The following is a 115,343-nucleotide window of genomic DNA, read 5'->3' on the forward strand; positions in this document are numbered from 1 at the left end:
TGTACTGTTAGTTAATCCTCAAACTTCCATTTTACAAAGGCCTCAATAGCTTCATATTCGGCTAAACCAAGCGCGTTGTATAGGCGGGCGGTTTCACGGGTTCTATCCTCTGCCCTAACCCAAAACTCACGGGCGTCATCACCGGGGAATACCGGCAGATCCTTTTGCGACTGATGTTTGAATATGGCCAGCCTTTTACGCTCCACCTCCTGCGGCGATAGCGGTACAGCCATCTCAATTTCGTGTATCTCAAACTCGTGCCATGCGCCACGGTACAGCCATAGCCAGCAATCTGCTGTCCACTGCTCGGTTTTGCGTAAACGGGTAAGCGCCTCTAATATTATCTCAAAACATACCTTGTGCGTACCATGCGGGTCGGCAAAATCGCCTGCGGCAAATATCTGGTGCGGTTTTACCTGCTGTAACAAATCCATCGTTTGAGTAACATCATCCTCGTACGAAACTACTTTTTCAAACTTACCACGATCATAAAACGGCAGATCCATAAAATGGATATTTTCATCGCGCAAGCCTGATAAACGCGCCCCGGCAATGGCCTCTCCTTTACGTATCAAACCTTTTATGGTACGTATTTCTTTCGGGTCGGATTGGTTAGGTTTTTTGTTTCTAAAAAACTCGTTCATGGTGGCGTACAGGTTGGTCAGATAAGCAGTATCCTGCCTTTGTGCCTGCCCAAAATCCATAGCGAATTCCACATAACGCAAAGCATCTTCATCCCAAACGGCCGTATTGCCTGACGTTTGGTAGGCTACATGCACCTCATGCCCCTGATCAGCCAGACGAATGAACGTGCCCCCCATCGAGATCACATCATCATCCGGGTGCGGAGAAAACACGATGGAGCGCTTTACCTGCGGCAATGCACGCTCCGGCCGCTGACTATCATCGGCATTAAATTTACCGCCGGGCCAGCCGGTTATGGTGTGTTGCAGCTTGTTAAATACATTAATGTTGATGTTGTAAACGGGTCCAAAATCGGTAGCCAACTGTGCCATGCCGTTATTGTTATAGTCAGCCTCGGTCAATTTTAAAATAGGTTTATCAAGCGTTTTTGATAACCAAACCACCGCCTTTTTAATAAGCGAATCCGTCCACTTACAATCCTTAACCAGCCACGGGATATCAAAACGGGTAAGCTCAACGGCGGCATCCTCATCAATAATAAACTCTACGTTGTTTGACATTTGCAGAAACGTTGCCGGTACTTCGTTGGATATTGGCCCTTCAACCGCTTTTTTAATAATCGGCGCTTTTTTGCCGTTCCAGGCGAGCAGAATTATCTCCTTAGCTTTGAAAATAGTACCAATGCCCATTGTGATGGCTTTCTTAGGTACATTCTCTTTACCGCCAAAATCCTTTGAGGCATCGCGGCGGGTAAGATCATTCAAAGTAACCAGCCGTGTGCCGGAGTTTGGTGCAGAGCCCGGTTCATTAAAACCAATGTGACCGGTACGACCGATTCCCAACACCTGTAGATCGATACCGCCGTAGTTGTTTATCTTTTGCTCATAAGCGAGGCAGTAAGCGGCAATATCTTCTTGTTTTAAGGTACCGTCGGGAATGTTTACGTTAGAGATGTCGATATCTACATGATCGAACAACTGCTCTTTCATAAACCTTACATAACTTTGCTCGGCATCAGGTTGTATGGGGTAATATTCGTCGAGGTTAAAGGTGACCACATTTTTAAAGCTCAGGCCTTCCTCTTTATGCAAGCGCACCAATTCTTTGTACACTTTTACCGGTGAAGCACCCGTAGCTAAACCTAATACAGCGGTTTCATTATTAGCTTGCTTACTTTTTATAAGCCCTGCTACGCGGCGGGCTACCTCAATACTCGCACTTGTGTCATCACTATAAATTTTTACCGGTACCTTTTCGTAACGTGTTTCTTCTAATAGGTTTAATTTCAACATATTATATATCTATTTTATTTTAAATACGGCATAGCATCTCCCGCACCGGTGCCAAGCCTGTTTGCCTGCCGGTAATATTATGCCTGTATTTTATTAAGATTGGTTGTTATTAAAAACCCTCGCCGCCACTTACAGCAACAAGGGTTTCAATTATGGTTTAAAAACCACTATCATCAAGGGCGAAGGTGTTTTTTCGATCCTTCCATGCGCCTTTGGTAAAGTCAGGGAATTCCTGCGGGGCATTGCCGTCGGCTATTGATTTCTCAGATAACGGGGTGATTACGCTCATGGTAAGCGAGTCGTATATATCAATTGGAGTTTGCTTTTTCTGTTTAACAGCCTCTACAAAGGCATTAAATACAAACCAATCCATACCGCCGTGGCCTGCGCCTTCGGCAAGGTGTTCGTATTTTTTCCAAAGCGGGTGGTCATATTTAGTGAACCACTCGCTGGCCTTGTCCCACTGGTCGTAATTTTTTGATTTACCCTCGATGTAAACCGCATCGGCTACATCCATCCAGATACCCTCGGTGCCTTGCACACGGAAACCTAAGGAATATGGGCGCGGTAAATGCGTATCGTGTGATAATACCACCGTTTCGCCGTTGGCGCAATTCAATGTGGTGGTGATGATATCGCCGTTTTTGAATTTAATTTCAGCGTTTCTATTGCCCGGAGATATCTTTTTGATATAGGCGGGTAGACCCGGAGATTTTGAGGCGAACGATACCAGGTTAGTAAAGCGATTACCACGGTTAATATCAATGTAATTCATTACCGGGCCAGCGCCATGTGTAGGGTAGATATCGCCGTTGCGCTCCACATTATATTGCGTACGCCATTGCGCCTCGCCTACCGTTTGTGGACCGAACTCGGCGCCACCACCATAAAACTGCTTGCCATCATTAAACAATACCTGACGGAGATCATGCTGGTAGCCCCCCTCAAGATGCACGATCTCTCCGAACAGGTTTTGGCGAACCATATTCAACGCGGCCATTACATCCCGGCGGTAGCAAACATTTTCCAGCGTCATGTAAGGCACCTTGGTTTCTTCGTACACTTTCAGTATATCCCAGTGATCCTGCAAAGTAATACCGGCAATAACCTCGCAGCCCACATATTTACCGGCACGCATGGAGTCGATAGCCTGATCTTTATGAAACTGCCATGGCGTGGCGATGATCACCGCGTCAATATCTTTCCGGGCGATGAGTTTTTTGTAAGCATCCACACCGCCGGTATATTCAGCCGGGAGTTTCTTTTTGGCCTTCACAAACTGTTCGCGGCAATATTTAAGTGAGCTTTCCTGCGTATCGCAAATGGCTACAATCTCCACATCATCGCGAAGCAAGCCCTCGCTGATGTGGTTACGGCCACGAAGGCCAACACCTATATAACCAAGGCGTACTTTATCCTTAGCTTTACCGAATAACATACCTGATGGCAAAATTGTTAACCCTGCTAATCCGACAGCGGTATTCTTAACAAAATCTCTGCGATCCATAATTTTAGTTTTTATTGAGTTGATTTGATTTTAAGTTTTGAGGCAAGCCTATTTTGTGCCCTTTAACGGCATAAAGCCATATACATAAATATATGGGTACTAATATAATATAAGCGTATTGCGTGCTAAATGAATCAGATAAGGCTCCGTAAACCAGCGGTATAACGGCACCGCCCGAGATACCCATTACCAGCATGGATGCACCGGTTTTAGTAAACTTGCCTAAGCCTGCCAAAGCCATTGGCCAAATAGCAGGCCATACCAACGCATTTGCCAAACCCAACAAAGCTATCATTAAAACGGAGGTAAAGCTACTGGTAACCAAGGCTAATATTGAAAGGATTATGCCTAAAATACCACTACCTTTCATGGCTGTTTCCTGTGTGAAATATTTTGGTATGCAGACAATACCGATCAGGTAACCGGCTATCATACAAACCAATGTACAAGTAGTAAAAAATTTGGCATAAGTCAAGGCAATACCCTGCGCGGCACCGTAATTTATAACCGTATCACCGGCTATTACTTCGGCACCTACATATAAAAACAAAGTGAACGCGCCTAATAATAAATGCGGGAATTGAAATACGCTTGTTTTGTTAGTTACAGATGGTGCTTCAACTAAATCCGCGTCATCCTTTTTATCGCTGTCAATTTCGGGCAGGCTTGAGTAGTAAATAAATCCGGCAAGAATTATTAACACGATAACGATGATGATGTAAGGCATAATCACCCTTGATGCAAGCTCATTCAATTGGATCACCTTTTCATCAATTGACATTATGTCTAACCGTTCTTTCAATCCGTCGGCGTCTTTCAATGCTACAGCACCTAACACTATAGGGGCAATTGCTCCGGCAAGCTTATTACAAATACCCATAATGCTGATGCGCTTCGCTGCACTTTCAGGAGGTCCTAATATAGTGATGTAAGGGTTTGATGCCGTTTGCAGCAAAGCCAAACCTGTCCCCTGCACAAATAAACCAAACAAGAACAAACTGTACTGACGGGTAAGCGCTGCGGGTATAAACAATAACGCACCGACAGCAATTACAACTAAACCAGCTGCCATACCCTTTTTGTAACCGGTTATATTTAAAATATAAGCCGAGGGCGTAGCCATCAAGAAGTAGGCGATGTAAAAGCAAAATGCTACCAGGTAAGCCTCTAAATTATTAAGCTCACAGGCTAATTTGAGGTAAGGTATCAAAACTGAATTTAGCCAGGTGATGAATCCGAAAATAAAGAACAGGATACCGATCAGGAAAATGGGGTTTAGTTTTGCTGTTTTTTTAGAAGTACTTTCTGGAGAAATCATATCGCTTAAATGTTTTATTGTCCCTTAATCTACAGAAAATTCTTCGCTTAGTGTAAACATTACACCATTAAAGGAATCATATCGATGGAAATCCGGAACGTCAGATTTTACCTGGTTCCAGCACAGGTAATGTGGCTCATCCAGTCCGTCGCCGCATTTGTAGGCATTAATACGCGCGCTGGTACCAGACAATGCTAATTGCGGATGAAACGCGAAAACCCGCAGTGGAATAGCGACAGTCATTTCCCAGGCTACACCTCGACCCGAAACAGACCGCAATGTGGTAACGTGCTTTATTTCGTGAAGCATAGCGGCCGGTAAAAACTCGCGGTTGTCTCTGTCGGATCCATATTGGCCCAGGCAAGTACCGGCGCAATTAAACTCCAAATTGTAATAATTGATATCATCATCAAAGGCTATAAATAGCTCCACACAACTATCATTATAGACCGGATCATTGGGGCTTAAATAAAATGCCTTTACAACGGGCTCATTTACATAATATTTAATGTAGATATTTTCTCGATCGTAAGCCAGTGCAAATCGCGCGGACACATGCTGTGCCGCAGTGCACCAGCTTGTAGGGTGTAAATGCGCTGCCGGAAAGCTGTCAAGCACTACTGAGGCATCATCCATAAATGAATACCTGCCTAAAACACCTGAAGGGATATACGGAATATTCATTATGCTCATATCGCCAGCTTCGCTCCCTTTTTAATACTTTCCGTTTGTTTGATAATGGTATTATGCAAATGATCCTTGTCAGCCTGCAATAACTCAAACAACCTTAATTGCGCTTTAGCCCGTTGCAGATTGTGTCCATCAAATTTTATCTTGAAATAGGTATCGCCATTAATATAATCGGTTAAAAACCGAACAGCTTGCATATAAGGCAGTAATAACACGCCCATAATTAGGGAATTTACCTCGACTTCGGTTAAAAACCGGGCAGCCTCCTTCAAATAACCTTGGGTATATGCATTAAAAAGGGCAAAATTCAACTGTATCTTATCCATATCAGCCTCATCTTCAACCGTTGTGTTGATGATAGTACGAATTGCATCGCCGAAATCATATGCCACATAGCCTGGCATCACCGTGTCCAGATCGATAACACACTGTGCCTCATCATTGCTATCAAGCAATACATTGTTAAATTTGGTGTCGTTATGCGTTACACGCTTGGGTAGTAAGGCCTGTTGTTCAGGTTGCTGAAAATACTGCATGGCTTCAGCGTACTGACTGATGAGGTCAAGTTGTGTTTTAACTGCGTTAACACGCCCTTTTATATCCTCTTCAACTGCTGATTGTAACGCTGCGAGCCTGGTACTGATATTATGAAAGTTGGGGATAACCTCGTATAATAATGTGGGGTTTAGATCGGCCAACATGCACTGAAATTTTCCAAATGCCTTACCGCCCTCAAAAGCTTGCTTTTCGGTTTCTACCACGTCGTAACTTTTGGTATCGCTTAAAAAGTGACATAAGCGCCAGTAATCGCCATTTTTATCCTGATAAAAGTATTTGCCATCCCGGCCGGGTATCAGGGTCATCACCTCCTTATCGGCTTTAGCCGGATCTGTTGCGTTTACTTTAACTTTTAAATGATCAATTACCAGGCACATATTATCGGTTAGCGCCGGTACATTGGTAAATATGTAATGATTAATTCGCTGTAATAAGTAATCTGCACCTATAGCATCATTATTCTTTAAAAAATAAGTATCGTTTATATGGCCTGAGCCAAAGCTTTTCAGTGAAGCCGTGTCCGCATTGCAGTTAAAGTTTGCAACAATCTCTGATATATTCGCTAAGCTTTGCACGCTGTAAAATTTAACTTAAAACTTTTGGTGAGTAGCCGCCGGTGCCTGCTGTGTTCCAAATCCACACACAGCAGCACGGCAACTAATTTGAAAAAACACTAACTGTAAACTATTGACCTTAATTAACTTTAACAGTGTGATTGAGCTTATTATAGCCAGTCGAAGCCTCCCAAACATCGTTATTGGCTAAACGGATGCTATATTCCGGCTTGCTTGCCAAGCTTGCGTACTGATCGGGTAGGTTCAACAGCAACTCATACTCGCCGGCAGGCATATCATCAGGTATCTTAATACTTTCTTCAATTTTATTTACGCCGGAATACCATTTACGAACATCTGAAGACAGATCAAACGATTTCACCTCGTTGGTTTGCTTGTTGCGCAGCACCAGTTCGGCTGTACGTTTATTGAATGGCGATGCGTAACCGGCGTTTTTTAAATTTAACACTATATTCATGCTTGTGCCGTGTACTACATTGTCGGGCAATACGGCGCTTTGCAATACAAAACGATAGCCTAAGTTTTTCTTGATATTATCCATACAACCGCCTGTTTGCCAATCGTTATTTACATCGTTGTTGTAATGGGCATTTAAATAGCTGTAATGCATGGCAGCAAATTCCTCCTGCGCTTTACCGGCCGGTTCGCAATCATTTGATGGGCTGTAACCGTCTGAACATGTTTCCCCGCCTACTGCTACGTATTTGCTGTCGGTTTTCATATAATCACGCAGAACGTTAACTACCGAGCCGCCTGATACACGCGGCGTTGAACTGTTGCCATAATCCTCGTAGGTACCAAAATCATTAGAGCTGGCTAAAAAGCAATCGTTATGAAAACCGATGCGGGCGATATCAGCAGTGGTAAATGCTGTACCATCAGCTAACGCCGCAGAGGTTATCGGCGCATTAACACCATACAAAAAGCGCTGTTTTATTTGCGGGTAGCGCACCTGAACCATTCGGTCGGCCGGCACTGCGTCAAGCATGGCGCGCAATATCTCGGCACGGTCGAGCCAGTTTTTATCAAGCAATTTATTCTGCTGGCCGCCATTAGTAGAGGCATCACCAAAAAAGTCGCTGTAATATTGCTCGCCCCAGGTACCAATAAAGCCTAATTGCACAGCGGCTATAACATCTGCGTTAGCTTGCAGCACCGGTTTTAGCTGCGCGATATGACCTAAAATGATAGCCTTAGGCGCATCACCATATGGCGGACAAATAAATCCTTCCGGACAGTTGCCTGCTGTTTGGCGCACGGTATACACAAACCTTGGTATCAACTTTACACCCGCGGTACGCGCGGCAACCATGTCTTTTTCTATATTGGTTAAAAATGAAGCAGGTATTGGAGTTGAGGTAACGTTATCTAAAATATAATATCTGAACACCAGCGTGCTATACACTTTGTAATTAGCACCCTGAATAGCCTGCTCGCTACGGTACGTTTTCAGTTCATCCGCGTTAAGCAGGCTGAAATTACTGGCGTGAGTTTCTGAGTAGCGGTAAAAGCCACGTTCCGGGTTCGGGAAATCATCATTACTTTCGGTATAGGTTACGTTAACCTTTTCTATTTGCACCAGCTTTTTATCGCTATCCTTACATGATTGCGTTAGTGATAACGCCGCGAAGGAAAAGTAAAGACAAAAACTATTGAAATTGAGTTTCATTATTGTTGGGATTAATCAGAGTTTAAAAAATATTTTTCGCTTATAGAGCCAGTAACACAGGCCCCACTCGGCCGCCCACGTAGCCAAAGCAGAAATTAAGGCTGCTATATACGCGGGCGTATTAAAAAATTGTTGCAGCATGCCACCGGTGAAAATGTTGACAAAGCCATTCACCCATTGCATGCCCACCGTTTCAAAAAAGAGGTAAATGAATATGGCGTTCATGCCCATCACAGTAAAAATCCAGGCATGTTTAGTGTTTTGCTTTACATCAACCAACCAATAAATTGCCGCCAGCATAAGCAGCACCCACCCCGCCGAAGCCAAAGCGAATGAAGCTGTGCTGATGCGTTTAATAATGGGGGTTACGCCGCTCCAATCCAGGCCAAAACCGAGGGCCAAGGCTATCAATCCGCACACAGCCAACACCCTTATTTTGTAGCCAGATGTTGCAGATGTCACTAACAACTTACCTGCCAGCACTCCCCAAATGGTATGTACCGCTGTTGGGATAATGTTGATGGCTACCCAGCCGTCACTGTTTATTTTACCCATCAGCATAGTATCCATGTAAGCGCCAAAATTGTGATGCTGTACAAAGGGCTGATCAAACCCCGGCATTAATACCGTGCGGTATAGCATCTCAGTTACAATTAACAGCGCCAACGATACGCCGACCTGAAAAGCGAACGAACGGTTAATGATCAAATATGCTATAACGCTGGTGATTGATAACTGTGTAAGTACATTCCACAGTTCCCAAACCATTTTACCGGCGTAAACACAATGCAGTGCCGTGCCGCAGATAAACAGTTTCAGGCTACGCCAAAGCACATGTTTCAGGTTATCATTCCAGCTTACGCCCTTTGCCAGTTTACGGCTGTAGGATATATACAAAGCCGCCCCTGCCATAAACATAAACGCCGGCTGCACCAAATCCCAAAACCGCAAGCCATGCCATGGGTGATGAAAAAACTGACCGACAATAGTTGCAAATACCCCCGTTGGACGCATCTCACTCAATGCGATGTACACATGGCAGCTTTCGGCGCAAAGCAACAGCATGATTATGCCGCGCATCACATCTAAGGATACAACACGCCCTGTCAATACCGGATTACTGTGGGTAGTCATTTATAGATACTTGCTTGTTATTATCTTCGAAATCGCTTAGAATTATTCGCTCATATCGAGCAGAAAGCTCGCGGTGCCATCATCAGGCGCGCTGCCCAACACTACCGACCAATCACTTTTTATAGCCTGTATGGCGATGCGCAATCCGCTACCGGTAAGGCCTTTAAGCTTACCACGGGCTATGCGCATCTCGAATTTCACGTTAGCTCCGCTTTCAACTATAGTACCCACCTGGTAAGCTTCGGCAATACTTTGTTGGGCGAAACTGAAATCGGCCTGATTAGCGCTATTGTGATAAAATATATCGACACCATTGGTCAGTAGCTGACCTTCCAGCAAAATATCATATCCACCTTCGGTAAAGGTACCGGTTGCCAAGCCTGTCGACGGATTATTATCTGAATCCATGTAGAAATCGAAGATATCGCCATTGGCTTTTTTGCCAACCATGTCAACATAAACGTAAACATAGTTACCATCGTAATCCATCTTAACTTCGTTAAAAACGCCTTTGCGTGCGCCAAGAGTAATGGCTGTATTTACATTGGCCCAATCATTTAATGTATTATCGTTTATTTTCACCGGCGTGGTTTTGGCTATGCGCAAAACGGTTGATGCTTCTGCCTCTTTGCCATTAACGGTGGCGTATAATGTCGGCACATATTTACCTTTGCCCGGATAGCTGTGTGTTGGGTTGGCATCGGTTGAGCTTTCACCATCGCCAAAATCCCAGCGGTAGTTGGTTACACCATCAGTTTTTACAGTAAACTTAGCTTCGTTACCTTCAACGGCTACGTCATAAAGTAAATCTGTTTTTATTTCGGTACTGTCTTTTTTACACGAGCTTACCATACCTAAGGCCAGCACGCCAAATAAACTTATATAGGTTTTAATATTTTTCATATCATTTGTTCTGCTTAATTAATTACAGCTTTATTGATAATACACTATGGATTTTGTGTTACCTGCGGATTGCTCAACACTTCATCAACCGGAATAAAATAGATGATGCGGTTGCTGGTGTAAGGCACCGTCATGTTAGGGTAACCACTTGGCGCACGGCTCAAGTCAATATCCGTTTCTTTTAAACCAGCCAGATGATAGCCCCAATAAGTTTTGTTAAGCGTACGCTTGTTACGGAAAATGTCATAAGTACGGTGGCCTTCAAAGGCGAGTTCTATACGGCGTTCTTCCAGCACGGCATCAAGCACAGTATAGCCTGAGGGTAGTTTGCCGCCATAAAGCGATCCCTCCAAGCCACGGTTTTTACGAATCTCGTCCAGATCATTAAGCGCTGCCGAAGTTTGGTTCAGCTTTGCTTCAGCTTCCGCTTTGTTCAGATACATTTCAGCTAAACGGAACATTATTGGCGAGCTTAAATTTGGTGAGCCGCCCTGAAATGAGAACTTACTGATGTAATACATCTCAATACCGTTCTTTTTTTGCACAGTACCACCTGCATCCTTAGCCGGCACAATGTAGTTCCAGCGCACATCCTCTGTATGCTTTGACATTACGTTACGTAATGATGATGAGGCATACTCCTCGCCCCAGCCTGAGTTGCCATCTGAGTAGATCATCGAGGCGATTGAACCAAATTTTCCGTAATCATCAGCCGCGGTAAACGCTACGCAAAAAATAGTTTCGGTACCGGTAGTAGCATTGGCGAATAAATTAGGATAAGTAGTTTTGGTTTCGAGTTTAAACCTGTTGGAATTGATTACCTGGTTAGCATAATCAAGCGCTTTCTGGTTATCTTCCTTATACAAATTCACGCGGGATAATAATGCCCAGGCTGCTTCCTTTGAGGCATATTGCACGCCACGGTTCTGTGTCATTAACGATGCCGCTTTTTCTGCATCAGCTATAACCGAAGCGTAAACTTCACTTACGGTTGAGCGCGGTTTTTTGGCTTCGTCTGTCAGCGAAGTACGTAACACGATACCCGGCGCGCTCGGGTCAACGCTGTAAGGTTTACCAAACAGGCGAACCAGGTTAAAATGGCAAAACGCGCGTAAAAAGTAACATTCGCCAAGTAGCTGCTGTTTAGCGGCATCCTGATCACCGGATTTTTCAACGGCATCAATAACCGTGTTTACGCCTGATATGATTTTGTATGATACGTACCAGAAATAGCGAGTATTGCCCTGTGATGGCGCATGCCCCAGGCTGAAGCTGTAAAACAACGGGTCGGTGGTTACCTGTCCGCATACGATGTCATCACTCGCAAAATCAGACAAGTGGTAGTACTGGCGCAAGTACATATTATTCTGATCAACAATTCCATTAAAGGTAATATGATCTTTAAATAATGCATAAGCGCCGTTTAAGGCATTAGTGAGGCCAGCCGTTGTGGTTACCAATGTTTCGGTGCTTATGGCATCAGTTGGTGTAACGGTCAGATCCTTGCAACTGCTTGCTGCCAGCAGCAACAGCACACATATGGATGATAATTTCTTTTTCATGTTCTGAGTATTTTAGGTGCTGCTTATTAAAAATTGAAGTTAACAGTGAACAAATACTGCCTGTTGTTAGGATACTTAAAGTCGGACACGCCCGGTGTGGCAAATCCTCCCGGTGTAATGGTAGTTTGCGGATCCTGGCCCAGGAAGTTAGAGAACGTAGCCACATTATCGGCTGTTAAACCAACGGTGATGTTTTCAAAGTTTAATTTTTTAGCGAATGCCGATGGCAAGGTGTAATTGAACGCTATGTTACGTATAGTGAAGTAACTGCCGTTCCTCAAATAGCGAGTTGAGGTCTCGGTTGAGTTGGCGGAGTTTTGCGGACTTGGCTCGGTTGCTTCGGTATCGCCCGGACCTGACCAAACTTTGGCATTATCAGGCAGCTTTATCTGGTTGTAATATGGTTCGTGGCCATCATTCATCATAAAGCGCAGGTTGTTGCTGAATACCTTGTTGCCATAATTAAAGTAAGTATTCACCCGTAATGCAAAGCTTTTATAACGGAAGCTATTATTGAAGCCGCCTTGAAACTTAGGTAACGCTGAACCAACTTCCTGAATGGTGGCTTCGGCATAGTTTGATGTTTTTTCGCTGGCTACCGCTTCTCCTGCATCATTGTAAACCAACTTCTCCCAAACAGGTGCACCGGTTTGCGCATCGACACCTAACCATTTAGGCATATAAAACTCGTACAAGTTACCGCCATTACGATATATCTGAGATATACTCCACGATCCGGTTTTCACGATATCAGCCGGCAGTCCATAAATTTTATTGTTGTTAAAGTTGATGTTAAAATCAGTTACCCATTCAAAGTTTTTATTGGTGATATTGGTGGTGTTCAGGCCAATCTCGATACCTTTATTGATAACATTACCGGCATTTTCCCAGCGGGTTTCAAAGCCTACCGAAAGCGGCTGCGATACCTGAAGCAACAGGTTTTTGGTATCATTACGGTAAGCATCCACAGTCAAATTGATTCTTTTAAAAAGGCTTAAATCAAAACCTATGTTGGTTTGATGCTTGGCTTCCCAGGTTAACAACGGGTTAGCCAACTGGTATGGCACCGCGCCTGTTAAAGAGTTATATTGCGTGGTTAGCGAGAACAAGCCAAGGTAGCGTGTCGCGCCAATATCCTGCGTACCGGTTACACCATAGCTGGCACGTAATTTCAGGTTGTTAATCACGTTGTTACTTTTCAGGAACTCTTCGTTGCTGACGATCCATGCACCTGAAACAGACGGGAATGAACCGTATTGTTTGCTTTCCGGAAATGCTGACGAACCGTCAACCCTGAATGATCCCGACAAGATGTAACGGCCTTTGTACGTGTAATTCACCTGCGACAGAAATGAGCGTAATTCGGTAGTCAGGTTGTAACCGTTAACCAATTGTGTGTTTGATGCTACGTTAAGCACCTTTAATCCGATGGGCAATCCCCTTCCTGATCCGCCCGAAAACTCGGTACGACCACCTTCGAAGATAATACCGGCTAAGCCGCTTAATGCGTGGTCGCCCATATCGAAGTTGAACTTTAACAGGTTGTTTGATATACCGCCATAGTTAAGCGTATTCAACTCATCAATATACCCATCGTTATGGTAAGTACCGGCGGCCAATGGCGATACATAATTTACAGCTTTATTAAATGCCGCTGACACCCGGTTGGTACTGGTGAAGGTTAACCAATCGGTAATGCGGTAGTTCAGCATAAAATCGTAATTCACATCAAAGCCTTTGTAGGTATGATCAGAATTTTGAACGGTATGTATCGGGTTGATCTTATCGCGCGACCACCATTTAAAGGTTGACGTACCATCCACATAAACCGGGTTACCGTTAGCATCGTAAGGGTTATCCCATGGCATATTCAGGAATGAATAGTACATATCCATATAATCATAACTACGGCCGGTTGATGCGCTCAGGTTGATATTGTTGGTGATATCAAGTTTTTTAGAGAAATGATAAGTTGAATTACCACGTAAGTTTATACGCTGATAATTAGTATTCATAAACGTGCCCTTCTCGTTGTAATATGATGCGCCTACATAGTAGTCGTTCTTTTCCGTTTTACCGCTGGCTGCTATGTACACGTTATACATCGGTGCAGCTTTGAATGATTCCTTCGCCCAATCATAATTCTGGTTACGCAGTTCGAGCGGACGCTCACTGTAAAATTTGATCAGGTCTATCTTATACGAGTTATCGGTAGCACCTACAATATAATCGCGATAAAATTCCTTTTGATAATCGTAAAGTTCGTTGCTGTTCATCAGGTTCATCTTACCGAAATCAGCCGTGCGGAAACCTGAACTAATTTTAGCTTCAAACCGGGTTTTGCCAGATTTGGCGCTTTTTGTGGTAACAATAATTACACCCGCATTAGCCTGCGAACCATAAAGCGCTGTTGAAGCAGCATCTTTTAATACGGTAACTGATTCCACATCGTTAGGGTCATAGTTACCGCCGATTATACCATCGACTACATACAACGGACTTTGGTTGGCATTAACAGAAGATACACCGCGCAGTCTGATCTCCGGTTGCGAACCCGGTGCACCGGAGCTATTTACCACCTGCAAACCGGCCACCTTGCCTTGCAACATGGTACCTACGTTGTTAGCTGTAACGTCTTTTAACTTATCTGCCGATACAACGGTTACGGCGCTGGTAAGCTCACTTTGCTTTTTGCTACTGTAGCCTACAACCACTACGTCGTTTAATTGGGTAATGTTTTCTGAAAGGAAGATCACCAAATCCTTTTGTCCGCCGGTAACTTCAACTTCTTTACTCAGGAAACCCATTGATGTGATAACCAGTGTAGCTTTTTGCGAAGGGATGTTGATACGGAAAGATCCGTCGGCTTGTGAAGATACCCCAACAGTGGTTCCCTTTACGGTGATTGCCGCGCCTGGTAGCGGCTGCTGGTCGGTGCCGGAGGTGATCCTTCCTGACACCGGCTGGCTTTGCGAAAACGCTCTCGCAAAAACCATCAGGCTAAAAAACAGGAGTACAACTTTTTTCATATAATGTTAAGTAGGGTTAAATAAATAGTTAGTACATCGTTAATTGGAATAGCTTAAAGTTGGAGCAAAAAAGGGATTAAAAAAACCAATACATTATTACCGGGGCCAGATTTGCGTTACGCAAACGTTTGCTTTAACTACGCAAACGTTTGTGTAATTTTTGCGAATTGCAAAATATTAGTTGTAGCAACGGGCACTTTGTGAAATTTTAGCAATGTTTAGCCACGACATCACAGTTAAATTGCACAGACAATAGCGCCCAAACACCAAGAAAGAGTATAAAAATTGAAAAAAGTGCGAGAAGAAAGCGATTACACTGACGCAAGCTTCGCTTATTGTAAAACAAACACTATGAAAAGGTTGCTAAAACGAGCTATTATAACCTAAACAGACTACTTGAGGGGATAATTCACCATTTCTGAATCAATTATTTGTTGCATATAGTTGGTTTCGGTGTTTTCACCTTTATTATTAGCCTCTATCAGCTTAAAAAGAAAGTCGGTAGCTATTGAAGCCTGTTTATAGGAGAATTGTTCAATCGAGGCGAGCGGACGGGTGTCCATATACTCCCAGATCGGGAGATTAGCAAAACTGATAAAACTAATATCCTTATTTACTTCCAATCCCGCCGCCTTAACAGTTGCTATGCAATCCAGCAATACATAATCGTTAAAAACCATTACCGCGGTGGGCATCTTATCCTGATCAATAAGTTTGCGTATGGCCTTTACATTATCCTCTTTACTCAAAGTGGTTGAGGCGATAATGTCATAATTAATGGGCAGGTTATTTTCCTTAAGACATTTAAAATATATTTCGAGCCGTTGCAGTGTGGCCGCCATTTTTGCCGGACCATTAATTAGGCCTATCTTTTTGTGCCCTGCATCAACAAAACGGCTGATAGCCTGCAGCATACCCGAGTGCAGGTTGCATGACACAAAGTGTATATCCTTTTTTTGCGGTACGCGATCGAAAAAAACAATTGGGATGTTGTATTTTTTCAGATTATCAAAATGCTCATATGTAGAAGTTTCTTTAGTTAACGACACCAGAATACCATCCACACGATGATCTTTCATGTTGTCAACGATACGTTTCTCACGTTCAAAGCTATCCAGCGATTGGCCAATGATCACGTTATAATTAAACTGTCCGGCAAAATCCTCTACCCCGCAGAGCGCCGAAGAGAAGAACGGCTCCGCCAAACTGGGTATGATAACACCTATGGTATAAGTTTTACGCTCCTTAAAATATATGGCTGATTTGTTAACCTCGTAACCCAGCTCCTTGGCTACTTTGTGTACCCGCATGGTGGTTACCAAACCTATACTCGGATGATCGTGCAATGCCCGTGATACCGTTGAAACGGATACATTGAGCTTTTTAGCGATCTCCTTAATAGTAGGTAACTTGTTACTTTGCATACTTTGGGTGGTTATCTCGGTAGCAACTGCTTTAATTGGTTTAACAGCACTATTATAGTAAAAAAATATAACAATTGCTTTTGGTACAATTAATAATGATCGTTCAACAGCCCTAAGTTCGGGTATAACTAACACAAAAAAGCCGCCCTTTCGAGGCGGCTTCATCGCTTTTAATTTATAAACTTAGTTTGAAATAGCGGTTACATCGCTACCTGTTTCAATCTCAGTAAGCGCTGTACTGCCTGACATGATGAAGATACTGATACCCCGAGGCGTTATCCAGGTTTTAGTTTCAGCATCAAAATCGCCACCCAGTTTCATAAACACACCCTGATCGGCAGGAGTTACGTGCGGTATAACATACTGGTTTGTGCCTTGATAAAAGAATGGCTGCTCGGCGCCTGTCTCATCAACAAAATTATAGTGATCGGTTTTAGGAACACGGTACCCTTTATTGGTTGTTGGGTTGTACATAGTGGTTTTGCCTGTACCGCCAAAGAAAACCACATCAACCGGTACTGTTTGCTCTGTAACGTTAATACCTTTGAATATAGCAATACCACCCGCGTTACCGCTGTTTGGCAATAAACCGCTGCTGGCGCTGCCAAAACCATCACCATCATTAGTAACATAAGCTATGGAGCTGATCCATTTTGCGTCGCTAATGTCGGTTGTGTTTGGCCCGTTGACACGCTTGTTGCTACCGCCTACGTAAAAGAAATCGCCTTTTTTAACCTGGCCGTTCGTCAAATTGAATTTATAAGTACGGCCACCACCGGTTGCCCAACTGGCGCCCGGCGCGTCACCGGCATTTGGTTGCGCTGCACCTGCGTTGGTACAGGTTACTACAGCCATTGGCGTAACGGAGAAATCAATATTTTGTGTAGCCCGGAACTGGATGTACTCATAATTTCCGTCAGAACCCTTTGCATCGTTAACAAAGCCTGTAATTACCACCGGCATTTCGCCCAGGTCCGGCGCATTTGGATCGGCAGGTTTGGTGATATCACTTATGTCCGCGAATTTACGCGGCCATACCTGGTAAACTGAAGCCGAATCTACACTATTATCAACTATCAATATTCCGGCTACAGTAGCGCCTGCAGGTAAAAACTCATCCGCAAATTGCGCCGTTGGCTCGGTGTGCATAATAATGCTATCGGCACCATTAACCAAATATTTATTGCCCACGTATTTCGTTTGGCCCATAACCGGCGCCGGCGAAACCGTAGCCGATTTAATGCTCACCAAAGTGCTCTCGTATTCATCAGGCTTCGTTTTAATAGAGTAGCTTGAAACCTGCTGCACCTGCACCTCGTTACCGGTAGATACGGTTGTAATGTTAGCCTGAGTTACGCCTGTTAACTGTAATGCACCATTTACTCGTTTTAACGTCGTGCCCTCTATGTTAACTACTATACTATCACCTGATTTGAAAGTGCCCGCGGCTTCGCCAAGTGGTATTTGTATGCCACGTATCGCTTTACGACGGTTATTTTGCAAGATCAAAACCCCTTGCGGAACGTTCCCTGAATCGGGCATAGAAATCACCTTACCGGTAATTTGATAGGCGCCCAGCATGTTATCTTTACTAAGAGTAACATCGGCGCCTTTATGGATCGCGCGCAAATCAACAAGCGCGATTATCGGGCTGAGCTGCCCTTCGGCAAAATTGTGCTTTTTGCAGGCGCTAAAAAACAGTGCCGATAAAACTGAAACTATAAGAAATATCTTAGCTTTCATTGTATATAATACTTTATGGTATTTGTTTAATTATTGCTTTTGCCACCAAACCTGTGTGGTAACAACGTCAGGCCCTTGAGCAGCCACCGCCGCGTTATAATTTTCGCGGTTTGATGATTGTACCGAAACCGGGTAATTAAGGCGGGCCGGCATTATGCCATTGTTATCCAAACCCGATCCCTTAGGTAAATTTGGATGCCCGGTGCGGCGGTACTCAAACCATGATTGCAGATCAGTAAAAAATAATGAATAATACTTTTGCTTGTGTATCAACTCCATTTTCTGATCAAGCGTGTAGCTATCATCCCACTTTATCAAGTTAAAATTCATGTAATTTGATGGAACATTTGCGCCCCACAGGGTTATACCTGCAGTAATACCCGCTTCGTAATATTGCTGCGCGGGTTTTGCCGTTATCCATCCTTTAGCTGCGGCTTCAGCCAGGATAAATTGCAGTTCGCCATAATTTAAAATATTACCCAGTAAAGGTTCGCGCTGTAACGCCGTTGGCAAGGTTGATTTAGCTTGTGGCGACTGCCCTACCGGGTAACCGCTTGGTATCCCTGCGTATTCACCTTCAAAAACCGTTGCCCATTTACCTATACGCGGATCGCTCCACTCATTCAGGTTATCTACAAAGAAACTGGCCAGTTTAGGGGTGTACCAATCGGCAGGGCGCCAGGTAGCAAACGGAGACACATAGGGTGCACTGCCTGTCCATTTCAAGATGGCTGATTCAGCGTTGCTCGCCATGATTGGGTAGTTGGACGCTCTTGTATCAACCATATCCTTTATTTTTTCGATAGCGGCCTGATCTTTACCTGATACCCGCATCAGCAAACGCAGGTATAAAGAGTTACCGAACTTGCGCCAGTTAGCCGCAACACCACCGTAAATAGGGTCGCTTGTGGAGATGACGTTTGTTCCGGTTTTTAGCAATTCATTAGCTTCTTCCAAACGGGCGAATATATCTGTGTAGATAGCCTGCTGCGAATCGTACTTCGGCAGAAATAAACCCTCCTTAGCTTTATTTGACTCAAAATAAGGCACATCACCATAGGTATCAGTAAGCATAGAATAAACCCACGATTGCAGGATCAGCGATATAGCCATATAAGTGTTGCTATCGTTATCCTCACCACCTGTGTAAATATCCTTCAGATTGGTAAGCTGTACGTACCAGTTTGTCCATAGGTAATCGGCCTCGGCACTGCGAATTTCGTAACGGAATATTTTACCATCCGTATCGCCCATGTTAACGGTTACCTGCATCAGTTCATTGGTAATGCGCTGGCTGCGGCTCATGTTAGCGCTTACAATACTTGTAATAGCAGGCGCTAACAATGATTGTGGCAAAGCAAAAGAACTTTCGTTCGGGTTTTTTGCCAGTTCCTCAAAATTTTTTGTGCATGATACCGAGGATAGCGACAGTGACGCGATCAATCCCCATATTATATATCTCTTTTTCATGATGATTAAAATCCTAATGTTACGTTTAAGCCCAGGGTACGTGTTGATGGTAGCTGACCAAGTTCAAAGCCACGGTTAATCTCCGAACCGTTAAGTGTTCCGAACTCAGGGTCGAATGCCGGCCAGTCGCTAATGATCAGCAAATCGCGGCCGTAAATGCCTACGGTTGCTTTTTTCATGCCGATGCGTTGCGCAAAACGAGCCGGTAACGAATAGTCTATACGTGCTTCTCTTAGTTTGATATAGTCTGTTGAATAGGTTGTACCTTCTACGTTATCGCGCCCGTAGTGCGCGTTGTAATAAGTAGCTATGTTTTCGGCGATAACGGTATTCGGACTGAATGATCCATCAGCATTGCGTACAACCCCGTTGCCCACTATGCCGTTGTAACGGCCCGGCAGCGTAGCATTTGTTTTACCTTGCTCGGTAAGTACGGCGCTGGTAAGTGAATAACCCACGGCGCCTGTTTGTGCATCAAACAAGAAACTGAAGCCGAAAGAGCCATAACGAAAGTTATTTTGTAAGCTTCCCCTGAATTTGGGCATGGTGTTGCCGATGTATTTAATATCCGGGCTCAACACCGGGTAACCACCCTCGTAAATGATCTGCCCATCTGGAGAACGCTCATAACCACGACCATAGAAATCGCCCATGCTACCACCTACCCTTGCAGAAATTAAACCACGGCTACCCGGTCCGTTCTGTAAAACCAACTCTGTTTGGGTATCCGTTAGCTCAAGAATTTTGTTGCGGTTAGCCGTAAAGGTACCGTTGATGGTCCAGTTTAAGCCATTTTTTGACTTTAAAGGCATACCGTTTACTGCCAGCTCAATACCTTTATTACGTAAGCGCCCTGCATTGAAAAGAGCTCCGGTGCCACCTACAGCCGGATCTGGACTTGTCCACAAGTGCTGATCTTTTGTATCTGAACTATATAGCGTCAAATCAAACCCAACCCGATTTTTAAAAAATTTGGCTTCAACACCTACCTCATGCGCTATGGTTGTAAGTGGCCTTAGGTTTAAGTTGGCGAAACGTGTGTCGTTTTGGAGGCCGCCCGGAAAAGTTGGTGTCACAACGTAACCGTTTGTGGTTTGATAAGGAACCTGAGAGCCACTACCTGTATTAGAAATCGACCCACGTAGTTTTAAATAATCAATAAACGCGGGCATTTTAAATGCCTCGGTTGGTATAAAGCTCAGGTTGTAACTTGGGTATGAGAATGAAACATTATCGTTTCCTTTTTCGTTTGCCAACACGCTGTTCCAGTCGTTACGAAATGTTATATCAGCGTATAAATAATCCTTAAATGCTAAAGTAAGCAAGCCGTAAAAGCTGTTTATTTCGTATTTTGATTTATAAGGTGTAGCCACTAATATACCCGCTTTGTTGGCCAGGCTGTACACACCCGGATAGGCAAGCGAATCGGCGCTTAGCGCATCCTGATTATATGTGTTTTTTAACGTACTACCACCACCGGTCGCCGTAATTTCAAAATCCTTGGTTATTTTTTTGTTGTATCTTAATAAGAAGTCGGCGGTTATCTCCTGCGAGTAAATGTTTTGAGTACGGAACATACCTTTTCTGAATTTCTCGGTATCCCAAGGACGTTGCTGCGTACGCTGATCATAACCAAAATCCATTGAAGTGCGTACCATCAGGCTCAACTCCTTAGTGAAGTTATAAGTAGCCTGAATGTTACCGGTAACCCCATGGCGGTTCATGGTATTGAGCATCTCCTGGGTGATCAGGTACGGATTATCCGGAAAGCTACTGAATGGAAAGCTTTGCTGAATATTTTCTCTGCCCGGCAGCCAGTAATCTTTTAACCAGTTAATATCTGCATTTGGTTGCCAGAATATATACCAGTACATGATAGATTGGTTATTATACCCTACTGATGGCAGGTTATCGCTCTTTTTGTTAGTATAATTTATTTTGGTAGATAACTGTAACTTATCGCTTACTTTTTGGTTAAGTGACAAGGCCACCGTGTTACGGTCATAACCGGTATTCGGTATTATCCACGAGTTTTTTACGTTGGTTGCAGAGAACCTTGCGGTGGTTTTATCAGTACCGCCATCAATAGTTACAGAGTTGGTGTAAGTTCTGCCGGTTTCAAAAAAGTTACGGCTATCATTAACGTAAGGCACCCATGGTGTACGTGTTGTACTTTTTGTATGTGTTACCGGATCATACTGATAAAACATCTGCCCATCAAACTTAGGCCCCCAGGCTGAGCTGGTGCTACGGGTGCTCGCTCCATCTTCTGAGGCATTGTAAGAGTAATATAATGCGCCGTCAACACCTTGACCGTATTGATATTGCAGGTCGGGCCAGCGGTTAATGCTTTCAATGGCGGTATTTGAATTGATAGTAACATTAATGCCTTTGCTCCTTGCCGACCCTGATTTGGTAGTAATAATGATAGCACCATTTGCGCCGCGCTGGCCGTAAAGTGCAGATGCATTTGAGCCTTTAAGTACCGTGATGTTCTCAATGTCTGCCGGGTTAATATCATTTAAGCCGGAACCAAAGTCAACCGGTGTTTCATCAGCCAGGTACGAGCTGCCACCGTAAGCTGTTGAGCGGCCGCTACCGTTGTTAATTACCACACCATCAACAACAATCAGCGCTTCGTTTTCGCCATTCAGGTTATTTTCGCCGCGCAATATAATTTTATTTGAACCGGTTGGGCCACCGTTTGAGCGTAATAAGTTTAAACCCGCTACTTTGCCCGACAATGCATCGGTCCAGTTATTAGATGGGGCGTTGGCGATATCTTCGCCTTTAATTACTGTTGCTGAATAGCCAAGCGCTTTTTCCTCACGTTTGATACCTAAAGCTGTTACCACCACCTCGTTAAGTGAAGTATTGGCGGTTACCAGCTTAATTTTAATACTGTTATTTGCCGATTGAAAGCGCGTTGTAAACGTATCAAAGCCTACCATACCAAAGCTTATAGGAGCGCCCGATGTTACCCTGATATTGAAGCGGCCGTCGGCATTGGTGCTGCCCAACGATTTTTTGGCAACGTTAGTAATAGTAACTCCTGCCAAAGGCAAACCATCATCAGCAGAGGTAACCGTACCACTTAACATAAACGTATCAACCTTCTTAAACACCAGGTTGCCGTCAATATTACGGATGCCTATGCCCGCCTGCTGCTCTATCTCGGTAATGAGCTGGCCAAGTGTAAGATTAGTTGATGAGAGATTAATCTTTCCGGCCGCATTTACATTTGCATCATAAGATACCTTGTAATTGTACACTGATTGCAACCTGTCAATAATACTGGCAATGGTTACTTGTGTACTGTTAAATTTAAGCTGCCGCATTTGTGCATGCAGCGGCAAAGCCAGCATACAACAAAGTATGGCACATAAGTAATTCCGAACTTTTTTTTGTAAAAATTTTCGATACATGATGATGATTAGTAAAAAATAATCGTTTGTTGATTTTTATATTTATAATGTAATCCGGTAGCGTAATTGAGGCCTTCAAGCAGTTTATCCAGACCATTGTCTTTCATCTCACCGCTAAACAGGTTATACTTTTTATTGGCTGATGGCTCAACCTCTATCTTAATATGGTAATATTGCGACAGTTTTAAAGCTATTTGCGATGCATTGCTATTGCTGAAGTAAAGGGTACCGTTTAGCAGGCTTTGGGCATCATCAATATTAACCTGAAGTTTTTGAGCCGTTTTTGCACCGATATTATAATCTAATTGCTCACCTGCTTTTATAAAGTGCGTTTGTTTGCCTTCAACAAAACCAACCAGGCCGGTTGCTACCTTAATTTGCTCTGATACCCCTTTTGCCGAATAAACATTGAAGGATGTACCTAATACGTTTACCTGTAAATTATTAGCCGTACGTACTATGAATGATTTCTTCAAATCGTGTTTCACATCAAAAAATGCCTCGCCCAGCAAGCGTACTTCACGTTTTGACTGACCGTAAGCGTTACTTACCGCCAATGAAGCGTCGGGAGCCAGATATACCACCGAGCCATCAGGCAGTGCCACTTTCTTTCTCGACGAAGACTTTTTTATGAGTGTATAGCTATTTTCATAAACATCTTTTTCACGATGTACGGCATACCAGGTTACGCAGCAAACCAATACTAACGAAGCCGCCACGCCAGCCCAGGTGTACAACTTCTTAATTTTAGTTTGCTTTACCGGCTTTGGGTGGGCATACATCCGGTCAAGCAGTTTTACCCATTCGTTGTGTATAACATCTCCTTTAACAGGTTCATTCACCCTATGGCTGCGTTCTTCTAAATATTGGAGCAGTGTTTTATTTTCGGGCCTTTCTCCAAGCCACGCCTTTACGTCGGCGTTCTCAGCCTCGGTGGTTTCTTTGTTCAGGTATCTTATAAGTATCTCCCAGTTCACTGCGATCGTTTTAAAAGTAAGAGGGAGCTAAAGCCGCTTTCCACTGAAAGAAATGGTTAAGCGTTTATGAAGTAATTGTTAACAAAGCCAGTAAAAACAAGAAAAGCTGCCCTGCCAAGCAGGAACAGCCCTCCATCAAGTGAAAAATCTTTAACTATACCAAATCCAAATCCTGGCTGTATTTTTTCCCGAAACGATCTGTAGCCGTAACGGTTATTTTTTTTGCTCCCGCAGATGGTTTGGCAAAGAACAAGTGATCGGTCAGCGTTGGATCGACCCATTTATGTTTTTTTGGCAACTGATCGCCTTTGTAAAGTTCAATAGTCCATGGGTCGTAATCTATGCGTTGCTCCATGTTACCCTTTAACACGCCATCCTCATACCATTGCACCGTCCATTTGCTATCCCAGTTCCAAACGTTGGCTACCACTTCATCAGGTGCGGTTTGCAGGTAACCTTTTTTGTAAATCTTCAACTGATAATCCTTAGGCTTACCTGTTGACTTATAATACCAGCTGATATCTCCGCCGTTAACTTCGTACACCGCGTAACCGGATGGTGCACCATCGCTGCATATCGGCCCTGTCCACCAGGCACCGCAAACAGTACCGTGTACGTGCTCTATCATATTGCGGTCTTCCCACTTTTCGTTCATGTGGGTATGGCCAGACATGATGTGCACTTTGTACGGAGCCAGTATTTTATACAATTGTTCACGATTAGATACAACACCGCCCAACTCGTCTTCCTTATTGTTTAAACGACGTTTAACGCCGGTATTGGTCGGGATGTGTACTGATACTACAACAGTTGTACCCGGTTTTACGTGTGACAGATCCTGCTCCAGCCACTGCAACTGTGTTTCGGTAATATAACCAATGTAGCGTTTAGCCGTACCTATGAAGAACACATCGTCCAACACTACATAGTGCACCTGCCCGCGATTAAAGGAATAATATGTCGGACCGAAATTCTTTTTGAAGGTTTGCGCCGAGTAATCATCCGTACGGGCGTCCAAGTCCATGTCGTGATTGCCAATCAGGTTAAAAAATGGTATGCCCGACATGCCGATGGCCTGTTTATAGTCCTCGTAAAGTTCAAAGTGATCCCAAACCAAATCGCCACAACCTATTCCGTGCATTAGTGTACCTGCCGGGTATGACGCCACCAGATCACGCAGATCGGGCGCTGAAGTTTCGAGCATAATAGCGGCATCTTTTTTAGAGATAATCTGCGGATCGGCCCACACCACAAAAGCGTGATTGGTATCTTCTTTCTCCAAGCGGGTTAAATCAAAATCTGCTTTAAAAACCGATTGCTTATTATCTATCTGTTTAAAAAATTTGGCCACGCTTTTTTCATGGGGAAACGCGTATCCAGCCGGTAAGCTGATGTAAACGAACTGTGCGGTTTTATTACTTAATAATTGATAGTTACCGCCTTTGTCTGTTAGCACTATGTTAATGCCGTCGGTAACGGCAACGTTTGCTACCCCCTGCCCATTGCTCAATACCCGGCCTTTTAGGGTAATATTGGCAATGTCAATTTTCTCCGAAGTGGCAACGGCTGGTTCAGCATTGATAACTGCCGGGATACTCAGCATGGCACCGGTTATGCCCAGGCCTTTAATAAAATCTCTTCTGTTCGACATATGTTTGTTTACAAGATATCTTTTAGCAAAGAGCGAAGGCCGACCGGTTTTCCCTGAAAAAAATCGTTAAATAAATGTTAACATTATATTAACCAACAATAGGCCGCCGGCTATGGTAGCGCGGTCGTAATTTTCGTGACGCATGTAGTAGCCCAATTGTTCAATGGCCTCGCGCATGTGGTATTCTATTTTCTTTTCAGTAACATCAAGCACTTTCGCTATCTCGTGATTTTTCAATCCGGTTAACCGTAACTGGATAATTTCCTTACGCATAGCAGGCAGTTTATTGATCAAGCGCTCAACTATCTGAACAGATTCTTTAGCCACTAAACGTTCAAACGGACTAAATGCCTGCTCTGTTATATTCCAGCATTGCTCGGTCAATTCGTCGGTTTGCTTTGCTGTCAGGGTCTTAAGTGCGCCGTTCCGTGCAGCGCGGAACAGATAAGCTTTAATATTAGTAATCTGCAGATTATCCTTTTGTGTCCAGAGGTTCAAAAACATATCTGATAATACATCCTTGGCTTCGTCGTCGTCCTTAACCATGGTATGTACATATCTGAAAAGGGATGAGTAGTGTTCCCTGAAAATAGTTTCAAGGCTATGGAGGGTATTTATTTTAACTTCACTTTCCGTTTGCATGCCGGGTGCAAAATTAACCCGCTAAATCCGCGATGCCGATAGAAGTGCTATTAATTTTGTGTTAAATCTGAAGCAGTATGTTTGTTACATTACGCCATAAAAAAACAGGCTCGAGGCCTGTTTAATTTAAGGTTACTTTTTATTTTCCTGTTTCCGGATGTTGTCCCGGTTAGATGTTTGGTCGGCCCGCTGGGCACCCCCGTTGGATATTCCTTTTGACTTTGTAACTTCCCGGCTATTAGTAAACGCCCTGTCGGCAATTGAATTACCCTGAAAGTTTCCGCTATTCCTCAAATCCTGTCCCTTTTTCATAACGTTGGTATTAAGTTAATAATTACACATCAAAGCAATGCGCATTTAAACCTATCAAACAATAACTATACCGTTAATCCTTTTTAAAAATTGATTTGATCTTATCTATAATGCCCGTGTTTGATTTTTTGCTTTGCGATCCGATCAGGAAACCGTAAGGTTTGAGTTCGGGCACGTTATCGCAAATAATTTTAACAATACCTATGCCGGGGATGGCAAGTATCATTCCGGGCACGCCCCAAATCAGCTCGCCCAATACAATGGCCATTATAGTAAACAGCGGGTTAACGCTCACCTGCTCGCCTACTACCAAAGGCTCAATTATATATGTTTGCGTAAACTGGATAATAAAGTATGTGCCCAACACACCAGCAATCATGCCGCCATCACCGCCCTGCACAATTACCGCTAAAACGGTGAGCGTAGTACCTGTTACATTACCAACAAAAGGTACAATTTCAAGTATTCCACACAGTACAGCAAAGAAAATGGCATTTTCAACGCCTACAATGCTGAAGCCTATTCCGTACAATACCCACAGCATCACGATCATCAGGCTTAGGCCGCTCAAATACTTTTGCGCTACCCGTGCCGACTCATGTACAACTTCGTCGGTACGCTTCAGTTGCTCATCAGGCACTATTTTTAGGATGAATTTTTTAATGTGGCTGCGATAGTAAAGCAACAGAAACATGTAAACCAGGCCAAGTACTATATTAACGGCAACACTCATTAACGAGCTTGCAACCGCCGCCGCCATAGTACCGGGGTTACCCGCCGCTCCAGACTCTGTTTGCTGTTTAAGCATATCATCCTGCTGTTTCATTGACAGGCCAACCGTTTGGTTCACCCAACGTTTAATATTGAGCAAAATTTCGGCAAGGCGCTGCTTCATAGTATCTACGTTGGTAGAAAACTCACTCAACTGAATGGATAGCAAATACAAGATTAAACTTACCGACAATACCAGGGTAAGCACTGATAAAAAAGCTGAAAATCCGCGTGACATGCCTTTGTTTTCCAGGTAGTTGCTAAACCCTATAAAAAGCATTGCAAATAAGCCGGATATAGTAATAGGTACTAAGAACTCCTTAGCAAAGTAAAGCCCACTAATCAGCAAGAAAAGAAGAAATAGTATAAGAACACTGCGTTGAAGTTTAGCCATGATTAAACCACAACAACGTTGATGTGATAAAGTTTAAGCCGCCTAAGCTGCAGTTGCTGCACGTTCCTGTATGCGGCGCGATATCTCCTTAAGCATTTCTGAATCACTTAAACGCTCCTCAACGTCAGTAAGCACACGGTTATTGTATGACAATAAAGCCATATGCTGATCATTGATTTGCAGATCGTACATATCTCCGGTTGGAGTTACCTTAACAAATGCAGGCGATCCCCAATAAGTTGTTACAAACATGATAGGGGTTGACAATAATGCGGTGTTCATAGCAGAAAAATTTAGTGTGTAAGGATAGTAACACATAAAAGTACCACTTTGTTTTAACACTTTCACAAATTATTGTAAATATTATTAATGTATTGATAACATTTATTGCAGATCGCCGACAATCTCCTAATCACCTACCATTTGTTTATCTCGCTATCAAGCCAAGCTACGCGGCTATCGAGCCAGGTTTTAATTTGGTTTACCTCGTTATTATAGGTTCCTAATATTACCGGGTTCGGCCAAACGTATTCATTTAAAATCGGCCAGCGTTTAAAATTTTGCTGTTGCGATAGGTTGATATAATTGCTGTTGGCAGCTATATCAGCATAGATCGCTTTAATATCGTTGCCATTAACCTGGTTCCAGCGTTCTTTAACTTTTTTGCGGAATTCAGCATCCTCAAACAAACGTGAAAACCAAGGGCCATCTTTTACCCACCAACCGGTTGGGTATCGTGCGTCTGAGTAATCAACATTGCCCAAGGCTAAATCAAAATCCCATAATGGCCCAAGGGTGAGTTTACCGCCTCTATCTTTATAAAAATATATACTGCTAAAATCCCTCGCATCCTGGTTTTTCATTAATTCCTGAACGATGAAATAATTTATGAACGAGTTAACGTCAATATATTTTGCGTAGCCATTATTAACATCTGCAAAATTATCAGCAAAGATGGCGTCCTCGGTTTGTTGTACATAGTTTTTAATGTAGTTAAACTGCGCGTCCGGAAGATCAGATGGTGATTTCAATGTGAAAGGTATATCATGCGCGGTACGGAACCAAAAGGTTTCGTCAAGCCGCTGATCCCATTCCAATAAATAGCCACCGCTGATCTTATCATCAGACACATCGCCTTTTTTTAATTCCGGAATATTTACACGGTTTTCATGCACTTCTACCTGTTCGGTAAGCAAATAGCTGCCAATGTATTCGCCATTCATAACCACCTCAACAAAACGGCTATCAGGCGTAAAGCCAACACCCAGCTTTTTACCCAGGCTGAAGGCTATACTGGTGCGCATTAAAGTTTTGTCGGAGTAATTAGCCAGCAGCACCCAGTTTTTAGCAGCGCCAATACCCAGCACAGCGGCCTTATCCGTAAACTTTAACCGATAGGGCTTTTTAGGATGCATCCAGGTTGAATTACCCCTACCCTTTATCTGTAACGGGATGGTTAGTTTCTCCTGCTCAAATTCGCCATTGGTATTTATAACTAACGTACCATTAACATACACATCTTTTGAGTCGACCGGCGCACTGGTTGTCAGATAAAAAATGGGGATACCCGTAAAATTTTTAACCTTGAAAGTATAATTACGAGTTAAGCCTTTAGGCGTAGTTAGCGCATAGGTAACCGGCTTGGTAAAATCGGTTTTGGTGGTGCCGCTTACTAATACCGTATCGTTACCTTTTACAACGGTTCCGCTGGTTTTCGTCGTAAAGGTTACTATCAGTTTTTTACTGTTCTTTATGGATGGAATAAGCGCCGTTATCTCGTCGTTCTTAATTGTAGCCTTAATATCTGCGGTTAACAGATCGGGGTTGTTTTTAGCCTCAATCACTACCGATGTCAGCATAACGGTATCCGCTTTCTCTGGAACAGGTTCGGGTGTAGGTTCAGTTTCCTTAGTAGTTTTGCAACTCCACACCGTTACAGCCACTAATAAACATAGCGTAAAACTTTTAATCATCAGGTTTAAATAATTGTTAAGAAATATAATTGGTTGGTCGAATATACACTTTATTAACAAGAAAGTTACATTTGCAAATCCGATCAAAATAGAACATAATTCATTTATTATTTATTTAATTTGAATTTTATTCTTATAGATACATAAATTTGAGAATTATGTTAGATAGCGAATTAATTCTTGATAAAACTGACCTGCAAATTTTACGCTTGATGCAGGTTAATGCGCGAATATCAAACGCAGATATTGCCCGCGAAGTAGGCATGGCACCATCTGGTGTACTGGAGCGGGTAAAAAAGCTTGAACAGAAAAAAGTAATTATGCAGTATACCGCCGCTATTAATCCGGCGGCTTTAAAACAGAATATGCTTGCTTTTATCGCTATTAAAGCGAACGAAGGGCCCGGAAATATCGAAACCACCAAGCACCTGGCAGCAATACCCGAAGTGCAGGAAGTGCATCACGTAGCAGGCGATGACTGTTACCTGGTTAAGGTACGTACGTATGATTCGGCATCGCTTGTCAATATTATGCGCAACTATCTGAGCAAAATACCCACTATAATAAGTACCCGCACAACCATAGTGCTCGAAACGGTGAAAGAACAACAGCGGCTGGTTATACCTGAAGCTTAATTTGCCAACATAAACAAAACTCACTCATGCCAACCTCACAAAAACAAGCCTCAACCCTGATGGTAATTATTGCCTTCTCATTGGTATATGTTGTTTGGGGCTCAACATACTTTTTTATTCAGATGGCTTTGCAAGGCATGCAGCCCTTTTTTTTAGGTGCAGCCCGGTTTTTATTAGCCGGTACAATTATGCTGATCTGGTGTATGGCAACCGGTGAAAGGGTTTGGAATTTCAGGGAAAATAAACACGCCATGATAAGCGGCCTGCTCCTGCTCTTTGGCGGTACGGGTGCATTAATAGTAAGCGAACTTGAAGTACCGAGCGCGGTATCGGCCATATTGGTATCGGCGGCGCCTATATGGTTTGTTCTAATTGATAAAGCTAACTGGCAGGAGAACCTGAAAAACCCATCAACTGTTCTTGGTTTACTTATCGGTTTTGGCGGAGTTGTTATGCTGTTTGCGGAACAATTAAATGTGGCGATGCATTCAAGCGGACCATCAAAATTACCTTATATGGCAATTGCAGTATTCGGCTCGGTTATATGGGCGGCGGGTTCATTATACTCAAAGTATAAAGCTTCCGGTACATCTACAACCGTAAATACCACCTGGCAAATGCTGGCGGCAGGCATCGCTTTTATCCCTTGCAGTATTGCGCATGGCGAACTTGACGGATTGCAATGGAGCGCTATACCTGCTACCTCATGGTGGGCAGTAACTTATCTGGTAATATTCGGTTCTATAGTGGCGTTTAGTGCTTACGTGTGGCTGTTAAAAGTTCGCCCGGCTACGCAGGTGAGCACTTATGCTTACGTTAACCCGGTTATAGCAGTTTTGCTGGGCATTTTATTTGCGCATGAACACATAACCGCTTTACAAATTGGCGGACTGGTTATTATATTAGGTAGTGTGCTGCTCATTAACCTGGCTAAGTATCGCAAAGCCAAACAAGCAGTTGAAGTAGCAAGCGAATAATTATGACGACACTTCAATCAGAGCGCTTATTATTACAACCACTTACGGTTGGCGAAAAGGAGGCTTTTTACAACCTGTACCTGCATAACGACGCCATTACGGGTAACGAAACACCGTTAGCATTTACCCAGAGAATTATATCAGCCTGCCATATCATTTGGACCATAAGGTTGATAGATAATAGCGAGAATTTTATAGGCGACTGTGCATTGCACCACTTTGACCAGCAGAAAAGCGAAATACAAATTGGCGGTTCCTTATCGGCTATACATCAACGTAAAGGTTACATGGCCGAGGCTTTTCGATTGGTTGAGTGCTATGCAAAAGACAATCTACAAGTAAAACATTTATTGGGTGTAACCACAATTGACAACAGCGCAGCCATAAGCCTTGTGGAGGAACTTGGATTTGAAAAACATAGTGTAATTAACGAAACCATTATCCTCAGAAAGTCTCTTTAAAACAACAAATGCCGCTTTTCAGCGGCACCATTCATCTAAAAACACACAGAAAAAAATTCTTAATTAGCGCCAGCCACCTCCTACCGCCTGGTATAAATTCACCGCGCTTAAAAATATGTTACGTTTGGTATTGGCCAAATCTAACTCCGCTTCTAACACGCTTTGCTGGGCGGTGATAATTTCAAGGTAATTGGCACGGCCAACCAGGTACAGGTCATTAGCAACCGAAAGCGCGTTATTCAGCGATTTCAACTCTTCCTGCTTTAGCTGGTAAAACTTGTTATAATTCTCAATGCCGTTTAAACCATTGCTTACTTCCTGAAAACCGGCTAATATGGTTTTCTGATAATTATAAACAGCCACCTTGCTTTCGGCAATAGTGCGTTGCAGATCTGCTTTTAACGCCTTGCGGTTAAATATCGGCGCTGTAAGTCCACCTAATACGCCCCAGGTCAAACTTCCCGGATCAAAAAGCAGCGATGATTTGAACGCATTGTAACCCACATAAGGCGTAAGCGTTAATGATGGCAAAAAGCTTCGTCGCGCGGTTTTTATATCGGCATTCATCGCGGCGAGTTCCAGTTCCGCAGCCTGCACATCCGGACGGTTCAATAACAACTGGCTTGGTACGCCCGCAGATAACACGCCCGGTAAGGTGGCTGAATTGATAGACGTATCACGATTGATCGGCTTATCAAAATTGCCGGTTAAAAAATTAAGCTGATTCTCCGTCTCTTTGATCTGCTGGCGGGTGCTGTACTCCAAACTTTTGGTACGCAGCAACTGCGCCTGAAACTGCTGCACGGCCAATTCGGTAGCACGGCCACCCAGCTTTTGTATTTTAATAATCTCTAAAGCCTTTTCCTGTAAGCCGATGTTCTTTTTGATGATCTTCAGCTCGGTATCAAGCGCTAAAAGCTGATAATATGACTGCGCTATTTGCGCCGTTAACGATGTGATCACCAATCTAAAGCCACTCTGGCTGGCCAGAAAACGTGCGTAAGCCGCTTTTTTCTGGCTGCTTAACTTACCCCACAGGTCAATCTCCCATGAGCTTTGAAAGCCCAAGAAATAATTAGGCACCGGGTCAGGTATACGGCGCTTACCATCTATATTGGGCGAAAAGTTGGTATCGTAATTACCAACGCCATTTTGCGTATAATCGCCATATTTTTCAACGCCGGCATTTGCCGTAGCGCTTATCTGCGGTAATAACCTCGCGGCATTAAAACGCACGTTGGCTTTGGCTACTTCTACTCGTTGCAAGGCCGTCAAAATATCAGGGTTTGCGCCCAATGCAGAGTCGATCAGGTTGATCAGATTTTGATCGGTAAAAAACTGCTTTACGGGCAAGCGGGCGATGCTTGCTGTATCAGTATTGCCCGTGAAAGTATCAGGCAACTTTATATTGGCCTCAGCCGTTGTGGCCTTATAGTTTTTACACCCGGCAAAGCACGCCGCCGCAAAAACCATCGGTATTATATATTTATTTGCTTTTTTAAGCATTTTGATTTTATCTGTATGATTAATTATTTACTGGATCGAGCACTTCTACATGCACAACTTTGTCGTTCTTTTTGCTGCCGCGATTAGCCATTGAGGCAAATATTACGTACAGGCCAGGTATAAGTACCAAACCGAATATGGTACCTAACAACATACCCCCTGCTGATGCCGTGCCGATGGAACGGTTACCCATGGCTCCTGCCCCGCTGGCAATACACAACGGTATCAAACCGGCTATAAATGCCAGTGACGTCATCAGGATGGGGCGCAGCCTTGATACAGCACCTTCAATAGCGGCTTGTACTACGGTTAAACCTTCTTTTTGGCGCTGGATAGCAAACTCTACTATCAGGATAGCGTTTTTGCCTAACAAACCGATAAGCATAACTAAGGCTACCTGTGCATAGATGTTATTCTCTAATCCGCATATTTTCAGGAAGAAAAATGCACCAAAAATACCCGTAGGCAGCGAAAGGATAACCGGCAGCGGAAGCAAAAAGCTTTCATACTGCGCGGCAAGTAGCAGGTATACAAACACCAAGCAGATAGCGAAAATGTATATCGCCTGATCGCCAGAGAGCACCTGCTCACGCGTCATGCCCGACCATTCAAACTCAAATCCTTTTGGCAGGTTTTCGTCTGCTACCCGTTGGATGGCTTTCAACGCATCGCCGCTACTGTAACCCGGCGCAGCATCACCGGTTATCATGGCCGAGGTGTACATGTTATAGCGCGTTAACTGCTCTGGCCCGAATACCTTTTCCATTTTGATGAAAGTGGCAAACGGCACCATCTCGCCTTTATTATTTTTTACCTGCAGGTTAAGTACATCTTCGGGCTTGGAGCGATACTCGGGCGAAGCCTGTACCATCACCTTGTACATTTGCCCAAAACGGATAAAGTTAGAAGCGTAGTAGCTACCCATTAGGGTTTGCAGCGTCGACATAGCTTTATCTATCGTAATGCCTTTCTTAGCCGCCGTTTGCTGATCGACCGTGATCATGTATTGCGGAAAGTTAGGGTCGAAACTGGTGAACGAGCCCATGATCTCCGGCGCATCGTTCAGCGCCTTTACAAATTTTTGAGTAACGGCAGCCGCGTTTTGCAGATCTCCTCGACCGCTGCGGTCAAGCATCCGTATCTCGAAACCGCTGGCATTACCAAAGCCAGGCACCGTTGGCGGTGGGAAAAATTGGATAGAAGCATCGCTGATATTTCGGGTCTTCTCCTCCAATAGCTTGATCACATCCGTTAGTGACTCCTCCCGTTCATCCCAGGGTTTTAGGCTGATCATGGCCATACCGTAGGATGCGCCCGCTATTTCGTTCACCAAGCTGTAGCCCGCAAGGGTCGATACCGACTCGATGGATTTTATGTTTTTGGTTTGCGCTTCAACCTGTTTCAATACCTGCTCGGTACGTTCAACCGTTGCGCCCGCAGGGGTAGTTACGTTTACATATAGCATCCCCTGATCCTCTGTCGGAATAAATCCGGTCGGCAATAAGGCGTTAGTGCCCCAGGTAAGGATAAAGAAGCCAACCAGGATAATAAGTGTTAGGCCTTTACGAGGCGAAAGATAGTTCATCCACCCGGCATACCGGTTTTGCAAGCCATCATACCGTTTATTAAACCCGGCGAAGAATTTTTGAATGAAGCTCTTTTTCTGCGGAGCGTGATTATGCTTTAGCATCAATGCGCAAAGCGCCGGTGTAAGCGTTAGCGCGTTAACGCCCGAAATCACGATCGAAATAGCCAGTGTTAACGAGAACTGGCGGTAAAACACCCCTACCGGCCCCGACATAAAGGCCACCGGTACAAATACCGCCGACATTACAAGAGTTATCGCGACAATAGCCCCGCTGATCTCTCGCATAGCGCTAACAGTGGCATCCATCGGGCTTAAATGTTCTTCGGTCATTTTTACGTGGACGGCTTCGACCACTACAATGGCGTTATCCACCACAATACCTATGGCCAATACCAACGCGAATAATGTGAGCAGGTTTATGGAGAAACCCAGCATCTGCATAAAAAATAGCGAGCCTATCAAGGCAACCGGCACGGCCAACGCAGGTATCAATGTCGACCGGAAATCCTGCAAAAAGATATATACCACGATGAATACCAGCAGGAAGGCCTCAACCAACGTGCGTAATACCTCATGTATCGATGCATCCAAAAAGCGGGATACATCATAGTTTACATTATACTTCATGCCCGTTGGAAAGGATGTTTCCTTTAACTCCGCCATACGGGTTTTGATGTTGTTGATCACATCCCGGGCGTTCGAGCCCGGCCTTTGTTTGATCATGATCGAAGCCGAAGGGCGGGCATCGGTATTGGATACCATGCTGTAGGTAAGTGAACCAAACTCTACATCCGCAACCTCTTTCAGCATCAGCACGGCCCCGCCTTCATCAGCACGAATCACAATGTTTTCGTATTGCTTAGGATCAAAAAATTTACCCGGATACCGCAATACGTATTGCAGCATTTGCGGCGATTTATCAGAGCTTTGCCCGGTTTTACCCGGCGCGGCCTCAACATTTTGTGCGCGGATAGCGTCGATCACCTCATCCGTTGATACTTTATACGCCATCATTTTATCGGGCTTCAACCATACACGCATGGAGTATTCCTTAGCACCCATAATCTCGGCACGGCCAACACCATCAATACGTTTGAGCTCCTGTAATACGTTAATGTCGGTAAAGTTATAGATGAATTTTTCATCCATATTTTTGTCGTCGCTCATAATGTTAAGGTACATAAGCATACTGTTCACCTCTTTTTCGGTGGTGACACCAGCTTTGATTACCTCTTCGGGCAACTCATCTATAATGGTTGATACACGGTTTTGCACGTTCACCGCGGCTTGGTCAGGGTCAATGCCCACGTTAAAATATATCTGGATAACGGTCAAACCATCGTTACTGCAAACGCTGGACATGTACGTCATGCCCGGTACGCCGTTAATGGCCCGTTCAAGCGGCGTGGCAACGGCTTTGGCGCACACCTCGGCATTCGCACCAGTATAATTAGCGGTGACGGTTACTGAGGGTGGCACAATATCCGGGAACTGGGTAACCGGCAGCGTAACCAGGGCCAGCACACCCAGCAAAGTAATAATGAGGGATATAACAAGCGACAGCACAGGCCGCTTTATAAAGGTTTCAAACATATCAGTTTCAGAAAAAAGTACATGATAAACTCAGGCGCAACCTTTTATACAAGGATCGCCTACACAATTAAAACTCCGGACGCTTTGCTTATTGCATCGCGATAAACGCGCCCTTTGCTACTTGTTTGGGTTTAATTACCATTCCGTCGCGTACGTTTTGGGTACCTTCGTACAGGATTTTATCGCCTGCTTCAAGGCCATCCTTTACAATGTAGTAATGAGAGAAACGGGTAAGCGGGGTAAAAGCCTGCATGTGCAGCTTATTACCCTCGTCAACCACGTAAACGTAGCTTTTATCCTGAATGTCAAACACCGACTGCTGTGGCACCATCACCACCTTTTCGGCTTTTGTAGAAATATATAATTTGCCGGTAGCACCGTGCCTCAACAACCCTTGCGGATTAGGAAAACGGGCACGAAAATTTATTGAACCGGTAGTTTGTTCAATTTCCCCTTCAATGGTCTCTATCTTACCTTTCTCCGGAAATTCCAAACCATCAGCCAGCACAAGGCTTACCTCACTGCTTGTTTTATCAGGCGAAGTTTTCATGGTGCGTACATAGCGCAGGTATTCATTTTCGGGGAAACTGAAGTAAGCATACATCGAACTTACATCAGACAGGCTGGTTAATAACGCGCCTTCATCAATCAAACTGCCAGCTTTTAACGGAATACGGTCAACAATGCCATCAAACGGCGCCATTACCTGCGTATAAGCCAATTGGTTTTGCGCGCTTTGAACCATTGAGCGTGCCTCCTCAATAGTAGCCCTGTCGGCATTCAGTTTAGATTGTGCTACTTCAAGTTCAGATTTAGCGATAACTTTCTTATCAACCAGCATCTTAACCCGGTCTACCTCAAGTTCGGTTGCCTTTGCATCAGCCACGGCATTACTTAATGCAGCTTTTGCTTTAGTTAGCTGCACTTTAAATTCCTGATCGTTTATCTTGAAAAGTAATTGCCCTTTTTTTACGGGCTTACCTTCATCAACATATATTTTTTCGAGAAAACCCTGAACACGGGCGCGGATTTCAACATTCTTATGTGCCTGAATGTCGGCAACGTAAGGTTTTTTCAGAACGGTATCTGTAGCCTGCAAGGTCATTACAGGATAGTGAAGTGTATCAGTATTTTCAGCTGCCTTATCTGTGGCAGTGCCTGAAGAGCAACCCGTGACCATAAAGGCGGCTGCAACGGCTATAGCATAGCCTAAAACTTTAATCTTTTTCATTGTTTGGTTTGTTAAAGCTGTAATAAACTACACGCTGAGGCGTGGGTGTAACAAAAAATATCTGCAGTGAAACTGCAAATGGCAGAAAAAGAAAACGTATTAGAAAGGACTAAGCCTGAAAAGAAACCCGTAGTAAGCGGGCAAAAATGCTTTGCTGATAACAAAGCGCGAAAATAAATGCTTTACATGCGCCGGTAACAACCCGGGGATGGAATTTCCGGATGGCAGAAGCGCATTAATCTGAACAGTACGATTTAGAAGGAAACGAACCCTGAACCGCGCTACAAGTCGTTTTTGATTGGTAGACTCAGACGCATCGTCGTTATAAAAGTTGGCATCATCAGCACTTATATGCGCATGCGTGTATTTCCCGTTAAGGTTTTGGCTATTAACATCATATTGTTTGTGTACAAGGGCACCCGAAATTGGAGATACCACCACAATGGCAAACCAACAGATAACGGATACAAATATGTAAGCAAACTTTTTTTGCATAACCTTTAATTGCGAAGTTAGCAAAAAATCAACAATTATTAAATTGTTTCAATAACAAGAGCTACCATTTATTATTAATAATAACAATATAATATTGAAACATTAAGCACAAGTAAAATTTCATACCAACATTAACGACTAAGAAAAAATATTATTTGGAATGAAAAATATCAGAGATCTTACGTGATGTAAATGTTACACTATCTTCTCCCTTTTTCCGGATGTTATGCTGCGGTAGATGGCATCAATAACTTTCATATCCTTTAACCCTTCCTCACCGGGCACACGTGTTTGTTTTTTATTTAAAACACACAAAGCAAAGTCGTCCATTTGTGCGGCCTGTTGGTTTATCTGCGGAAAATTCATAATACCCTCATGTGTTGCGCCCTTTATGCCACCATAACCAAAGGCAGGCTCTAATGAAAACTTACCTTTTTCGGCAGTAGCGTTCAAGTAACCCCAATTGTTATTGTAGCTCGACTTCCCGGTAGTTTTTAATCCGCCCGGAAATTCAAATTGCCACATTATCGTTTCATCAACTTCTTTAAACAACTCATTATTTGTTTTTTGCTCAGTAGCCGTAACAAACAGTGGCTCCTGCCCTAACGTGTAGCGCGTACCCTGAATAGAGTAAACGCCCATATCCATTAATGCGCCTCCGCCGGCAAGTGCTTTTTTTAACCGCCAGGCGTTGGGGTCTCCACGATAGACAAAACCATTGCCGGTATCAATTGCGGTTACTTTGCCGTACACCTTTTTTTGGCCCAGGCGCATCATCTCCATATTATGGGGCTCAAAATGTAAACGATAACCGATGGAAAGCATACGGTTTGCTTTTTTACAGGCGGCGATCATCTCCGAGCAATCGGCCGCGTTAAGCGCCATAGGCTTTTCGCAAATAACATGCTTACCCGCTTTTGCCGCGCGTATGGTAAACTCCTTATGCATAGATACGGGCAGCACCACGTAAACAATATCTATATCCGGATTTTTAGCTATCTCATCAAAATTGCTGTAATTGTAAATATTTTTATCGGGTATGCTGTACTTCTTTGACCATTCGTCAGCCTTTGAAGGTGTACCGGTAACAATGCCTGCCAGGTAACAATGTTTGGTTTGCAGTAACGCAGGCGCCAACTGACCACCGCTATAACCACCCAAACCCACAAGCGCTATACCGAGCTTCTTACCCTGAGGCCTGAATGCTTGTAAAGTTGGCGACAACACTAATGCGCCGGCACCGATGGAAAGGGTTTTTAAAAAATTCCTGCGGCTGAAATCATCAAAATTTTGCATACCTTTTGTTTAATAAAATGTGTACGATAGGTTACTTAAACAGGTGGTGTGTAAATTCAACACGTTAAATGCCAAATTGTTGTAAAACATTTTATTCAAGCGCGATTGCTCGCCAATGTCCATTTAAGTAATTTCTGCACATCCTTTCGGCTGATTTGTCCAGGTTTTAACCGCCACAACCAATTTTTTTGTGATGACGCCGGGATATTCATGCGCGACTGCTCGTCAAGGCCAAGCAAATCCTGCACCGGTATGATACACGTTTTCGTCACCGAATTCATAGCCAGCCTGATCATCACTTCATTCACATTGCCCGATTTTATTTTGACGCCTGCGTAGTCAGCCAGACGGCGTTTCTCCTGCTTACCTGCATCCTGCCTGAACCAGCCTAAAGTTGTGTTATTATCATGCGTGCCCGTGTATACAACATAATTTTCGGAGTAATTATGCGGGATATAAGGCGATTGGGGCATATTATCGCCAAATGCAAACTGAAGCACCTTCATGCCCGGCAATTCAAAATCATCACGCAGCTTGTATACTGCATCATCAATATCACCCAAATCTTCCGCAATCAAAGGTAATTCCCCCAGTTCTGCCTTTAAAGTTTCAAAGAAATGGTTGCCAGGCCCCTGCTGCCATTTACCGTTTATAGCGGTAGTCTCGCCGGCCGGCACCTCCCAATATGCGGCGAATGCCCTGAAATGATCAAGACGGAGCACATCAAACAGCTCCATGTTCTTTTTCACGCGCTGTATCCACCATTTATAGTTTTGCTGCTTCAGCTTATCCCAGCAAAAAACGGGCATACCCCAAAGCTGTCCGTCGGCATTGAAATAATCAGGCGGCACACCTGCCACACCAAGCATTTTGCCCTGCTCATCCAGATTAAACAGCTCCCGATTGGCCCAAACATCTGCCGAATCGTAGCTTACGTAAAATGGGAGGTCGCCAAATAGCTTTATACCCAGGTTGTTGCAATACTCGCGCAACCCTTGCCATTGCTTAGCAAACACATACTGCATCCATTTAACCTTAAGTATTTCATCGGCATATTTACGACCAAAGGCTCTGAGCGCTTTCTCTTTACGTTGACTATAATCCGAATGCCATTCATACCAGGGCTTACCGCCGTGATGGTGTTTTATGACCACGTACAGCGCAAAATCATTAAGCCAGGCATCCTCTTCGCGGCAATAGCTTACAAAATCACTTTGCGAAGTCTTGCCTTGCTCTTGAAAAGCGCTCCAGGCTTTATTGAGTAATTGTTGTTTAACACGTTCAGCGGCAACATAATCTACTTCGGTTTTTGACGGCAATACATGCGTTTTTAAATCCTCAGGTGTCAGCAGTCCATCATTCGCAAGCAATTCCGGACTAATCAACACGGTATTGCCCGCCATAATTGAAAAAGAACTGTAAGGCGAATGGCTGTTTACCATCTCGGTAGGTGTAAGTGGCAGCAGTTGCCAGTACTTTTGCTGACTGTAAGCCAACCTATCTGCAAACTCTAAGGCTTGAGGCCCCAGATCGCCAACACCAAAATCCGACGGTAACGACGTAATATGCAGCAGTAAGCCTGATCCACGAGGATTTTCTTGCCGCTTAAAGCTGATCAACGCCAAGGGCAAATTATCTAAAAAGAGGTCTTTAATAAATAATTCTCCTTCTTGCGAACGGCCTTCTGTTCCTGTTAATTCGTTGCAGTAGCTCTCGGGCATTCCTTCAGGCATTATTATCCGGGCTGATGCCCAATTTATGACATCGTCTGAAATAATCGGTTGTATAACAGGAAGATGCAGCGGTATTATGGTCACTATCCATTGTTGCCGGTAATGTCTTGCATAAGCCAGGATATGCTTTTTATACTTACCCTTAACTTTTAAGGGAACGTAAGTACCAGCGGTAAAAATCTCAACATATTTATTCCTGATATCGAGTAGTTTTTTAGTAAGCCACAGCTTTATTGAAGCGGCATATTTCTCGTTCCAAAGCTTATCAAAATCCTCTTTTGCAGTTGATTGTATATCCCTTAATAAACTATCACTAAAAGCATAATCAACCGGTCGGCGATTATCCGGATCGACCAAGCTTAAGTCCCAACGCTCGCAGCCCTGGTAAATATCAGGTACGCCCGGGCAAGTGAATTTAAGTAGCAACTGCGATAGCGAATTAATGATACCATGGTCAGCAACTTGGGTACGAATAGCGGAAAAGCTTTTCCAAAACGGCGAATCCTGATCGAGTAATCCGGACGCGAAATTTTTTGCCGCGGTTTCATAAGCTTCGTCCGGCTCGGCCCATTGTGAGTGTTGCTTACCTTCGCGAAGCGCTTTCTCAAGATATTCGTGCAGGCGTTTTTCAAAATCATCGTCTCCCTGGCCTGGCATTGGGTAAGCGCCAACAATGGTTTGAAAAATCAGGTATATATCGTTAACGTCAAGCTTCTTATCGCCATCCAGTTGCGGATTTTCTTTAATCCACAACTCGATCACCTTACTCCAGGTATCCGGCATGGAAGATTGCGCGTTAAGCCTTGCCCGCACATCTTCGCCGCGCTTGGTATCATGTGTAGATGTACCATTTAATGCAAGTGGCCAATGGCTCTGCCGGTGCGTCATGTAGGCGTGAAAATCTTCTACCTTCAAGCCAAATGCGTCTGGCGCGTCGCCAACTTCGTTATGTGCTGCAAAGCGGTTATAAGTGTACATTAACGTATCCTCAACCCCTTTGGCCATCAGCGGGCCGCTTAATTGCATACACCGTTGGTAAAATTTTAAAGCATTGTCGGCATGCTCCTGCCCATTTTCTGCGGGATTTATAATTAATGCCTGCTCTAAAAGCGTGGCTGATGACTTTAGATCTGAATCGCTGTCTTTTATTTTTTTTATTATGGTGGATAGCTGCTGTGCTTCATCCACTGCAAGCGGCATACTATTACCGTAATACCGGTAAACCGGGCAGTAGATCAACAATTGGGCTATAGCCTCTTTAAGCTTTTCGTGATCTATTTGTTGATGCTTGTCCTCGTCTATCAAATTAAGTTCGCAAAAATACCTGGTCAGGTTAGCGAGCTCACCTGCCATATGGTGCTTTAGTATGTAAGCCTTTTTTTCATGGATATCAGCCTCGCTTAATTTGCCCTTACCAGTTAAGCGGTTGTATAACGAAGTAAACTGTTTTTCGCTGTCTGCATTCGTGAGTAAATTATTAACTACTGCAAGAAATTCGTAACCTGTCGCACCTTCAATAGGCCAACTTTGCAGCAGCTGCTCATCCTTTTCGAGAATTTTTTCTACCACGATGTACGTATCGTTACCAACAAGCTCGCGTAACTTTTGCAGGTAGCCGGTTGGATCATACAAGCCATCAACATGGTCAACTCGTACACCTTGAAACACTCCTTCCTTAAGTAATGATGCTATGAACTTGTGGTAATGCGTAAAAACGTGCGGATTCTGCATGTTCAGGCATATCAACCCGTTTACGGTGAAAAACCGGCGGAAGTTAATTTTGCTGTCCGTTTCCTGCCAATGGCATAAACGGTAATACTGCAAATCAACAAGCTGCGAAAGCTGTGCCTTATCCTGATTTATTGCCTTAACTGAGCGGTCAAGTTTACCCTTGTAACCCTCGTCAGAAAACAGCGATTTTAGCTGCATCCTCAACTCATTAAACTCAATGGCATAAGCATTTACATCATCATTTTGATGTAGCTGTTTAACCTGTTGCAGTAGTCTTTTCAGCGCGCTATCTTTTCCTTTCAAAACGGATAACACAGCATCATATGTGTTTATGTTTACCGGATAGTTATTATCATAATAACTCAGATAAATGGCACCATCCTCATACGTCAGCTTTAATTCATCATTGTTGATTACATCCTCAGGTGAAGCTCCCAGAAAAGGCAACATGATCTTGCCCTCAAAAAGTTCAGTTGTGGACGCCGTATCGAAAAAAGATGAATAAGCGGATAATGTTCCTTTTTCCAGCACATCCATTAACCACTTGTTTTTAGTGTCAAAAGCCATGTGGTTCGGTACAATATCCTGCAACCAGTTTATTCCAGCCTCTTTTAATTGCTTACTTACCTGCCGCAATTGTTTTAGCGTACCGATTTCCGGATTGACGGCATGCGGATTTGTAACATCATAACCATGTGTACTGCCTGGCACCGCTTCGAAAATTGGGGACGCGTAAAGCGTTTTTACTCCAAGAGATTGCAGATATGGAATTATTCGCTCAAGATTTGCAAAGGTGAAATCCTTATTGAACTGTATGCGATAAGTTGCTACTGGATTAAACATGACGATTGATGTATACGGTTACAGATTCAGGTAGTATCGAAGCGATTTGGACATTTTCTATTGGCTGATTTACTACCGCGCCGCCCCACTTTTCGTCGGCGCTGTTAAATAACGCGGTCCAATTAATATTTTCGGGCAGATCGACTTGTTGCACACTGTCAGAAAAATTCATGACACAACATATCTTTTCATCTTCGTGCCAACGCTGAAGCACAAGTGTATTTTTATCAGCATCAGAACTAACACTTAGATTATCCCTGTTTAATTCACTCAAAGCGTCGTAACTAACTCTTAGGTTAATCAATGCTCTGTAGTATTTCAACATCTGCTGATGCTTAGGCTGCGTGGTTAGCTGCCATTGTAGTTTCGATCTGTTAAATGTATCTTCAGATTGCGTATCGGGCGTTTCTCCTTCAGCATGAAAGGCTTTAAACTCCTCTTTGCGGCCTTTACGCACCGCTTTTACCAGATCATCGTCGGTATGGCTTATAAAGTATTGGAAGGGATTGGTTTCGGCCCATTCTTCGCCCATAAACAACATTGGTATGTACGGACTAACCATTACGGCTGCAGCCATTAGCTTTTGCATTTCAAAACTTACCAGCGTACTGCTGCGTTCGCCCAGCATCCGGTTACCCACCTGATCGTGATTTTGGGAAAACACTACAAATTGATTGCCCTTATTTTTTGACGCGCTTGCGCCAAATGTTTTAAGCCGGTGCGGCGAATAAATACCATCATAAACATAAGCATCGCAGTAAGCCTTAGCCAGATGTTTAATACCGGTAAAATCAGAATAATAACCGGTTTGTGGCTCGCCCGCGGTTACGCGCAAGGCGTGATGAAATTCATCAATCCATTGTACATCAACGCCATAACCACTTTCATCTAAACTGTTTATATAAACCGGATCATTTAAATCTAACTCTGCAATCAGATGGTGCTTTTTACCAGTTAAGGTCAATAACTGATTAACATGCTGTTTAATTTCCTTAAGTATGTGTGTCGGACTAAGATCTTTAATCGCATGGACAGCATCCATCCGCAGCGCGTCAATATGAAAATCCCGGAACCACATCAAGGCGTTTTCAATGTAATATAGCCGCACAGCATCGCACCAGGCATCATCAAAATTAATGGCATTACCCCAGGGGGTATGATATTTATCGGTAAAATAGACACCGAAGTCATTAAAGTAATTTCCTTCCGGGCCAAGGTGGTTATATACCACATCCAGCACAACAGCCAAACCTTTTGCATGGCAGGCATCAACTAAACGCATCAATGCTTCCGCACCGCCGTAAGTGTCCTGCACCGCATAGGGCAATACACCATCATAACCCCAGTTACGCCCACCGGGGAATTGCGCTACCGGCATAATTTCAATAGCTGTAACACCCAACTCAACCAGATGATCGAGTTTTTCAATGGCAGCATCAAATGTTCCTTCCGATGTAAAAGTCCCGATGTGCAGCTCATAGATGATGTAAGCATCCATCTTATGATTTACCCATGAGGCGTCCGTCCATTTAAACGTAGATAAATCAACAGCCATTGACGGCCCGTGCACACTTTCAGGTTGCGAAAGCGAGGCCGGGTCGGGGCGTTTCTTTTCGCCATCCAACATGAAAATGTACTTATCACCAGGCTTTATCCCGTCCGTTACAAGCGTCCAGTAACCAAAGTCGTCGGCATTAAGCGGCAAATCCAGCTTTTTTTCATTAACAACTACAGAAACCTCTTTTGCAATCGGCGCCCAAACAGTAATATGTGCAAAGCCATCGTGACCAAAATTTACGCCGAGGCTGCGTTTATTAATCTGCGGCTTCTTCATGCTTGTTATGATGCTCTAATAATACCACTGTACGCCCTTCAACGGTAACCGTATCGCCGGCGTTATAAACAGAACCATCTGCCTTGTAATTAGCCGTATTTAAAACGGCTTTCCACTTTTTGCCAAATTTTTCAGATGGCAACTTGTAATCAATAGCTTCATGAAAAGCGTTAAAGATCACGTAGTAACTATCATCCACTATACGCTCTCCCTTTGGCCCTAAGGAGTGAATACCCTTACCGTTTAAAAATACAGCTAACGACTTGGCAAAATCATGGCTCCAGTTCTCCTCGCTCATTTCATCGCCTTCAGGTAAAAACCAAGCGATATCCTCGAGCTTTTGCCCCTTTGCCGGTTGCCCCTGAAACCAGCGCCTGCGCCTGAAGTTTGGATGCTCTCTGCGGAAGTGTATGAGCTTTTGCGTAAACTCAAGCAAATCTTTATCAGCATTCTCCCAGTTTACCCACGAAATTTCATTATCCTGGCAGTAAGCATTGTTGTTACCACCCTGCGTACGACCTATTTCATCACCTGCAACCAGCATCGGTACACCCTGCGATAAAAACAGCGTCGACATAAAATTACGCTTTTGCTGCGCGCGAAGCTGATTAACCGCTTTATCATCAGTATCACCCTCTGCACCGCAGTTCCATGAGCGGTTATGGCTTTCGCCATCGTTATTGCCCTCACCATTGGCGTCATTATGTTTATCATTGTACGATACCAAATCGTGCATGGTAAAACCATCGTGCGCGGTTATAAAGTTTACGCTGGCAGTTGGCCTGCGGTAATCATCCTGGTACAGGTCAGGGCTGCCGGTAAAGCGCTGTGCAAATTCGCCAAGCATACTATCAGCACCACGCCAGTAATCACGGATGCAATCACGGTACTTACCGTTCCATTCAGCCCATCCCGGCGGGAACTTACCTACCTGGTAACCCCCTTCGCCCACATCCCAAGGCTCGGCAATCAGCTTAACCTGCGATATGATGGGATCCTGGTGAATGATATCAAAAAAAGCACTTAAGCGGTTAACCTCATGCAACTCACGCGCTAAGGTTGATGCCAAATCAAAACGGAAACCATCGACATGCATTTCAGTTATCCAGTACCGCAGGCTATCCATTATATACCTTAACACATTGGGCAACATAGCATTAAGCGTGTTACCTGTACCTGTGTAGTCCATAAAGAAACGCTTATCCTCATCAACAAGGCGGTAATACGATGCATTATCTATCCCTTTAAATGATAGCGTAGGCCCCATATGATTACCCTCGCCGGTATGGTTGTAAACTACATCGAGTATAACCTCTATGCCTGCTTTATGCAGCTCTTTAACCATATTCTTAAACTCGCTCACCTGCCCACCGGTTACGCCGCTTGAGGAGTAGCGGACGTCGGGCGCAAAAAAGCCAATGGTATTATAGCCCCAGTAATTGCGCAAGCCTTTTTCAACCAGGTAACGGTCATTCACAAACTGATGGATTGGCATCAGTTCTATGGCGGTAACCCCTAAATCCTGCAAGTGCTTGATGATAGCCGGATGCGCAATAGCCGCGTAAGAGCCACGGATATCCTCCGGTATCTCCGGGTGCTGCATGGTAAGGCCACGAACGTGTGCCTCATAGATCACCGATTGGTGATATGGCGTACGTGGCGGCGCATCATTGCCCCAGTCAAAATTATTATCAATTACTACCGATTTTGGTATGTAAGGCGCACTATCTTCTTCACTGTAGCTGAGGTCTTCCTGCTCACTGCCTACTTCATAGGCAAAAAGCGAGTCGTGCCAGTCAATAACACCGGCAATAGCTTTGGCATAGGGGTCTAACAGTAATTTGTTCGGGTTAAAGCGGTGACCGTTCTGAGGTTCATAAGGGCCATGCACACGGTAACCATATAACTGCCCCGGCTTAACACCTGGCAGGTATACATGCCAAACCTGGTGTGAGCGTTCGTAAAGCTTGATTTTTTGTGATTCGGATTTAGCATCTGTCGAATCAAATAAACACAGTTCAACACCGGTGGCATTATCAGCATAAAGGGTAAAATTTACGCCTTCGCCATCCCACGTTGCACCCAGCGGGTACGGTTTACCCGGATAAGTTATTATTTCCATAGATAGATTGTAAATGTTGTTATTGTGGCAGCAGAGATAAATCGGGCATCAGCTATAACGCCCGGCATCATTTTCTTGCCAGACACCTTTACTACAGCGAAACAACAATAATGTTTAAACAACCTTTAAAAACGGCTTAAATAATATATTATAAGGATAAATAAATATTAACCATAGCCTTAAGTGTAACTGTAGTTTTGCTAAAAACCTTTTTTATGAGATTGAAATTTACAATGATTGCGCTCTTAGTCGGACTGCATTGTTTTGCCCAGCAACAGTTTGCCCCGGTAAATCCAAACACCACACCCGAAGCACGCAAACTGCTCAGTTACATTTACAGCATCAAAGGCAAAAGCATCATAACCGGGCAGCACAATTACCCCAACACACCCGATAAACATTTGGACAGTATAAAAGCGATTACCGGCAAACAGCCCGGCCTTTGGGGCGCCGATTTTATTTGGAGCGGCACTAACGATGTTGGCCAAACCATAGTTGACCAGGCTATTGAACGTTACAAACAAGGCTATCTCATCTGCCTGATGTGGCACCAGGGCCGCCCGATTGACAACCCGCCCTATGCATGGAAAGAAAGCATCCAGGCCAAGCTCACCCCCGCCCAGTGGAAAGAGCTAACAACACCGAACACTGAATTGAACAAACGCTGGCTGGCGCAGGTTGACCAGGTAGCCGTGTGGCTTAAAAAACTACAGGATGCCAAAGTACCCGTGCTGTGGCGACCATACCATGAGATGAATGGCGTATGGTTTTGGTGGGGAGATAAAAAAGGCCCGGACGGCATCAGCAAATTATGGAAGATGATGTATGACCGCTACACCAACTACCATAAATTGAATAACCTGATATGGGTATGGGGTGCTAACGGCCCGCGCGACCTGCCGGAAGACCAGGCTTACTCATACAAATATTATTACCCGGGCGCGAAGTATGTAGATATTTTAGGTACCGATATTTACAATGCCGATTATGAGCAGAAGGATTATAACGAGCTTTTGCAGTTAGCCAAAGGTAAACCCATTGCTTTAACCGAAGTTGGCGAACTACCTAAACCCGAAATACTTAAAGCACAACCGGAGTGGGTATGGTTTATGGTATGGGGCGATTGGCTATGGACACATAATACCAAAGAACTGGTAAAAGGCAACTATGCCCGCCCGCAAGCCTTAACGCTTGATGAGATCAGTTACAAATAGATAATAAATTGTACTAAACAAAAATGCCGGGCTATATACCCGGCATTTTTATTTATTTAGAAACCGTATTGCTCGGCTTCGATAAGTTTCCCTGCAAATCAACAGCGCGAACCGTGTATCTTGTATTTGCATCACCGGTGTTTACCATAAACCAGGTAAGGGGTGTATAGCCTATACGCTTGCCGTTGCTGTAAATATTGTAGCCCATAAACTGGCGATTATCCGTTGAGGCAGTCCATTGCAGCCTTGCCCCTGTCGCGAGTTTTTTCAGTGTGATTTTTTGTGGTACTGATGGCGGCATCTTATCGGGCTTTAGCTGATTAATGCAGTTCATCAGCGCGCGGAAGTTGTGGTAAGTACCCTTCCAGATCTGGCCTTTTAAAGCAGTTTTCATTTCAGGCTCCTTATCAATACCGCCCGGGTACCAATCGCCGTGCTGATGGTCAATAAGATAGGTTTGTACATAGGTCCAGAGCTGTTTGAATTTATCGTAATATTTCAACTCATCCTTTGGATAAAGCGTGGACATCATTAACAACGAATTCAGCCCCTCGGCCTGTGCCCACCAGTTTTTACCATCCTTTATAATACTGATACCGGGCTGATCTTTAAAATAATAGCCCTCATCATAAAAACCGCCTACCTTGTTATCCCATCCGTTTTTCAGGGAATGGTCAACCATGCGTTTGGCTATTTTTAGGGTAGCTTCGTCATGCCCTAATCCCAGTACATGCGATGCTTCCAGCATCAGGTAAGCGGTTTCCACATCGTGCCCAAAGGATACATGATCGAGATAACGATGTTTCAGGATGCTTGTAGTTGTTGAATCGCGGGTTGAAACAGGAGTCCAATCCGGCTGAAAGAACAGGGTAAGATAGCCCTTTGGTGTGGTGATTTTATCGCGCACTAAAAACAACATCTCCTTCAGCCTTTCGCGTAGCAGGCTATCTGGCCAAACGGTATAAAGTTCGGTAAAGGCTTCGAGCAGGTGGATAGAGGTATTTTGATCTTTATAACCCTTATCAGATGTTGACGGAAAATCAGCCGTACGCTTTATCACGGTGCCATCCATTTCCATGTGCTGAAAGTATCCTTTGTTAACCGGGTCATGCGCATGTTTCTCCAGCCACCAAAAGGTTTGCTTGGCCAGGTTAAGGGCGGCTGTATCACCTGAGGCCTGGTAGTAGGCAGCGAGCCCGTATATGGCAAAGGAGTTACCATACGATTCTTTCGGCGCAAATGAATTTTCGGCCACGTTACCCTGTCGGTCGGTATAAGTGTAAAATCCGCCGTTCTGCTTGTCCCACATTTTATCCCGCAAAAACAAAAAACCGTGTTTGGCATCAGCCTTGAAGTACGGCACATTCGGATAAAACAACGCCGCCTTGGCGTTTGACCATACGTGTCTTGCCTGCGTCACGATCATTTTATGCTGATCAGGCGCTACTTTAAAATCATAGGTAAAAGCGCTCAGAAAGCCGCCGTAAGCGGTATCAACTGAACGGGGATACCATTTGTCGAGCAGTTGCACCCTGGCAGAACGTTCCATCTGTTTAGCGATTGCCTGCTTATCTTTTTGCGCTAACAGCATTTGAGGCATTATCAGGCTGCCTGCAAGCATTAGTTTGAGGCTATTTTGTACAAGTTTATGCATGGTTGAACAATTGGTTTCGAGATTAAAAATAGATGCTTAAGCCACCAAACCGCTATTTTGACAATATATTACAAGCATTTGGTAAAAATACATTACAAGGCTTTTTGCGCCCATGCTACTTTTAGCTTACCAACTATGTAACTTAACATATCTATGCAAATTTTATACAAATCAACCCTTCCGCTTCTCGTCGGCATAGCCACTGCCTGCTCGGTTTACGGCCAGCAAAAAAAGGCGATGGTGATCAATAGTAAAGATTACCTGGAACTGGAGGGCGTAAACGTGATGCTGGCGCATGATTTTTATCCGGAAGGGCACCAGGGTGGCGTTGGCGTTATACAGAACGGCCAGCGTACCGCTACCAACGGCGATTTACGCCTTGAACCTACGCCGGGACAATGGTCGCCTATACCCAAGGTGGGCAAACGGGTGGTTGACCGCCAGAAGAACGAGGTTAGCGTACGTATGGAGTACCCCAATCCGGATATGAACCGCAAGGGCTTTAACCCGATCATCTACCCCGACCTGAATTTTGCCTACAACATACGTGTTAAGCCGGAAGGCCGTTCGTTCCGCATAATTGTTGACCTGGATAAACCCCTGCCCGATGAATGGATTGGCAAGGTAGGTTTTAACTTCGAGCTATTTCCGGGCATACTGTTTGGCCGGTCATACTACATGGATCAGCAATTCGGCATATTTTCGCAGCAACCAAACGGGCAGATGTATAAGGATGCCGCGGGCGAATTACAGATTAAGCCGATGGCCAGCGGCAAATCACTAACCATAGTGCCCGAGCTTGATGCCCAGCGCATGACCATACAAAACCTTTCGGGCGGTAACCTGGAGCTTTTGGATGGCCGCGGCAAGCATAACAACGGTTGGTTCGTTATACGTTCGCTGGTAGCTAAAGGCGCAACTAAAAACGCTATTGAGTGGCTGGTTACGCCTAACGCGGTCAGCGGCTGGCAGTCCGAACCGGTGATACAGCTATCACAGGTAGGCTATCATCCGGCACAATCAAAAATAGCTGTTATCGAGTTGGATCGGAAGGATAAAACCCGCAAACAAGCCTCATTGCTGCGCATAGGCGAAAAGGGCGGATTGGAACCTGTGCTAACATCAGCACCTAAAGAATGGGGAGATTTTTTGCGGTACCATTACCTGCAGTTTGATTTTACCAAGGTAACCAAACCGGGCATGTACATGGTAAAGTACGGCAATTACCAAAGCCGCCCGTTCGCTATTAACGCTGGCGTATTTAAAGAAAACGTTTGGCAGCCTACGCTTGATTATTTTTTACCCGCGCAAATGTGCCACATGCGCGTAAACGAGAAGTACCGTGTTTGGCATGGCTGGTGCCACCTGGATGATGCCCGCATGGCCCCTATCGACTCAAACCACTTTGATGGTTATATTCAGGGCGGTTCAACACTTACCAAATACAAACCCGGTGATAACGTACCCATGCTTAACCGTGGTGCCTGGCATGATGCGGGCGACTTTGACCTTAGGGTAGAATCGCAGGCGGAAACTATTTACGGACTAACCCTGGCTTATGAGGAATTTGGCGAAAAGCATGATAACACCGCTGTTAACCAAACAACCTTAGTGACCGAGATACACGAACCTGATAACAAGCCCGACCTCCTGCAGCAAATTGAGCACGGCTTATTATCCGTTACAAACGGTTACCGCACTTTAGGCCGCTTTTACCGTGGCATAATTGAGCCAACCCTACAGCAGTATGTGTTATTAGGCGATGCTGCTAACCTTACCGATAACATCCCCTACAATAGCAAACAGCCACCTGTTAATGCTACTGGTATTAAAACCTGGGCCGACGACCGCTGGGTGTTTACGGAGCAAAATTCGCCGCGTGAGCTGGAAGCCGCCGCTGATCTGGCTGCTGCCAGCAGGGTTATGAAGGGATATAATGATACTTTGGCTACGCAATCTCTGCAAATAGCCAAAGAGGTTTGGAAAAACACGGCATCAAACAACATATTACCACGCATTCAATTAGCTGCCGAGCTTTTAATTACTACCGGCGATAAGGAATATGCCGATTACCTGATAAGTAAAACCGACGACATCACCAAAAACATCACCAAAACAGGCTGGTACGTTGGCCGTACATTAAAGCTGGTTAACAATCCGCAATATAAACAAGCAGTAAATGCTGCGGTAAAAACTATGTACAGTTCCATTGTGGCCGACGGTAAAAAAACGCCTTTTGGTGTACCTTACGAACCGGACATTTGGGGGGCTGGCTGGGGAATACAGGGTTTTGGCTTCAGGCAGTATTTTTTGCATGCCTCGTTCCCTGATATTATACCGACTGATTACATGCTGGATGCGTTGAATTTTGTATTGGGATGCCATCCGGGCTCGAATACCTCTTCATTCGTATCGGGTGTGGGTTCACAATCCATGACCACAGCCTATGGGTTTAACCGTGCGGATTGGTCGTACATACCAGGCGGCAGCGCATCAGGCACGGCACTGATCCGCCCGGATTTCCCGGAGTTGTTGAAATGGCCATTTCTATGGCAACAAGGTGAATATGTTTTAGGTGGCGGCACAACCGACTACCTGTTCCTGGCCCTGGCGGCAGATCATGTATTGAATAAGAAATAGATCAGAATATCTTAAAACAAAAAGCGGCCCGTAGTAATATAGGCCGCTTTTGTTTTATCTGCTTAATTGGTTACTTCTTTTTTAAAGCTGCTTTAATGGCTGCCTCAGCAAGTGGCTCCATCACTTTGTAACCTGTTTCGTTAGGGTGTACGCCATCATAGGTCAACTCCTTTTTAAGGCCTTGCTGCTCATCAGCCATCGGGGTAAAATAATCCAGGTAAACCATTTTGTTGGATGCGGCAAACTCTTTCAGGCTTTTGTTAATGGATGCTATTTTAGGCACAGGGTTAAGTCCGCGTCTCCATGGATAATCATAAACCGGCAATATAGAGGATATTACCACCTTAATACCATAATGCTGTGCCAGTAATGCCATCGATTGAATGTTGCCTACGATGGTTTCTTCAGATGTTGGCCCCGTATTGCCTGCAATATCATTGGTGCCGGCTAATATCACTACTACCTTTGGCTTCAGGTTAATCACATCCGGACGAAAGCGCAATAGCATTTGCGGGGTAGTTTGGCCGCCTATGCCACGATTTATGTAGGGCTTGCCTTTAAAAAAGGCAGGATCCTTATCGCTCCAGCCCTGCGTAATAGAGTTACCCATAAACACCACACGGTCTTCCCCCTTTGCCGGTGGCTGCACCGCGGCATTCTCTTTTTCGAAGCGCTTTAGGTTCGCCCAGTCTTCTCTTAAATAATTTAATTGTTTCAACTCTTTCGCCATACGTGCCGTATCAGCTGTTTGCGCAAAGGCATTTGAGAACAGCAGCGCCGAAAAAAGCGCCGGTAAAATGAAGATTTTTTTCATGGTGTGTTTCTTCTCCAGTGTTTTGTTTTTTCAATAAATGTAATCAGTTCATCAGCTATCAGGCGGTGTTCACTCAGGTCAGGATGATCACCGCAACCCTTATGGTAGCGTTTGCTAAAGTAGTATTTATACACGTTTTTATCGCCTGTATTATTTACTTCGCTAACAATACCGCGCAGGTAATTTTTTTGGACTTGCACCAGGCTACTATCAGCCATTGGACTGGTTAAACAAATAATAGTTGCTGATGGATAACGAGCCCGCAATCTTTTAATAAACGATATATAAGGCGGGCAAAACTTCACAGAATCAACGGGGCCATCGTTTTGCCCGAGGCATATGGTTACCACATCCGGCTGGTATCTTTTAAAATCCCATTGTATGGCATTGGCACGCAGGTTAATCTTGTCAAACACATCGGGCATAGTAACATCCATATTGCAGCAGCTATGGGTTAAACCGATGCCTGCAACAGCAGTAAGGTGCCACTGCGCGTTTAAAGCCCGTGCGGTTACAGGCCCGTAAGCCATATAAGCGTTATGCTGATCGTACCACTGGCCGGTGTTGCATGGAAAAGCGCTCTCATCGCTGCCTGTACCGCAGGTGATGGAGTTGCCTATAAATTCAATTTTACGTACCGGCAAGGGTGGTGGTGCAAGCAACTGTTTACACCGTAACCCAACAAATTCCAGATACCCAATGCCTGATTCGGTGCTTTTACAAATGGTGATCTCGTGCCTTGCGTCTGCAAGGTTATTGGCGACGATAATACTATTGCTTTTTTGTATTAGTTTAATACGTTGCACGGGCAGATCATCTATAGCTACCGAAATATAATTATGATCCTTGCCCCACATCATCTCATCATTGATGAGCAACTCGCATGATGTGCCTTTAAAAGCTGCCTTGATATAAACACCTGCAGCCCAAAAACGCGGCGACTGCGGATTGGTGAAATCAATGCGGCCCACATATTGAAATCGCTTGTCCGTAGATTTATATGTGTGGAGATTATCTGCAGGAGCTTTCCATGCCCACAAGGCTGTTAGCAATATAATTGCTATGAATATGCTAAAAATCCGCATCATCAAAATTATTGTTTTGCCGGATAGATTCTTGCCGCCCAGCCACCGCCACTACTCAAATGTACTTTTATCTTCTCTCTTGCTGATACCTTAACCAATTCGCGCACATAGTCCGTAGCATCACGATCAGCATTCACACCATCCTTAAATATCTCGGCTTCGTAAGTCCCTTTGGAGAGGAATGACAAGTCGATCTCCAGGTCACGCGCGTCCCAATTGGTCATAGCACCTACGTACCAGGTGTCATCATTACGACGCGCAATAGCTACATACTCGCCTACCTTGCCCAGCAACGGCACGGTTTCATCAAAAACAGTAGGTACTTTGCTTATAAAATTGGTCGACTCCTGCTCCCTTCGGTAAGCTGTCGGGTTATCGGCCAGCATTTGTATCGGGGCCTCAAATATTACATACATGGCCAGTTGGTGGCTGCGAGTGCCCTGGCTCATCGGGTTTGAGTTGATCGGGCGGTATGATGCCTTGTTGGCATTGCGCATGGCACCCGGAGTATAATCCATCGGCCCGGCCAGCATCCTGATAAAGGGGATTGACACATCATAACGGGGCACATCATCATTAAGTGCCCATTTTGAATTTTCTAAGCCCTTAACCCCTTCAAAATTGAACACATTAGGATAAACTCGCTGTATACCATCAGGTTTGTACATACCATGCAGATCAACCAGCAAATGATACTTAGCGGCAGTTTCGGCTATTTTATAAACGGATGAAGTTACCTTTTGATCATCCCGGTCAAAAAAATCTATCTTGAAGCCTTTGGCACCCATATCTGCATATTTTTTAAATATGCCATTCATATTGGCCATTACACCATGCCAGGTAGCCCAAAGGATTATACCTACATTTTTTTGTTGAGCGTAGGAAATGATCTCTTTTAAATCAACAGCCGAGTTGAGCTTGGTCATGTCAACCGAGTTACTCCAGCCCTCGTCCAGTATTACATACTCCAGTTTGTTCTCTGATGCAAAATCAACATAATGTTTATACGTAGCTGTATTGATGCCCGCTTTAAAATCAACGTGCGATATATTCCAGTCGTTCCACCAGTCCCAGGCCACTTTGCCGGGTTTTATCCAGGCTACGTCTTTTATGCGCGACGGGCCTGCCAGCTTTTGCACCATATCGTTATTCAGCAACGTTTTATCATCCGGCGCTACAATAACCGCTCGCCAGGGCAAAGCGGCATTGCCTTTAACGGTTGCTATGTAATCGGTTCTTTCGGTAACTAAGGTATTCAGCCTCCGGAGCTCTTCCTTAGCAGGATATTTGGCGAAGTCTGCCTTTAAGGCGTGCTGTTCGTCCTTGTTTTTTACCACATACATACCCGGATAATCTTCCAGCCCGGCCTCTAACACCGCAGCCTTAGCGCCGTTACCCAGATCAACCAGCATCGGTAAAAAAGCCAGTGAATCAGCAATTACTTTTGACAGCGGCACCTCATTATACAAAGCCTCAAACGAGGTTTGGTAATAGTCGCCTTTCAAACGCGGGTCATGCGCGTAAGGGATGAACACCTTATAATCATCGGCGAACTTAAAATTGGCGTCCTCGGCCATCACCTTTACGGGTTTAGTTTTATTGAGCACAAAGCGGTATGCAATACCATCATTATATGTGCGAACTATAAAATCGTAGCCACCCTTGCAATTGAGTGTTAGCTGCCGGTAATTTTCGGTAACGATTTTCTTTTTGTAATTGTAAGCCTCGAATTTTGAATTTACGGTTAGCGTTTTGTTTGATAGTACCTTTACATTATTACCAATTATCTCACCACCGTCAAGCCTGATAGCTGCCACAGAGGGCTGAATAACCTCGTTGCCGTTATAGCTTAAAGACCAATTGATTTGTTTACCGGCAATAAGCGTAACTTTAACTTTATTATCTGGAGAAGTGACGGTGTAGCTTTTTTGCTGCGCGATGAGTTGCTGGCAACTAAGCATTGCAAGCATGGCGAAGCTAAATTTGGAGATATTTTTCATTATTAATTACGATATAACTGTTTGGCTTATATTTTAACTCCGGCAAGATAGTATAACAAAAAGCTTTGCTGCGTGCCTATTTTAGCCTATAATATGTACAAGTTAGCCATTTAAAGATGAAGCAGGTTTAAGCATCTGTTCATATTGGGCTGTTCGTCGGTATATCTCTATACAAGTGCGACTGTTATGATAAGGGCATTTCCATATCCCGACTTTGTCTTCATGTTCCATTGATTTACCATCAGCATAAACACCCCACAACCACTCCCCGTTTACTTTATCAATTATATTTGATTTAACAAACTCCCATAGTTTAAGAGATATAGCCGCATACTTCCATTCACCGGTAAGTTGCCAGGCATTCAGATAACCCACCATAGCCTCGGCCTGAACCCACCAATGCTTTTCGCGTACCAGACCGCCATGTGTGGCATCGTATTCATACCATAAACCGCCATCCGTTGTGTCAATGCCTTCTAGGGCGGCATCAGCCATTTTTAAGGCGTAATTTGTAAACCGTGATATAAGTTGTTCATCTTTGATGATTTCTGCAGCCTCAAGTAATAACCACGATGCCTCAATATCATGCCCGTAGGAAACAAGCGTTGATCGCCGGTTCCACTCATCGTCAAAAAACAAGTGCAAGTGCCCGGACTTTTCATCAATAATATGCTCACTGAAATTTTGCAACAGCGTAATTATCTGCTGCCGCAAACCGTCGTCAGGCCAAATAGTATATAGATTCGCGTAACCCTCCAGCACGTGTAAATGCGTATTCATTGATTTTTTTTCATTCGCATCTTTCTCACTTAGCCGCAAATCATTAATCGGTTGCCAGTCACGGGTATAAGCTTCAAAATAACCTGTATGTTGGGTATCATAACTTTTTTCAACCAGTAGGTTATATAAAGTAATGGCCTGATCTTTTACCGAACCGTCAAGGGTAGCCTTGTAATATTCGGCCAAAGCGTAAACTACAAATGCATTGGCATATACCTGTTTCTTGGCATCTAACGGCTCACCCAAACAATTAACCGACCAATAAACACCACCGTATTGTTTGTCTGTAAAATATTGATTGATATATTGATAAGCACGTTTTGCATATTTAATATACTCATCATCAGCTTCAAAATTATAAGCGGCCGAAAATGCCCATAATATCCGGGCGTTTAACACCGCGCCTTTCGCGGCCTCATTATATCTGTTATTGGCATGATCTATCTGACCAATAAACCCACCGTTCACTTCATCAACTGTATAAGTAATCCAGTATTCGAGAATGCTTTTTAATTCCGATTTTAATTCTGAGCCATATTTGCGTAAGTCATTTATGTTTTCCAAAAGCCTCGCCTGGTTAATGATTTGTTGAAATATCAAGAAATTTCATGCTGCGATTAATCATCTAATAATTATTTACAGCATGCTTCAAAACTAAGTCGACAGCTTAATTGCCGATAATACTATTTTATCAAACTGTTATATAAAATGGTCATGCTTTGCAACAAACGCATTTTCTAATTTAAATTCACTGCGTTATTTTATCAATTATAAATGAGCACTTTACATACTTTAGAAAAACTTTGTTAATTTTTTAATAAGTTTTTACTTTGTAATAATCTTATTACTTAACTTACACAAAAATTAAAAAGCTAACCCTAATTAAGCTTAATGAAAACCTTTTTTAAACCTCTTGCAATTACCATTGCGGGTGCTGCTTTAATGGCATCAACCGCCCGAGCCCAAACCGAAACGGATGCCCTGATGATGGGCAAAAACAATTTGTGTATTGCCGCCGGATACGCATACAACTCTTGGAATAAATACTGGGAAGGCAGCCTCAATCGCGATAACGCTAATATTGGTACGTTTTCGTCATCAAGCATTATGGCGATGTTAAACTATGGTATTCGTGATGATCTGAATATTATGGTTTCATTACCGTATGTATCAACCAAAACATCAGCGGGCACATTGAGCGGCCTGAGTGGCTTTCAGGATTTGAGTTTTTATGTGAAATACAGGCCGCTGCGCAAGGTATTCAATAATAGTCAGAAGCTATCGGTATTTGCTGTAGGTGGATACAGCGCACCGAGCCATAATTATAATGTGGACCTGATGCCGGTATCTATAGGCATGGGTAGCAACGTTACAACCGGCCGGTTGATAGTTGATTACCAGCTGAGCAAATTCTTCGCGACCGCATCTGGCTCATATTTGTACCGAAGTAATGTGCAGATTGACCGTACGGCTTATTATACTACACGTCAAATTAACTCTAACCAGGTGCAAATGCCAAATGCCGGCGTGTACCAGTTCAGAACCGGCTACCGTACACCTTTTATTATAGCCGAAGCTTATGTAGACCATATGCGTACTTATGGAGGTTTTGATATACGCCGTAACGATATGCCGTTTGTTAGCAACACCATGAACAGTACCAACGTAGGCTTTGAAGGCAAGTACTACTTACCTAAACTCCGTGCGTTGGGCATACACGCGGCTGCATGGAGAACCTTGGAAGGCCGCAACGTTGGCCAGTCTACCGGGTTTATGGCCGGTGTGCTTTATACTTTAAACATGGCTAAATCAAATTAAATACCTGGTCTATGAAGAAACTATTTACTTACGCATTCCTTATCCTGTTAACGGCATCAATTAGCGCCTGTAATAAGGATATTAAAGAATACAACGACGATTTCCCGGCGCTTACACCAGCCAAACTTGATGAAGCAGCAGGCAATTGGAAACCACTTGTAATTACCTCTGCCGAGGAGTTCAACCTTCCGGCACCCGAAGCTGCAACATCAGCAGCTTACAAAAGCGAGGTTAACAACTTAAAATCACTATCAGCTAACCTTACAGCTGAGCAGCGTGCTATTGTTGACTACTGGAAGGTAGGCAGCGTGCTACGCTGGAACGAAATTATGCGGGAGCTGGTTGCCAAGCATAACCTGCCACCATACCAAAATCCGGATGGCACCTACCCTATTCCAAGTGCGGCTAACCCGTTCTCTTATCCACAATTTCCGTTCTCTAATCCGCCGTATGCTGCGCGTGCTTATGCTTACGTAAGCGCTGCGCAATATGATGCTTTGATTGCCGCCTGGCATTTTAAATACAAGTACAACCGCGAGGCGCCATACAAAACTGATGGCGGGATAACCGTTTCAGTGCCAAAGAGTGATTTGCCGGCCTATCCATCAGAAGACGCCGTTATTGCAGGCGCGTCTTTTGAGATCATGAAATTGCTGTTCCCTGCAGATATTGATTACATCAAGCAAAAGGCAGATGAAGAAAAACAATACCGTATGCTGGCCGGCGCTAACGTGGCAAGCGATATAATAGCCGGCGACTCGCTGGGCCGCTGGGTAGCGCGCAAAATTGTAGCCCGCGCGAAAACCGATGGTATGGGCGCCGCTGTCGGCAACCCGACTGTTTGGAAAAAGCTGGAAGATGATTGTGTTGCCAAAGGCGAAACCCCATGGTATTCGCTGGAGATACCTAAAAGGCCACCTATGCTACCGGTATTCGGCAACGTAAGACCAATGATGTTTACTGCTAACGATGTGCCCAACCTGCGCCCTGTGGCTCCGCCAGCGACCAATTCTGAAGAAATGAAAAAAGAAGTGGCTGAGGTATTGGACCTGACTAAAAATGCAACCCGCGAGCGCATGCGTATTGTTAACAACTGGGCAGACGGTGTAGGCACTTATACGCCACCAGGTCACTGGAATGCAATTGCTACTACCGAATTTGTTAAGCATCAATACAGCGAAGTACGTTGGGCGCGTAATTACGCCTTGCTTAATGCTGCACTTATGGATGCGGCCATTGTTTGCTGGAATACTAAGTATTATTACTTTAACGCACGCCCCTGCCAGTTAGATGCGCGTATAAAAACATTTACCGGTGTGCCTAACTTCCCGGCATATATATCAGGACACTCCACGTTTAGCGGCGCGGCGGCCACTGTACTGGCCTACCTGGTACCATCAAAAGCAAAAAGTTTTGAGGACATGGCCAACGAGGCATCCATGTCCCGCATGTATGGTGGTATTCATTACCGGTCTGATTGCTCGCAAGGGTTAATTACCGGCCAAAAGGTAGGTAATTATGCCGTTGAGCGGGCTAAGATTGATGGAGCGAATTGATGGTTAAGTTATATAGGGTAATCACCGTTGCAATAGTTTTATTCGCCAAATTGTCATTTGCACAAACTCAGTCAGATACATCGACCGCACTCAATGAAGTTACTATATCAGAAATAAAACGTAACAGTAATATTAAACGCTTAGACAGCATTAAGGGCACCTACATTTTCACGGGCAAAAAAACCGAGGTAATCAGGGTGCCCGCTCTTGATGCTGCTATCACCGAAAAATACGGCAGGCAGATATTTGCTAAAATACCAGGTGTTTTTGTGTATGATATGGATGGCACAGGCAATCAGGTAAATATAGCTACCCGCGGCCTCGATCCGCACAGGGGCTGGGAATTCAATATGCGTAAGGATGGTGTTATCACCAACTCGGATATGTATGGCTATCCGGCCAGCCACTATAACATCCCCTTAGAAGCAGTTGAGCGCATTGAACTGGTGCGCGGCACCGGCTCACTGCAATATGGTGCACAGTTTGGAGGCATGCTAAATTACATCAGCAAACAGCCCGTGGCAAAACCTTTTTCGTTTGAGAGTATAAATTCAGTCGGCTCATACGGTTTGCTGAGTACTTTTAACTCCATTAGCGGAACCAAGGGTAAATTCAGCTATTACGCATGGTTCAACAATAAAAGTAATAATGGTTATCGTGACAACAGCGATTCAAAATACAATGCGCAAAATGTAACCCTACTCTACCAGGTCTCACCCCAATTTTTATTGAAGGCTGAATGGACACGGTCGGACTATACCATACATCTGGCTGGTCCGCTTACTGACGCAATGTTTAGGGAAGATCCCAGAATGGCCACGCGCTCACGCAACTACTACAACCCTGTAATTAACATACCATCATTAACATTTGACTGGCAGCCCGGTAAAAACACCAGTATTCTGTTGACTACCTCAGCCATTATAGGCTCAAGGAACAGTGTGCTGTATGATAAGCTGGCTACTGTTGCAGATACCATAAATGCACAAACGCTGCAATACAATAACCGCCAGGTAGATATCGACCACTTCAATAGCTATACTTCAGAGTTACGTGTTCTGCACAACTATCGGTTCCTTGGGAATACTAACACCCTTTCTGGCGGGGTACAGTACATGAACAATAACCTGCACCGGCAGCAATTAGGTAAAGGAACCACGGGTAGCGATTATGACTTGACCCTGGTAATACCCGGCTTTGGTAGAGATATGCATTATAAGACGAATAACATTGCTGTTTTTGCGGAGAACAAATGGACTTTATCGCAAAAGCTCAGCATTAATAGTGGTTTCCGCATAGAACAGGGCACTACCGATTTAACCGGCACTATCAGCTATCTAAATCCGGCGGATGTTCCTAACACGATCAAACATAAGTTTCCGCTATTTGGCGTAAGTACGCAGTACAAGCTTAATAAACAAATGAATTTATATGCCGGATGGTCGCAGGCTTATCGCCCGGTAATCTTTAAGGATATTATTCCAGGTTCGGTATACGAGGTATCTGATAAAAATTTAAAAGATGCTAAGGGCTATAACTTGGAAGGCGGTTTTCGCGGTACGTGGAGCATATTAAGCTGGGACGTAACCTATTTCAGGCTGGTGTACAAAAACAGGTTAGGTACATTAGCTTTGAAGAACGCAAATGGTGAAGATATTATTTATCGAACCAATATCGGAAACTCGGTTAATAATGGCGTTGAATTTTTCACACAAGCAGATATAAGGCTGAGCGGTAAAACCGCGCTGACGCTCTTTACCGCTACCGCTTACATACATGCCGTTTATCAGAACGCCCTTGTGCGATCCGGCACAACCAATGTTGATGTAAGTGGCAAAAAGGTAGAAAGCGCTCCCGAATGGCAAAGCCGCAACGGTGCAACGTTGAAATTTGATAGATATAGCTTTACTGTTTTACACAGCTACACTTCAAACTCATTTGCTGATGCGTTAAACACGGTAACACCTAATGCTTCGGGCTCTGCAGGTTTAGTACCATCATATCATATTTTTGATGTGAATGCCAGGATAAATATTACACGTAACCTAAACATGCGCCTTAACCTGAACAATGCGTTCGATAAACAATATTTCACCAAACGGCCACAATTTTATCCGGGGCCGGGTATCTGGCCTTCAGACGGGCGGACTTTTTCCGCCACTGTGGGCATAAAAATATAAATCACCGGCTAATTAACCGGTGATTTATATTTCTGTGTTTTGCTATTAATGCGCTATAGCATCGCGCATTGCTTTTACTTCGTCATGCGCTTTTTGCAATATCGCTTTTTGCTTGGTCAGCATTTCGCGAATATATGCAGGTATAAACTCTTCTTGGAGCGCTGTATTGTAAGCCTTCAATATTGCATCCTCGCCAAATTCACATTCTTCCAATATACTGTGTGTATTGTGGCCGGTAAATTTGGCTTTCAAATCCAGCCAGGTACGGTGCAGCGAACCTGAAAACGAAGTAGTGTTCTGCACATCCTTCGGATTGCTTAACGCTTGTACTTCTGTGGCCAGTTCCATTTTAAATTCATGGCTTTGGCCAATGCAATTGGTAAACAGATAACGAATGTCTGCATCCTGCTCTTTCAAGTCTTTCAACGCTTTCTCGAAACCGTTGATCCGGTCGTTATTGATCTGAACCAGGTCGTTCAAAATCTCAACTGTTGCTTTTGTATTTTCCATGGTGATGTTGTTTTAAAACAGCCACCTATCCGCTTATCTTCCTGATTATCCAGATGATGATGGCCACTACGAGTATTACAATTATAATACCAACGTATACGCCTGCTTTAAATATATCGCCAATAACCTGGCAGCTGCTTAAGCTCATTATAGCCAGCATAAAGGCCAGCATACTAAATTTTCTCATGGGTATATGTTTATAGTTACGATGTTATTTATTTGTTAACAGAAGCGCTGCCCGCTATGTTTTTGCTCAGCGGTATTATTTATTGGTCGATATGTTTATTTTAGCCGCCGATGAACGTAACAGACATTTTTTTAAAGATTGATAATATAAGCGTACATGGATATAACCAGCTGTTATTTGAAAACTTATCGCTAACCATACAAAAGGGCGAAAGCTGGGCTTTTGTGGGCGCAAGCGGGTCAGGAAAAAGTGCCCTGCTGCAAACCATTGCCGGTAAGCTTAATATCACCAATGGCACTATTAGATACGGTTTTTGGGATAAGTATATCCGGTCGCATCCCGAAGAGAGCCATATCACGTTTCATCAGCTGATAACCTTGCTCGAGTCAAAGCATCACTTCAAAAACCTTTCAAACACCACTGATTTTTATTATCAGCAGCGCTTTAATTCGTCCGACTCGGAGGACGCTCCAACCGTAACCGAATACTTACAAGACATACGGCCGCTAAAAGGCCGCGAGCGCTTCACAACAGATCAAGCTATCAGCTTGCTCAACCTGCAACCGTTGCTCCATAAAAAGCTCATCATGCTCTCCAACGGCGAAACCAAGCGCCTGCGCATTGCATCGGCACTAATTAAAAGCCCTGCACTTATGCTGATGGACAACCCGCTGGCCGGTCTCGATGTAAATACTCGGCACGAGTTCAATAATATTATAGGCACAATCACCGAAACTGGCATATCGGTTATCATCACAGCTGCGCCGAATGAAATTCCGCCGGCTATAACGCACGTGGCAGTGCTTAAAGATGGTGCTATAATTGAAACCTGTACGCGCGAGAGCTTCGATGCCGGTAAATACAATTTTCACACATCAACCGCTATTGACGGTAACGCTATAGCTGCACTTGCTAAGCAAACGGAGGCTCCGCCGTACGAGTACATTGTGAATATGCACAATGTCAACATTAAGTACGGCAATAACCAGGTACTAAAAAATGTGAACTGGCAAATTAAACCCGGTGAGCACTGGGCGCTGCTGGGGCCAAACGGGGCGGGCAAATCAACATTGCTGAGCCTTATTAATGGGGATAATCCGCAGGCTTACGCAAACGATATCGTATTATTTGACAAGAAACGCGGCAGCGGCGAAAGCATCTGGGACATTAAAAAACTTATCGGTTATGTATCCCCGGAGTTTTACCAGTATTTTCCGGCGGATAACAGTTGTTTGCAGGTTGTAGAATCGGGTTATTATGATACATTAGGCCTGTTCCGGCCGTCAAACCCGGCATACCAACAAAAAGCCATGCAATGGATGAAAGTTTTAGAGATAGATCAATACGCCCGCACCCTGCTTAAAAATATACCTGCATCGGCACAACGGCTTTGCCTGCTGGCACGCGCGTTGGTAAAAAACCCGCCATTATTAATATTTGACGAACCTTGCCAGGGACTTGACAGCCATCAGCAGGAAAACTTTAAAAGTATAGTTGAGCAAATTTGCCTCAACACACCGGTTACCCTGATATATGTTACGCATTATCAGCATGAAATTCCGGATAGCGTTGATAAGGTTTTACGGTTGGAAAAGGGTGAAGTTGTCAGTTGATTAATTTTATATGAAAAAAGCGTTTCTACTCCTTTCACTATTATTAAATACAATTGTTTGTTTAGGGCAAAGTTTTGCAATTATAAATGATAAAGATGGCTTTGTAAATATCCGCAAACAGCCATCATTAGAAGCTAAAATAATAGCAAGGATTAATGATGATGAAATATTTTGGATTGAAGAATTAAAACAGGATTGGTATGGGGTTTATTTTAGTAAAGGCGACGAATCGGATGTAACAGCAAAACGAGGCTACATACATAAAAGTAGAGTAAAGTTGATTAGTAACCTTGCTAAATTAGGCATAAGATCAGTTAAACCCAATGCTCGTATAATTGGCAATGATAGTATTGCGGTTTCAGTTCACAGCTCGAAATTTAATATGAAGAAACACAAAGCAGAATATATTAACGACGCTTTGGTAACGATTGATAATAAACATTTTTGGGGAACTGACGGCAATGCCCCTAAACGGCATATCCTGTCGTTGGAAGTATTTATCAATCATTTAAACATAGCCATCCCCAAAAGTGCCTATAATGATTTATACGAACCAACATTGAGAAGTCTGAATTGTTACGTGCCGAATAAAAGCACCTTATACATCATCATGGAAAATGGCGACGGCGCCGGCGGATACTTCGTGATTTGGATAATCAAAAACAATAAATATCAGCGACGATCAATTCAAGTGGTTTAACCACTTCATCTCATTGTCAATGTTAGCACTCTGTAGATATTAAAATTATTTAGTGTGTATATTTGCTTGTATGAATACAGCCGATCTGTTACAGCGCGCCCTGAAGTTTGATTTTTTGAGTTTGGAGGAAGGCGTCTACTTATACCACCACGCCCCTACTGCCGAGCTGATGCATGTTGCTAACCAACTGCGCAAAATACAGGTGCCTCATGGTAAAGTTACCTGGCAGATTGACCGTAACGTGAATACTACCAACGTTTGTATTGCCAATTGTAAGTTCTGTAATTTTTTCCGTCGCCCCGGGCACGAGGATAGTTACATAACTGATATTGAAACCTACAAACGCAAAATAGAGGAAACATTTAAATACGGTGGCGATCAGTTACTGTTACAGGGCGGTCACCATCCTGATCTTGGCCTTGAATTTTATACAACATTGTTTCGCCAGTTAAAAGAGCTCTACCCTACGCTCAAGTTACACTCACTCGGTCCGCCGGAAATTGCCCACGTTTCAAAACTTGAGGGCATGAGCCATTACGATGTTTTGAAGGCGATGAAGGAAGCAGGTTTAGACTCATTACCCGGCGCAGGTGCCGAAATATTGAATGACCGCGTACGCCGCCTGATTTCTAAAGGCAAATGCGGCGGTAAAGAGTGGCTGGATGTAATGCGCGCAGCGCATAAGTTAAATTTGCCAACTTCAGCCACCATGATGTTTGGCCATGTGGAAACTATTGAGGAGCGTTTTGAGCACTTGGTATGGATACGCGAGGTACAGTCTGAAAAACCGGAAGGCCATTACGGCTTCACGGCCTTTATACCATGGCCTTTTCAGGATGATGGTACCTTACTGCGCAAAGTGCGCGGCATAACCAACAATGTTAGCGGCGACGAATACATCCGCATGATTGCCTTAAGCCGTATAATGCTTCCTAATGTTAAGAATATCCAGGCATCGTGGTTAACGGTGGGTAAACAGGTTGCACAACTATGCCTGCATGCAGGCGCTAACGATTTTGGCTCGATCATGATCGAAGAAAACGTTGTATCAGCCGCGGGTGCGCCGCACCGTTTTACTGCGAAAGGTATTCAGCAATCTATTATTGAAGCCGGGTTTGAACCGCAATTGCGTAATCAAAAATACGAGTGGAGAGAAATGCCTGTTCAAATAGAAGAACAGGTAATTGACTACTAACGTCATCACTTAGATAAAAGCAAAACGGGCCTGCATATAGCGGGCCCGTTTTGCTTAATATAGCTTGGTATTAGCTTTTTGGTTTGATAAATGACCCTACTAATAATGCCAACGTAGCATTTTTGGTAAGCGGTTCATCAAACGCGGCAGTAACTGATGCCTTGCTGGTGCTGGTACCTGTTGCTGGTAACTTAGTCAGGTCAACCCCTCCTTGCGATACATTGTCCTCGCCTTCATAGTTGCCGTTTACTGCGGCTATGCCCGTGTCATTACCTGTTGTTGTACTTACAATCCACGGTTTAAGGCCAAGGTTTAATTTTTTGTTTAATACGTAACGCGCAATTGCTGCGTGGCGTGCCTCAACAGCGTGTATAGATACAGCTGCCGTTAAAATATCTGGCACGCTTTGTAAAGCAGTTACTTGTCCCTTGTAAGCACGCACACCGGTATCTTCAAACGCTACAGATACTTTCAGGAAGGTATCGTAATTAGTTAATACATCGGCAAAGGTGCCGTTTGCTGTAAGGTCAAAAGTAAAAGCACTTTTTGGCGTTGCTGATGAACCCAAAGCTTTCTGTAAAAACGTAACGTGATTATTCTCATCACGTGATATTTTATCAAAGTAAGCTGATTTATCGGCCGCGGGAATCAGATTGGCCTGTGCCCTGCCCTGGTTGTAAAACTCTGCCTCGAGGTACTCAAGTGTTAATGCATAATTTAACACCTCAACAACTGATGTAGGCAAGGTTTGGCCATACGCTTTTTTAAGCAAAGTGCTGAAAGCAAACGGAAGGGCAGCAACAGCCACCTTTGAACCGAAGCTCGCCATATTTTTGATTACGTTACGGCGCGGATTGATACGATCGCCCAGCTCTGGGTCAATCTTTTCTATATCTTCAATAATGTTAAATAAGTTCATGGTAGCTGTTGTTAAAAGTTAAAGCTTTTTGCACTGATCTTTGTCTTCAGGTAAAGGTTAGCCGCGGCAACTACTTTTGTTGGGCCTAAGGTTATGTTTAAACCTGTTGAGCCATCAACCTGGTCGGTATCAACAAAACTGCCCTGTGAACGGATGTTGCTAATAACAGCCGCATGACGCGCCTCGACAGAAACAATTTTACCTGCTATAACCAGGTAATCCGGATTTTGAATCTTAGCTGCAACACCGTCATACGCTGCTACACCTAAATCTTCGAAAGTTTTTGCTGCATTTAATACGCTGGTACGGCTACTAAAATCAATTTTGCTAAAATCAGGAGTAAGGCCTTTTATAGCGCCTGAACCAAGTGCTGCTTTAAAAAATTCGCGGTGAGATACTTCATGGTCGCGAATGTCGGTAAACAACGCTCTTTCGTCTGATGTGAAATCTGCCGCGAAAGAGTTTACTACCTGGATGTAAAAGGCAGCTTCAAGCTGTTCAAGTGCATAAGCATAATTCAATATACCGGTATCACCCGATCCTACGTCAACTGTGCCGCTTCCGCCACCGCTGCCGTCTTCCTCGTAGGCACTGTTGTCTTTAGAGCAACTCTGCATCGCCATAATTCCGGCAACAGCAGTACTTGCCCCGGCATAACGCAAAAAGGCCCGCCTTGCCATATTTGCATTATAAGGATTTTGTGTTTCTGTTTTCATAATACTGATTGTAAAATATTTGGTTTATAATTGTACATACCTGTTTTTGATGTTAACGGTTTTGCTTGCCGCTAAATATAATCACAACTGAAAGGAGTATCATCAAGTTTTTAGGATGGATAAAACTGAACTTTATATAGAAGCGTTGATATTTTCATCAGAACAAAGCCTGCGGTTTGAGGAGATAATTTACTGCTTACAAAGTGCTTTTGAACAGGATTTTGATGAAAAAACCGTTTTAAGCCATATTGAGAACATACACAAAAAGTATAGTCAGGATAGCTTTGCTATCGAATTGGTGAAACTTAATAATGGATACCAGTTTTTAACAAAAAAGCAATTCCACGCGGTTGTAGGACTACTGCAGGCACAGCGCGCCAAGAAAAAATTGAGCCAGGCAGCCATGGAAACACTTGCCATTATTGCCTACAAACAACCTGTTACAAAAACCGAGGTGGAGCAAATACGAGGCGTAAACTGTGACTACTCCATACAAAAGTTACTGGAAAAGGAATTAATCACCATTGCAGGAAAGTCTGAAGCTATAGGTAGGCCAATATTGTATGGCACCAGCCCGCTTTTTATGGATTACTTTGGAATAAACTCGGCCGATGAATTACCTCAGATAAAAGAACTTAGCAGCGAAGCTTCAGCCATAGGAGAGGCTACGGAATAAATTTTCGGTTTTTTTTATAAAAAAATGGATTTTCGTTATTTTTACTGAACGCAATTTAACCCTGATTAAATAGCCGATAGCTAATAACTTATTTGAATTAATATTACCGATTGTTTGTATGGGAACGCCAAAGAAACCAGTGAATAAAAAGCCTGCTGCCTCTAAAAGCACCGGCGCTAAAAAATCAAGCGGACTGGCTGATAGTAACAAGCCGCAGAAAAGGTTTATTGACGATGACGATGATGACGAGTTTGATACGCCGCTGGACGAACTTGATTATGACTCGTTAGGCAACAGCTATGATGACGACGACGACGATTATAAATACTAACATCCCAACAAGCATTCACCTTAACTGAATGCTTTTTTTGTTTGTAAAAACCGTACCTTAGGCACAACGGGTAACCGGTTTAATTTTAATGCCTGCTTAACGCCGGCATCAGGTACTTACTTATGAATATTACATTTTACAGGTTGAATTTGAGGTTGATCATATTATCGGTGCTGTTAATTTTCAGCACTGTGGGCTTTGCACAAAAAATACAATCACCTTTTAAAGTGTTGGCTTTTTACAGTGCTAAAAAGGATGCCGCGCACATCAGCTTTGTAAATGAGGCTAATAAATGGTTTACACAGGTAGCCTCTCAAAACCATTTTACTTACGAAGCCACAAATGACTGGACTAAACTCAACGCTAAAAATCTTGCTAAATACAAGGTAATTTTATTTTTAGACAGCCGCCCCGAAGTTAAAGCGCAACGTGATGCTTTCGAAAATTATATGCGCAACGGCGGCGGTTGGATGGGTTTTCATTTTTCGGCATTCGCGCTCACCCCTTCTGATTATCCGCAAAACTGGGATTGGTATCACAATGAATTTTTAGGTTCGGGCAGTTATATAAGCAATACATGGCGGCCAACATCTGCCAGTATAAAGGTTGAGGACAGAAACCACCCGGTTACCAAAGGGATGCCTGTATTATTCAGGGCAACGCCTAATGAGTGGTATCGCTGGGAAAAAGATCTGCGTCAGAATAAAGATATACGCATACTATGCTCTATAGACAGCTGTAGCTTCCCGCTCGGCACCGGGCCAAAGCCCGAAGAAATATGGCACAGCGGTTATTACCCTGTAGTATGGACCAATACCAAGTACAAAATGCTATACTTTAACATGGGCCATAATGATATGGACTACGAGCATGGCACCAATGAAACGCTATCGCACACCTTTGATGGCGACGTTGAAAACCGTTTGATAGTAAACGGTTTAATGTGGCTTGGCGGCAGGCACCCAATTCAATAAAACAATATCATGCGTCATCCCGTAAATTTGCTGTTTGAGCGAATTTCGCATTATGAAGCATTCTCGCAATTGAACTATCATGCAATAAAATCTTGGGAAACTTTTTGATTAGATTGTTAAATAGTTCAATCAAAATTTTGAAGTAAGAACAAATTATCCCGTAAATGTTTGATGACTTAAGCCCGACGCGCCAAAAATAAATGAATGCGCACAGTGTTTCATGTCATCAAAAAATACAATCTGCGAAAGTTGATCAAGATGCTTTTCTTGGGCGTTTACCGCGACGTTCAGATACTGCATCAATTGAATATCCTGCCGGGCGCACCGGCTTACGCCTTACCTGCGGCTGTTGTTGTGGCTGCTGCCTGTCGGCAAGGCGAACGCTAATAGTACGATCATCAATACTACCGCCATCAAGCGCTTTTATTAATGCGGCTGCACTTAATTCGTCAACCATATTGATAAATCCGTAGCCTTTGCTCTGGCCACTCTCTATATCGGTAATAATTTTTACTGATACTACATGGCCATACTGATGGCATATCTCAGCAAGTTCTGCCTCGTCCATGTCGCGGGGAATACCCACGATAAAAAGTTTCGTCATGTTCACTGTGTTGAATAAAATTTACAACGAAAAGTATGCCATTTAATTTTTTGGCTACGTTTATTATTCAATCAAAGGCGAAAATAAATCAAGCAGTGTAAAATATACACTATTTGCAGTGAATATTATACAACGCTGACATAAGCAAACGGTATTTCGCTGTGTTTAACGCGCTAACAGCCGGCCTATTGGGTAACGTAAATAAGTTTGTTCGAAAAAAGGTGAGTTTTGATAAATAAATTCCAGCTGCGCGGCGGCACTTTGTGCTATTTTAGGTTGAGCTACCTTTGCCGAATCCAGTTTTTTCTGTAAATCAGGATGTGTTTTAAGGTATTGGGCAGCAATGTCCTCAAAAACATAATCAGAGAAGTGTTCTTTTTGCCCCAACATCGAATCAAAAAATCCCCATGCAAAAAATGAATCAACACCTTGTGGTTCCAGCGTTTCAACAATATAACGGTTAACCGGCTGATTGGTATAAACCAGGTAATCGCCTTTATAAAATTTCACTCTGTTGTTATTAATTGTTTTAAGTGAGACATCATAATGCAAATAATGACCCTCATAAGGTTTAGGGCGCGTTTTATAATCGGCTATATAATAGGTTTGCACCGTTAAATTTGTGTCATGCGGCAACTGCTTCATTACAACCTTATTCAACTTAAAAAGATCAATCACTTTACCCCAGGCTTGCGGGATTACATAAGCAACCGGCTTATTTACTATAGTGGTGGCTTTATATGTATTATAGTATTTTATTTGCTTGGCAAAGGGCTTACTCCTGTCATAATACAATCTTGGCAAACCGCTGATATCGCTTGGTTTATGCCCGGCCTCAAAACCTTTAAACGTTATCATTTCAAATTTATCCACGTCGAGCGCCCAATTGAGCGCAAAGCTTTGCTGTTTCACAACGGCTGAATCTGCCTCTCGTTTCAATGCTCCTATCTTGTTAGCGTCACGCTGGCAAATAGTTATCAGGCTCTGCATAAACGTATATGTGGCGTAAACTTTCTTTTCGTAGGATTTAAGCATGTGTGTCTCCGTCATGTAACTGATAACGTTATGCTGCGCGCCGTATCCTGTTGAAAACCGTGGCGTTTCTAAAAAAGCTACAATTCCGGAGTCGGGTGTTTCTTTCATGCTTTCTACATATGGCGTCATCTCGTACCCGCCCGCTGCCATGCGTTTATATAATTCCGGTGACAAAGTCTTAGATGTATAATCTGCCAAAATCGGATTCTGCTTATCCTTTTGGGTTTCAATAAGCGTCATCACATACTGGTAATCAGCACCATTACTTGCGTGATTATCAAGCAGCACTTCCGGTTGCCAGGTATTAAATATTTGCGTGAACGCCAAGGCATTGCGGCTATCGGCCTTAATAAAATCACGGTTTAAGTCGAGGTTACGGTAGTTACCCCTGAAACCATAAGCGACAGGCCCATTTTGACTGATACGAGATACTCCCCTGTTCAGGCTGCCATCGATATTGTACAAAGCAATAAAGCACAAGACAACATCATCCGGCAATTTCTTATTCTTTAGCAGATCGCGGGCGAGCATCATGCTGGCGTCAATACCCTCAGGCTCGCCCGGGTGTATACCGTTGTTGATAAGCAGCACGCGCTTATTTTGCTTTTTTATAACAGCCGGATCAAAAACGCCGCCTTTGGAGAGTACCACCAAGGTTAGCGGTTTACCTACATCAGTACTTCCATAATTAAATAAGCGCATTTGCTGAGGATATTGCTTTGCAAGAACCTGATAATAAGCCATTACTTCAGCATAGGTGGCTGTGTAGTTTTTATTGCTGCTTTTTTCAAACGGTGTAAGCTGAGCAAAAGATGTTAGTGATAATAACAACAACACAATGCTATATAGGGCAGTCAGATATATTTTTGTAAGCGGAAATATCATGACCGTAAAGGTAAGCTGGTATGGGTAATTCTTCCAAACACGTTTGGTAACATACACGTATCATTTGCTCTGATTTAAATTTACCCCGTATGAATTATGCATTTACCCCCGCATTAATTTTAAACCGCTGCGTAAATTTGGTTTAACTAATTATTAAGACCTAACTTTCAGTGCTATGAAACAATCAAATCTTCGCCTTTGTCTGGCGTTAACCGCAATTGTGTTTTTATTTTCGTGTAAGACAGATGTAGCCCAGAAACGGGATCAATCAGGACCTGACGCTAAGGAAAAAGAAAAACGCGCTGCTGATACCTGGCAAACGGTTATCGACGGATCAAGCTTTGCAGATTACACTGCTTTTGAAGCGCAGTGGAACTACCTTTACCCTTGGGGATCGGACCATAACGGCACAGCACGCATGTATGGCAGCCCGACCGATCACAACCACATTTCCTTAGCTAATAGCGAACTCACCTTATTAGCAACGCGCATTAACTGGGATGAAGGCACAAGCACATCTGTACCACATCTGCCCATTCGCTATCATTCAGGTGCGGTACATGCCAAACATCAGGTATTGGTTAACGACCAATATCCGAATTACGAAATTAAGGGTGATTTCCAGGCGCCATCATCGGCCGGTACGTGGCCGGCATTTTGGCTGACTGCCGTAAATTCATGGCCACCGGAGAGCGATATACTGGAATTTAAAGGCAACGCTCAAAATTGGTTCAATACTTTTCGTACTTCGAGTGATGTATCGTCAACCATAGTTAACGTGTCATCACCCGGTAACTGGCATACATACCGCGCCTGGATAACCAAAGTAAACGCCACCGAGGTGGACATACATTATTACCTTGATGGTGTTTGGAAGGCCGTTCACCGTGGCAACTTTGTGGGTAAACCTATGTGGATCATCATCAACCTGCAGATGGAGGGTTCATCCGGCTCAAACGGCCCTACAACTAATACTTATTATAAAGCTAAAAACGTTTACGTTGGCCGTACGGTGGCGGGCTAAAAAATTCAAGAGCCCCTATTAAACAGCAGGGGGCGTTTAAATACGCTCCCCCGCTGATTATGAATTATAATTTACGTAGTGCTCTTCAAAGGTGCCATCATCAAACAAATCTATTAAACCATAACCCGGCGCGGTTTCGCGGCGGTTGCCATTCCACCAGGCACCACTTACGGCGCCGTCGCATATATAAGTTACGTTATTATATTCCAGGCGCTCACGCAGATGAATGTGTCCACTAAGGCATAACTTCACGTTTGGGTGCTGATAAAAGAGCTTAATGATCTTTGATACATCGGTGTGCATATCCCCGCCATACATTTGCCAGCGATTTACAATATCATCTTCAATGAGGTTAGTTGCCGTTAATATGGGGATGTGCGACATGATAAGGACAGGTGTTTTGCTGTCGGTATTTTTGAGTTCCTGCTCCAGCCAGCTAAATTGCACGTCGCCCAATTTACCGATGTACCAGGTGCCATCAATATCCAGGTTCACACTATCCAGCACAATAATTTTCCAGCCGTTTTTTATCATGCTGTAGTATGGCTTACTCAGCTGTAATTGATCCATAGCATATTGCTTGCCGTAAACCGCCTGCCCGTTGTTGTTTTCGGCCCACCATATATCATGGTTACCCAGGCAATAAGTCACCGGCAGGCTGCAATCACTTTTCAGAATATCCTTGTAAAGCTTCCATTGCGCGTTAATGGTGTCCATGTTTTCTTTGTTCATATCAAAAACGATGTCGCCGCCATTAAGAACCATATCCACCCGTGGCGTTTGCTGCTGTACATGATGCAGGCATTTGGCAAACTTTGCGGGTGCACTTAACTCATTCTTTAAATGCACATCAGTTAAGTGCGCAACGCGCAGCACACGCCTACGTGCTTGGGTTGGCGAAGCCGACGTTATGGATGGCGCTACTAATGCAGCGCCGAGGGTTTTTAATACGGATCTTCTTTGCATGATAGATATGAGTATAGCTGCACGGCAAAGCTATAATCGTATGAGCTGTTTGCGAGATAATGCATGTTATGAAATAGTTAAATACGCTAATTGCGCGGTATTACTGCAAGTAAACCGTCTGCGTAAAAGCACCGTTCACGGCAGCGTCCCAAACCTCAAGCCTCATCCACTTGCGGCCTTTCAAGTCAACCGGCCAGCTGAATTTTTTATTGCCGAAAGCCTGTGTGCTGTTCAACTCTATACGATGACGATAAACCTTGCTGCCATCGCCCGAAATTATCTCCGCAAAGCTAAGCGGGAAGGTCCAGTTTATTTGCGCGTCCACAGTTACCTTGCCGTTTGCGGGCAGCTTTAACGTTCCGCCGGATGGAGTGCCGTTTACACTGAATTGAGGCAGCATGATCTCCCCCGTAGAAGTAAAGAATTCACCCTGCTTTATGGTATTTAAAACCGGTTGCCAGCCATTTTTATAGTCAGGTAGTTTATCCATCTTCAGGTAATTCACATTAAGGTGGGCATACATTTCATTCTCAGGTTCAACCGTAAATAAATCAGCTTCGGCTATAATGTGTTTTTTTAGTCCCCAGTTATTCATGTCATCCAGTAACTCGAATACGCGGTCGCCGAAGCGGGGTTTTGAGAGATCAGCCGGAATATGCTTCCAAGCCCCGCCCATAAAATGGTCAGACAAAAAGAACTTTTCGTTCTTATACTTATCCGGGTATCCGGTTGAACCTTTGGTACGCGGGTGAGCCGTCCACATCAGGCCATTTTCAGCTTCCATCAGCTTGAGCATGTCTTCTTTATCGCCTATATGGTAAACCTTGCCGTAGCCCGGCACTTCGCTCACAAAAGGCTGATCCGGGTTGCGCGACATTATCCAGTAAACCGGTTTGGGGAAGAACGACAGCCAGTGCCCGCCTAAAAATTCGTTAGGCTCTTCGCCCGGCAGTAATAAAAATTTATTGTTGGAGAAACGGGCACAAATATCATGCAGTGCCTTTAACTCAGGCAAACGAAGACTATCGGGCCCTTTTGGATGTGCCGTGTAATGAAATTCGGCCAGGTGAATAATATCTATACCGGTATTTTTAAACACCTTAACAAAGTTCGGGCTATCAGGCACCGGCTTGCCCTTCCGCACCACATTCATGATAAATTCATTATGAAAATGGCTCGACAAGGTCTTATATCCTGCCACTTTGGGATAAACATCGTTGTGCGTAAACTTCTTAACTTCAGCAAGCGTAGCAGCAGGTGAGCCTGCACTCAGCAGAATAAAAAAGTTTAACCGCTGCTGTGTGTTGGGCGGAGCGTTAAACCAGGGCACAAAACGCTTATCGCCCTCTAACTCCTGCCGTATTCCTATACCGTAGCCGGGCAATAGGCTACGATAGTTACTACCGTGCCACACAAATTTCAAGTTAAAAGCTTCATCCAACGGGTAAAAATATTGGTGCGGTGCCGGAAAAACGGCCATATTACCGGCCTTGCCTTCAGCTATAATGGTGCGGTATTTTACGGCGAGGTTACGGCTTGCATCACCTGCATTAACAGCGGTAGTTTGTAGCTTATTTTCGGTTGATGACCACGCAACATTTTTCCAAGCAGGTGATTGGCTTACCAACCCGGCATCATATACAATAGCGGTTGAGTCGGCAGCAGTTGACATAACGGCCGCTATATTTACCAGCGGCGAGCCATTATACAGCGTAATTTCAATTGCTCCGTTGAAGGATGCGGCACTTACCCTACCAAGCCTCACCACGGTTCTTGATCCGGTGGTGCTTACACTGGCACCGCCCTTTTCAAATTTAACCGCGTATGATTGATGCGGCTTTTGTGGTACCTTATCAAAAAATATGTTCCAGCCATTTTGCGATATCAGGTCGCGTTTACCAACGGTCAGAACAAATGCCGGATCAAGATTACTGCTCACCTCTTTGTAAGTATTACCCTGTGCAACCTGCATACTTTTAAATAAAGGGGAACCCACTTTCAGATCAAGTAGCAGTACCCCTTTTTGATTATTGCCGGCAGGCCAGTTAAGCGTTAATACATCATTTTTAACGGTAGCCTTAACCGGTCCGGTTTTACTAAATTCTTTAAAGTTTACAGGGTTTTGGGCATTAAGCAGCGCAGGGCATAGCCACAACACAAGTAGTAGTGCTTTTCGCATAGTTATTCAATTGGTTGGGGGCAAGATATAATTTTCTGCGCAAACCCAAGCCAATTGAACTAAGCTAACAAAAATGTTATAAAGCGTTATCGGGCTGAAAATCCAGGGAAATCGAGTTCATACAATAGCGTTTGTGTGTCGGCGGTGGGCCATCATCAAAAATATGCCCCAGGTGCGAATCGCAACGGGCGCATTTAACTTCAATACGCTCCATACCTATGGAATTGTCCTCAACATAGGTTACGCTGTTCTTCCTAACCGGTTCAAAAAAACTGGGCCAGCCACATTCGCTGGCAAATTTAGCGTCGGACCGGAAAAGCTTGTTGCCGCACACCGCGCAGTAGTAGGTTCCCTTTGCTGTGGCATTCCAATATTTACCGGTGAATGCGCGTTCCGTTGCCGCTTCGCGCGCCACCTTATACAACTCGGTTGGTAAAATTTTCTTCCATTGGGCATTACTTACCTTTAGCTTTTTAGTATCTGTATTTGAGTAATACGGGTTGTTTTCATGTCCCTTTTCACTTTTTATGTTTTGGGCGGATGCACCAACGCCCAGGGTAAGCAGGAATAAAATGATGGTTAATTTCATAAAATAGTTTCGTGTTTGATTAAACGCACAAGTAGAACACTTTGTAATTGTATAAACGATAAGCTTTAGTAAACAGATGTCGCCAAATATGCATTTGATATTTGAATGACAATACATTAATCCTATCCGCCAAGATGGCGCTAATAACTGACATAAAGGATGTGGCACGACTGTTGAATTACACCTCGTACTAAATGAAAGATATATGAGCATTGAAAAAGCTATTTTAGCCGGAGGCTGCTTTTGGGGTGTTGAAGAACTGATAAGGCAATTACCCGGCGTTAAAAGTACCATAGTTGGTTACACCGGCGGCGACGTACCGAACGCCACTTATCGTAATCATGGTACGCATGCGGAAGGTATCGCCATAACCTTTGATCCGGAAATATTATCATACCGTAAATTGCTGGAATACTTTTTCCAGATCCACGATCCTACTACACGTAACCGCCAGGGCAATGATATTGGCACCTCATACCGTTCAGCCATTTTTTACCTCGATGAAACGCAAAAAGAAACAGCATTGAAGCTGATCGAGGAGATGGAAGCGTCAGGTAAATGGCCGGGCAAAATAATAACCGAAATTGTGCCTGCCGGCGATTTTTGGGATGCTGAAGAAGAGCATCAGGATTACCTGCAAAAGCATCCGTTTGGTTACACCTGCCACTTTGAGCGACCAGACTGGACGTTGTAAATATCAAATAATATTTAAACGGAAAGCTAATAACTGCTTTCCGTTTCGTTTTTCAGCGTCATAATTATGCGAAACTTTTAATATCAAAAGGATTTACTTAACTTAACACAACAATAATCTTTTAGGTACTTTTTACCAGTATTGGTGATGCATATTGGGTTTGTCAGAATTCGATTATTTCTTATTCAAGCAAACTTAAATCAAAGGATACCGTAAAACAATCGATTTCGGAATATGCTTAACAAGCATTCATTGGTTTATTAACATACAATCTATTTCACACTTAATCTCACAATTTATTATGAAAATCACCACAACTGACGGAACTGAAATTTATTACAAAGACTGGGGCACTGGTCAACCTATCGTATTTCACCACGGTTGGCCATTGTCAAGCGACGACTGGGACCTGCAAATGATGTTTTTTGTGCAAAAAGGCTATCGCGTCATCGCGCATGACCGTCGCGGACATGGCCGTTCAACGCAAACGTCCGAAGGTAACAATATGGACACCTATGTTGAAGATGTTAAACAGCTGATGGATGCGCTTGATATTAAAAATGCCGTCCACATCGGGCACTCAACAGGGGGCGGCGAAGTAATTAGGTATGTAGCGAAATACGGAGGTAACGGCCGTGTTGCTAAGGCTGTGCTTATCAGCGCTGTAACACCTATCATGGTTAAAAATGAGAACAATCCGAATGGTGTTCCGCTGGAAGTGTTTGACGAAATACGCCATTTTACTGCAACCAACCGTACCCAGTATTTCCAGGATTTTACAACGCCGTTCTTCGGCTATAACCGCGAAGGCGCAAAAGTTTCGCAAGGCGTAAAGGATAACTGGTGGCGCCAGGGCATGATGGGTGGCATTAAAGCGCATTATGATTGCGTTGCGGCATTCTCTGAAACCGACTTTACAAACGACCTGAAGAATGCCGAAGTACCTGTGTTAGTATTGCATGGCGAGGACGACCAGATTGTACCTTTTGAAACAACCGGCAAAGTGGCCGTAACGCTACTAAAAAATGGTAAATTGATTTCATACCCAAGCTTTCCGCATGGCATGCCAACAACCGAGGCACCTACCATAAACGCAGATATTTTGGCCTTTATACAGGAATAATCCCTTTGACTCGAGGTTAGCGTAAAAAGGACGGCTTTATGAGCCGTCCTTTTTCATTTTAGGTGGTCGCCAATTAATACGGCTTCAATAAATAAACTTAAAGCGTATTTTTGATTGATCGTTTCGGCGTGTTTGTTATTCTAAAGCTATTACAATATTTCATGCATAATACCTTACTACAATACCTGCTTTTATTATCTGCTTCCTTCCTGCTTATTTTGTTGGCGCGGCGTTTAAAAATCGCCTATCCTATATTCCTTGTGCTGGCGGGGCTTGGCATAAGTAACATACCGGGCATGCCCGAAATCAATATAGAGCCTGATTTGATATTCCTGATATTTTTACCACCGCTACTTTATGAGGCTGCCTGGTGGACATCATGGAATGAATTCTGGAAATGGAAACGGCCGATATCACTGCTTGCTTTCGGTTTGGTCTTCCTGACGTCGACCGTCGTTGCTTATACGGCATCAGCTGTTATACCAGGCTTTACGCTGGCTACAGGATTCTTACTTGGCGGTATCATATCACCCCCTGATGCTATCGCCGCTACCTCTGTTTTAAAGACCGTCCGGGTGCCAAAACGCATCATCACTATTTTGGAGGGCGAAAGTTTGGTTAACGATGCATCGAGCTTAACAGTATTTCGTTTTGCGTTAGCCACCATAATGGCAGGTACGTTTTCTCTTAGCGATGCTTCGGTAAGTTTTATTAACGTAACGATAATGGGTATAATCATCGGGTTAGCGGTAGCGCATGTTGCCTACCTTATACATCGGTTTTTACCAACCACCGCCAGTATTGATTCGGCATTTACACTGATAACGCCTTATTTAATGTACCTCGCGGCTGAGCATTTTCATTACTCGGGCGTTATGGCCGTTGTAAGCGGCGGGTTGTTTTTATCATACCGATCGCACGAAGTGTTTACCGACGGACAAAGCCACCTGCAAACCATTAATGTATGGTCAACTATATCGATCATCCTCAATGGGTTAGTGTTTATTATGATCGGCTTAGGTTTGCCGGGTATCGTAGCCGGTTTAGAGGGTTATTCGCTCATGCAGGCTTGTACCTATGGTTTACTGATTAGCGCCCTGGTAATTATAATCCGTATGGCATGGATTTACCCGGCGGCGTTTGTCCCCCGCTGGCTGTTTAAAAGCATCCGGGATAATGAGCCCAACCCGGGTTGGAAAGGGCCGTTTGTAATTGGCTGGGCCGGTATGCGCGGCGTGGTTTCATTGGCTGCGGCGCTGTCATTACCCCTTGCCATGGAAAACGGGCAGCCATTGCCGGAGCGTAACCTGATCATTTTCATCACCTTTGTAGTGATATTAGTAACACTTGTTTTTCAGGGACTTACCCTACCCTTTATAATTAAAGCTCTGAAAGTTGAAGACCTGGACGTTGCTACGCCGCTTGAGCAACAAGAGGCCGAAATAAGGATCAGGTTAACAGAAGTAGCATTGAACCGCTTAAGAGAAAAACACAAAGACGACCTGGAGGGCAACAGCTTATTGATAGCTGTGCAAGCGGAGTATGAACACAACCTTATGCATACGCAGGAAAAATTGGTGTGTATGGAATGCGCCGAAAATGGCCAGCGTGAACTGGCTGTATACAGGCGGGTAATAAAAGACATTTACAAAGCGCAACGCAGAGAACTTTACCACCTGCGTAAAAGAAAGCTATACTCTGACGAAGCCATCCGAAAGGAAGAGATGCAGGTAGACTTATCTGAAGTTCGTGTTACTACGCTGCAGTAGCAAATAATCTTAACAAAAAAGCCTCTTAGTTTCCTAAGAGGCTTTAAGGGTAAGTAATCGGGCTCGAACCGACGACCCCCAGAACCACAATCTGGTGCTCTAACCAACTGAGCTATACCTACCGTGTTTTTGTTTGGTGTGCAAAAATAGAAATCTCCGCATTAATTACAAAGATTTTTTAATTTTTACTGATACATTTGCCGCATGGTTATTGAATTGTTTACGGATGGCGCATCGAGCGGCAACCCGGGGCCGGGCGGATACGGTACTATACTGCGTGCTGGTCAGCACTATAAGGAACTTTCAGAAGGGTTCCGCAAAACTACCAATAACCGCATGGAACTGCTTGCCGTTATCAAAGGATTAGAGGCACTGAAAAACCCCAACCAGGAAGTTATCCTCTACTCCGACTCAAAATACGTGATAGATGCCATAGAAAAACGCTGGGTTTACGGCTGGCTGCAAAAGGGCTTTAAGGATAAAAAGAACAAAGACCTTTGGCTGCGCTACCTGGAAGTAAGCAAACCACATAAAATTAAACTGGTATGGGTTAAAGGCCATGCCGGCCACCCGGAGAATGAGCGTTGCGATCAACTGGCTGTTGCGGCATCTAAGCAACCTAACTTAAAAATTGATACCGTATTTGAGGCGGAGAACGCGAAGGTAAATTTGTTATAGAAAATTATAATGCTCCCATAATGCAACCTAAAATTATGATACCGTTAAATATGAGGCCTATAATGTGAGTATTGATTACATCCTTATTTTTCTTAAAAAATATCCGGTCAATTGCTAATAAAACTAACCCCACAATAACAGTAAGTAATGATACAGCAAATGGAACCGGAGGTGTATGTGTATCTGTAAACCCAAGTTTCATTCCCAACACCAAACTCAACACGGTAGTTATCACATAGAATATAATATAAATTTTTATCCTCATACCTATCTGCCGTTTAACTCAATTATCTGCATATCCTGAATTTTAGGGCCATCTATATTAAAACGCATTAGTGTACGTACTTTGTGCCAGCCTTGCTTGCCAGCGGCTCCGGGATTGAGGTGCAGGCATTTTATACGCTCATCAAACATAACTTTTAATATGTGAGAATGCCCGCAAATGAACAACTGCGGCGGATTGGTATATATTTCGCCCCTTACCTGCAGACTATATTTACCCGGATAGCCGCCAATATGCGTAATCCAAATATCAACATCCTCGCATTTAAAACGCAGATTTTCGGGGTAAACACGTCTGATGTCGCCACCATCAATATTCCCGTACACGGCTTTAAAGGGTTTAAAAGCGGCGAGCTTATCGGCCAGTTCAAGGTTACCGATATCGCCTGCGTGCCATATCTCATCGCATTGTTCAAAATGCTTAAATACGGCATCATCCAAATAACTATGCGTGTCTGATATAAGGCCAATTCTTGTCATGCCTCAAAACAAAGCAAATTAAAATACAATAAAAAACTCTTTTAGGGTATCGATATACTGCCTGCTGTAAACCTTTGGCGCATCGTAAATTAAAAATTGCTCGCTCGTTGGCTCTGTATCGGCTATGCCTATCGCTATAATATACCGGTGAGGTTCACTATCAGCGTATGATCGTATAATTATTGTTTTTTGCAGATGCAGATGATGGCCAATAAGCAAAGTTTCAACAAACGCTGCCGTATTAACCGGCAACACCAGCCAGCAGGTTCCGGTTTCGGTAAGATGATTGGATATGCCTCTAATCAAGTCCTCGAAAAAATTTCGGTCTGCATGTTTGGCCTGGTTAATTTTTGCCGTGGGCGATGTTAAGGCATCAATATAAAAAGGAGGGTTAGTTATAATGATATCGTAACGCTTTTCGGGATTTTCAGCGAAAAATGTATTGAAATCCTGATGATGTACACTAAGGCGATCTCTGTAGGGCGAACCTTCAAAATTATTTAACCCGGTTTTGGCGGCATCATCATCTATTTCCACCGCGTCTATCTGTGCCAATGCAAAACGTTGCGCCAGCATTAGCGCGATTACGCCGGTGCCGGTGCCTATATCAAGTATGCTTTGAGACTGTCCCTCCCCTGCAAGTGCGCCTAACAGCACACCGTCGGTATTGATCTTCATGGCACATCCCGATTGATCAACGCCGAACTGCTTAAAGCGAAATACACCCGCCATTACTTTTCGTAAAATTCGATGGGCAACCCATCAGGATCAGCAAGAAAGGTAAAACGCTTGCCTGTAAATTCATCCGTGCGGATAGGCTCTGTGGCGACACCATGCGCGTTTACATGTTCAATAGCCGCCTCAACATCATCTACCCCAAAAGCCAGGTGACGTAAACCGGCTGCTTCAGGGCGTGATGGCCTTGCCGGTGGGTCAGGAAATGAGAAAAGTTCAATCTGGTACAGTCCTGAAACTTCCAGATCGAGCTTGTACGATCGCCTTTCTTCACGGTAAACCTCGCGCACTACGGTTAAACCCATCACATCGGCATAAAACTGTTTTGACCGTTGATAGTCGCTACAGATGATCGCAATATGATGTACACCATTAAGTTTTAGCATATTTTCAAGTTAAAAATCCCGCCCTGTGTACAGAGCGGGATCTATCAAATTCCTATATAAATTTCGAATTTGAAACTTCGAAATCCGAATTAAAAATTATTCGCCTAAAGCAACATGCAGCACATTGTCAAATAATAGCTTCACGTCAGTTACGTGGCCGAATAGTTGTTCATCTACATTAAAGAAACCGTTGGTTACTGTACCCAGCAAGGTAAAGTCGGTTTCGCTAGTGGCCATCAGTTCAACAAATTTGTCTTGATCTGCAGGAGCTACGCTCACCACTATCCTGCCCTGTGCTTCACCAAACAGGAAGGCATCCTTGCGGATGGCGGCATCAGTACTGATATCAAAACCTAAACCGTTTGGCATAGCCGCTTCAGCAAGCGTTACATATAAACCTCCATCGGCAACGTCATGCGCTGATTGTACCAGCTTGTGTTTGATCAGCTCTTTGATTACCTGATGTGTAGCATACTCCTTGTCCAAATCAAAATGTGGAGCCGGAGATGCCGATACCTTGTGCCATGAGGCCAGGTATTGTGATGAAGCGATATCGTTAACCGATTCGCCTATCAGGTATATAAAGTCGCCCGGCTGTTTAAAGTCAAGCGTCATAATGTTATCAATATTATCCATTACACCCAGCATACCAATGGTCGGCGTTGGGAATACCGGCCCTTCATCAGATGATTGGTTGTAAAAGCTTACGTTACCACCGGTAACCGGGGTTTCAAACTTGGTACAAGCTTCGCCCATACCTTTAATGGCGCTCACAAACTGCCAATATACTTCAGGAATGTAAGGATTACCAAAATTTAAACAGTTAGTAATAGCTACCGGCTCACCGCCGGCGCAGGTAATATTACGCGCGGCCTCAGCAACAGCAATAGCGCAGCCTTTTTGGGGATCGGCATATACGTAGCGTGAGTTACAGTCAACCGTTAAAACAATTGCCTTTTCAGTATCGCGTACGGCAACAACAGCCGCGTCGCTGGGGCGGTTGGTGGTCATGGTTGATACACCTACCATGGAATCATACTGATCAGTTACCCAACGTTTAGAAGCGATGTTAGGATGACCAAGCAAGTGCTCGGCTACAGCAACCAGATCTTCCGGCTCGGCAACGTCTTCTATTTTAAATTTTTGATTTTCGGCATAGTAAGCAGGCTCACGGTATTCGCGCTCGTAAACCGGCGCGCCGCCACCCAATACCAGGTCATCGGCGGGTACATCAGCCACCAGTTCGCCGTTCATAAAATATTCCAGGCGTTTGGTATCGGTAACCTCACCAATAATGGCGCAGTTTAAATCCCACTTATCAAAAACGGCTTCAACTTCTTTTTCGCGGCCCTTGTGCACCACGATCAGCATACGCTCCTGCGATTCTGAAAGCAATATCTCAAAAGGCTTCATATTTTCCTGACGGGTTGGCACCGCATCAAGATTAATACGCATACCGTGTTCGCCCTTAGCCGACATTTCGGAATTTGAGCATATGATGCCAGCGGCACCCATATCCTGCATACCTACCACGGCGCCGGTTTTGATCACCTCAAGCGTAGCTTCCAACAGCAGTTTTTCCTGGAACGGGTCACCTACCTGTACGGCTGGCAGATCGTTAACAGAATCTTCAGTAATATCTTTTGACGCGAAAGCCGCGCCGTGTATGCCATCTTTACCGGTGGCCGAACCAACAATGTAAACCGGGTTGCCCACACCATAAGATGTAGCCGAAACAGTTTCGCCAGCCTTAACTATACCCGCCGACATGGCGTTTACCAGCGGATTGATGTTATAGCATTCGTCAAAAAACAGCTCGCCGCCTACGGTTGGAATACCAAAGGCATTACCATAATGACTGATGCCTTTAACCACACCTTTAATTAACCATTTGGTTTTATCCAAATTAATATCGCCAAAACGCAGGGAGTTAAGCTGCGCGATAGGCCTTGCACCCATGGTAAAAATATCGCGGTTTATACCGCCCACACCGGTTGCCGCGCCCTGGTAAGGCTCAAGTGCCGATGGGTGGTTGTGTGATTCTATTTTAAAGGCGCAACCTATACCATCGCCCAGATCAACCAAACCGGCATTTTCTTCACCGGCTTTGGCCAACATGCGCGGTCCATCCTTTGGTAAGGTTTTTAACCATGTGATTGAGTTTTTGTATGAGCAATGCTCGCTCCACATTACCGAGAAGATAGACAATTCGGTAAAGTTAGGTACACGGCCTAATATCTCTTTTATACGATCAAACTCTGCGGGTAACAGGCCAAGGTCTTTGGCGGTATCAACGGTAGTTAGCTCCTGATTCTCCAATGCTTTATATTTATTTTAAAGGATGCGGCAAAATTAGGAAAATCAGCGGAAAGCAGGTAATAAGTTTGCAGTTTAGTTACACTGCAGATTATTAAAAAAAGCAGCCGGGCCACACAGCAGTATGGCACCGGCATATTTACGGGTTTAGGTAATATTAGTTGTTGGTAATGGTAAAGCTAATGGGTATGGTATACCGCACTCTTACAGGTCTGCCGTTTTGTGTACCGGGTTTCCAGGCTTTGGCTTTTTTAAGTACGCGCAGTGCTTCCTCGTCAAAACCATTGCCGGCTCCTCGTTCTACTTTTATATCGGTAAGGGTACCGTCCTTTTCAATAATAAAGCTGATAAAAACTTTACCTGACAAACCATTCTCCGCCGCGATGACAGGGTAACGCAGGTTGCGGCTTAAATATTTGTTCCAGCCTTCCATGCCGTCATAAGGCTCAGGAAGTGATGATAAACCTATCGAAGTATGCACCTCGTCACCTGTAGCATCACCCTCACCTGCACCTGTCCCGCCAGGAGTGCCTGTTGTTGTACCCGCCGGTATGTTAATCTCGGTTGCAGGACCATCCTGATTTATCGGGCCGATAGCGCCTTCGTCGCTTGTTTTTGGAGGATCTGTTTTTACCAACTCATCCCTCACAACCCTGTTTGGTATAGCTTTAGTTTTTACTTTCGCAGCCTTGGCCGCCGCTTTTGGCAATTCTGTTTTAGGGGTTGCTTCATATACTTTTTCATCTTCCTTTGGAGGGTGAATATTTTTCATTTCCACAGGTATCTCTCGCTCATTAGCTGAAATCAGTGGCGGTTCAACAAATGGCGCTTTATGTGTAAACGAATATAGGGCTAAGCTAACTCCTACCGACGAGAATGTTATCAGCAAAGATTTTAGCATATTTGTGCCGTTGCTTTTACGCAATTCGTAAGCGCCGTAACTTTTGTTGCGGTTTTTAAATACAACATCGAGCCACTCGGTGTCGTACAAATTTAATTTGGTGACAAGCATATAATTAAAATTAGTTTATAATTATAACGCTATTATACAGAATAAGATTTTGTTTATTTTGATATAACAGAATTTTTACTATAATTTTAATAGAGCAGCCAAACTTTTGCAAAGCCGTCAATATTTTATTCTACTATTAAAATTTTTGCATAAAAAAGGCCGGATCGTTCCGGCCTTAACAAAATTAAATTCTGATTTGTTACCAGTCTTTCTTGACAACAGGTGCAATCTTGCGTTCTTTTTTAGCAGTTGGAGTCGGAGACAGAATAAAATTCTTTAATCGTTCACCAATCGAACGACTGTTCACAAGCGCTTTTTCAAGGTAGTCGTCCAGATCTTTTTGCCCCAGTAAACGCAAGGCGTGTTCTAATGGTGTCTTCTTTCCGTTAACAGGTACAAAATTAGCATAGCGGTCACGCTCGTATGGAATAATTACAAAGTTAGTGAGCCAGTAACGGTACTTACCATCCTTTACTTCAATATTAATATCATAGGTAATCTTACCATCCTCATGTTTTGATACCAGTGCTTTTTTTGATACCATAAACCCGCCTTCACCCTTTAAAACGCCGTTTGCAGGCTCCTGCTTTTTTAGCTTAAGTTTATCCTTAGCATAGGCCGTTTGTAAAAAGTATAATGCCCGCTGATAAATGGTATCCGCACTAAGCCCCGGCCGCGTTACTACCTGGTAGTATATATATTTATTGTTCTCATCAAAACCCAAAGAATCTTTTGGCGAAGCCTGGGCATAAAGCTTATTACCTGCCAGGGCTACCAACAATATTAATATCAATCTCTTCATCCTGTAAATATAAAAAAGCCGCACCTGATAAACAGATAGCGGCCTTTACAAAAATCAACTTAAACTAAATTATATTTTGCTAGAATGCGTACACTGCCGCCAACACAAACTGACCGGCGTTTTTTGATGGCGATCCATTCTTTTTAACAAATACAGCGTCATTGCTCATATTATCAAAACGAACTTCAGGGATCAGGCTTAGCGGACCAGCCTTGATATTAGCCGTTGCGGTAATAGCTGTTACCGATTCCCCCGGGGCAGGGCCGAATGTAGCATAGTCGCCAGCTTTAGTTTTAAAATATTCGCCGCGCAAACCTAAAGTTACTGTGCTTGATACCGCATATTGAGGATACAGAGCAACGCCTGTGAAACCACCGTCTTCATAATCGTTACCAGCTGAAAAAGTGGCAGCATTAAGGCCCAATTTAAATGCCGGGGTTATCTGATAGGCGGTTGTAAAATCAATTTCGGTACCGGATGATGGCCCGGTTAATAAATTCACATATGCAGACCAACCTTCAATCGGAGATAACGAAAGCTGCGCGCCAAAGGTATTTAGTTTCGATACTGATTTATAAACGTTCCAGTAGTCGTTGAAGATACCGGCCATCAAGCCTACTTTGCTCGAAAAAGCATACGAAGCCTTAAAGCCTGCATTTTGGAACGGACCGTTAGTGAAAAGGTAAGATGTAGAGTAGTTGAAGTTGCCTACCGGGCTTATAACCTCATAACCAACAAAAGTTGCCATATAACCTGCGGTAAGCGCAAGCTTATCAGTTACGTCATAAGATACGTAAAGGTTTTGGATGTTGTAGCTGTTGGTAGTTTCGTCATAAACACCTGCAGCATTCGGCAATGATTGCGACTGACCACGAGGACCAAAAGAGATTTCACCTACAAATGAGGCTTTGTTCACTTTTTTCTTTAGCGCGATGTCCACCATGCCTATCGACATAGAATTATGGTCAGACGCGAAACTGGTTGGCAAGTTACTTCGGTCGGCAAAATCATACTTATAATAAGTATCTACCGAACCTGTAATGGTTAAAGGCGGATCTGTTTGCGTTGAATCCTGCGCCTTTGCAATAGAAAAAGCACTTAAAGCGAAGAAAGACAATAGTAAAAATCTTTTTTTCATGATAATGATCTGGATAGTTAAGGGGTTAATTAGTGAATTTCAAATGAATTTTATATTTAAGATGAATTTTCAAACATATATATCACTATTATTTATAAATTTTTCTGATTTATCTAAAAAATCCTCCAAAATGACTCCTTTTAATAATTATAATTCAGATTTCAATTCAATCATTTGGTTATTTTTGACTAAAATATATATGCAAAATTAAAAAACAAAATTATTGAGCTATTTTTTTATAAAATTCATACTTTATTACGTGTATTTTTGCTCAAATACCAATACAAACCATCATTATTTAGTAGTTTTTAATTTTTTTAATAAGTTTTATGGCTAAATCATCACCAAAATTTACTTTTGAATTAAAAATGCCTTGAAAAATCAATTTTGAAATCAAAATCCTCCGTGTTGGATAGCTAAATACTTTATTCTATTTTTGATCCGACCTAAAAAATTACCCAATATGTCGAATACCCGTTTTCAAGCGCTGCAATCGGTGCTCAATCGTACTGTGCCCGAGATTAAAGCGCCTTCTACAAAAATTTCTGATTTTTACGGCGCCAACGTTTTCGATAAAAAGAAAATGAAGGAATATTTATCCGATGATGCGTATGCAAGCGTTATAAACTCAATAGAGCACGGCGAGCCCATACACCGCGATATGGCCGAACAGGTAGCATCAGCAATGCGCGCCTGGGCTATTAACAAAGGTGCTACCCATTATACACACTGGTTTCAGCCACTAACAGGCAGCACAGCCGAAAAGCACGATTCGTTTTTTGAACCAACAGCGGATGGTGGCGCGATTGAACGCTTCTCGGGCGATGCACTCGCCCAGCAGGAGCCGGACGCATCGAGCTTTCCGAGCGGTGGCATACGCAACACCTTTGAAGCACGCGGCTATACCGCCTGGGATCCGTCATCACCGGCATTCCTGATGGGACGTACGTTGTGTATCCCTACCGTATTTGTATCCTACACCGGCGAGGCGCTGGATTATAAGGTACCGTTATTAAAAGCCCTAACCGCGCTTGACAAAGCGGCTGTTGATGTTTGCCACTACTTTGATAAAAGCATTGAAAAGGTAAATGCCTCGTTGGGCATTGAGCAGGAATATTTTTTAGTAGATATTGCCTTATTTAATGCCAGGCCTGATTTGTATGTGACCGGACGTACCCTTTTCGGCCATATATCAGCAAAAAACCAGCAGCTTGAAGATCATTACTTCGGCTCGATACCGGAGCGCGTACTCGCTTTTATGCAGGATATGGAAACCGAGGCCTTATTATTAGGAATTCCGTTAAAAACACGCCATAACGAGGTAGCACCATCTCAATTTGAGTGCGCGCCTATATACGAGGAGATCAACTTGGCTATTGACCATAATCAACTGCTGATGGACCTGATGGACCGTGTTGCCAAACGCCATAACTTTAAGGTATTGTTGCACGAAAAACCTTACGCGGGTATTAACGGATCGGGCAAGCACAATAACTGGAGCATGATTACTAATACCGGTAAAAACCTGTTGTCGCCTGGCAAAACGCCCAAAAACAACCTGATGTTCCTTACCTTTTTCGTGAACACCATCAAGGCTGTTTACGAGCATGCTGATCTGTTACGTGCTTCTATCGCGTCAGTAAATAACGACCATCGCCTGGGGGCTAACGAAGCACCGCCAGCTATCATCTCCATATTTTTAGGCAGCCAATTAACTGAGGTATTGGACGAAATAGAAACATCTCGCCTTAGTAAAAAAATAAAAGAGGAAAATACGCTATGGCAGGGCATCCCTAAAATACCGCAAATTTTGGCCGACAATACCGATCGTAACCGCACCTCTCCCTTCGCGTTTACAGGCAATAAGTTTGAGTTACGTGCGGTAGGTTCATCAGCTAATTCAGCCAGCCCAATGACCGTATTGAACCTAATTGTTGCGGATCAACTTAAAAAATTCAAGACCGACGTCGACAAGTTGCTAAAGAAGGGCGAGAAAAAGGACGTTGCGCTGATGATTACCATCAAGCGTTACCTTAAAGAATCGCGCAGTATACGCTTTGAGGGCAACGGCTACAGTGAAGATTGGGAAAAAGAAGCTGAAACACGCGGGCTATCAAACATCAAAACTACGCCAAAAGCACTTGATGTGATGATCACAGAAAAAACCGCCGAGCTTTTTGCCAATACCGGAGTATTTACCCCACGTGAGGCACATGCCCGCCATGAAATATTGTTGGAGAGCTACTATAAAAAGGTACAGATTGAAGCCCGTGTAATGGGCGAGCTGGCGAATAACGTAATTATTCCGGCGGCAATCGCTTACCAAAGCAAGTTGGTTGAAAATGTTAAAGGACTTAAAGATATAGGCCTCGATAAAAGTACCTACCAGGCGCAGTTGGATATAATTACTAAATTATCAGAACATATCAACTTTGTAAAAAATAATGTTGAGGAGATGGTTCAGGCCCGTAAAAACATCAATAACAACGTTGAAGAGGTACGCCAAAAAGCTATTGATTATGATGAGAAAGTACGCTCCTACTTCCAGCCGATACGTTACCATGTTGACAAGTTGGAGCAGCTGGTTGACGACTCGCTTTGGCCCTTGCCAAAATTCAGGGAATTACTATTCTTTAAATAGAACAGCAAAGGGGCATCAAAACGATGCCCCTTTTGTATTAGTGTGCAAATAAATCTGTTTGCTTATGTTGGGCAATAAAAACCTCACGATACTGCGCCAGCAACGCTGATTTGGAAACAAAACCGATAAAGCGTCCGTCCTGCTCAACAGGCAACTGCCATACGTCAAGTCGGTCAAACTGGGTCATTACTATGTTAACTGACTCATGGTATTTTATCACAGCGGGTGGCGTTATCATAATTTCTGCCACTGTACTACCAGCAAGTTCGTCGGTAAATAATTGACGGCGAATTTCATCAACTAAAACCACACCTTCAATATCCTTATTGGTACCAAGCACCGGAAAAATATTAGCCGGGCTTTGTGAAATCACTTTGTAAAAATCACGTACCGGCAATTCTTTGCTAACTGCTGTAAAATTGCGGTTAATCACACTATCAATAGTGATAGACGAGAGCATTTCATAATCATGGTCGGGATGAATATTGCGCTCATGCACCAAATCATGCCAGTACATATTGTGCGGATTAAAGTGTCTGGATATGATGTACGATATGGCCGATACGATCATTAATGGAATAAACAACACATAGCCGCCTGTGATCTCGGCAATCAAAAATATGGCTGTTAACGGGGCATGCAACACGCCGCTTAGCGCACCCGCCATCCCAACGGCTATAAAGTTACTGGTGTTAAGATGTATCAAACCGGTAAGATTACAACCATAAGCGATAAACAAACCCAAGAACGCGCCAGTGAACATGGTAGGCGCAAAAGTACCGCCATTACCGCCTGAGCCAATAGTAATACCGGCTGCCACTATCTTCATAAAAACCAGCAACGCAATAAAGCCTAATAATGCTAAAGGATGGTTAAGGTATTCACTGAATATTGACTGATCTTTAATCGCTTCGATATTACCGTTAAGCGCTTGTTGCAGTTCATGGTAACCCTCACCAAACAATGGCGGAAGCATTAAAATTAATACACCCAATAACAAGCCACCTAAAATAGCACGTACGTACCTGTTTTGGTTAACAAACAATCCTTTCTCCAGCTTTCCGGCCACAGTAGTTATATAAACCGATGTTAAGCCTGAAAGTATACCTAATAATATATAGAAAGGAAGCGCATGCATTACCCAACCTTCGGTAACCAGGTGAAATAGTTGCCCTGAATACAATGTTTTTGAAACTACCACACCAGTTGCCGACGCTATCAGGAGTGGAATAAACGTTGGTATGGTGATCTCTCCTATCAACAGCTCAAGCGAAAACAACACCCCTGCTATCGGACTATTAAACACCGCCGCTATGCCTGCTGATGTTCCTGCTGCAAGCAATACCGTTTTTTCGTAAGCTGACAGTTTGAAAAACCTCCCGGTATTTGAGCCGATAGCGGCACCGGTGCAAACAATTGGCGCTTCAAGTCCGGATGAACCACCGAAACCCACGGTTAAGGAGCTGCTTATTAAATGCGAGTAAACGTTGTTAAATAATATATTCGACCGGTTTCGCTTAATGTTTACCAATATGTTACCTATACCCTTTTGTATCTTATCGCGATTAATCAGGTGCAGGTAAGCTACCGTACCCAATATACCCAGCGCAGGTAAAAACACATATATAAAATGGTAAGGTAAATGCGCGGATATATTACGGCTTAATTCCTCCATAAAATGCACCATAAACTTTAATACCACGGCGGCCAATCCACCCATAAGACCTACAAAAACACTGCAATATATCAGGAAGTTGCGTTGGCTGTTGAGGGTTGATCGTACGTGATTAAGTTTAGAGGTAAGCGTTTTAAGTATATACATAGCAAATTTTGGCAATGTGAAATTTTTAGAAGTTAAAAAAAGCGATTAAGCCGTATATTTGCCCATGACTTCTTCGCAAAGATATGATCAGCGCGGCGTGTCGGCATCAAAATATGATGTGCACAACGCGATCAAAAACATCGACAAAGGTATATATCCTAAAGCTTTTTGTAAGATAATTCCTGATATTTTAACAAACGATCCGAATTACTGCAATATTATGCATGCTGATGGCGCGGGTACAAAATCATCATTAGCTTATACGTATTGGAAAGAAACCGGCGATATATCCGTATGGCGCGGCATAGCGCAGGATGCAATTATCATGAATATTGATGACCTGCTTTGCGTGGGCGCTGTTGATAATATTCTGCTATCGTCAACCATCGGCCGTAATAAAAACCTGATCCCGGGCGAAGTGATTGCCGCCATTATTAACGGCACCGAAGAAATTCTGAGTGAGTTGCGCGATGCAGGAATCGGCATCTACTCCACCGGCGGCGAAACTGCTGATGTTGGCGACCTGGTGCGTACCATTATTGTGGACTCTACCGTTACCTGCCGTATGCAGCGCGAAGATGTAATTTCAAACCACCGCATACAACCCGGCAACGTAATTGTAGGCCTGGCCTCATACGGGCAAGCCACTTACGAAACCGAGTATAACGGCGGCATGGGCAGCAACGGCCTTACTTCGGCAAGGCACGATGTGTTTAACAAAACCATTGCCGACAAATATCCGGAGAGTTACGATGCCGGCATACCTTACGACCTGATCTTCTCCGGTTCAAAAAGCCTTACCGATCAAATTGACATTGGCAATGGCCAAACTGTAACCGCAGGCAAGCTGGTGCTATCGCCAACACGTACCTACGCCCCTATCATAAAAGCTATCTTAGAGAAATACCGCTCACAAATTGATGGTATGGTGCACTGCAGCGGCGGCGCGCAAACCAAAGTGCTGCACTTTGTAGATGATGTACATATTGTAAAAGATAACCTATTCCCGGTGCCGCCATTGTTTAAACTGATCCACGAAGAATCTGGCACCTCATGGCAGGAGATGTACAAGGTATTCAACATGGGCCACCGCATGGAACTTTATGTACCCGAAACCGTAGCTGCTGATATTATCGCCATATCAAAAAGCTTTAATGTAGATGCCCAGATCATCGGCCGCGTTGAAGCCGCTGATAAAAAGCAGGTAACTATACAGTCGGAGTTTGGGGAGTTTGTATATAATTAAGATACTTCTATAAAAAATGCCCGTTGGATTCAACGGGCATTTTTTTGTATTAAAAGAAAACGCCTGCCAATAATTGGCAGGCGTTTTCTTTATTGAAGTTGCTATTATTTAGTTAAATAAATACCTGATACCAAATTGGCCTTGCCATCTCGACGCTAAGTCGGAAGTATCATAACCAAGGGGATTAGTTCTATTGAATGTGAACCCGTTGGTTCTTGTAGTTGATATAAGAGATACAGCTTGGTTGGAATTAAAATATGATCGTCCCCAATCTTTATTCAACAAGTTACCTACGTTGAAAACATCAAATGTTAATTGTAACCTGTTTTTCTTACCACCTATTATAGCACCAATGTCTTGAGTTATACGAACATCAAAGTGATGTTCCCAAGGAGTTCTTGCACCATTACGTTCAGTGTACTGTCCACGTTTTTTGCTTAAGTATGGATCTTCATTTATGAACTTATCAAGATTAGCCCATTGCGCATCTGCGCTCAAAGTAACAGCCCCTGCCGAATTTTTAATATCCTGCAAGTTTATCTGGCTTCTATCCTTTGGTACAAACAACAGGTCATTACCGGTACGGCCATCACCATTTAAATCGCCATTATACAGGTAGGTATATGGAGTTCCTGAAAAACCTGAGTAAAATAACGAAATGCCAGTTGAATAATTTTTGTTTTTACCGTAGCTGATACTGTAAGTAGCACTACCCACTAACCTGTGACGGGTTTCGTAATAAGATGTAGCCAATGGCACATTGTTTGGACCATTAACATTTTGAACAAACTCCCAGTTTGATAAAGCTGTACTGCTTGTACCTGAGTTTACATCAGTAGCCCTTCCGTAGGTATAGGCAAACATAGCGCCAAAACCAAAATCAAAGTTTTTTTGTAATTGACCAGTGACGCTATAGTTATAACCCCTATTTGTATTGTCAAGCAATATAACGTTAGTATATGCTGTGCTAACCTTCCCGGTTGCCGAAGTGCTGTAAAGTGGCCTTGTATCAGCACCATTACTGTATGCAGCGTTTATAGTTGCTGTTGATGGTTTTAAGTTAATATCCTGATAGTTGATATTATTCATTGTTTTTGAATAAATACCTTCTATTGTACCAATAATACCATAAGGTAACTTAACATCAGCTGCTAAATTGAATCGAGCCAGTTGAGGAATTTTAAAATCCTTACTAACGGCGTTGATCTCAGTTGTTGTAGCTGCGCCACCAACATTCTTTTGCTGATTAATATCAGGCTGAAATCCGTTACCTCCATTTACTTCATTACCAGGAGTTGCAGTAGCATCAGTTATATCCACTGTACCTAATAATAAACCGCTGTTAACAAACTGGTTTGATAACCAAACAAATGGCACGCGGCCGGTAAAAATACCTGCACCGCCACGAATTTGCAATGAACGGTCTCCGTTTACGTCATAGTTGAAACCTACACGGGGCGCCCAAAGGAACTTTCCGCTTGGAGTTTCATCTGTACGTACGCCAGGGAAATTATTGCTAACACCTTCGTTAAATAATGGCTTATCACCAATAATTGGAACATCAGCGCGCAAGCCTAACGTTAACCTGAAACCCTCAAACGCATCAAACTCATCCTGAACATAAAACCCTAACTGAGCAGCGTTGAATTTTGCGGCGGGAGTGTTATTACCGGGAATTAAAGAATAAGTTGCCCTTGCTCTGAAAGGGTTATTTGCCAAATAGTCGGCTACGCTATTAAAATCCCAACGACCGTTAAGATTGTTGATAAATAAATTTTCGAACTTAAAGAACTCGTTATGTGTACCAAAGGTAAAAGTGTGCTTACCTGCGTAATATTTAAAGTTATCAGTTACTTCAAATATGTCTTGGTTAAGTTTATTGGCCACAGAGCTTCTTTCTGAACCTAAATATGCTGAGTTTGACGATATATTATCAATGTTATTAATCTGTATTTGAGGAAATATAGATCCAGCCACATCGCGGTTATCCCTAATAGCTGAATAACCTAATATCAAATTGTTCGAAAATCTGCTTGAAAAGTTTGACCTCAATTCAGCAACGGTAATGTTTTGCTTGTTATTAAATTTATAAGCATTGTTGCCAAAAGAGAAAGATGAACCAGAACGTGATAAATTATCATCGAAAGCACTAACGTAGTTATGACGAAGTGTTAACTGATGTTTGTCATTAATATTCCAATCTAAACGTACAAAAGCTTTATCATTTTCTCTTTTCAGATCAATAGGACCATAACTACCTACATCATAGCCGTAAGTTTGTAATGTGTAATCGGCTATTTGTTTTGCCGTTGCAGCGCTAATAGCAGCGCCTGTTTCGCCTGCATTATTTGCAAGAGGAGCAGATCTCCTACCCATTTCGCCACTTACAAAAAAGAATAATTTATTTTTTAAAATAGGGCCGCCTACCCTGAAACCGTATTGATTATCAGTAAAGCTTTGATATTTTGCATCAGTTAGCGGGTTTTTACCAACTAATCCCTGGCTCTTACCATAAAAATAAGCTGATCCCTGTACGTCATTAGTACCTGAACGGGTAACAGCATTTACGCCACCACCAGTAAAATTACCATAGGATACATCATAAGGCGCTAATACAACTTGAATTTCTTGAATCGCATCAAGCGAAATTGGCTGAGTGCTCGCCTGTCCGCCTGGTGTACCTGAACCTGAAAGGCCAAATACATCGTTATTTACCGCGCCATCAATGGTGATATTGTTAAACCTGTTGCTTACACCGCCAAATGAGTTACCATTGGCTTGAGGTGTTAAACGGGTAAAATCCTGCAAAGAACGAGATAAAGTTGGCAAACTCTCCAGTTGAGCTTTGCTAATATTTGTTGAAGCACCCGTACGCTTACTATTCATCACAGCATCCTTGCGGCCAGTGATTTGAACTTCAGACAGACTTACACCGTTTTGCGATAAAGTAAAATTAAGCACAAACTGCTCTCCTAACCTAAGGTTGATGTTATCAGTAACGCTTTTTTCGTAACCTATATATGATGCTTCGATCAAATAAGGCCCTCCAACGCGCATGTTGGGAATGGTATAACGACCATCGGCGTTTGTAGATGTGTAGTAATTGGTTCCGCTTGGTTGGTGAGTAGCTTTAACTGTTGCGCCAATTAAAGTTTCGCCTTTAGCGTCTTTGATAACCCCGGTTAAGCTACTCGTAGTTACCTGCGAATACGCTACACCCAAAGTCAACATGGAGAAAAATAAAAAAAGTAAAAACTTTCTCATGTGGTGAAAATTTGTTAATAGATCAGTTAATTAATATTTCCGCAAAAATATATAAAAGTTTCGCGCTCTATGTTAATTTAACATTAACTATTCTAAAAAATTTATCAACATTAATATGCAATTAATCAAAAAGTTATAATGCGCTGTTAATTTTATTGCTTATATCATATTAAAAAGCTTTAAACCTCAAAAACTGATGTTATGCCGTGTGTTAAAGTTACACAAGGGTGAAATTGGCTATTTCGGCATTTCGGGCTATTTACTTAGCTTTGGCAACAATAAAAACATATAACAAGTAAATATGAACTACGATCTAATTGTTATTGGTTCAGGTCCCGGAGGTTACGTTGCAGCTATACGTGCCTCTCAGTTAGGTTTAAAAACCGCGATTATCGAAAAAGAATCGCTTGGGGGTATATGCCTTAACTGGGGTTGTATACCAACCAAAGCTTTATTAAAAAGCGCCCAGGTGTTTGAATATATAAATCACGCCGCCGATTATGGTATAAAAGTTAACGGCGCCGGCGAGGTTGACTTTAAGGCTGTTGTAAAACGCAGCCGCGACGTGGCCGAAGGCATGAGCAAAGGTGTACAGTTCCTGATGAAAAAGAACAAGATCGACGTGATCATGGGCTTTGGTAAACTGAAAGGCAAAGGCACCGTTGAGGTGAAGGATGCTAACGGCGCTACTAAGGATTATACAGCTAAGCATATTATAGTTGCCACCGGTGGCCGCTCGCGCGAATTACCTAACCTTAAACAGGATGGTAAAAAGATCATCGGCTACCGCCAGGCAATGGTATTGCCGCAACAACCAAAATCAATGGTGGTTGTAGGTTCAGGCGCTATCGGTATCGAGTTCGCTTATTTCTATAATTCAATCGGCACTAAGGTTACCGTTGTTGAATTTTTACCAAACGTTGTGCCTTTAGAAGATGAGGAAGTATCTAAACAATTAGAGCGCTCGCTTAAAAAGCAAGGTATCAACATCATGACTAACTCAACTGTTGAATCAGTTGATACAGCTGGCGACCTTTGCAAAATCAATGTTAAAACCGCTAAAGGCAACGAGGTGCTTGAAGCAGAGATCGTATTATCAGCAGTGGGCGTAACCACCAACCTTGAAGGTATTGGCCTGGAAGAAGCAGGCGTAAAAACCGATAAAGGCAAGGTATTGGTTGATGACTACTATAAAACCAACGTTGACGGCATTTATGCCATTGGTGATATTGTTAAAGGCCAGGCCCTTGCTCACGTAGCATCTGCCGAAGGTATTACCTGCGTTGAAAAAATAGCGGGTTTAAATCCTGAGCCGATCAATTATAACAACATTCCGGGCTGTACATACTGCTCTCCTGAAGTTGCTTCGGTTGGTTATACCGAAAAAGCGGCTAAAGAAGCTGGTTACGAGGTTAAAGTAGGCAAATTTCCATTCTCCGCATCTGGTAAAGCAAGTGCTGCCGGCGCAAAAGATGGTTTTGTTAAAGTGATATTTGACGCTAAATACGGCGAGTTTTTGGGCGCGCATTTAATTGGTAACAACGTTACCGAAATGATTGCCGAGGTAGTAACTGCGCGTAAGCTGGAGACAACCGGGCATGAGATGATTAAATCAGTACACCCTCACCCTACCATGAGTGAGGCTATTATGGAAGCCGCTGCTGCCGCTTACGGCGAAGTGATCCATATTTAAAATAAAAAAATCTAAAACTAAAGCTCCTGTAGTCTTGCAGGAGCTTTTTTTGCTATCAACCTAAGCTTAATTTTATATGTTAAAACCTTTACAAGCACTAGTACTTATTTCCGGCCTTATCTGTTCGGCTGAATCATTTGCTCAAAACAATCAACTTCAGGGTTACATCATCAACGGATCAGACACTACAAAAGGTTATGTAAAATACCGAAATTGGGACAGAAGCCCGGAATCGGTTGAATTTTCGACATCCAACGGTACGTCATTCAGCAAAATTGTCCCCGCTGATGTAAACGAATTTGGCGTCTACTTAAAAAACGGCATTGAAAAATACCGGTCATTTAACATAAATATCGACAAATCGTCTGACAATATTCAGAATTACCGCCGTACTCCAGAAACAGTTTTTGAAAAGAAACAAATATTCGCATTGGTATTAGCTGACGGTACTATGCAGCTATACAATTATAAAGACAAACGAGACCATTTTATCTTAAAAAAAGGAAGCAATGAGGCCATTGAGCTCGTAAGCAATAAGTATATAGATGCAAATACCAAAAACGTTGTAAACAATCAGCAATACAAATCGCAATTGTACGATGCGATGAACGATTGCGAAAAGGTAGACATCAAAAAGGTGCGCACGTTGGCTTATAGCGCTTCTGCATTATCAAACGCTGTGGCTTTGTATAACGATTGCAATTCATCTGCCGGAAGCAAAACATCAAACAACACGTTTGAAAAAGGAAAACCGCAGCTGTTATTTAAGCTACTTGCCGGAACGTCGTTTACAAAACTTAGTTTAACCCGGAGCCAAAGCAGCGATGATCCTAACAATAACATAAAATCAGCCAATAACACGCAGCCGGTAATTGGCCTTGGTGTTGATTATATACTACCACGATCAAATTTTGGATTATTGTTTGAGGCACAATATTATCGTTTAAAAAGCCGCATAGGAATTATAGAAAGCGGATTGAGCAATACATCGATAAAACAATACGCATTTGATTTTAAATACATAAAAGCCAATGCGGCAGCTAAATACACATTTACCCAGAGTAATATAAAGCCATTTGTTATTGCAGGTATAACCAACAGTTTTGTAATAAACGCCAAAAGCGATTATTCGCACGTTCAGGAAGGTCCGATTGCTGTGGATGATACTTATCTTAAAGATGAAAAACCGGGCGTATATGAGATGGGCTTCTTAGGCGGCGCCGGTTTAAATTATAAAAACTACGGATTAGAGGCCCGTTATGAAGTAACAAGCGGATTTGATCTTTATGATTTTTATAATGCAAAACCAAAGATCATTTATTTGCTTTTAAGCTATAGGTTTTAAGTTTTCACTATGAATTTATACAGTATTGATACCGGTTTTTTCAAGCTCGACGGTGGTGCCATGTTCGGCGTGGTACCTAAAACTATTTGGAACAAAACCAATCCGGCAGACGGCAATAATCTGTGCAACCTGGCTATGCGCTGCCTGCTGGTTGAAGAAGGTGAACGGTTGATACTGATAGATACAGGTATAGGCAATAAGCAAAGCGAAAAGTTTTTTAGTCATTATTACCTGCATGGCGATGCTACGCTGGACAAGTCATTGGCTAAACATGGCTTTCACCGGGATGATATTACGGACGTATTTTTAACGCACCTGCATTTTGACCACGTAGGCGGTGCCATTATTCGTGATGGAGACAAGCTGTTGCCTGCCTTTAAAAATGCGACCTACTGGAGCAACGCACGCCATTGGGATTGGGCGGTAAACCCAAACGAAAGAGAAAAAGCATCTTTTTTAACAGAGAATATATTGCCCTTGCAGGAAAGCGGACAGTTGCAGTTTGTTGAGGACAAAGATGGCATTAGCTTTTTACCAGGATTTGACGTAAGATTTGTTAACGGACATACTGATGCGCAAATGCTGCCGTTAATTAATTACAAAGGTAAAAAGCTATTGTACATGGCAGATTTGCTGCCTACGGTTGGGCATTTGCCCCTTCCTTATGTTATGGCTTATGATATGTTCCCGCTGACGACGCTGAGCGAAAAGAAAGCCTTTTTAACGGAAGCTTTAGAAAGCGAATATATTTTATTTTTAGAGCACGACGCGGAAAATGAGTGCTGCGCCCTGCAACAAACAGAAAAAGGCATCCGTTTAAAAGAGACGTTTAATTTGCATGAATTTATTTAATGCTATATAATATTTGTGTAAATATGCTATATTACAGTGCTAAATAGCGAACAAATTTGTACCTTTGCACGTTCAATTCCAAACAAAGAATCGAGGTTATAAAAATAGATGAGACAACTCAAAATAACACAATCCATTACCAATCGTGAATCGCAATCACTTGATAAATATCTTCACGAGATTGGTAAAGTTGACCTGATAACTGCCGAAGAAGAAGTAATTTTAGCCCAAAAGATACGCGAAGGCGACCAAGCCGCTCTTGAACGTTTAACTAAGACCAACCTTCGCTTTGTTGTTTCTGTAGCTAAACAATATCAAAACCAGGGCTTAACCCTGGGCGACCTTATAAACGAAGGTAACCTTGGCCTGATCAAAGCAGCCAAGCGTTTTGACGAAACCAAAGGTTTTAAATTCATTTCATACGCTGTATGGTGGATCCGCCAGTCGATATTGCAGGCTATTGCCGAGCAATCGCGTATTGTGCGTTTACCGTTGAACCAGGTAGGTTCATTAAGTAAAATCAGCAAGGCTTTTTCCAAACTGGAGCAGGAGTATGAGCGCGAGCCATCACCTGAAGAGCTTGCCGATATATTGGAAACTACAGTTGACAAGATATCAGATACGTTGAGCAACTCTGGCCGCCATGTATCTATGGATGCACCGTTTGTTCAGGGTGAAGAAAATACGCTGTTAGACGTACTGGAAAACCACGAGCCTAATACCGACTCGATACTGATCAATGAGTCATTATCAGAAGAGATCAAACGTTCATTATCTACATTAACAGAACGTGAACGCGAGATCATTGTATTGTTCTTCGGCCTGGGTACAAACCACCCGCTATCGCTTGAAGAGATAGGCGAGAAATTTAACCTTACACGAGAACGTGTGAGGCAGATAAAAGATAAGGCGTTGCAAAGATTGCGGCACACCTCCAGGAGCAAGATCCTGAAATCATATTTAGGTTAACATAAAGAAGCCTTCTTAAATTGAGAAGGCTTTTTTATTTGGGCTGACCGTCTTTTTTTTATCCATCAGCTTTGATATCTAGCAATAATGTTATTTAATTGTCTAAGTAAAGTTTTAATTATTGTTTGATCAAAGGATAGGGTAAATACTAATTTTGCGTCAAAATTTTCCCGAGCCGTCACTGTCAATTCAAAATGCCCTACACCGTCCCCTTGAATAAATAAACATAAACCTCTTTCAAGCGGTTCAAAATTCGCAGTGCCCGCCAGGTTATCATACAATGCGTCAATCTGCTTTCTTAAATTGATAAAATCATGTATCATCAATTGGGTATGATACTCTCCATAAAAGCAAGACGCTTTTACTCTAACTAAGCAATCTATCCAATATCTGTCCCATTCTTCATCTGCAGTGGGATGCGATAGTTTTAAAGGAGTAACAAACACGCTATCTCCATGATCCACTATCTCAAAATATAAATCCTCTTCCAATATCATAAAATCAGTAGAATCAAATTTAGAATTTATCTATAAATCTAAAGCAAACACAAATTTTATATGCTTGTTGATTTGATTTATGCTACCCGCCGATTACGAACACCTCACCCCTGCCCAAGCCATAGCTTACCAGCACGAGTTGCGTAAGCAAATTCAAATAAAGCCGCTCGATAAGCCTATCCAAACCATTGCCGGGGCTGATATATCATTCAATAAACACGAGGAAACAGTTTACGCGGGCATCGTGGTTTTTAGCTATCCGGAGCTCAAGATAATAGGCAACGCCACAGCAATCAGCCGCACATCGTTTCCTTACATTTCAGGGCTATTGGCATTCCGTGAAGTACCTGCCTTACTGGAGGCCTGGAATAAATTAGAGAGCAAACCCGATTTGCTGGTGCTCGACGGGCAGGGCATAGCGCACGAACGGCGCTTAGGCATCGCAACGCATTTTGGTTTGGTTACCGGAGCAACCACCCTGGGCTGCGCCAAAAGCCGATTAGCCGGTATTTTTCAGGAACCAGCGAATGAACCTATGGTCGAAAGTCCGCTGTACCACAAAGGCGAGCAGGTTGGTGTTGCCCTACGCAGCAAGCGAAATTGTAACCCGCTATTTATTTCACCGGGTAACAATATTGATATACCACAAAGCGTTGAGGTGATAAAGCAATGCATTCGCGGTTACCGTATGCCCGAACCTACACGGCAGGCCCACCTGTTGGTAAACAAGATACGGATAGCCAACGGCAGCGCTCCTAACAATCAACATGACCTTTTCAGCTAATTTTTACTATTAAAAAAAATGAAACGACTGACAACGCTCATCTTTCATTTTTACCGCCCTGTCTTTTTTGTTAACCTGATTTTTAGTTTATGCGCAATTTTTAATTTGATAAAGCTTGGTTTAGTGGCTATGCCTATCGTATTAGTAATTAAAATTTTCGGCTATTTGATGTGCGTAGGCTACCAATATTTCTTTTCAGCAAAAAGCTACTTTTACTATCGCAATGCCGGCTTCAGTGCCAAGCAGATGTATACTTACATTTTCATTTTAGATGCGCTGATATTTATCCTTTTATCAACCATAATCTTAATCCCTACCTATGCATTCGCACACGTTAAAGGTTGATAGCGTGCAGCTCGAGTTTGACGACCGCAAAATATTGCAGGATGTATTTTTGTCGTGCTCAACCGGCGAGGTTGTTGGCTTGCTCGGCCGTAACGGTTGTGGCAAATCATCGTTATTACGAATAATCTTCGGAAGTTTAAACTGCGGCTACAAGCATGTAAGTGTTGACGGGCAGCATATAAGCAAAGGTTATCATAAAAACCGTATAGCTTACCTGCCCCAGCATAACTATCTGCCCTCGGGCATCAAAATATGCAAATTGGCCAAGCCGTTTGTTGATCCTTTGTTATGGAGTAATTTTAGCGATCACCCCGCCTATCAACAGCATCGATATAAAACAGTCGGCGAGCTTTCGGGTGGTGAGTTAAGGCAGCTGGAAACATTGATGATCGTATATAGTCGCGCCGACTTTATTTTACTTGATGAACCGTTTACCCATATTTCGCCCGTGCAGGCCGATACCTTAAAAACTTTAGTAAAAACATGTGCCAAAACAAAAGGCATTATAGTTACCGATCACCAATACTACAATGTGCTTGGTGTGAGCGACCGCATCATTTTGCTCGACAATGGATGTACCCGACCGATAAAAGATGACGCCGATTTAGTAACTTATAATTATTTAAACAAAAAGTAACTATTTGAACGTTATAGCATGTAACACAGTGATGTGTTGTGCCGTCTTATAGATATCACAACCTTACTGATGCGCAAACTTTTAACATACCTTATTATGATTTTGCTGGCAATGGGCGTTCAGGCGAACGCCCATGCAGGCCATATCAGCATAGGGGGTATTTACATCAGCAGTTTCGACGATCCGGAGCCAGACCCTTATGGCAATTTCAGCACGCTTACCGTTCCGATAAAAAGAGCAGGCAACCTTATTATTGTTGAAGCACAGGTTGATAGCATTATTGGCAATTTTGTGTTAGACACAGGCGCTCCTCACCTTGTATTAAACGCCACTTACTTCAGGGATATGCCGAGGATAGCCAACCAGGAATCAGGCGGGGTGAACGGCGAAGTAGCCAACTCTTTCGTTACTGAGGTACAAAATTTCGCGATACTTGATTTGTTTTATAAGCGCTTAAAAGCTGACGTTACCGATTTATCGGCTATTGAGAACGGGCGCAATATCAAGGTACTTGGCCTGTTAGGTACGCGTTTATTTGCCAAACTGGCCATAACGGTTGATATATTTAACAACATGCTATATATCCATAAACTGGATAGTGAGGGCAACTTTGACCAGGCCGAATTACCGTTCAGCAAACCGTTTATGACAACAGGTTTCAAATTGATGAACGATGTTATCTTCCTCAAAACAACCGTGAACAACAATATTCTTTGGATGGCCTTTGATACCGGGGCCGAAACTAACTTGCTTGATTACAGGCGTTCAAAAAAAATAATACAAAACTTTGAAGTACTAAGCACCTCGAAATTAACCGGCGTGGGTGGCTCCAAGTTTGAAATAATTTATGCTAAATTAGATCAACTTACCGTGGGCGACAAACTGTTTACAAAAAACCAGGTAGTGCTAACCAGCCTTGACAATATGGGCAAAGCCTATGGCCACTCGGTTGACGGAATTTTGGGTTACGACTTCTTTATGCGCGGGGTTTTCACAATAAACTTTGTAAAAAAGGAGTTTGCGATGTATACTTATAAGGTATGAAGTTTTTAGGGTGTTGGTTTATCTTATTGCTGCTGTTGGCAGATGGTTTGCCTGTGCTCGCGCAGCAACGTAACAGCCTTACTATTGCGAACGATAAATTGATATTGCAAATTGACAAACGCTCAACCCCAAATTACCTCGACACCTTACTTACCCGCGCGGGTGTGAACGGCGCTGGTATCAGCGCAAAAATATTAAAGGGTGATTACAGTCCGCTTACCAGGCAGGGTTGGCAAATCACTGAAAAGGATAGGTTTAAGGTAAAATTCAACCGTCCGCTAAACATCAGCGTTAATATTCAACCTCAGCAGCCATTCATCATCACCACAAATAACGTAAACAGCGAAGGCAGTCCCGGTTACCCGGCGGATGTACTTTATGGTGTAAACAAGTTTAACAGGCAAACGGTGTATGAACTCCCCAATGGCGCAACACGCTTTTTTGTTCCTGGTAATCTTACCGCAAAGCGGGTAATGCTATCCGGCAATTTCAATATGTGGAGCCTTTCAAAAGGTGTTATGCTGAAAACAGATAGCGGTTGGATAACGGATATAAAGCTTAAGCCCGGAGTTTATGCTTACAAGTTTATTATTAATGGCCGTTGGACCCACGATGCAAATAACAAGCTAACCGAAGATGATGGCTTTCATAGCGTAAATTCCATTTATTACCGCTACAATTACACTTTTAAACTAAATGGCTTTCAAAAGTCAGCCCGGGTAATTGTAGCGGGCAGTTTTAACCGCTGGAAAGTGAATGAGATACTCCTGATGCGTAAAGGGAACAGTTGGCAGGCGTCAATGTACCTGCACGACGGCATGCATTTATACCGCTTTATGGTGGATAATAAATGGATTACCGATCCGGCGAATAAAGTTAAAGGTTTGGATGAAAAAGGACTGATAGCCTCCGCAATCAATTTGGGCGAAACCGTAAACTTTAAACTTAAAGGCTACGCCAATGCCGGCAAGGTGTCCGTAGCTGGGAGTTTTAATAACTGGCAGGCAGACCGCATCTTTCTAAAAAAAATAAATAATGTGTGGCAGTTGCCGGTAATTATGCCCGAAGGGAACTACGGCTATAAATTTACAGTTGATGGCAGGTGGATAACCGACCCGGCTAATACTTGCTATGTAGAAGACGGCGGGGAAACCAATTCCTTTATATCCGTTAGCCCTAACCATACCTTTAAACTCCGTGGTTACCCCAACGCGCAAACCGTGCGGGTGGCAGGCAGCTTTAACAACTGGAATATGGATGAGTATACTATGGGCCGCAAAGGCGATGAGTGGGTGCTGAGCATCAAACTACCTATTGGTAAAACCCGGTATAAGTTTATTGTAGATGGTAACTGGCTGCTCGACCCGGCTAATAAACAGTGGGAAGCAAACGAGTTTGATACCGGTAATTCGGTGATATGGATTGACCCTGAAACCTTAACCAAAACAAGATAAAATAATGAAACTATTGATTTACCAGGTTGATGCCTTTACCGATCAGTTGTTCGGCGGCAACCCGGCCGCAATTTGTCCGCTTGACGAGTGGCTGCCCGATGAACTAATGCAAAAAATTGCCGTTGAGAATAATCTGGCGGAAACCGCCTTTTTTGTAAGAACCGACTTTGGTTATAAATTACGTTGGTTTACGCCCGAATATGAAATTGATTTATGTGGGCACGCTACCCTGGCCAGCGCGCATATTATTTTCACAGAGCTGGGTTATACTAATGATACTATTTATTTTGAAACCGTAAAAGCAGGCACGCTTGTAGTCAAGAAAGACGGCGACAAGTATAGTATGGACTTCCCATCGCGACCGGCTGAACCGGCCGAGTTACCGGATGGATTGATTGAAGCGCTTGGTATGAATGCGCCGCTTGATGTATTTCGTGGCCGCGATTATATGCTGGTATACGAAAGTGAGTACGATATCCGCGCCGCATCGCCTGATTTTGCCAAGTTAGCCAAGGTGCCAACAGTTGGCGTTATCATAACCGCGCCGGGTATCGAGGTTGACTTTGTGTCGCGCTTTTTTGCCCCCGCCGCCAGTATAAACGAAGATCCTGTAACGGGCTCGGCACATTGTAACCTGATACCTTATTGGGCTGACAAGTTAGGCAAGGATGATCTGCATGCTTATCAGTTGTCGGCACGTAAAGGCGAACTTTGGTGTAAGCTAAACGGCGACCGCGTGCTGATGGCCGGCAAGGCGGTAACGTTTTTAAAAGGCGAGATTTATTTATAGTCAATTCGAACTTCAACACCGTTTTATATCCCTATTGCCACAGATACGGATGTTTAGTATATTTCACCTTTATATCATCCCCTGAGGGGGAATAAAAGGTGCATGCAGCTTACACGGTTAGAAATTAAGGGTTTTAAAAGTTTCGGAGATAAGATCACCATCAATTTTAATGATGGCGTTACCGGGATTGTTGGCCCTAATGGTTGCGGCAAATCAAACGTGGTTGACTCGATACGCTGGGTATTGGGCGAGCAAAGTACGCGTGCCCTGCGGTCGGAGAAAATGGAAAACATCATTTTTAACGGCACCAAAAACCGCAAGGCAGCTAACCTGGCAGAGGTATCGCTCACATTCGACAACACAAAGAATGTATTGCCTACTGAATTTTCGCAGGTTACGCTCACCCGCAAACTTTACCGCACCGGCGACAGCGAGTACCGCCTGAATGATGTACAGTGCCGCCTGAAGGATATCACAGACCTTTTTTTAGATACCGGCATTGGGTCTGACTCCTACTCTATCATCGAATTGAAGATGATCGACGAGATCATCACCAATAAAGAAGGCTCGCGCCGCAATTTGTTCGAAGAAGCATCGGGCATATCAAAATATAAGCTCCGTAAAAAACAGACTTTTAATAAGTTAAGAGACACTGAAGCTGATTTGGCGCGAGTTGATGATTTGCTTTTCGAAATTGAAAAGAACCTGAAAACACTCGAAAATCAAGCGAAAAAAACCGAGCGCTATTATCGCCTGCGCGATCAGTATAAAGCGTTAAGCATTACACTGGCATCATTCCGCATAGCCTCTTTCAGCGAGTCGCTCGCGCGTATTGAGGATGAGGAGCAAAAACATCGTGCGGAAAAATCAGGCATTGTAACGCAGATAGATACTTTAGAAGCAGTTGTACAACGGCAGAAACTCGAGAGCATCACCAAGGAAAAAAATCTTTCGGTTCAGCAAAAAACCACCAATGAGTTTGTAGCCAAAATACGCGCATACGAAAGCGAAAAAAAAATAAAGAACGAGCAGCTTAAATTTCAACAAGATAAAGAAGCACGGCTCAATGATGAATTGGAACGCGACCGTAATCAGCTTAATCATGTGCTGTATAACCTGAAGCGCCTGGCCGAAGAAAAAATGCAGGAAGATGAAAACCTGCAAACCATACAAAGCCGCGTTGCTGATTTAAAAGACGCTGTTGATGAATTGCGTGAGCAACAAACCGAAGCGCGCAATGAGTTAAACGAGTTGACGAGCATTAACAATCGCCTGCAAAATCAGGTTTACAAAACCGAAAAGGATTTAGAAATACTCAGCATACAACAACAGGCGCTTGAGCAGGAAGGCCAGCGCAACATTGAGGATACGACCAATAAAGAAGCCGAGCTATCGCATTTTAACGAGGCCGTGGCCAATTTGCAAACACGGGTGGAAACCCTCGAAGGTGAATACCAGGCCGCTGTTGATTTTGAGAACAAACTACAAGAGCAAATAGCGCAAACGGAAACCAATATATCAACCCTTAAAGACACCATTACCGCTGAGGGGCGACGTTTGGATGCCAAGCAAAATGAATATAACCTTACCAAGAGCCTGGTTGATAACCTAGAAGGTTTTCCGGAGTCTATCCGGTTCCTGAAAAAGAATACGGACTGGGCTAAAAACGCGCCACTTTTCAGCGACGTGCTGTTTTGTCGTGAAGAGTACCGGGTAGCCATTGAAAATTACCTGGAGCCGTTGATGAATCACTATGTGGTTGAGAATTATGACGAAGCCATCAAAGCCATCAACATGCTCAGCAACGCGTCGCGCGGGCGGGCGCAGTTTTTTATACTAAGCAATTTTGGTAATGAAGCGGCCTCAACTCCAAATCCAATAGATAGCCGGGTACCTGCCCTATCGGTTATTGAAGTTGAAAAACGTTATCAGCCGCTGTGCAATCACCTACTCAAAAATGTGTACCTGGTAAATGATGATAATGGACAGGACATTGACAATGCAAGCTTGCCCGCCGATGTGGTATTGCTGGGTAAGAGCGGCAAGTTTAATAAATCAAAATACACCATGGCCGGTGGTTCAGTGGGTTTGTTTGAGGGTAAACGTATAGGGCGGGTCAAGAACCTGGAGAACTTGCTGAAGGAGATTAAGGGTATTGACGCGCAGGTAAACGCCGGCCGTGCTGAGTTACAAAACCAGCAGGATAAGCTGGTAGCCCTGAAAGCTGCCGGAAAAGCAAATGAGATACGCCAACAACAGCAGGAACTCAGCAAGCTGAATACGGAACTTATTACCATAAAAACCCGGCAGGAACAATACCAGGCTTTTATTGAGAACAGTCTTAACCGCAAGCAAGATATTGCCAATAAGATTGAAAGTATCACGCAGAATATTTTAAAGCTGAAGCCCGAACTGGAAGAGCTGAAAACGCAAAAGCAGATACAGAACGAGCAAATGCTGGAGAAGCAAGCGGACTTTGCTGAGCTGAACGAGTTGGTAACGGTACGGTCAAACGCTTATAACCAAGAGAACATCCGTTTTCATCAGCAGCAAAATAAGGTATCGGGCTTGTTTAAGGATATTGAGTACCGCGAGTCGCAACAGGAAAGCCTTGATACCCGCATAAGGCAAAACAGCTCGGAATTAGAAAAGGTTAAGGCGGCTATACACGAAAACTTGCAGCAAACCGGCCACTCTGACGATGACCTGCTGGAGATGTATGAGCAAAAAGAACTGCTTGAAAAAGCTACCCAGCAAGCGGAACAGGAACATTATACCTGGCGTGGTAAAATTGCCGAAACTGAAAATGAGATTGCCACCCTGCGCCGTAAAAAGGATAACGCCGAAATCATTGAGAATGAGCTTCGTGACAAACGAAACAGCCTTAAAATAGAATTGAACAGCTTAAAAGAGCGCCTCTCGGTGGAGTTTAATGTAGAAATTGAGGATTTACTCGAAACCGAAATACCTGAAGGTGAGAATGAGGACGATCTTCGTGAAAGAACGGATAAACTAAAAAAACAACTGGATGATTTCGGCGCCATTAACCCGATGGCAGTTGACGCTTATAACGAGATGAACGAGCGTTACGAGTTTATCCAATCGCAAAAACGTGATCTGGCTGAAGCTAAGGCTTCATTGTTAGCTACCATTCAGGAGATTGATGATACCGCGAGAGAAAAATTCATGTCGGCATTTACTATGGTGCGCGAAAATTTCATAAAGGTTTTCCGTTCGCTGTTTAACGAGCAGGATTCATGCGACCTGATCCTGACCGACCCGGAAAAACCGTTGGAATCAGACATTGATATCATCGCGCGCCCGAAAGGCAAACGCCCCCTGTCCATCAACCAATTATCCGGTGGCGAAAAAACGCTGACAGCTACAGCGATACTATTTTCCCTTTACCTGCTCAAGCCTGCGCCTTTTTGTATTTTTGATGAGGTGGATGCTCCTTTGGATGATACGAACATCGATAAGTTCAATAACATCATCCGCACTTTCTCTAAAGATTCGCAGTTTATCATCGTGTCGCATAACAAACGCACTATTGCCAGCACCGATGTTATATATGGTGTAACCATGGTTGAGCAGGGCATCTCGCGCGTAGTTCCGGTAGATTTACGGGAGCTTGTAGATTAAAAAAAAGCGGCACTTTTCAGCACCGCTTTCGCATTTTAGTGTCTATTTGGTTAATTATTTCAATCTTTCAGTAACCATACCTTTAAAGTGTGGCCTTTCCAGCTTCAAGCCTAAATCCCGGGTTTGATCTGCTGATAAAACACGTACGGCATTTACACGTTTGGTTTGCTGGTTAGCTAATGACAAGTAGTTGCCCGTTGTAATATAGTTAATGGCCCTTTGCGTGCACTGCTCATCAGCGTCGCCAAAATCGTGCGCTACGTCATCCTCTGCCACAACACCAGGAAATGCGGTTGAGCCTGGTGCCATACCTGCATAGTAATCAGCTTTACCGGCTGAATTACGGGTTTCAAACTCCGGAATATATAATTCGTACTTGGTAATAGGTATAGCGAAAAAGCCTACCGGTTTGCCGTAACTGGTTTCACCCACAATTTTTACATCCATGTGCGGTAGCAAGGTGTTAATAGTTAATTCACTCGCTGATGCAGTTGAGCCGGATACTATAAATACTACTTTACCCAAATTCAATGATCCTTTTTTGCTGAATTTTTCCTGATTGTTTTCAGGTTTGAAAGATCCGGCGGTTAGTTTACCATCAAAAACGCTTTTATTAATCAAGGTATATTTATTGTCCTGCAAGCCCTGATTAAAGTAGTAAGTATACATGACCTGGTTATTCTTGGCCGGCGGCACAATCAGATTACATAAGTAATCGGCTGTTGCTACATAACCACCACCGTTATAACGGAAGTCTACTATTAAGTCGGTTATGTTTTCGCTATTGAATAGTGTAAACGCCTGGTCAATTTTAGGCTGTGCATTTGCCGGTGAGGTAAAGGTGTTAAATACCATGTACCCAATTTTTTTGTTGCCAACGGCAAATACCTTGTAAGCAAGTACCGGGTTAATGGTATAGCTTGCCGTATTAATATCAATATTAATTGTTGAGCCATCAGGCTTTTGCAAGCCTAATTTAATGTTGTTGCTCGAGTAAAATGAATTAACAATAAACTGTATATCTGAGTTTGATTCCGGGTTCCAGGATGTGCGGTTGTTTATCCTCGTAACTTTGTAACCGCGCTTAACACCAGCGTTACCGGCAGGTGAGTTAGCATAAACATATTTAATATATAAACTACCTTCGGCATCAAAACGTGGCTCGAAGCCGAAGTCGCCGCTGGCCTGGCCGCCCAATTCGCCCGATGTGGTGCCATCATCAATAAAAGAGTATTTTGATGTGCCCGGATTTGATCGATTATATTCATACGCTCGAGCTGTAGAGGGGTTTTTAGCGTATTGCGACAACGCGTCAACCTCATTCTGTAATGCTTCCAATTCGTTTGATCCGGTGAACGAACGAGGTTTAAATTCGGAGTAAGTAGGCAACTGATTGTTCCACAGGTAATCTTCCTGTGCATATAGCAATACAGAGTCTTTAACTTTTTCTATTGTTGATCCGGTTGTAGGCGGGGTGTTTTTATCATCCTCCCCTTCTGAATTTGTGTTTTTCTCCTTTTTACATGCTGTAGCTAATACAGCAAAAGAAAACGCGGCGGCGTAGATATATTTTTTCATTGTTCTAAATATAAGTATCTGAACGTTATATACACAAATATGTTACAAAAACCGTTGCGAAATTACAAAGTCAATGCACGCAGCCTGTGCGCATTGTTCGTCGGCTTCTGTTACACCAATCATTACCGCTTGCCGGCGCTCTATGTTATGATCGGCAAGCAATTGGTTAACCGCGTCAGGCTCGGGTTTGGCGCTTATTTCATCAGCAAAGTAGCAGGTTAAATACGGCTCGAGTCCGTTCCATTCGGTTTGCTTTATTTTATTTAGCTGCTGCTGCGGGTTACCATTAGTTACAACGAAAATCTTTTTCCGGTCAACTACTATCTGCTGTAATAACTCCAGCATCCGCTGAAATAATAACAACTTCAACGGTAATTTTGATGTGATCAGCATATCATCAAAGTTGCAGCGGTACTTTTCGTCAATTCCAAATTTTTGCTTCAGCGCATCAAAAACCGCTTCGTGGCCGTGTTCCTGATAGGTTTGCGTCATCAACGATGTCATGGCCTTAGCATCCCATAACTCGGTATATTCTATCATACCGGCAAAAAGATAGTATACCTGGAACAGGTAATCTTTTTCTGGATAAAGCACGTTATCCAGTTCAAATATAAAGGCTTGCTTTTTGGGGTCTATATCGTTATAGGTCATCAGGCAGGTGCAATACAATATTAAACTCGTTAAACAATTGCGCAGCTTCAGCAAGCAAAACGGCTTCCTGTTGCTCCAACGGGAAAACAGCCACGACACCCTTATCCAAACACAGGGTAAG

Annotated in this window: 88 protein-coding genes and 1 tRNA gene (1 of these 89 running past the window's edge); 32 read left to right on the forward strand and 57 right to left on the reverse strand. The window is 43.5% G+C overall.

The genetic code is table 11. The features are described 5' to 3' along the window. Positions 1-11 precede the first annotated feature (11 nt). From nagB to LT679_RS15410, 21 genes are all read right to left on the reverse strand, one after another. Positions 12-1,937: a glucosamine-6-phosphate deaminase gene (gene nagB / locus LT679_RS15310; RefSeq protein ID WP_232178483.1), complete on the reverse strand. Its 1,926-nt coding sequence runs from the start codon at positions 1,935-1,937 to the stop codon at positions 12-14. A 157-nt stretch (positions 1,938-2,094) separates the two neighbouring features. Then, complete coding sequence (locus tag LT679_RS15315) at positions 2,095-3,444, reverse strand: Gfo/Idh/MocA family protein (protein WP_232178484.1); 1,350 nt, start codon at positions 3,442-3,444, stop codon at positions 2,095-2,097. A gap of 4 nt (positions 3,445-3,448) precedes the next feature. Further along, a complete protein-coding gene (locus LT679_RS15320; protein WP_232178485.1) occupies positions 3,449-4,762 on the reverse strand; it encodes a sugar MFS transporter in 1,314 nt (437 codons plus the stop codon). Between the two features lie 24 nt (positions 4,763-4,786). Then, a complete protein-coding gene (locus LT679_RS15325; protein WP_232178486.1) occupies positions 4,787-5,455 on the reverse strand; it encodes a carbohydrate-binding family 9-like protein in 669 nt (222 codons plus the stop codon). Beyond that, positions 5,452-6,585: a phosphotransferase enzyme family protein gene (locus LT679_RS15330; protein WP_232178487.1), complete on the reverse strand. Its 1,134-nt coding sequence runs from the start codon at positions 6,583-6,585 to the stop codon at positions 5,452-5,454. The genes LT679_RS15325 and LT679_RS15330 overlap by 4 nt, the downstream gene beginning before the upstream one ends. Positions 6,586-6,703: 118 nt before the next feature. Next, a complete protein-coding gene (locus LT679_RS15335) occupies positions 6,704-8,254 on the reverse strand; it encodes a DUF4832 domain-containing protein (protein ID WP_232178488.1) in 1,551 nt (516 codons plus the stop codon). A gap of 15 nt (positions 8,255-8,269) precedes the next feature. Then, entirely contained in the window at positions 8,270-9,388 is a 1,119-nt protein-coding gene (locus tag LT679_RS15340; RefSeq protein WP_232178489.1) for an acyltransferase family protein, read from the reverse strand. A 42-nt stretch (positions 9,389-9,430) separates the two neighbouring features. Continuing rightward, entirely contained in the window at positions 9,431-10,291 is an 861-nt protein-coding gene (locus LT679_RS15345) for a PKD domain-containing protein (protein WP_232178490.1), read from the reverse strand. A 44-nt stretch (positions 10,292-10,335) separates the two neighbouring features. Next, positions 10,336-11,853, reverse strand: coding sequence for a RagB/SusD family nutrient uptake outer membrane protein (locus tag LT679_RS15350; protein ID WP_232178491.1), 1,518 nt, complete (start codon positions 11,851-11,853; stop codon positions 10,336-10,338). A gap of 26 nt (positions 11,854-11,879) precedes the next feature. After that, entirely contained in the window at positions 11,880-14,882 is a 3,003-nt protein-coding gene (locus LT679_RS15355) for a SusC/RagA family TonB-linked outer membrane protein (RefSeq protein WP_232178492.1), read from the reverse strand. Between the two features lie 392 nt (positions 14,883-15,274). Further along, the gene (locus tag LT679_RS15360; protein ID WP_232178493.1) at positions 15,275-16,471 is read right to left on the reverse strand and encodes a LacI family DNA-binding transcriptional regulator; all 1,197 of its coding nucleotides are present in this window, start codon (positions 16,469-16,471) and stop codon (positions 15,275-15,277) included. 18 nt (positions 16,472-16,489) lie between these two features. Next, positions 16,490-18,049, reverse strand: a complete 1,560-nt coding sequence (locus LT679_RS15365; RefSeq protein ID WP_232178494.1) for a DUF5689 domain-containing protein — start codon at positions 18,047-18,049, stop codon at positions 16,490-16,492. 30 nt (positions 18,050-18,079) lie between these two features. After that, positions 18,080-19,519, reverse strand: coding sequence for a SusD/RagB family nutrient-binding outer membrane lipoprotein (locus LT679_RS15370; RefSeq protein WP_232178495.1), 1,440 nt, complete (start codon positions 19,517-19,519; stop codon positions 18,080-18,082). A gap of 5 nt (positions 19,520-19,524) precedes the next feature. Continuing rightward, a complete protein-coding gene (locus LT679_RS15375) occupies positions 19,525-22,857 on the reverse strand; it encodes a SusC/RagA family TonB-linked outer membrane protein (protein ID WP_232178496.1) in 3,333 nt (1,110 codons plus the stop codon). Between the two features lie 95 nt (positions 22,858-22,952). Continuing rightward, a complete protein-coding gene (locus tag LT679_RS15380; RefSeq protein WP_232178497.1) occupies positions 22,953-23,921 on the reverse strand; it encodes a FecR family protein in 969 nt (322 codons plus the stop codon). 154 nt (positions 23,922-24,075) lie between these two features. Then, on the reverse strand, positions 24,076-25,572 hold the full coding sequence (locus tag LT679_RS15385; RefSeq protein ID WP_232178498.1) for a calcineurin-like phosphoesterase C-terminal domain-containing protein: 1,497 nt from the start codon (positions 25,570-25,572) through the stop codon (positions 24,076-24,078). Positions 25,573-25,638: 66 nt separating this feature from the next. Further along, positions 25,639-26,214 carry a sigma-70 family RNA polymerase sigma factor gene (locus LT679_RS15390; protein WP_232178499.1) on the reverse strand — a complete coding sequence of 192 codons (576 nt, stop codon included), beginning with the start codon at positions 26,212-26,214 and terminating at the stop codon, positions 25,639-25,641. 132 nt (positions 26,215-26,346) lie between these two features. Continuing rightward, positions 26,347-26,526, reverse strand: a complete 180-nt coding sequence (locus LT679_RS15395; protein ID WP_232178500.1) for a hypothetical protein — start codon at positions 26,524-26,526, stop codon at positions 26,347-26,349. A 73-nt stretch (positions 26,527-26,599) separates the two neighbouring features. Beyond that, complete coding sequence (locus LT679_RS15400) at positions 26,600-27,691, reverse strand: AI-2E family transporter (protein ID WP_232178501.1); 1,092 nt, start codon at positions 27,689-27,691, stop codon at positions 26,600-26,602. 42 nt (positions 27,692-27,733) lie between these two features. Next, positions 27,734-27,973: a hypothetical protein gene (locus LT679_RS15405; RefSeq protein ID WP_232178502.1), complete on the reverse strand. Its 240-nt coding sequence runs from the start codon at positions 27,971-27,973 to the stop codon at positions 27,734-27,736. A 134-nt stretch (positions 27,974-28,107) separates the two neighbouring features. Continuing rightward, entirely contained in the window at positions 28,108-29,664 is a 1,557-nt protein-coding gene (locus LT679_RS15410; RefSeq protein ID WP_232178503.1) for a CotH kinase family protein, read from the reverse strand. A 158-nt stretch (positions 29,665-29,822) separates the two neighbouring features. On the opposite strand from LT679_RS15410, the gene LT679_RS15415 reads away from it, so the two are divergent. From LT679_RS15415 to LT679_RS15425, 3 genes are read left to right on the forward strand one after another with little or no spacing between them, the layout of a single operon-like run. Further along, positions 29,823-30,299 (forward strand): Lrp/AsnC family transcriptional regulator, encoded by a 477-nt coding sequence (locus LT679_RS15415; RefSeq protein WP_232178504.1) that lies wholly within the window; start codon positions 29,823-29,825, stop codon positions 30,297-30,299. A 26-nt stretch (positions 30,300-30,325) separates the two neighbouring features. Then, positions 30,326-31,276: an EamA family transporter gene (locus LT679_RS15420; protein WP_232178505.1), complete on the forward strand. Its 951-nt coding sequence runs from the start codon at positions 30,326-30,328 to the stop codon at positions 31,274-31,276. A 2-nt stretch (positions 31,277-31,278) separates the two neighbouring features. Next, a complete protein-coding gene (locus tag LT679_RS15425; RefSeq protein ID WP_232178506.1) occupies positions 31,279-31,737 on the forward strand; it encodes a GNAT family N-acetyltransferase in 459 nt (152 codons plus the stop codon). A gap of 63 nt (positions 31,738-31,800) precedes the next feature. Here LT679_RS15425 and LT679_RS15430 read toward each other — a convergent pair whose 3' ends face one another. The 8 genes from LT679_RS15430 to glgX form a co-directional block, all read right to left on the reverse strand. Continuing rightward, positions 31,801-33,243 (reverse strand): TolC family protein, encoded by a 1,443-nt coding sequence (locus tag LT679_RS15430; protein ID WP_232178507.1) that lies wholly within the window; start codon positions 33,241-33,243, stop codon positions 31,801-31,803. A gap of 19 nt (positions 33,244-33,262) precedes the next feature. Continuing rightward, positions 33,263-36,424, reverse strand: coding sequence for an efflux RND transporter permease subunit (locus tag LT679_RS15435; RefSeq protein WP_232178508.1), 3,162 nt, complete (start codon positions 36,422-36,424; stop codon positions 33,263-33,265). 88 nt (positions 36,425-36,512) lie between these two features. Beyond that, the gene (locus LT679_RS15440; protein ID WP_232178509.1) at positions 36,513-37,655 is read right to left on the reverse strand and encodes an efflux RND transporter periplasmic adaptor subunit; all 1,143 of its coding nucleotides are present in this window, start codon (positions 37,653-37,655) and stop codon (positions 36,513-36,515) included. 99 nt (positions 37,656-37,754) lie between these two features. After that, on the reverse strand, positions 37,755-38,150 hold the full coding sequence (locus LT679_RS15445; protein ID WP_232178510.1) for a hypothetical protein: 396 nt from the start codon (positions 38,148-38,150) through the stop codon (positions 37,755-37,757). Positions 38,151-38,345: 195 nt separating this feature from the next. Continuing rightward, positions 38,346-39,446, reverse strand: a complete 1,101-nt coding sequence (locus LT679_RS15450) for a Gfo/Idh/MocA family protein (RefSeq protein ID WP_232178511.1) — start codon at positions 39,444-39,446, stop codon at positions 38,346-38,348. A 95-nt stretch (positions 39,447-39,541) separates the two neighbouring features. Next, the gene (gene treY, locus LT679_RS15455) at positions 39,542-43,753 is read right to left on the reverse strand and encodes a malto-oligosyltrehalose synthase (RefSeq protein WP_232178512.1); all 4,212 of its coding nucleotides are present in this window, start codon (positions 43,751-43,753) and stop codon (positions 39,542-39,544) included. Beyond that, positions 43,746-45,587 carry a malto-oligosyltrehalose trehalohydrolase gene (gene treZ / locus LT679_RS15460; RefSeq protein WP_232178513.1) on the reverse strand — a complete coding sequence of 614 codons (1,842 nt, stop codon included), beginning with the start codon at positions 45,585-45,587 and terminating at the stop codon, positions 43,746-43,748. Before treZ ends, treY begins: the two co-directional genes overlap by 8 nt. Next, complete coding sequence (gene glgX / locus LT679_RS15465) at positions 45,568-47,709, reverse strand: glycogen debranching protein GlgX (protein WP_232178515.1); 2,142 nt, start codon at positions 47,707-47,709, stop codon at positions 45,568-45,570. The genes treZ and glgX overlap by 20 nt, the downstream gene beginning before the upstream one ends. 233 nt (positions 47,710-47,942) lie before the next feature. On the opposite strand from glgX, the gene LT679_RS15470 reads away from it, so the two are divergent. After that, positions 47,943-48,923 (forward strand): glycosyl hydrolase, encoded by a 981-nt coding sequence (locus tag LT679_RS15470; RefSeq protein ID WP_232178517.1) that lies wholly within the window; start codon positions 47,943-47,945, stop codon positions 48,921-48,923. 52 nt (positions 48,924-48,975) lie between these two features. On the opposite strand, the gene LT679_RS15475 is transcribed toward LT679_RS15470, so the two are convergent. After that, positions 48,976-50,577, reverse strand: a complete 1,602-nt coding sequence (locus LT679_RS15475; protein ID WP_232178519.1) for an AGE family epimerase/isomerase — start codon at positions 50,575-50,577, stop codon at positions 48,976-48,978. A gap of 153 nt (positions 50,578-50,730) precedes the next feature. On the opposite strand from LT679_RS15475, the gene LT679_RS15480 reads away from it, so the two are divergent. Next, positions 50,731-53,217, forward strand: a complete 2,487-nt coding sequence (locus tag LT679_RS15480) for a glycoside hydrolase family 9 protein (RefSeq protein ID WP_232178521.1) — start codon at positions 50,731-50,733, stop codon at positions 53,215-53,217. A gap of 70 nt (positions 53,218-53,287) precedes the next feature. Here the strand turns inward: LT679_RS15480 and LT679_RS15485 are convergent, their stop codons facing one another. From LT679_RS15485 to LT679_RS15500, 4 genes are all read right to left on the reverse strand, one after another. Beyond that, positions 53,288-54,031: an SGNH/GDSL hydrolase family protein gene (locus LT679_RS15485; RefSeq protein ID WP_232178523.1), complete on the reverse strand. Its 744-nt coding sequence runs from the start codon at positions 54,029-54,031 to the stop codon at positions 53,288-53,290. Further along, positions 54,028-55,119 (reverse strand): SGNH/GDSL hydrolase family protein, encoded by a 1,092-nt coding sequence (locus LT679_RS15490; protein WP_232178525.1) that lies wholly within the window; start codon positions 55,117-55,119, stop codon positions 54,028-54,030. Before LT679_RS15490 ends, LT679_RS15485 begins: the two co-directional genes overlap by 4 nt. Before the next feature lie 5 nt (positions 55,120-55,124). Further along, complete coding sequence (locus tag LT679_RS15495) at positions 55,125-57,116, reverse strand: glycoside hydrolase family 97 protein (protein ID WP_232178528.1); 1,992 nt, start codon at positions 57,114-57,116, stop codon at positions 55,125-55,127. 102 nt (positions 57,117-57,218) lie between these two features. Beyond that, positions 57,219-58,460: an AGE family epimerase/isomerase gene (locus tag LT679_RS15500; RefSeq protein ID WP_232178530.1), complete on the reverse strand. Its 1,242-nt coding sequence runs from the start codon at positions 58,458-58,460 to the stop codon at positions 57,219-57,221. Positions 58,461-58,787: 327 nt separating this feature from the next. Between LT679_RS15500 and LT679_RS15505 the strand changes: the two genes are divergently transcribed. From LT679_RS15505 to LT679_RS15515, 3 genes are read left to right on the forward strand one after another with little or no spacing between them, the layout of a single operon-like run. Continuing rightward, positions 58,788-59,714, forward strand: a complete 927-nt coding sequence (locus LT679_RS15505; protein ID WP_232178533.1) for a hypothetical protein — start codon at positions 58,788-58,790, stop codon at positions 59,712-59,714. An 11-nt stretch (positions 59,715-59,725) separates the two neighbouring features. After that, a complete protein-coding gene (locus tag LT679_RS15510) occupies positions 59,726-61,270 on the forward strand; it encodes a phosphatase PAP2 family protein (protein ID WP_232178535.1) in 1,545 nt (514 codons plus the stop codon). Continuing rightward, positions 61,270-63,450, forward strand: a complete 2,181-nt coding sequence (locus LT679_RS15515) for a TonB-dependent receptor family protein (RefSeq protein WP_232178537.1) — start codon at positions 61,270-61,272, stop codon at positions 63,448-63,450. Before LT679_RS15510 ends, LT679_RS15515 begins: the two co-directional genes overlap by 1 nt. 45 nt (positions 63,451-63,495) lie before the next feature. Here LT679_RS15515 and LT679_RS15520 read toward each other — a convergent pair whose 3' ends face one another. Both LT679_RS15520 and LT679_RS15525 read right to left on the reverse strand, forming a co-directional pair. Beyond that, positions 63,496-63,960: a PA2169 family four-helix-bundle protein gene (locus LT679_RS15520; protein WP_232178538.1), complete on the reverse strand. Its 465-nt coding sequence runs from the start codon at positions 63,958-63,960 to the stop codon at positions 63,496-63,498. Positions 63,961-63,985: 25 nt separating this feature from the next. Next, positions 63,986-64,147, reverse strand: coding sequence for a hypothetical protein (locus LT679_RS15525; protein ID WP_232178540.1), 162 nt, complete (start codon positions 64,145-64,147; stop codon positions 63,986-63,988). Between the two features lie 110 nt (positions 64,148-64,257). Here LT679_RS15525 and LT679_RS15530 point away from each other — a divergent pair, with 110 nt between their 5' ends. The 3 genes from LT679_RS15530 (at position 64,258) to mqnC (ending at position 67,655) form a co-directional block, all read left to right on the forward strand. Next, complete coding sequence (locus LT679_RS15530; RefSeq protein WP_232178542.1) at positions 64,258-65,760, forward strand: ATP-binding cassette domain-containing protein; 1,503 nt, start codon at positions 64,258-64,260, stop codon at positions 65,758-65,760. A gap of 10 nt (positions 65,761-65,770) precedes the next feature. Next, positions 65,771-66,460: an SH3 domain-containing protein gene (locus LT679_RS15535; protein WP_232178544.1), complete on the forward strand. Its 690-nt coding sequence runs from the start codon at positions 65,771-65,773 to the stop codon at positions 66,458-66,460. Positions 66,461-66,530: 70 nt separating this feature from the next. Continuing rightward, positions 66,531-67,655, forward strand: a complete 1,125-nt coding sequence (mqnC, locus tag LT679_RS15540; RefSeq protein WP_232178545.1) for a cyclic dehypoxanthinyl futalosine synthase — start codon at positions 66,531-66,533, stop codon at positions 67,653-67,655. A gap of 70 nt (positions 67,656-67,725) precedes the next feature. Here mqnC and LT679_RS15545 read toward each other — a convergent pair whose 3' ends face one another. Further along, on the reverse strand, positions 67,726-68,574 hold the full coding sequence (locus LT679_RS15545) for a ferritin-like domain-containing protein (RefSeq protein ID WP_232178547.1): 849 nt from the start codon (positions 68,572-68,574) through the stop codon (positions 67,726-67,728). Positions 68,575-68,585: 11 nt separating this feature from the next. Then, on the reverse strand, positions 68,586-69,290 hold the full coding sequence (locus LT679_RS15550; RefSeq protein WP_232178549.1) for a ferritin-like domain-containing protein: 705 nt from the start codon (positions 69,288-69,290) through the stop codon (positions 68,586-68,588). Positions 69,291-69,405: 115 nt separating this feature from the next. On the opposite strand from LT679_RS15550, the gene scpB reads away from it, so the two are divergent. The 3 genes from scpB (at position 69,406) to LT679_RS15565 (ending at position 71,271) form a co-directional block, all read left to right on the forward strand. Beyond that, on the forward strand, positions 69,406-69,966 hold the full coding sequence (gene scpB, locus LT679_RS15555) for an SMC-Scp complex subunit ScpB (RefSeq protein ID WP_232178551.1): 561 nt from the start codon (positions 69,406-69,408) through the stop codon (positions 69,964-69,966). Between the two features lie 118 nt (positions 69,967-70,084). Continuing rightward, complete coding sequence (locus tag LT679_RS15560; RefSeq protein WP_232178553.1) at positions 70,085-70,297, forward strand: hypothetical protein; 213 nt, start codon at positions 70,085-70,087, stop codon at positions 70,295-70,297. 122 nt (positions 70,298-70,419) lie between these two features. Then, entirely contained in the window at positions 70,420-71,271 is an 852-nt protein-coding gene (locus LT679_RS15565) for a ThuA domain-containing protein (protein ID WP_232178555.1), read from the forward strand. Positions 71,272-71,524: 253 nt separating this feature from the next. Here LT679_RS15565 and LT679_RS15570 read toward each other — a convergent pair whose 3' ends face one another. After that, positions 71,525-71,875, reverse strand: coding sequence for an RNA recognition motif domain-containing protein (locus tag LT679_RS15570; RefSeq protein ID WP_232178557.1), 351 nt, complete (start codon positions 71,873-71,875; stop codon positions 71,525-71,527). A 165-nt stretch (positions 71,876-72,040) separates the two neighbouring features. Beyond that, positions 72,041-73,852: a M14 family zinc carboxypeptidase gene (locus tag LT679_RS15575; RefSeq protein ID WP_232178559.1), complete on the reverse strand. Its 1,812-nt coding sequence runs from the start codon at positions 73,850-73,852 to the stop codon at positions 72,041-72,043. Between the two features lie 118 nt (positions 73,853-73,970). On the opposite strand from LT679_RS15575, the gene LT679_RS15580 reads away from it, so the two are divergent. Next, the gene (locus LT679_RS15580; RefSeq protein ID WP_232178560.1) at positions 73,971-74,819 is read left to right on the forward strand and encodes a family 16 glycosylhydrolase; all 849 of its coding nucleotides are present in this window, start codon (positions 73,971-73,973) and stop codon (positions 74,817-74,819) included. Between the two features lie 57 nt (positions 74,820-74,876). Here the strand turns inward: LT679_RS15580 and LT679_RS15585 are convergent, their stop codons facing one another. The 3 genes from LT679_RS15585 to msrB form a co-directional block, all read right to left on the reverse strand. Further along, positions 74,877-75,785 (reverse strand): metallophosphoesterase family protein, encoded by a 909-nt coding sequence (locus tag LT679_RS15585; protein WP_232178562.1) that lies wholly within the window; start codon positions 75,783-75,785, stop codon positions 74,877-74,879. 100 nt (positions 75,786-75,885) lie between these two features. Further along, entirely contained in the window at positions 75,886-77,964 is a 2,079-nt protein-coding gene (locus tag LT679_RS15590; protein ID WP_232178564.1) for a CehA/McbA family metallohydrolase domain-containing protein, read from the reverse strand. Positions 77,965-78,040: 76 nt separating this feature from the next. Continuing rightward, complete coding sequence (gene msrB, locus LT679_RS15595) at positions 78,041-78,553, reverse strand: peptide-methionine (R)-S-oxide reductase MsrB (RefSeq protein WP_232178565.1); 513 nt, start codon at positions 78,551-78,553, stop codon at positions 78,041-78,043. 205 nt (positions 78,554-78,758) lie between these two features. Here msrB and msrA point away from each other — a divergent pair, with 205 nt between their 5' ends. The 3 genes from msrA (at position 78,759) to LT679_RS15610 (ending at position 82,139) form a co-directional block, all read left to right on the forward strand. Continuing rightward, entirely contained in the window at positions 78,759-79,247 is a 489-nt protein-coding gene (gene msrA / locus LT679_RS15600) for a peptide-methionine (S)-S-oxide reductase MsrA (protein ID WP_232178566.1), read from the forward strand. Positions 79,248-79,548: 301 nt separating this feature from the next. Continuing rightward, a complete protein-coding gene (locus LT679_RS15605) occupies positions 79,549-80,370 on the forward strand; it encodes an alpha/beta fold hydrolase (RefSeq protein ID WP_232178567.1) in 822 nt (273 codons plus the stop codon). A gap of 161 nt (positions 80,371-80,531) precedes the next feature. Further along, on the forward strand, positions 80,532-82,139 hold the full coding sequence (locus tag LT679_RS15610) for a Na+/H+ antiporter (protein ID WP_232178569.1): 1,608 nt from the start codon (positions 80,532-80,534) through the stop codon (positions 82,137-82,139). A 48-nt stretch (positions 82,140-82,187) separates the two neighbouring features. On the opposite strand, the gene LT679_RS15615 is transcribed toward LT679_RS15610, so the two are convergent. Next, a tRNA-His gene (locus tag LT679_RS15615) sits at positions 82,188-82,261 on the reverse strand. 82 nt (positions 82,262-82,343) lie between these two features. On the opposite strand from LT679_RS15615, the gene rnhA reads away from it, so the two are divergent. Further along, a complete protein-coding gene (gene rnhA / locus LT679_RS15620; RefSeq protein ID WP_232178571.1) occupies positions 82,344-82,817 on the forward strand; it encodes a ribonuclease HI in 474 nt (157 codons plus the stop codon). 267 nt (positions 82,818-83,084) lie between these two features. Here the strand turns inward: rnhA and LT679_RS15625 are convergent, their stop codons facing one another. The 7 genes from LT679_RS15625 to LT679_RS15655 form a co-directional block, all read right to left on the reverse strand. Continuing rightward, a complete protein-coding gene (locus LT679_RS15625) occupies positions 83,085-83,579 on the reverse strand; it encodes a metallophosphoesterase family protein (RefSeq protein ID WP_232178574.1) in 495 nt (164 codons plus the stop codon). Positions 83,580-83,597: 18 nt separating this feature from the next. Next, positions 83,598-84,311: a tRNA1(Val) (adenine(37)-N6)-methyltransferase gene (locus tag LT679_RS15630; protein ID WP_232178576.1), complete on the reverse strand. Its 714-nt coding sequence runs from the start codon at positions 84,309-84,311 to the stop codon at positions 83,598-83,600. Continuing rightward, positions 84,311-84,700, reverse strand: coding sequence for an SMU1112c/YaeR family gloxylase I-like metalloprotein (gene gloA2, locus LT679_RS15635; RefSeq protein WP_232178579.1), 390 nt, complete (start codon positions 84,698-84,700; stop codon positions 84,311-84,313). Before gloA2 ends, LT679_RS15630 begins: the two co-directional genes overlap by 1 nt. 96 nt (positions 84,701-84,796) lie before the next feature. Further along, the gene (purL, locus tag LT679_RS15640) at positions 84,797-87,019 is read right to left on the reverse strand and encodes a phosphoribosylformylglycinamidine synthase subunit PurL (protein ID WP_232178581.1); all 2,223 of its coding nucleotides are present in this window, start codon (positions 87,017-87,019) and stop codon (positions 84,797-84,799) included. A gap of 154 nt (positions 87,020-87,173) precedes the next feature. Further along, positions 87,174-88,028 carry an energy transducer TonB gene (locus tag LT679_RS15645; protein WP_232178582.1) on the reverse strand — a complete coding sequence of 285 codons (855 nt, stop codon included), beginning with the start codon at positions 88,026-88,028 and terminating at the stop codon, positions 87,174-87,176. A 199-nt stretch (positions 88,029-88,227) separates the two neighbouring features. Beyond that, positions 88,228-88,830: a DUF4468 domain-containing protein gene (locus tag LT679_RS15650; protein ID WP_232178584.1), complete on the reverse strand. Its 603-nt coding sequence runs from the start codon at positions 88,828-88,830 to the stop codon at positions 88,228-88,230. Between the two features lie 79 nt (positions 88,831-88,909). Then, complete coding sequence (locus tag LT679_RS15655) at positions 88,910-89,968, reverse strand: porin (RefSeq protein WP_232178585.1); 1,059 nt, start codon at positions 89,966-89,968, stop codon at positions 88,910-88,912. A gap of 463 nt (positions 89,969-90,431) precedes the next feature. On the opposite strand from LT679_RS15655, the gene LT679_RS15660 reads away from it, so the two are divergent. Then, the gene (locus tag LT679_RS15660; RefSeq protein ID WP_232178586.1) at positions 90,432-92,609 is read left to right on the forward strand and encodes a glutamine synthetase III family protein; all 2,178 of its coding nucleotides are present in this window, start codon (positions 90,432-90,434) and stop codon (positions 92,607-92,609) included. Positions 92,610-92,646: 37 nt separating this feature from the next. On the opposite strand, the gene LT679_RS15665 is transcribed toward LT679_RS15660, so the two are convergent. After that, complete coding sequence (locus LT679_RS15665; protein ID WP_232178587.1) at positions 92,647-94,431, reverse strand: chloride channel protein; 1,785 nt, start codon at positions 94,429-94,431, stop codon at positions 92,647-92,649. 64 nt (positions 94,432-94,495) lie between these two features. Between LT679_RS15665 and LT679_RS15670 the strand changes: the two genes are divergently transcribed. Further along, positions 94,496-95,677, forward strand: coding sequence for an AIR synthase related protein (locus LT679_RS15670; RefSeq protein ID WP_232178588.1), 1,182 nt, complete (start codon positions 94,496-94,498; stop codon positions 95,675-95,677). A 108-nt stretch (positions 95,678-95,785) separates the two neighbouring features. On the opposite strand, the gene LT679_RS15675 is transcribed toward LT679_RS15670, so the two are convergent. After that, on the reverse strand, positions 95,786-98,941 hold the full coding sequence (locus LT679_RS15675) for a TonB-dependent receptor (protein ID WP_232178589.1): 3,156 nt from the start codon (positions 98,939-98,941) through the stop codon (positions 95,786-95,788). Positions 98,942-99,242: 301 nt separating this feature from the next. Between LT679_RS15675 and lpdA the strand changes: the two genes are divergently transcribed. The 4 genes from lpdA (at position 99,243) to LT679_RS15695 (ending at position 103,800) form a co-directional block, all read left to right on the forward strand. Continuing rightward, on the forward strand, positions 99,243-100,634 hold the full coding sequence (lpdA, locus tag LT679_RS15680; protein WP_232178590.1) for a dihydrolipoyl dehydrogenase: 1,392 nt from the start codon (positions 99,243-99,245) through the stop codon (positions 100,632-100,634). Positions 100,635-100,710: 76 nt separating this feature from the next. Further along, a complete protein-coding gene (locus tag LT679_RS15685; protein WP_232178591.1) occupies positions 100,711-101,979 on the forward strand; it encodes an outer membrane beta-barrel protein in 1,269 nt (422 codons plus the stop codon). 9 nt (positions 101,980-101,988) lie between these two features. Then, on the forward strand, positions 101,989-102,831 hold the full coding sequence (locus LT679_RS15690; RefSeq protein ID WP_232178592.1) for an MBL fold metallo-hydrolase: 843 nt from the start codon (positions 101,989-101,991) through the stop codon (positions 102,829-102,831). Between the two features lie 108 nt (positions 102,832-102,939). Continuing rightward, entirely contained in the window at positions 102,940-103,800 is an 861-nt protein-coding gene (locus tag LT679_RS15695) for a sigma-70 family RNA polymerase sigma factor (RefSeq protein WP_114004714.1), read from the forward strand. A 65-nt stretch (positions 103,801-103,865) separates the two neighbouring features. Here the strand turns inward: LT679_RS15695 and LT679_RS15700 are convergent, their stop codons facing one another. Next, entirely contained in the window at positions 103,866-104,297 is a 432-nt protein-coding gene (locus tag LT679_RS15700) for a WapI family immunity protein (protein ID WP_232178594.1), read from the reverse strand. Between the two features lie 79 nt (positions 104,298-104,376). Between LT679_RS15700 and nfi the strand changes: the two genes are divergently transcribed. The 7 genes from nfi (at position 104,377) to smc (ending at position 112,993) form a co-directional block, all read left to right on the forward strand. Then, positions 104,377-105,081, forward strand: a complete 705-nt coding sequence (nfi, locus tag LT679_RS15705) for a deoxyribonuclease V (protein WP_232178596.1) — start codon at positions 104,377-104,379, stop codon at positions 105,079-105,081. Positions 105,082-105,099: 18 nt separating this feature from the next. Continuing rightward, positions 105,100-105,426, forward strand: a complete 327-nt coding sequence (locus tag LT679_RS15710) for a hypothetical protein (RefSeq protein ID WP_232178598.1) — start codon at positions 105,100-105,102, stop codon at positions 105,424-105,426. Further along, on the forward strand, positions 105,401-106,063 hold the full coding sequence (locus LT679_RS15715; protein WP_232178600.1) for an ATP-binding cassette domain-containing protein: 663 nt from the start codon (positions 105,401-105,403) through the stop codon (positions 106,061-106,063). The genes LT679_RS15710 and LT679_RS15715 overlap by 26 nt, the downstream gene beginning before the upstream one ends. 69 nt (positions 106,064-106,132) lie before the next feature. Next, positions 106,133-107,107: a pepsin/retropepsin-like aspartic protease family protein gene (locus LT679_RS15720; protein WP_232178602.1), complete on the forward strand. Its 975-nt coding sequence runs from the start codon at positions 106,133-106,135 to the stop codon at positions 107,105-107,107. Then, positions 107,104-108,561: a hypothetical protein gene (locus LT679_RS15725; RefSeq protein ID WP_232178604.1), complete on the forward strand. Its 1,458-nt coding sequence runs from the start codon at positions 107,104-107,106 to the stop codon at positions 108,559-108,561. The genes LT679_RS15720 and LT679_RS15725 overlap by 4 nt, the downstream gene beginning before the upstream one ends. Positions 108,562-108,565: 4 nt before the next feature. Beyond that, positions 108,566-109,351, forward strand: coding sequence for a PhzF family phenazine biosynthesis protein (locus tag LT679_RS15730; RefSeq protein ID WP_232178606.1), 786 nt, complete (start codon positions 108,566-108,568; stop codon positions 109,349-109,351). A gap of 102 nt (positions 109,352-109,453) precedes the next feature. Beyond that, positions 109,454-112,993: a chromosome segregation protein SMC gene (gene smc, locus LT679_RS15735; RefSeq protein WP_232178608.1), complete on the forward strand. Its 3,540-nt coding sequence runs from the start codon at positions 109,454-109,456 to the stop codon at positions 112,991-112,993. A 54-nt stretch (positions 112,994-113,047) separates the two neighbouring features. Here smc and LT679_RS15740 read toward each other — a convergent pair whose 3' ends face one another. The 3 genes in view from LT679_RS15740 to LT679_RS15750 are tightly spaced (at most 42 nt apart) and all read right to left on the reverse strand, a layout consistent with a single transcriptional unit that may run on beyond the window. Further along, positions 113,048-114,571: a S41 family peptidase gene (locus LT679_RS15740; protein ID WP_232178610.1), complete on the reverse strand. Its 1,524-nt coding sequence runs from the start codon at positions 114,569-114,571 to the stop codon at positions 113,048-113,050. A gap of 42 nt (positions 114,572-114,613) precedes the next feature. Continuing rightward, on the reverse strand, positions 114,614-115,222 hold the full coding sequence (locus tag LT679_RS15745; RefSeq protein WP_232178612.1) for an HAD family hydrolase: 609 nt from the start codon (positions 115,220-115,222) through the stop codon (positions 114,614-114,616). Further along, positions 115,212-115,343: the 3' portion of an ATP-grasp domain-containing protein gene (locus LT679_RS15750; protein WP_232178614.1), read on the reverse strand. 174 nt of this gene lie beyond the right edge of the window; only the last 132 of its 306 coding nucleotides appear in the window; the start codon falls outside the window, past its right edge; the stop codon is at positions 115,212-115,214. The genes LT679_RS15745 and LT679_RS15750 overlap by 11 nt, the downstream gene beginning before the upstream one ends.

Origin of the sequence: Mucilaginibacter roseus, assembly GCF_021215455.1 — a bacterium.
Classification (GTDB): Bacteria; Bacteroidota; Bacteroidia; order Sphingobacteriales; family Sphingobacteriaceae; genus Mucilaginibacter; species Mucilaginibacter roseus.

Coding starts and splice junctions, on each gene's coding strand:
- nagB (WP_232178483.1), bottom strand. CDS start 1,937: ATGTTGAAATTAAACCTATTAGAAGAAACACGTTACGAAAAGGTACCG.
- LT679_RS15315 (WP_232178484.1), bottom strand. CDS start 3,444: ATGGATCGCAGAGATTTTGTTAAGAATACCGCTGTCGGATTAGCAGGG.
- LT679_RS15320 (WP_232178485.1), bottom strand. CDS start 4,762: ATGATTTCTCCAGAAAGTACTTCTAAAAAAACAGCAAAACTAAACCCC.
- LT679_RS15325 (WP_232178486.1), bottom strand. CDS start 5,455: ATGAGCATAATGAATATTCCGTATATCCCTTCAGGTGTTTTAGGCAGG.
- LT679_RS15335 (WP_232178488.1), bottom strand. CDS start 8,254: ATGAAACTCAATTTCAATAGTTTTTGTCTTTACTTTTCCTTCGCGGCG.
- LT679_RS15340 (WP_232178489.1), bottom strand. CDS start 9,388: ATGACTACCCACAGTAATCCGGTATTGACAGGGCGTGTTGTATCCTTA.
- LT679_RS15345 (WP_232178490.1), bottom strand. CDS start 10,291: ATGAAAAATATTAAAACCTATATAAGTTTATTTGGCGTGCTGGCCTTA.
- LT679_RS15350 (WP_232178491.1), bottom strand. CDS start 11,853: ATGAAAAAGAAATTATCATCCATATGTGTGCTGTTGCTGCTGGCAGCA.
- LT679_RS15355 (WP_232178492.1), bottom strand. CDS start 14,882: ATGAAAAAAGTTGTACTCCTGTTTTTTAGCCTGATGGTTTTTGCGAGA.
- LT679_RS15360 (WP_232178493.1), bottom strand. CDS start 16,471: ATGAAGCCGCCTCGAAAGGGCGGCTTTTTTGTGTTAGTTATACCCGAA.
- LT679_RS15365 (WP_232178494.1), bottom strand. CDS start 18,049: ATGAAAGCTAAGATATTTCTTATAGTTTCAGTTTTATCGGCACTGTTT.
- LT679_RS15370 (WP_232178495.1), bottom strand. CDS start 19,519: ATGAAAAAGAGATATATAATATGGGGATTGATCGCGTCACTGTCGCTA.
- LT679_RS15375 (WP_232178496.1), bottom strand. CDS start 22,857: ATGCGGCAGCTTAAATTTAACAGTACACAAGTAACCATTGCCAGTATT.
- LT679_RS15385 (WP_232178498.1), bottom strand. CDS start 25,572: ATGTCGAACAGAAGAGATTTTATTAAAGGCCTGGGCATAACCGGTGCC.
- LT679_RS15390 (WP_232178499.1), bottom strand. CDS start 26,214: ATGCAAACGGAAAGTGAAGTTAAAATAAATACCCTCCATAGCCTTGAA.
- LT679_RS15395 (WP_232178500.1), bottom strand. CDS start 26,526: ATGAAAAAGGGACAGGATTTGAGGAATAGCGGAAACTTTCAGGGTAAT.
- LT679_RS15400 (WP_232178501.1), bottom strand. CDS start 27,691: ATGGCTAAACTTCAACGCAGTGTTCTTATACTATTTCTTCTTTTCTTG.
- LT679_RS15405 (WP_232178502.1), bottom strand. CDS start 27,973: ATGAACACCGCATTATTGTCAACCCCTATCATGTTTGTAACAACTTAT.
- LT679_RS15410 (WP_232178503.1), bottom strand. CDS start 29,664: ATGATTAAAAGTTTTACGCTATGTTTATTAGTGGCTGTAACGGTGTGG.
- LT679_RS15415 (WP_232178504.1), top strand. CDS start 29,823: ATGTTAGATAGCGAATTAATTCTTGATAAAACTGACCTGCAAATTTTA.
- LT679_RS15420 (WP_232178505.1), top strand. CDS start 30,326: ATGCCAACCTCACAAAAACAAGCCTCAACCCTGATGGTAATTATTGCC.
- LT679_RS15425 (WP_232178506.1), top strand. CDS start 31,279: ATGACGACACTTCAATCAGAGCGCTTATTATTACAACCACTTACGGTT.
- LT679_RS15430 (WP_232178507.1), bottom strand. CDS start 33,243: ATGCTTAAAAAAGCAAATAAATATATAATACCGATGGTTTTTGCGGCG.
- LT679_RS15435 (WP_232178508.1), bottom strand. CDS start 36,424: ATGTTTGAAACCTTTATAAAGCGGCCTGTGCTGTCGCTTGTTATATCC.
- LT679_RS15440 (WP_232178509.1), bottom strand. CDS start 37,655: ATGAAAAAGATTAAAGTTTTAGGCTATGCTATAGCCGTTGCAGCCGCC.
- LT679_RS15445 (WP_232178510.1), bottom strand. CDS start 38,150: ATGCAAAAAAAGTTTGCTTACATATTTGTATCCGTTATCTGTTGGTTT.
- LT679_RS15450 (WP_232178511.1), bottom strand. CDS start 39,446: ATGCAAAATTTTGATGATTTCAGCCGCAGGAATTTTTTAAAAACCCTT.
- treY (WP_232178512.1), bottom strand. CDS start 43,753: ATGTTTAATCCAGTAGCAACTTATCGCATACAGTTCAATAAGGATTTC.
- treZ (WP_232178513.1), bottom strand. CDS start 45,587: ATGAAGAAGCCGCAGATTAATAAACGCAGCCTCGGCGTAAATTTTGGT.
- glgX (WP_232178515.1), bottom strand. CDS start 47,709: ATGGAAATAATAACTTATCCGGGTAAACCGTACCCGCTGGGTGCAACG.
- LT679_RS15470 (WP_232178517.1), top strand. CDS start 47,943: ATGATTGCGCTCTTAGTCGGACTGCATTGTTTTGCCCAGCAACAGTTT.
- LT679_RS15475 (WP_232178519.1), bottom strand. CDS start 50,577: ATGCATAAACTTGTACAAAATAGCCTCAAACTAATGCTTGCAGGCAGC.
- LT679_RS15480 (WP_232178521.1), top strand. CDS start 50,731: ATGCAAATTTTATACAAATCAACCCTTCCGCTTCTCGTCGGCATAGCC.
- LT679_RS15485 (WP_232178523.1), bottom strand. CDS start 54,031: ATGAAAAAAATCTTCATTTTACCGGCGCTTTTTTCGGCGCTGCTGTTC.
- LT679_RS15490 (WP_232178525.1), bottom strand. CDS start 55,119: ATGATGCGGATTTTTAGCATATTCATAGCAATTATATTGCTAACAGCC.
- LT679_RS15495 (WP_232178528.1), bottom strand. CDS start 57,116: ATGAAAAATATCTCCAAATTTAGCTTCGCCATGCTTGCAATGCTTAGT.
- LT679_RS15505 (WP_232178533.1), top strand. CDS start 58,788: ATGAAAACCTTTTTTAAACCTCTTGCAATTACCATTGCGGGTGCTGCT.
- LT679_RS15510 (WP_232178535.1), top strand. CDS start 59,726: ATGAAGAAACTATTTACTTACGCATTCCTTATCCTGTTAACGGCATCA.
- LT679_RS15515 (WP_232178537.1), top strand. CDS start 61,270: ATGGTTAAGTTATATAGGGTAATCACCGTTGCAATAGTTTTATTCGCC.
- LT679_RS15520 (WP_232178538.1), bottom strand. CDS start 63,960: ATGGAAAATACAAAAGCAACAGTTGAGATTTTGAACGACCTGGTTCAG.
- LT679_RS15525 (WP_232178540.1), bottom strand. CDS start 64,147: ATGAGAAAATTTAGTATGCTGGCCTTTATGCTGGCTATAATGAGCTTA.
- LT679_RS15530 (WP_232178542.1), top strand. CDS start 64,258: ATGAACGTAACAGACATTTTTTTAAAGATTGATAATATAAGCGTACAT.
- LT679_RS15535 (WP_232178544.1), top strand. CDS start 65,771: ATGAAAAAAGCGTTTCTACTCCTTTCACTATTATTAAATACAATTGTT.
- mqnC (WP_232178545.1), top strand. CDS start 66,531: ATGAATACAGCCGATCTGTTACAGCGCGCCCTGAAGTTTGATTTTTTG.
- LT679_RS15545 (WP_232178547.1), bottom strand. CDS start 68,574: ATGAACTTATTTAACATTATTGAAGATATAGAAAAGATTGACCCAGAG.
- LT679_RS15550 (WP_232178549.1), bottom strand. CDS start 69,290: ATGAAAACAGAAACACAAAATCCTTATAATGCAAATATGGCAAGGCGG.
- scpB (WP_232178551.1), top strand. CDS start 69,406: ATGGATAAAACTGAACTTTATATAGAAGCGTTGATATTTTCATCAGAA.
- LT679_RS15560 (WP_232178553.1), top strand. CDS start 70,085: ATGGGAACGCCAAAGAAACCAGTGAATAAAAAGCCTGCTGCCTCTAAA.
- LT679_RS15565 (WP_232178555.1), top strand. CDS start 70,420: ATGAATATTACATTTTACAGGTTGAATTTGAGGTTGATCATATTATCG.
- LT679_RS15570 (WP_232178557.1), bottom strand. CDS start 71,875: ATGACGAAACTTTTTATCGTGGGTATTCCCCGCGACATGGACGAGGCA.
- LT679_RS15580 (WP_232178560.1), top strand. CDS start 73,971: ATGAAACAATCAAATCTTCGCCTTTGTCTGGCGTTAACCGCAATTGTG.
- LT679_RS15585 (WP_232178562.1), bottom strand. CDS start 75,785: ATGCAAAGAAGATCCGTATTAAAAACCCTCGGCGCTGCATTAGTAGCG.
- LT679_RS15590 (WP_232178564.1), bottom strand. CDS start 77,964: ATGCGAAAAGCACTACTACTTGTGTTGTGGCTATGCCCTGCGCTGCTT.
- msrB (WP_232178565.1), bottom strand. CDS start 78,553: ATGAAATTAACCATCATTTTATTCCTGCTTACCCTGGGCGTTGGTGCA.
- msrA (WP_232178566.1), top strand. CDS start 78,759: ATGAGCATTGAAAAAGCTATTTTAGCCGGAGGCTGCTTTTGGGGTGTT.
- LT679_RS15605 (WP_232178567.1), top strand. CDS start 79,549: ATGAAAATCACCACAACTGACGGAACTGAAATTTATTACAAAGACTGG.
- LT679_RS15610 (WP_232178569.1), top strand. CDS start 80,532: ATGCATAATACCTTACTACAATACCTGCTTTTATTATCTGCTTCCTTC.
- rnhA (WP_232178571.1), top strand. CDS start 82,344: ATGGTTATTGAATTGTTTACGGATGGCGCATCGAGCGGCAACCCGGGG.
- LT679_RS15625 (WP_232178574.1), bottom strand. CDS start 83,579: ATGACAAGAATTGGCCTTATATCAGACACGCATAGTTATTTGGATGAT.
- LT679_RS15630 (WP_232178576.1), bottom strand. CDS start 84,311: ATGGCGGGTGTATTTCGCTTTAAGCAGTTCGGCGTTGATCAATCGGGA.
- gloA2 (WP_232178579.1), bottom strand. CDS start 84,700: ATGCTAAAACTTAATGGTGTACATCATATTGCGATCATCTGTAGCGAC.
- LT679_RS15645 (WP_232178582.1), bottom strand. CDS start 88,028: ATGCTTGTCACCAAATTAAATTTGTACGACACCGAGTGGCTCGATGTT.
- LT679_RS15650 (WP_232178584.1), bottom strand. CDS start 88,830: ATGAAGAGATTGATATTAATATTGTTGGTAGCCCTGGCAGGTAATAAG.
- LT679_RS15655 (WP_232178585.1), bottom strand. CDS start 89,968: ATGAAAAAAAGATTTTTACTATTGTCTTTCTTCGCTTTAAGTGCTTTT.
- LT679_RS15660 (WP_232178586.1), top strand. CDS start 90,432: ATGTCGAATACCCGTTTTCAAGCGCTGCAATCGGTGCTCAATCGTACT.
- LT679_RS15665 (WP_232178587.1), bottom strand. CDS start 94,431: ATGTATATACTTAAAACGCTTACCTCTAAACTTAATCACGTACGATCA.
- LT679_RS15670 (WP_232178588.1), top strand. CDS start 94,496: ATGACTTCTTCGCAAAGATATGATCAGCGCGGCGTGTCGGCATCAAAA.
- LT679_RS15675 (WP_232178589.1), bottom strand. CDS start 98,941: ATGAGAAAGTTTTTACTTTTTTTATTTTTCTCCATGTTGACTTTGGGT.
- lpdA (WP_232178590.1), top strand. CDS start 99,243: ATGAACTACGATCTAATTGTTATTGGTTCAGGTCCCGGAGGTTACGTT.
- LT679_RS15685 (WP_232178591.1), top strand. CDS start 100,711: ATGTTAAAACCTTTACAAGCACTAGTACTTATTTCCGGCCTTATCTGT.
- LT679_RS15690 (WP_232178592.1), top strand. CDS start 101,989: ATGAATTTATACAGTATTGATACCGGTTTTTTCAAGCTCGACGGTGGT.
- LT679_RS15695 (WP_114004714.1), top strand. CDS start 102,940: ATGAGACAACTCAAAATAACACAATCCATTACCAATCGTGAATCGCAA.
- LT679_RS15700 (WP_232178594.1), bottom strand. CDS start 104,297: ATGATATTGGAAGAGGATTTATATTTTGAGATAGTGGATCATGGAGAT.
- nfi (WP_232178596.1), top strand. CDS start 104,377: ATGCTACCCGCCGATTACGAACACCTCACCCCTGCCCAAGCCATAGCT.
- LT679_RS15710 (WP_232178598.1), top strand. CDS start 105,100: ATGAAACGACTGACAACGCTCATCTTTCATTTTTACCGCCCTGTCTTT.
- LT679_RS15715 (WP_232178600.1), top strand. CDS start 105,401: ATGCATTCGCACACGTTAAAGGTTGATAGCGTGCAGCTCGAGTTTGAC.
- LT679_RS15720 (WP_232178602.1), top strand. CDS start 106,133: ATGCGCAAACTTTTAACATACCTTATTATGATTTTGCTGGCAATGGGC.
- LT679_RS15725 (WP_232178604.1), top strand. CDS start 107,104: ATGAAGTTTTTAGGGTGTTGGTTTATCTTATTGCTGCTGTTGGCAGAT.
- LT679_RS15730 (WP_232178606.1), top strand. CDS start 108,566: ATGAAACTATTGATTTACCAGGTTGATGCCTTTACCGATCAGTTGTTC.
- smc (WP_232178608.1), top strand. CDS start 109,454: ATGCAGCTTACACGGTTAGAAATTAAGGGTTTTAAAAGTTTCGGAGAT.
- LT679_RS15740 (WP_232178610.1), bottom strand. CDS start 114,571: ATGAAAAAATATATCTACGCCGCCGCGTTTTCTTTTGCTGTATTAGCT.
- LT679_RS15745 (WP_232178612.1), bottom strand. CDS start 115,222: ATGACCTATAACGATATAGACCCCAAAAAGCAAGCCTTTATATTTGAA.